Source organism: Streptomyces sp. NPDC002911 (assembly GCF_053591835.1).
On the sequence record NZ_JBSFUO010000013.1, the window covers coordinates 1 to 113,068 of the forward strand.

The window sequence follows — 113,068 nt, forward strand, 5'->3', positions numbered from 1 at the left end:
CCTGCACGTAGAAAGTGCCCTCCGCCTGGACCGACAGAACCCCTCAGCAAGGTTCATCGTCCCAGGTCAGGAAGGCACTTTCGCGTTTCCCCCCCAAGCCAGGCGTACCCAAGTGAAACGGCGAGGCTAGGCGGAGAACTCCGTCGCCGTCGTCCGCCGCGACGCGTCCATCGCGCCGTCCCGGTCGGTCAGCGGGCGCAGCCGGTAGCTGTAGGAGTAATCCTTGTCCGCGAAGAGTTTGTACTCGTCGTGCGTGTGCGCGCCCCAGCTGTCGTCACCGCCCACCCCCATCTGCCGGTGATTCAGCCGCAGGACGACGTCGTTCCGCGGGTTCAGCTGGTAGTCGTGGCGGGCGCCCGCCGACAGGTCCTCCGGCGTGAAATGCGAGGCGTTGACCTCGAGCAGCTGTTCGCCGGAGGCGAGCAGCCCCTTGCCACTGGCGTCCGTCAGCGCCACCCACCGCACGTCTGTCTTGTTGCCGTTCTCCTGCGGGCGGACGTAGGGGGTCCACTGTTCGGAGACGGTGCCGGAGTACACGCCCACATCGGTGCCGTTGTTGCGGTCCCAGTGGTTCTCGTGCGGGCCGCGGCCGTAGTAGTGCAGGTGTTCCAGACGGCCGGGCAGAAAGAGCAGGGTGCCGACCTCCGGGATGTACGGGAGACCCGTGCCCGGGTGCAGGGTGTGGTCGACCTTGATCTCGCCGTTGCCGAACACCGTGTACGTAGTGGTGTAGGTGGACTCCGTAGAGGTGGGCAGGATGCCGCTGACGGTGATCTCGACGGCCCGGTCGCGCAGTCCGCGTACCGTGAAGCCGGTCACCTCCCGGTCGCTGCCCGCGTAGCGCCAGGTGCCGTTCCGGCCGGGCTGGCCGTTGCCGACGTCGTTGTCGGTGGGTGCCCGCCAGAAGTTCGGGGCGGGACCCGAGGTGATCAGCCGGTCGCCGCCCGCCTCGTAGGAGGTGATGACACCGCTGCTCCGGTCGACGGTGACGGAGAAGTCCTCACCGGTCACCGTCACGGCGCCGTCGCCGTCCCGGTAGCTAAGCGCCCCTACGGAGTCCAGCGGCTGAGGCGTCACGGCCGGGCTGCCGGCGTCGAGGGGGAGCTGTTGTGCGGCCACCTCGAACCCGGCCTTCGCCCACTTCGTGGGCTCCTTCGTGGTGAACGTCAGCTGGAGGAAGTATTCCGTGCCCGGCGCCGGGTCGTCGGGCATGGTGAAGGGGACGGTGATGGCCTTGCTGGTCAGGGGGGCGATGTCGAGCTGGGCGCGGGTCAGCTTCCCGCGCTGTACCGCCTTGCCGTCGGCGACCACGGCCCAGCTGCCTTCGAGCGCACGGAGGTTGGTGAACAGATACTCGTTGGTGACGGTGATCAGCCGGGCGTCCGCGTCGCCTTCGGTGGCCGCCACGTCGACCGCCTGGAGAACCCGCTTGATCTCCGCGGCCTTGCCGGTGTACCCACGGTCGGCGGTGACGATGCCGTCGGCGCTGAAACTGCCGTCGTTCGGGTTGTCGCCGAAGTCACCGCCGTAGGCGTAGAACGTCGGCTCGGAGGGCCGGATCTCCTTGAAGTCGACGGTGGCGGCGTCGAACCAGAGTCGCACGTCGTCGTCGCCCGGGCCGCGGGAGCGGGACGCGAGGTCGGCCGCGGTCAGGGCCCGGGCGTAGACGCGCGCCCGCCGGATGGTGCCACTGAACTCGCGGGTCCAGTTGTCCGCGTCGGTGGCGAGCGCGACCGGCGCGTTGTTGCTGTCGGGACGCTGGGGAGCGGCCCGGGTGGCCTTGACCTCGCCGTCGACATAAAGGGTCAGCGTGGCCGCCGCCGCGTCGAAGACGCCCGCGATGTGGTGTTCGGTGCCGGTCCAGCCCTGCGGCACCGCCCAGCTCGCGGTGATCCACCGGCCGCCGGAGTGGATGAAGAACTCCAGGTCGCCGTCGGTCTGCTTGAGCGCGTACTGGGTGTCGCCCTTGGCGAGGATGGGCTGGTGACTGCCGCTCACCTTCTGCGTGATCCACGCCTCCAGGGTCAACGAGCCGGTGATGTCGAGGCCTGCGTGGCGTCCGAAGACCGTGCCCCCGGATACGCCCGTGTCCCTGTCGAAGCTGCCGCTGGGGGCGAGGATCTCCCCGCTCACCGCACCGGGGCCGGTTTCCGTGAACATCTTGCGTGTCGGCGTGGGCCAGGTGAGTGCCTGGTCGGCGAAGTCCCAGATCCAGCCGCCCTGAAGGACATCGAAGCGGCGGATGATGTCCCAGTATTTCTTGAAGTTGCCGCTTGAGTTGCCCATTGCGTGGGAGTACTCGATCAGGACGAACGGCCGGGTGTCGGTGGTGTCCTTGGCACGCTGCTCGACCTGGGCCGGCTTGGTGTACATCTCCGAGCGGATGTCGCTGATCCCAGGACGGTCGTCGCCCTCGTACTGGATGACACGCGTGGAATCGTAGGAACGGATCCAGTCGTACATGGCCACGAAGGCGGAGCCGGTGCCGGCCTCGTTGCCGAGTGACCAGATGACGGCGGACGCGTGGTTCTTGTCGCGGTGGACCATGTTCTTGGCGCGGGCCACGCACGCCTCGGTCCAGTCGGGGTGGCTGCCGGGGTAGGAATCACGGATGCCATGCGTCTCGAGGTTGGTCTCGTCCACCAGGTACAGGCCGTATTCGTCCGCCAGCTCCAGCCAGAGCGGGTTGTTGGGGTAGTGGGAGGTACGGACGGTGTTCAGGTTCAGCCGCTTGACGGTTTCGATGTCCTTGACCATGTCCGCCCGGGTGAGCGACATGCCGCGCTCGGGGTGCATCTCGTGCCGGTTCGTGCCGCGCAGGGAAACGGGCTTGCCGTTGATACGCATCAGCCCGTCAGTGAGGGCGAACTCACGGAAGCCCACCCGGTGCGACAGTGTCTCGGTCACCCTGCCCGCCGGGTCACGCAACCGCAGTACGGCGGTGTAGAGGTTCGGGTGCTCGGCGGACCACAGTTCCGGCCTCGTCACGGTCTTGGCCGCCTGCACGGTCACGTCTCCGCCGGCCGGGGCGGAGACGACATCGGCGGTCTGCCGCAGCGGGCGGGACCAGACCGGATGGCCGTCGGCGTCGTAGAGCTGGGTTTCGACGGTGTACGTCTCTTTCCCGGCGGCGACGTCGCCGTAGGCACGCACGGAGGCGGTGACGGACAGCTCGGCGGTGGTGTAGCCGTCGCTGAGCGGGGTGTCGAGCTTGAAGTCCCGCAGATGGACGGTGGGGGTGGAGAAGAGGTGGACCGAGCGGAAGATTCCGCTCAGCCGGATCATGTCCTGGTCCTCCATCCAGTCACCGTCGGAGAATCGGTAGACCTCCACCGCGATCTGGTTGCGGCCTTGTTCGAGGTACGGAGTGATGTCGTACTCGGCGGAGGTGTAGGAGTCCTCGCGGTAACCCACCGGCTTACCGTTGATCCACACGTAGTGGGCGGACTTCACCCCCTCGAAGTGCAGGAACACCTGCCGTCCCGCCCACTTCCGCGGAACGTCGAACGTGCGGCGGTACTGACCGACGGGGTTGTAGCGGGTCGGTGCGAAGGGCGGCTGCGCTTCCTCGCCCTGGCCGTTGGCACCCCACCAGGGATACGTGATGTTGGCGTAGATCGGGAAGTCGTAGCCGTGCAACTGCCAGCAGGACGGCACCGGGATGGTGTCCCAGGACTGATCGTCGAGATCGGTCCGGTGGAAGTCGGGGTCGCGGTCGTCGGGGCGGTCGGCGTAGGCGAACTTCCACGTCCCGTCGAGGTCGAGCCGATACGGGGAGCGTGTCCGGTCACCGGCCAGGGCCTGGTCGACGTCCCTGTACGGCATGAGCGTGGTGTGGGGCGGCTCGGAGCCGACGTCGAAGAGCGCGATGTTGTTGTTCCACTCCGGGTAGCCGTTGGCCGGCGGGCCGCCGGCGGTGGGGGCGGAGTCGGCACGTGCGGCCGTGCCTGCGGGGACGGCTGCCGGGAGGGTGGAGAGGACGAGCGCGCCGAATCCGGCGGCCCCGCCCTCCAGGAGCCGACGGCGGCTGACGCTCCGGGGCAGGCGGGGCGGCTGGTGCGAGGAAGACGAGTGCTGCATGACAGTGGACCCCTTGGGAAGGCCGTACTGCGTGCACCGGTGCGGCGCACAGCGCGTAGGCGTGTCGTGTTCCGGTCGATGTCGTCGCGGTACTCACGGGAGTTCATGGCCCGGAGCTGCCCCGGTGGCCGCCTTGGCCGGCCCGACTGCGTTTGCCGCTGTCCGTCGGAGCGCTGCTGGTCCTCATGTCGATGCGGCTCCTCACGGGGGAAGTTGCCTCTTCGTCACGTTCGAAATTTCGTCTTGCGTCCGAAATCCTGCCGCGACGGTAGTGACGGGTGGTGAAGGTGTCAACGGTGCCGTTCCGCCGGGGCGATCGGCGAGGCCGGCGGCGGCGCTGCTCGTGGTGTTGACCTTCGAGCTGGTTGAAGCTCGATGATGGCTCGGTGCCGAATTCTGAACTGATGCCCATCGGGGTCTTCGCCCGACGCAGTGGTCTGACCTCCAGCGCGTTGCGGTTCTACGCCGACTCCGGGCTGCTGAACCCCGCCGAGACCGACTCGGCCTCGGGCTACCGCTACTACAGCGCTGACCAGGTGGCGCGAGCGACCGTGCTGCGTCAGCTCCGCGAGATCGCCATGCCCCTCGCCGCTGTCGAGGCTGTCCTCGACGCGGGGGCCGCCGAGGCGTCCCGGCTGGTGGACGAGCATGTCGCGAAGGTCGTCGGGGACGCCGCAGCGGCGCAGCAGAGGGCCGCGCTCATCAAGCCCGCGCTCGGCGACGTGCCGAGTCTGCCGATTGCGGTGCTGAAGGGCCCGGTGCTGGCGGCCGCGGTCGAACAGGTCCTGACCGCGACCGCACGTGAGCCGGGGATGCCGGTACTCGCCGGCCTGCGCGTCGAGGCGGGTCATGAGGCCGTCACCCTGACCTCGACCGACCGGTACCGGCTCTCCACCCGGAGCCTGGTGCCGGCCGGACCGCCGAGTCGGACATGGGCCGGTACGGTCGACGGGGACGAGCTGCGGGCCGCGGTCGCCGAGATCCGCCGCAGTACGCTGGTGCGCCTCGAAGCGGTGCCGCACGGGATGTGGCTCCGGGTGGCCGAGCGGGAGGACCGGCATTGCCGGCTGCTGCCCGGGGAGTTCCCCGACTACCGCCTGATGTTGACGTCCCTGGGTGAGGTCACCACCCGTGTGACGGTTTCGAAGGGCCTGTTCCTGCGAGCCCTGGAAGAACACTCCGGGGAACGCGTCGCGCTCCACATAGCCGGCCACGGGATGTACGTCCGGTCAGCCGACGGCGAGCACCCCGGCATCCCGCTCCCGGCTACCTCGACGGGGCCGGCCCTTCGGATCTGGTTCGAGCTGACCACGCTCTATCCCGCCGTGAGTACCGCGATCGGCCCCGACGTGATGCTCGACCTGAGAGGACACGACCAGCCCGTCACGATCCGCTCCGCCGACCGTGGCGATCTCACCACCCTGGCCATGCCGGTCAAGTCCCGCCACTCTGCCTGAGAAGAATTCGAGGACCACACCATGACCACCGCACCCGCCGACCCCGACCCGACCATGGAAGCCATCGGCCAGGCCGTCACCGAGGGCCGAGCCGGAGACGTCACCGCCGCCCGCCGGAAACTGCTGAGCCTGTGGTCCGCGATCGGTGTCACCGGCGACCCGCTGCACCGCTGCTCCCTCGCTCACTACCTGGCGGATCTCTACGAAGATCCCGCACAGGCCCTGGCATGGGACACCCGCGCCCTGGACGCTGCCGACGCCGTGACCGAGCAGCGCGTCCAAGAGCACCACACCAGCCTGCACATCGCCGGCTTCTACCCGTCCCTGCACCTCAATCTCGCCGACAACTACCGCCGTCTGGGCTCCTTCGAAGCAGCCACCGAACACATCGACGCGGCCGGAGCGCACGCCCACGCCCTGCCTCAGAATCCTTACGGTGACCTTCTTCGTGGCGCCGTTCAAGAGGTCGCCGAGGCGATCGCCGGGCGCGACCGCGCACGGCGAGCCTCCGCATCCGGTTCTCCTGCATGACGCACAGGGCACTCGTTCCTGACCGGCCTGTTCCGCGCGTGGCAGGACGGTGCCCGTGATGCAGCTGGAAGGCCGTCGCTCACATGTCCTCGGCGCCTGCCCTGATCGCTTCGCTGATGCGGAAGGCTACGAACGTCCACACCTGGCATTGCCCCCTCTGTGCTCCGACAGGTTGCGGCGAGCGACTCGACTTGATGGAAGGAAGTCCGATGTGAGCATGTCGAATGCGGTTGATGCCCGCGATCTCCGGCACGTCGTACGCCAGAACCTTCGGCAAGGCAGGCAGGGCCTGGATCGCCGCTCTGACCGCGCTCGTCGCACGGTCACTGGACTGTGGGATCTGGAGTGGGACTGCCTCCCGGAACCGGGACAGCGTCGCTGGTGCTACGCGAGAACGGCACGCGCGCGGTCGACATCGGCCTCCACGCCCGCAGCAGACATGCGGCGGCCCGTCCTCTCCCCTTGCCGGAGGACGGGCCGCGACGTGTCTGCGATCGGCCCGCTCAGCAGCGGTGGGCGCCGGAGAAGTTCCAGAACGCGGCCTTGGCCGCCGATCCGGCGACCCCGTCGACGGCAAGGCCGGCGCCGTGGAGGTTCAGGAACCTCTGCAGCGCCTTGATCGTGTCGGTTCCGACGATTGCGTCGACAATACCGGCCTTGTAGCCGAGGTCGTTGAACTTCTCCTGCGCTGCCTTCCAGCTGCTGGTGCCCAGCTGCCCGTCGATCGCGCCGGGGTTGTAACCCGTGCGGCTCAGCCGGCACTGCCAGCTCTTCGCCTGCGCGGTGTCCAGCCCCAGGTTGACCACCGCGAGCGGTGTGACGGCCTCGGCGCCCACCGTCTGCTCCCGTGCCGGTGCGGGAGCCGCCATGGCCGTGCCCGCGGTCGCCAGGCCTCCGACGCCGGACCACGACAGTCCGGCGCGCGCGGCGAATTCCCGGCGCGCGCCGGAGCGCGCCATTCCGTAGCCGCCGGAATTTCCTCCTGTTCCGAAAGTTGGCCGATTCCGTCCCGGGCCGCCCGTTCCAGGACTACGCTCTCGGGCCGCCCGAGTTGTCGATGCGCGTCAGGGCCACTGCATTTCGGTACACTATTTCCGGCCATCGAGCGTGCGGCGTACGCGACAGCGCGGGCTTGGCGCGCGCCCAGAAGCCTTTTGAGGAACCAGAACGCGCCACTCACCCCGTCCGAAGGAAGCCGCTGAGTCCCTAGCCGCAGCGCCAGCATTCTGAGGCGCGCATTGTTCCCCGCCCTGATAAGAAGTCGGCATCGATATTCGGCCCTCGAATGGTGCACCGAACCTCTGACCACGACTTCTGGCCCGCCGCACACCGCAGGGTGATCGAGGACCGTAGGGTGGCGACCGTGGATATTATCTTCCGACGCCTCTCCGCGTCCGAAACCGTGCCCCTGATCCGCTTTCTGACCAGCGAGAAATGGCCCTTCCACAGCGTCAGGGAGGTGGACAGCGAGACCGCAGGCCAGTGGGTCACCGAGGGTCGTTTCGAGAGCGAGGAGAACAGAAGCTTCTGGGTGGTCGTCGACGGGGAGACCGTCGGCCTGGTCCGGCTCATGGACCTGGCGGACGACACACCCCTGTTCGACCTGCGCCTCCGGGCCACGGACCGCGGTCGCGGGATCGGCACGCTGACGGTGACCTGGCTGACCAGGTATCTCTTCGAAGAATTTCCGGAAGTGCGTCGCATCGAGGGCACGACACGGCAGGACAACCGCCCTATGCGACGCGCCCTCCTGCGCTGCGGCTACGCCAAGGAATCGCACTACCGGGACGCGTGGCCGTCCTCGGACGGCACGGTTCACGACGCGGTTGGTTATGCGGTCCTCCGCCGGGACTGGGCGTCCGGAACGGTAACCGCCCCGCAGTGGAACGACGAGCCGTACGACTAGAACATGTTTTCCTGTACAGGAATTATGACCGCGCCCGTAAAACGGACTTCCGGGTATCGCCTCTTGTTCGCCCCACAAAGCCTGTCGTACTCTCGCCGAGAACTGCCGGCAACGTCGCTTTGGAGGCAAACATGGCCGACAACACTGCACGGAACACCTCGGAGCAGGAATTCCCCGAGGTGGAGATCCAGGTTTCCCCCGTGGCCGAGAGGGCGCGGGCAACCTTCGCCAAAACACACAACCGCGCAGGCGTTCCAGACTTCACCCAGATGTTCGGTGAATCGGTGAAGTAGGGACCAGGGTCCTGCGCGTATCGATCCGCAAGGCTTCGGTACGCGCGGGACCGTTTCCCGCATCCCTTCTCTGGAATTTCGCTGTTCGGCGGCGACAAGGGAGAAATCGAGATCATGACGTCACCCGCCTCGGAACTCGGCCGGGCATTGGCGGCCGCATTCGGCCCTGACTTCGCGGTGAAACACCTCAGCACCGACGTGGTGCTCCGGCATCTCGACCCGGAGCTGCTCCGGGAGCACTTCTCCTGGCACGACCTGAACGAGATCCTCTCCCGGGGCCGCGTCGAGCCCGCGGAGCTGAAGCTGTGCACCGGGGGCAGTTCCCTGCCGGAGCACGAATTCACGGTGATGCGGGCCGGCCAACGCGTGGTCGACCTGACCAGGACGTTCTCGCTCATCCGATCCGGCGCCAGCCTCATCATCGACTCGCTGGACCGGATCCACCCTGCGGTCCGCGCCGCGACCGACGATGTCATGCGGATGGTCGGCGAGACCGCCTCGTGTAATCTTTTCGTCACCTTCGACGACTCGCAGGCCTTCGCAAGCCACTTCGACGAGGTGGACACCTTCGTCCTCCAGGTGCTCGGCACCAAGAGCTGGCAGGTGCACGGGCCGTCGGAGGAGCATCCGCTACCGGAGTACGGAGACAGTGATCCGGCCCGCTGCCCGGAGACCGTGCTGTTCGAGAAGACGCTGGAACCGGGCGACGCGATCCATGTGCCCCGCGGCTGGTGGCACACCGTGCGCGGGGGCGGCGAGTTCAGCCTCCACCTGACCTTCGCCTTCACTCGGCGCACCGGTTACGACTGGCTGCGCTGGGTGGCGTACCGAGCTCTCGACAATGTCGACGTGCGGGAGAGCCTGACCCGGGCGGGGACGCCGGAGGAGCAGCGGGCGCAGGCCGAACGGCTCGTCACGGCGTTCGTGAACGAGGCGAAGGGGTCGACGCTGCATGACTTCTTCGGCGCCGAACGGCGCCGGAGCGGCGGCCGGGACATCGCAAGCCTGCCGTGGGACGTGGTGAAGGCACGACCGCCGGCCGAGGCGGTCGTCGAACTGGCGACCGTACTGCCGCCCCTGCTCGAACTCAGGGGTGAACATCTCGTGCTCACCGCCGCGGATCAGGAGTTCGTTCTACCGGCCGCACACCACACGGCATGCGAGGTGCTCGTCCGGACACGACGCCTCGGCATCGGGGAACTGGCCGACCGGGCAGGCACCTCCGCGGCCGCCGTATCGGTTCTGGTCTCAGCGTTGTTACGGGCTCGCCTGGTCACTGTCGCCGACGGCCGGACCGACGGGTGGCGGGACTCTTGACATACACCTCGATCCGGCCCGGTGCGGGCGCGTTGGGGCTTCCTGCGGCCGACATCGACTCCGTTGTATCGGGCTCCCTGGTCGCCGACGCGGTGATCATGGGATTGCCGTTCGACGCCGGTGTGACGGGCGTGCCGGGCCAGCGCCACGGACCGGAGATCTTCCGCAAGCTCAGCCCCGGCCATGACTGGAGCGTCGATGATGACGGAGCACTGGGCGGGCTGATCGACCCGTTGACCGGTGGGCCGGTGCTCGCCGGCCGCCGGGTGTTCGACCTCGGCGACCTCGGGGCAGTACCGATCGACCCCCGGGTGGGCCGGGCCGCCTACTACCGGGCGCTGACCGGTCTCACTGAACGGCTCGCCCGGACGGGGGCGATCCCCCTGTTCGTCGGAGGGGACCACAGCCTCTCCGCCCCTGTGGTCACGGGGCTGACGGCCGAGCACGGACCGGTGCGAGTCGTGTGCTTCGATGCCCACTGCGACTTCAGCGCCCGGCCGATGCCCGGCGTCACCGACATCACCCACGGCGACTTCCTGGGCCACCTGTTCCAGACGGGCGTGGTCACCGCGTGCGAGCTGTACGGCGTACGGACCTACCTGCCTGCCTCCTGCGGCCCTCTGCCGAAGAGCCTGCGCTGCCTCTACGAGTACGGCTTCCCCGAGCCGGCGGACCACGGGGACGACGGCCCGACGTATCTGTCGGTCGACCTCGACGTGATCGACCCCACGGAGTTCCCTGCGACCGGACACCCGGAAGCCGGTGGCTACCGCCTGCGGGAACTGCTCGCCGCCATCGAGCACGTCTGCCGTACGCGGCGCGTGGTCGCCGTCGACATCGTGGAGGCCCTCCAGGACGACCGCGAGAACCGTGCGACGAGCGCGGCGATCTCCGCGCTCGTCATGAGCTGCCTGCGGGCACTGCTGGACGACCGAGCGAGGGGCAGATGAGCACAAACACGGCAGACCAGAAGCGAACCCGCCGCCTGCACGACTGGCAGATCGAACTGATCGAGCGGACGGACCGGCCCGACATCCGGACGCACGAGGGGTCCGCCACCGGGGCCAACCCGGGGGAACAAGATGTGACGATCCGTCATGAGCGTGGCCGCACCTGGCTCTACAAGGTGTGGGAGAGCGACCGGCACGTGGGGCGCTTCCACCTGTACGCGCCTGCCACCGGAAGAGTCCACGAGATCACCTCCCGCCAGGCCGCGTTGCTTCGCGCCGCGAGCTGGGACCCGCCCGCCCAGGGAGGGGCCCAGGGGCCTTCGGCCGCGCGCGTCGAGGCCGGGTTCCCCGAGGCCGAGATCGCAGAGCTCGCCGCGCTGGTCAGGCCGTTCGACGGAGCCGGCTGGCAGTTCCCGGATCTGCCGCAGGACGCGCGTCTCGAGCAGCCGCGGGTCCGGGTACTCATGCTCAACCCCACGGAGCAGTGCAACATCCGCTGCACGTACTGCTATTACGGCGGCGCCTATCCAGGGACCCGCCCGCACCGTACGGCTTCCCCCGAGACCGACATGGTGCGGGCGGCGATCGACCTGTTCGTCACCGGAGAGGAGCGGCTGGAGCCCGCGCAACGGGCGGTCTATTTCTTCGGCGGTGAGCCGCTGCTGGCGTTCGACCAGTTGAGGACGGCCGTACTTGCCCTGAAGGAGCGGAAGAAGGAGGTCGACTCACGGCTGGAGAACCTCATCATCCAGGTCAACTCCAACGGCATGCTGCTGTCCCCGGAGATCGTCGACTTCCTGGTCGAGCACGACATCTACCTCAACATCTCGATCGACGGCCCCAATCACGACCGTTACCGGATCGACTCGCGAGGCAAGGGAACCCATGACCGGGTACGGGAGCGGGCCGACTGGCTGGCGGACAACTGGCCCGAGTACTTCGCCTCGCGCGTCGCCGTCATCTGCGTCCTGTCGGCGCCGCTCGACGAGGCCGCCCTGTACCGGTACTTCAGCGAGTGGCCGACCGCGCTGCGGGCGTTGGCCTGGGACTTCGACCTGCTGCTGCCGGGAGGTGAGGAGTCGTACTCGGACTTCCAGCAGATGTTCGCCGAGCAGCGCCGGGTCTGGGACCTTTTCGTGGCGTCGCACCGGCTGCCGTACGACGAGCGGGAGCAGTCGGGCCGGTATCGCTTCGCCTTCAGCCACGGCTTCCTCCACCGTTCCTTCCACCGGGCCCTGAACCAGCCCGAACGGGACGGCGGTCCACGGCTCGGACATCTGCTGGGTGTCCAGCTCGTTCCGGGGAACGAGTACCTCGTCCTCGGCTCGGACGGCACCCTCTACTCGTCGTACGAATTCCAGTCCCCGGACTTCGCCGTCGGCCACACCGACCGGGGCGTCGACCCGCTGGCCGGGGTGGAGCAGCTCGGCATGTTCCGCGACGCAGTGCAGGCCGGTTCCTGCCGGACCTGCTGGGCGGCGCCGATGTGCACGGTGACCGTGCCGGAGGCGCCCTTCAGGGCGTCGGACCCGGCCGGGACCGTACGCGAGAAGGTGACGGCGAAGCGGGCGCGCTGCGTGTCGGAGCGGGAGAACCTCGTACAGGGCCTGCGCGCGCGGACCGACATCGAGAACGCCTTCGGGGCCCAGGCACTTCGGGGGCACCGCGAGGACTGGGCCCGCCAGGCGGAGGGGGGCAGCCGCGTTGACTACTTCAACGCCTGACAACGCCGGTACGGCCGCTCAGGTGTGCGGCGACCGGCCCACCGTACTGCGCGGAGCCGGCCGGGACTGGCCGGTCCGCGCCGCGCTGAGGGAGGCACGCCTGCGGGAGCTCGCCGACCGCCCTGTGGTGGCGGAGGACTCCGAGCGCCGGGCGGTGACCGTAAGGCTGCGGGAGATGCTCGACGAGCTCGGGGCCACTCGTCCACGGGGACTCTACCTGCGCAACCAGCTGGTCTCGGAGTTCGAACCGGAGCTGTGGAAGCTCGTCCCGCGCGAGGTCCGCCGGTTGAACTGGCTGCTGGCGCTGCCCGCGGACGTACGCCCGGACTGGGTGTGGCTGATGATCGGCGGGGCCGGCACCAGCTCTCCCCTGCATGTCGACACGATGGCGAGCTCCGCATGGAACCTGCTCTGCTCAGGGCGCAAGAGATGGACCTTCCACCCTCCCGACCGCGCCGAGGAGTGGCATCTGCTGCCTCCCGGCTGCAGCAGCGTTCCGGGAGGGTACGGCGGGGAGGGTGTCACCTTGGTCCAAGTGCCGGGAGACATCGTGGTGACGCCCAGCGGTTGGGCCCACGAGGTGCACAACCTCACGGGTACCGTCTCCGTCACCGCCAACTTCATCAACCGGTCCAACCTCGACTTCGCGAAGCGGTACTTCGAGGTGCTCGGGGACGTGGCGAACCACGCGGTGCTCACGACGGTCGGCGCGACGTTCGAGCAGCTCGACGGCAGGACCGGCGGCGACGGCGGGAGCCGTGCCCGGTGAGCGGGGGAACCCTGCCGTTCGGCCTGCCTCCGGTGAGCCTGGGCACCTGGCAGATGTGGGGCCGGGCGGCGAGCCGTGGGGTGCAGGAGGCCGTCGACCTCGGATACCGGTGCGTCGATACCGCCACCGGGTACGACAACGAGCAGGCGGTGGGGGTCGGAATCCGAGCCTCCGGCATCGAGCGCGACGACCTGCTGATCGTCACCAAGTTCCCCGAAGAGAACGCCGGACGGGAACGCGAGACGCTGTTGCGCAGCCTGGACCTGCTCGGCGTGGAGTACTTGGACCTCTGGCTGATTCACGGACCGTTGGACGCCGACGGGTCCCTGGCCGTGTGGGAACGCTTCATCGAGGCCCGGGAGGCGGGCCTGGTCCGTGCCATCGGCGTGAGTAACTTCCGGACCGCCCAGGTGGACGACCTCGTCGCCCGCTCAGGCGTCGTGCCCGCGGTCAACCAGGTTGCCTTCGGTCCCGGCTGCTTCGACCCCGCGCTCGCTCCGCACCACGCCGCCCTCGGGATCGAGGTCCAGGGACACAGCCCGTTCAGCGACAACGACCTGAGGCATCCCGTACTGCGGGCCACCGCCGGGCGTCACGGCCGCGGCGTCCATCAGGTTCTGCTGCGCTGGCACCTCGAACACGGTGTCCCCGTCGTGGCCAAGGCTGCCTCCCGCGCGCACCTCACCGCGAACCTCGAGGTCTGCGAGTTCTCCCTGCCCCCCGCCGAAGTGACGGCGATCGACCGCATCGCCGACGACGTGTCGACAGGGGCGTCCCCGTGAGAGTCCAGCTGGAATCCGTGCACCGCTCCTACCGGGTGCGCCGCCCGCCGGCAACCGGCAGTCGCCTCGTCCGCCTGCTCCGCAGGGTCAACGGCGAGGTGGAGGCGTTGCGGGGGATCGACCTGCGGGTCGACGAGGGCGAGGCGGTCGGGTACATCGGGCTCAACGGAGCCGGCAAGTCCACCACCATGAAACTCCTCGCCGGAATCCTCACGCCGACCGCCGGCCGGGTCACCGTGGACGGCCGCGATCCGCACGGCGACCGTCGGCGCCTCTGCGCCGAGCTCGGGTATCTCGCGGCTCAGCGGGCAAGTCTCTGGTGGGACCTGCCGGTGAAGGATTCCTACGAGCTGCTCCGGCGGGTCTACGACATCGAGCCGGCTGTCTACCGGCGCCGCCGCGAGCACCTCGTGGCCCGCCTCGACATCGGGCGGTACCTCGACACCCCGGTGCGCGAACTCTCCCTCGGCAACCGGACCCGGGCCGAACTGGTGGGCACGTTGCTCCACGCTCCGCGTCTGCTGCTGCTCGACGAACCGACCATCGGCCTCGACATCTTCGCGCGGGAGGCCATCTGCGACGTCCTGCGCGACCTTCGCCAGGACACCGCGCCGACCGTCCTCATGGCCAGCCACGACCTGCGGGACGTGGAGGCGATCTGCGACCGGATCGTCATGATCGACGACGGCCGGCTGGTGTACGACGGGCAGATCGACGAACTGCGCGCGCTCGGCGGCGGCCATCGCAAGCTCGTGATCCACCACGCGCCTGGCCATCGGCTGCCCCCGCTGCCCGGACCGGCCCAGGCCGTGGAGCGGACCCGCACGATCACCACGTACCTCTTCAGTCAGGGAGAGCTGCCCGGCGAGCTCCTCGCAGCGCTGTTCTCCGACCCGCAGGTCGACGACGTCCAGATCGAGGCTCCGAGCCTGGAGACCCTCATCAAGGACCTCTACGTGGGGGGCGCGTGATGGCCGCCGTGCGGCGGTGGTGGCGGACCCACCGGGCCATCGCCGGCATGCAGGTGAAACTGGCCTTCCACTACCGGACCAGAGCGTTCGCGCAAGGGATCGGCGCCCTCCTGCTGATCGGCCTTCAGGTCGCCCTCTGGAGTGCCGTCTACGCGGGCGGCGACGACTCCGCGCGGGCCGACTGGCTGACCCTGCACCAGACGACGGTGTACGCGGCGGCCGGAACCATCTGGGTGCTCTGCGTGCCGGGACTCGCGCTGGCCCGGCAACTGGAGGGGAAGATCAGGGACGGGCGGATCGTGACCGAACTGCTGCTGCCCACCGGGTTCCTGTCGCAGTGGCTCTCCTCCGCCCTGGGCCGCACGCTCGGCGTCACCGCACTCGTCGGCGTGCCCGCGGTGTTCGCCGGAGGAGTGCTGCTGTACCCCTTCACCCTCGATCCCGCCTACGCCGGGCGCCTGGTACTGACGTCCGCCATCGCCTTCGTCATTCTGTTCGACTTCAGCTATCTGATCGGTCTGTCGGCGTTCTTCATCCGACGTGTCGAGGGCCTCAACGAGATCCGGGAGGCCCTGCTGCTTCTGCTCGGCGGCTCGATGATGCCGGTCTCGCTGTACCCGCGGGAGCTGCGTGACGCCGCGGTCTGGACCCCGTTCGTGCACGGCTTCTACACTCCCGTCGGCACTCTGGTCCGGGACCCGTTCGTCGACGGCCGGATCATCGCGCTGGGAGCCTGCTGGGCGGTCCTGCTGTCCGGAATCAGCGTGCTGTGCACTCGCGCCGCCCTGCGGAAGCTGGTGATCGCCGGTGGCTGACACCCTGGTCGGGCTGCGGAAGTCCGCCGGAATCGCTCTGCTCGCCACCCGGATGAACTTCCGGAGCCACTTGGTGCACCCGGGTGAGGTCGTGCTCGCGAACATCGGAGCTCTGGTCCAGGCGGTCTCCGGAGCGGCCGTCTTCATGCTGGCCCTCTCCGCGTCGGGCGGCGTCCACGGCTGGACGCTCGCCGAGTGGGCAGCGCTGACGGGATTCACCACGGTGGCCCGCGCGCTGTGGAACACCGTCTTCTTCGGCACGCTCGACATCCCGGACATGGTGCGCAGCGGAGAGCTCGACCACTTCCTGGTCCGTCCGACGAGTCCGCTGGCACTCATTCTGTTCTCGAAGGTCGACACGGACGTCTGGATCGAGATCGTCGTCGGGACAGGCATGCTGGGCAGCGCCCTCTACGTCAGCGGGGCGGACGTCTCCGGGCCGGTACTGATCTTCATCCCGCTGGCGCTGATCGGTTCCGCTCTGGTTCTCGCGGCCATGCACCTCGCCGTCACGGCCCTGTCCTTCTGGTTGCGTCAGGACGCGATGCTGAGCATGCTGATCTGGCGCCTGGACAGCTTCGCGCAGCTGCCGATGAGCTTCTATCCGAAGTGGCTGATGGCCGTGTTCTCCACGGTCGTACCGTTCGCCTTCGTCGGTTATTTCCCCTGCCTCTACATCCTCGGCAAGACTGACTCACCGTTCGTCTGGGCCCTGCCTCTCGCGGGCCCCCTGTTGTTCCTGCCTGCGGTCCTGCTGTGGCGAGGCGGGGTCGACCGCTACGCCGGCACCGGTTCATGAGGAGCCCTGCGATGAACAACCGCGACGCGTTCGAGCGCGACGGATATTTTGTGGTCGATCTCTACTCCGAGGACGAGGTGGCGGAGATGAAGACGATGCTGTCCGGCCTCATCGACCCTCCGGCCTCCGGACATCCCCGGCTGTACGTCCACGCCGCGTCCGACACACCCCTGCCGCACCTCGACCCCTACAACCCGTACGCAGTATGGAAGGTCGTCAATACGCCGCTGGCCGGGGACGACTGGTACGCGCTGATCCACGACGAGCGGGTCCTGGACGTGGTCGGCGAGTTGCTGGGTCCCGACATCAACTTCCACATGGGGTTCGCGCGGCTTCGCCCCTCCGGGCTGACAGCCGAAGAGGGTTGGCACCGCGACCTCGACACCGACCGGCACACCCGGCCCGAGCTGGTCACGGCACTGATCTACCTCGACGACATGGACGCGGAGTCCGGCGCCACCCTCGTATGGCCGGGAAGCCACCGCCACCACGAGCCCGTGCCTGAGGACGACGAGGTCGTGCCGGTCCGCACCCGCCCGGGGTCGGTGCTGTTCCTGCACTGCCTCACCGCGCACCGGGCCAGCAAGAACACGACGGGCCGTCACCGTTCCATCCTGATCCACGAGTACAAGAGCGCGCTGACAGTGGAACTCACCCCCAACGACGCCGCCTTCGGCGACCTCCCCCTGCGCAGAGCGGGCCGTGATCTGAGCGTCCTGCTCCAACAACCCCCCGTCATGCCCCCGGTGTGACCGGACAAGGCAACCGCCAGACCGGCGGCTGTCGGAGGGCCCAAGTGCAGAGCCCATGGACGCGCAAGCGCCTTGCAGGAGGAGACCGCCCGGCCGGACCCGTCGCCTCGCCTCCGGAGCCCTGAAGCACTTTGCGGACCGTGGTATACCACACCCCAAGACGGGCTGCTCAGCATGGGCTGGTGCGGCCCGTTCCTGCCCGTCGCGCAGGCGTACTCCGGGCCGGCCTCCCCCTACTGGGCCGGCAAGGCGTTCGTGGGACTGCTACTGCGGGCTGGGCACCCGGTGTGGACCTCGTCCGAGGAGGCGGCTCCTCTTGAGGCGTCCCCCGGAGTGTGGACACAGGGGCTCATGCCGCGATGGAGAGTTTAGCTGCTTGCAGATGCTGCTGTTCGAACTCCATTGGCGGATAGGTTGAGGGCGCTGTGACGCCTGCGGGCGGCGTTGTAGTAGGTCAGCCACTGGAAGATCTCCAGCCTTGCCTGACACACCGTCGAGAACAGCCTCTCGTGCATCGTCTCCCTCTTGAGCCCCTGCCAGAACGACTCGGCGAGGGCATTGTCATGCCCGTCGATCAGCCGGTCGAAGACCCGCTTGACGGTGTGCCGCTGCTTGCGCGGCGCGTCCAGGTCATCCCGCGGGATCTGGTCGATCGTCGCCTTGAACGGATCCAGGCGCGAGATGGGGGGTGGATTCTGCTTGCGAGGCGCCGGCCACACCGACTCCAGCGCCATCGCGACCGTCCTGCGGCCCACCCCGTACTTGGCCGACAAAGCCCTGCTGGACAGCCCTTCGACCCGAGCGTCATAGCGGATAGCCGCGTACAACTCGACCTTCGAAAGGGGCACTTGAGCCACCCAGGGCTAGCTGATGCACTCCGATACTCCCACCGCAAGGCCCCCAGCGGAGTCAGAACTCACCGACATCAACTGTCCGCCGACACCACTGGAGTCAGAACCCACCCACCGCTGGCCTCAAAACTGGGTTCTGGCACAGATCTTGGGGAGCGATCGCGGAGGGTGACGACATTGTTCGATTGCAAGGGATAGTCGCGGACCTCGGGCCCCGTCTCCGCGCACCCCGACCACCCGGACGGGCTCATCATAGTTCCCGCCCCGATAGCTTGCGCGAGCCGCATGCTGTGAGTGGCGGCCGAGGAGGCCGCCACTCAAGCGTTGGCTTACTCGGCTCCGTGGTGGTAGCCCCCGAAATATTTCACGGGTGACCAAGCGGGCAGGATATCGGGCAGACGCGGCGTGAGGGCGCTGTAGTCCTGCGCCCCGAACACCACCCTTCCATCCAGAACTGTCAAGACGGAGCAAACATGTTTGATCTGATTTTCAGGAACGGTGAAATAGTCCCTGTCCAACAGTGCAAAATCCGCCAGGTGTCCTGGAGCGATCATACCCATTTCGGATTCTGTGTTCATGAACCATGCTGGACCACTGGTAAACAGCTTGAGTGCCTCGACGCGGGACAGGCGATTAGCCTTAGCAAGCACTTCAGACCCGGAGACCGACTTTCCAGACACCATCCAGCTGACGCCTACCCACGGGTTGAAGGTGGCTGCCCGGAAAGCATCGGTGGTCATGGCGAGAGGGATTTCGCTATCGACCAGCTGGCGCAGCCGCGGAGTCCTCAGAGCCTTTTCGCGGCCGTGCGTTTTGATGAAAGCATCTCCATGCAGCGCCATTTTGGCATCCAAGGCAATTCCGCCGCCAAGCCTTTTGACCCGGTCGATGTTCTCCGGAGTGATGGTTTCGGCGTGTTCAATGCTCCATCGCAAACCGTCTAGCGGCGTTGTTTCGTTCATCTTCTCCAAGGCGTCAAGGAACGGCGTAATGTTTTCGTTGTAGCTGATGTGCATGCGAAAAGGGATACGCCGCCGGACCAACTTAGCGACATTTTCCTCGACGTGTCGCCGCATCTGGTCGGGGTCGATGATGACCGCCGGACGGTCGAAATTCTCATGATCGTGCACTTCCGCCTGCAACACTTCGCCGGCGCCACGATATTCGTGGCCATGTTCCAGGGTCGGGTGCAGGTTCTGACCTGGGCTGATGGGAGCGGTTTTGGTGATCGCTTCAATTTCTGCGTCCACCATATTGATCGGGCTGCCGTCGCCGAGTTGCATGTCGACGAAGGGCATGCGCACGTTGAGACGGTTGTCGCGGGCCAGGACGTCTACGGTGGCTTGGGGTTCGGGGTAGCCCTCCCTGGCGCCGGCATCCACGACCGAGGTGACACCAAAACGGTTCAGGGCGTGGACGGTATGGATCAGCGAGCTGACTTCTTCGTCGAACGAAAGTTGCGGGACCATGGTCTCCACGGCGACGAAGGTGAATGTGTATCCGTAGACCACACCGGTGTAATGTCCTTGACCATCCTTCTCGAGTTCGGTTCCTGGCAGATCGGGAAACCGATCGGTGCCCACGCCCAACAATTCCATCGCCTGCCTGTTCAGGAAAGCGCGGTTATAGGCGTATTGCACGATCAACGGACGGTTATCCACGGCTTCGTGCAGCTCGTCCATCGTAGGGAACCGGTTCTCCTCGAACTGGTAGGGGGACCAGCCGCCGATCACTTTGACCCAGTGCCCCTCAGGCGTTCGCTCCGCCTGCTCGCGCAGCATGCTCAGCGCGCGACGCAGCGTAGGTACGCCGTCCCACCTTATATTGTAAGTGTAGCCACTTTCGTTGAGCACGTGAGTGTGCGCATCGATAATACCCGGAATGAGTCTACGGCCACGCGCGTCGATGATCTTCGTTTCTGAATTTTTCAAACTCAAAATATCTACATCGGCACCAACCGAGTAGATGCGGCCGCCCTTCACGGCCAAAGCGGATGCTTCGGTCTGGCCGCGGTTATTGGTGAAGATTTTTGCATTGATCACGATCAAATCCGCACCGGGGGGATTCTGCGTCGATTGCGCTTGGGTGTTGGGCATAATTCCAGTCATTTGTCCTCATTCGATTGAAACTTACGGAACGCGCTAGGAAAGAATACAGATCGCTGGGGGTCGAATGTGGTCTGGGGGCGCCCGCGAGGCGTTGGGAGTTGAAGCATCAGGGCAGCCTCCGAACTCGCGACGACGGCGGACCGCGGCAAGCTCTTCCACCGCCCCGTGGGCCAAAGGGAATTGAGCGACGGTGGAGATCACCTGCGCAACTTTCCACAGGATTCAGATCGGCATCGACCGGGCCATTCTGGCCAGGTTGACGGTTATGCCCTGCGGTCTCAGCTCGCGTGCCAAGGCCCCCCGCCTTAGCTGAGGGTGACATCCGTTCCTCGCTCCGCCAAGGCGGGCGCGATTGAGCATTGCGTCAACAGACCGCCGGCGCCGCCGGTGATGCCGAGGGTGAAAACGTCCACCACGACTGCTCCGTTCACTCGAAGTGGCTCATCGGCTCCATGCCGACGGGGCCGGTTCCTGATGTCAGTTGCTACGGGAGCCCACGGATTGAAATTTAGTTGATGCATCAACCGTGATGCTAGTGCAGACCACGCATGCACACAAGGCGCGGGATCGTGGGGCACCGCCGACTCGGGTTGCTGATCGGCTGGTTCGGCCCCGGTGGTGCCCCTGCGGATATGTACGGCCGTCCCCCGCAGGAGAGACGGCCTCCCATCCCAGGGCGATGGGTTCTCAGGCTGTGAGCCGGAGCATGGCGGTCGCGTGCTGGGGTGTGACCGGTAGTGATCGGCCGACAAGCGGGAAGGTGTCCTCGGTGTGCTCTTTCGTTTTAATCACACATTTCCAACAGCCACCGGGGGCAACCCGGTTACGGCCGCTCAGCACCGCCCGCGGGCAACGGCTTCCATGGTCACAACCGGTGGTGAACCGCCCGTCGGGCTGCTTCCGCAGCCAGCCGCGGTCGGCCAGCCTGATCAGTTTCCCGCGCAACGGCTCCAGCTTGCTCTTCACGCCGACGTCCACCCCCAGCACCTCGCCGACCTGCCGGGCCTTGACCGGACCGGCCGCCTGCCGCACGACGGAGAGAATGCGCTGGTAGTCCGGCGGAAGCACGGTCTCCTCCACATTCGCCGCACGGTGCGGGATGACCATCACCGCCCGGCCGCCCACCTGCCCAGGGATCGGCGCGAACGCCGCCCGTTCCTCGGCGGTCGCCGTGGTCACCGGGGGTAGCACCGGCATCGGGTTCGCGACCGCACGCGCATTCCGCGACGAGGGCGCCAGGGTTTTCATCACCGGTCGCCGCAGGGACGCGCTCGACGCCGCGGCCGCCGAGCTCGGACCTGCCGTAACTGGCGTGGTCTGTGATGTTGCGGTGCCCTCAGACCTCGACGCGTTGTACAGCATCGTGCGCGACCAGGCCGGCAGCATCGACGTACTGGTCGCCAACGCCGGCATCGGCACCGCGGCTCCGTTCGGCGAGGTGACGGAGGAACTGATCGACTCGGTGTCCGCCACCAACGTCAAGGGAACGATCTTCACCCTGCAACAAGCGCTGCCGCTGCTCAGCGCCAACGCTTCGGTGATCCTCACAGGTTCGACCGCCACGACACGGCCCAGCCAGGGACTCGAGGTCTACGCAGCATCGAAGGCCTCGGTCCGCAACCTTGCCCGCGGTTGGGCCCTCAGCTCGCGCGCGCATGGCTTTCGGATCGACGTCGTATCCGCTGGCGGTACACACACCCCTGGTCTGCTGGAGCTGATCCCGCCCGAGGTCCTCAAGCAGGCCGAAGGTGAAGTCCCCCTTGCTCGGCTCGCCGAACCCGAGGAGGGCGCCGCCGTGACGGCGTTCCTTGCCTCGGACGCGTCGAGTTACGTCAATGGTGCCGAGTTCTTCGCCGACGGTGGTTACGCGCAGGTGTGAGTGCTCTCGTAAACGCATGCGAACATTCCGGCCGTGTCGCTCGAGCGTGCTGACCGTCCCGCCGCACAACCGCAATCAGTCCACAGTTCATCGCCGACTTGGCCGACGCGGCTCAGCAGGCAGGGGAGGCCGGCGTTCGGGCTCTCGTATCTCGATCAGGATAATTCCAGCATCGGTGCAGATTGCTGACCAGCCCGCGGCGTAGGTGAAGTCCGCGGCACAGAGCCGACTGGTGCCCAGGTCATCCGTCCGCACCACCACCACCATCGCCGGCGAAGTAGGGGTGCGGACGGACGACCTGGGCGCGCATGAGCCACTGAACGGTGCCGGCACCTGGCGCACTCCCGGTTCAACGTAGCCCCCTTGCGGGCACCGTAGACGCCGCAGTTCTCGCCTGCACTCGAGCGATGTACTCCGCGACTACGGCAGTGCCGTCATTTCTCTCGACATTCCCAAGCCTGTTGATACCAACCGCCTCGCGAAACACTCGACAAACGCTGTTCCTAGACATCAACGAAGCCATTCGGCATCAGGTTCGCTGACGTCCACCGTCCCTGCGGCTACCGCGCGCAGCCACGCGGACACCTGGCGGTCCTCATCGGTGAGCAGACACGGATCGGCGAAGGACCAGTTTTTGCTCAGGAGTCATCACCGTGCCGTCAATGACCAGCCAGTTGTCGTCGTACGAGTCGCCCCGAACGGTGGCGAACCGATAACGCACTGGGCGGAGGTCGACACTGCTGGAGAGATCGTTCAGGAGCACGAGGCCAGGATGGCATGCACCGGCCAGCGGGACGAACTGCGTTTCCCAGCCTGGGTGCACGGGCCGGAGCGCTGCCCCGGACTTCGTTTCGGAGACAATTTTGACCTCTGGCAGACGATCTTCTCGATGGGCTCCCGCCCACGAGTAGGGTGAGCGCCGCGAAAGCCGGTCACACCATCCCTTCGACCTGCGACTTCAGGTTGGCGGAAGCTCAGTTGAGCCATCCCCGTTCTCAGCGCCCGGGCCGGGCGCGTATATCGCGAAGGGCACATGCGGCTGTTGCGCTCACTCGGCCTTCACCGTCTGCCATACGATGCTCAACTCACCCGTAACGGCCACGGAGGCAGAATGAAGCAAGGGTCAGCATCTTCCTCGGTGACGACCGAGGACCACCACATCGACGGTCCGCACGGCACCATCCCGCTGCGCATCTACAGGCCGGCGGGCCGACCGGCCTCCGCGCTGTTGTGGATGCATGGCGGAGGTTTCGGCCACGGCTCGATCGACATGCCGGAAGGGCACGGCGTGAGCGTGGAAATCGCCGCGCGGGCTTCGGCTCTCGTGGTGTCCGTCGGCTACCGGCTCGCCGGAGACGGCGTCCTCTTCCCGGTACCGCTCGACGACGTGTACACGGCATGGGAATGGCTCTGCGCACGTTCGGAAACCGGTACCCGTGCACTGGGCGGTGCCAGCGCCGGAGCGGCCCTGGCGCTGGCCGCAGCCCTCCGTGGGCGGGACAGCTCGTTGCCCGCCGACCGTCTCCTGCTGGCCTATCCTTTCGCGCACTACCCCAATCCCGCGCTCGACACCGAAACCGCTCGTGCGATGGCAGCGATGCCGGAGATCCTCAGATTGCCGCCGGACGCGGTCGAGTCGATGGTCGACAACTACGTCGGAAGGATCACCGACCTTCCCCCGCTCGCGCTTCCGGGCGCCGCCCGGCTCGACGGACTGCCACCCACCGCGATCGCGTTGTCGCAGTTCGACGACCTGCGCCCCTCAGGAGAATTGCTGCAGCGACAGTTGGTCTCCGTAGGAGTGCACGTGCGCACACACCTGGCGGCCGGGATGCCACACGGCCATCTCAACCACACGCCTGCGCCCGCCGGTGCCCTCGAGTCCTTGGAGTTCCTCGCCTCGGCACTGGCCGACGCCACAGGAGAGGCTTGGGCACACAAGGGTGCGTTCAGCAGCGCCTCCGTGGATCAGAGGAGCCCCGAACCTCTTCCGCTCCCTTAGCCGGATCCATCAGAACCTGCGTCAGCCGGGTCTCGACAGCATGCCCGATGCTCCCGTCTGATCTCATGTCGCGCTGAGCGACCGGACGGGCCGCCCGCCCGAAGACGGACGGCCAGGTGCCGGCAGGGCCATCAGGCACGCGGCAGCAGAACGACCCCGTCGGCGTCGGCGTGCAGGATGTCGCCGGGGGTGAAGGTGACTCCGCCGAACGACACCGGTACGTCCACCGAGCCCGCACCGTCCTTCGCGCTCTTGCGCGGCGTCGTGCCCATCGCCTTCACTCCGACCTGGATACCGGCGAGTGCGGCGGTGTCCCGAACGGCACCGTGCACGACGATCCCCGCCCATCCGTTGTCCCTGGCCCTGGTGGCCATCAGGTCCCCTACGAGGGTGGTGCGGAGCGAGGCGGCGCCGTCGACGACCACGACACAGCCTTCGCCGGGGGCCCGCAGCAGCTCGTGCAGGAGTGCGTTGTCGTCGCGGCAGGACACGGTCCTCACCGGCCCGGCGAAGGTGTGCTCCGCCCCGTAGGAGGTGAACTGCACCTCACACACGCGGAGCCGGTCCCCGTACCGGTCGGCGAGGTCGGCGGTGGGCACGGGAGTCGTCGTATGCATCGGAACCTTCGATCGTCATGACACGGGCCGTTTGTATTATCGTGACTCTAGACACAATCATCCTCCGTGTGAACCTCACGCCGCCGGCCAGAGGGACGCCGGTCCCGAAGCTTCTAAGATGGAGCCGTCCGCGTACCCATCCGAAGAGCGCAGAGGCTGATGTCGAGGCCGAACCTGACCACCACCCTCGCCACCCGCCTGGTGGACCTCCTGCGCCGCAGCGGATTCGAAGAGGGCGCTCACGTCACCGAACAGTGGGTGGCGGATGAGCTGGATGTCTCACGCACACCGGTCCGCAAGGCCATGCTCTTCCTCACCGAGGTCGGCATCCTCACCCGGGAAGCCAACCGCGGCTTCTTCCTCGCCCGCAGCGCAGCCGCCCTGTCCCGCACCGACCTGGACAAGGGCACGGACGTGGAGCAGGACGCGTACTTCCGGATCGCCGACGACTACGTCGGGGGCCGGTTCTCCGGCCCGTTCACCGCGGCGGATGTCAGCCGCGCCTATCAGCTGGCACCACGTCAGGCCGAGCGCGTACTCGCACGCATGGAGAACGAGGACCTGGTCCGCCGCAGGACGGGCGGGCGCGGCTGGGAGTTCCAGCACGCGTTCTCGACCGTCGAGGCACACGCCCAGAGCTATCGCTTCCGCATGATCATCGAGCCCAACGCGCTGCTCGAGCCAGGTTTCATGGTGGATCCGGAGCTGTTCGCCCGGCACCGCGCACAACAGGAGGCGCTGTTGCGCGGCGACATCCTCCTGTTGCCACGGGCCGAGCTGTTCCAGGTCAACGCCTCGTTCCACGAAATGCTCGTGGGCTGCTCGGGCAATCAGTTCCTCCTGGACGCCGTGCGCCGGCAGAACCGGCTTCGCCGTCTCATCGAGTACCGCCTCCAGCTGGACCGCTCCCGCCTGGCCGGCCAGGCCCGGGAGCATCTGAGGCTGCTCGACCTGGTGGAGAGCGGCGCCGTCGAAGAAGCTTCCGCGTTCCTGCGTGACCACCTGGACAAGGTGCGGATCATCAAGACGGGTAGCTGACCCCCCGCCCCCTCACACCCCGGTTGCCCGATACCAGACCGCCGGGCGTCGGGGGGCGCGGCCGGAGCACCCCCGAGGCCGACGCGGGACCCGCACCACGGGCTCCCGAACACACACGTGCTCTATGCGCCGCCGGCTTCCGTTCGGCATCGCTGCTCAGATTTCTCCATCCCAATGGTTGTATCAATCAGCACCTTAAGACAATATTGGGCCGCCAGCGAGGTCCACGCCAGGACGACGGCGTCGATGTCTCCCACGGACCAACAGCAGGGATCATGAGCACAGACCACACTGACGTCCTGACCGTGGACGGCCACGCATACCGCTACCACCCGCTGGAACGGCTGCTGCCGCCCGCGCGGCTCGCGGCCCTTCCGTACGCGGTGAGGGTCTTGCTGGAGAACGTCGCCCGGCGCTCCCCGGCCGCGCTCGACGACATGCTCGCCCGAGTCCGGACGGGCGAGGTGGACTGCGAGGTGCCCGTGCACCCGAACCGGATCATGCTGCACGACACCACGTGCCTTCCGGCCCTGGCCGACTTCGCGGCCCTGCGGGACAGCGTCGCCGAACTCGGAGGCGACCCGGCGCGGTTGCAGCCCTCCGTCCCGGTGGACCTGACCGTCGATCACTCGGTCATCGTCGAGGAGTACGGGCGGCCGGACGCCGTCGAGCGCAATCTGCAGATCGACTTCCGTCGCAATGCGGAGCGGTACGCGTTCGTGAAATGGGCCGAACGCAATGTGCGGAACTTCCGGGTCGTTCCTCCCGGGACCGGAATCATCCACCAGGTCAACATGGAGGCCCTGGCCCGCGTCGTCTGGCGCGCGGACGCGGCCGACGGTGGACTGCCCTGGCTCCACCCGGACGTGCTCGTCGCGACCGACAGCCACACTCCGATGATCAACGCGCTGGGTGTCGTCGGCTGGGGCGTGGGCGGCCTGGAGGGGCAGGCCGCGATGCTCGGCGAGCCGGTCACCATCCCGTATCCGTCCGTGGTGGGTGTGCGACTGACCGGCCGTCTGCGCTCCGGCGTCGGCGCCGCGGACCTCGCGCTCACTCTCACCGAACTGCTCCGCGCCAAGGGCGTGGTGGACAAGTTCGTCGAGTTCTGCGGCCCCGGCGCACTCACACTCGGCTGGGCGGAGCGCGCCGCAGTCTCCAACATGGCTCCCGAGTACGGCGCGACCTGCGTCTACTTTCCGTTCGACGACGAGACCGCGGCCTATCTGCGGCTGACCGGCCGGGACGAGGAGCATGTCCGGCTCGTCGACGCGTACCTCACCGCGCAGGGACTCAAACGGACCGACAACAGCGCCGAACCGGACTACGACGACCTCATTCACCTCGACCTGACCTCGGTGGAGCCGAGCCTGGCCGGCCCCGACCTGCCCCACCAGCGTCTGCCCCTGTCCCGCGTCCCGGGTTCCTTCCGGCCCACCGCCGGTCTCACCCAGGCCACGCCGAATGCTTTCGAGGAGCCACTGCCTGCGGGGCCGGTGGCCATCGCCGCGATCACCAGTTGCACGCACACCGCCAATCCGACGCTGATCGTGCAGGCCGCGCTGCTCGCCGAGCGGGCGCTGAAAGCCGGGCTGTCCTCCAAGCCCTGGGTGAAGACGTCCTTGTCCCCCGGTTCCCGCGTTGTCGAGGAGTACCTGCGCGAGGCCGGTCTCCTGGCCGCGCTGGAGGGGACCGGGTTCCATATCGTCGGCTTCGGCTGCATGACCTGCATCGGCAACTCCGGGCCTCTGCATGCCGAGTTGGAGCGGCTCTCCGCCGACGGGGCGACCGACCCGGTGGCCGTCCTGTCCGGCAACCGCAATTTCGCCGGCCGCGTCAATCCGCGCATCGCCCAGTCGTACCTCGCATCACCACCGCTGGTGGTCGCCTACGCACTGGCCGGCTCGATCCTGCACGACTTCGACCACGACCCGCTCGGCACCGGCCCCGACGGCTCCTCCGTCTACCTGACGGACCTGTGGCCCGCCGACGACGAGGTCGCCGCGCGGGTGGCCGCGTCGGTGCGGCCCGAGATGTTCCGGGCCAACGCCGAGCGGCTGCGTGATGGCACCCCGGCCTGGCAGGCCGTCGAAGCGCCCAGCGGCATCCACTTCCCCTGGGCACCGGAGTCGACATACATCCGCCGTCCCCCTCACCTGACGAACCTGCCGGCTGCGGCGCCCGAGCGGCTGCGCATCGACCGGGCCAAGGTGCTGCTGCTGCTCGGCGACGACATCACGACCGACCACATCTCACCGGCCGGCGCCATCCCCGCACGCAGCGCCGCTGGGCAGTGGCTCGCCGAGCGGGGAGTCGCCCGGCGGGATCTCAACCAGTACTCCACCCGCCGCAGCAACCACGAGGTCATGCTGCGCGGCGCCTTCAGCAACGCCGCCGTCTCCAACCGGCTGCTCGAAGAGACCGGCGAGTACCGGGGCGGCCACGCCCACACCGCCGACCGCCGCACCGTACTGCCCGTGCACGAGGCCGCGCCGACCTACCGCGCGGCAGGCCACGACCTGGTGGTGGTGGCGGGCCGCAACTACGGTGCCGGATCCAGCCGCGACTGGGCCGCCAAGGCGCAGGCGCTGCTGGGTGTACGGGCCGTCGTCGCCGAGTCCTACGAGCGCATCCACCGCAGCAACCTGATCGGGATGGGGGTGCTGCCGTTGGAATTCGAGCCGGGCGACGACGCGTCGGCATACGCCCTCACGGGCGAGGAAGTGCTCGGCTTCGACGGACTCGACAGCTTGCGCGTAGGCACCAATTCCATCGGCCTGCTGATCGAGCGTCCCGGTCACCCCCCTGCCTCGGCCCGCCTCCGGCTGCGCCTCAACTCCCAGCAGGAACTGGCCTATCTCCGGCACGGCGGCATTCTGCCGTACGTCGCACGCCGTGCCGTCGCGGAGTCATAGGCCGAGGACAGGTACCCGCCGGGGCGCAGCCCGACCGATCCACCTGCCGGGCCCGCGGGTACGCCCCGGCCGCGCCCCTCCGCGCGCCACGGTCACTCCGCCCCCGAGCCCTACGCTCCACCGGCGCCCACCGGCCAGCCGGTCTCTCGAAGCAGCTGACAGCGCCGTTGGCGCCCCCTACGAGAAGAGCCTCCATGAATTCCACCCGATCCGGGCCCGCAGCCGCCCCGGCTCCCGAGTCCCGGCCGTCCCGCCGTCGCATCCTGCACACCGCCGCGGCCGTCGGCGCCTTCGCCGCCACGAGCAGCACGCTCGCCGGGTGCACCGCAGAAGAGGCAGAGGCCGCCGCGCCCCGCGCACCTTCGTACTACCCCACGACGTACGACGAGATCGTGGAGGCGTCGCGTCGGGAACAGAAGCTCCTGATCTACTCCAACACCTCGCAGACCAACTGGCAGCCGACCTTCGACGCGTTCACCCGGCGCTACCCATGGCTGTCCGACATCCGGGCCACGAACCTCGGTGGCTCAGCGGTCTACGAGCGCTATTACAGCGAGGCAGCTGCCGGCACATCCCCCGCCGACCTGCTGGTGAACAACGGCGGCCCCCTCTGGGCCGACTACGCGACACGTGGCATCGCCGCCGACTACCGCTCCCCGGAGCAGGCACACCTGCCCGACTGGGCCGAGATGCTGCCGGGTGTGTGGGCTATGTCGACCGACCCGGTCGTCGTCCTCTACAACCGTAGGACGCTCACCCCCTCCCAGTACCCCGAAGGACTCCGCTCGCTGGCCACCGTCGTCGAGGCCAAGCCCTCCCGCTTCCGCGGCAAGATCGGCGTGTACGACCCGACGAACGCGTACGGCTATTCCAGCAACCAGGGCTACACCGCCCAGGTCCCCGACGGCTGGAACACCTTCCGGCGCGTCCTGCCGTTCACGCGAGCCGACCACTCTACGGGTGCACTCGTCGAGAAAGTCATCTCCGGCGAGTACGACTTCTCCATCAACCTCAGCGGTGGTGTCGCCATCCCCGCGGCCGAAAACAGCGCCGGCCTGCTCGGCTGGAGCTACTGCACGGAGGGCACCCTCCTCATCCCGCGCGGAGTGTCCGTCGTGAAGACCGCACCACACCCCAACGCGGCCCGCCTCTTCCTCGACTTCGTGCTCTCCGCCGACGGCCAGGAAGCGGTCGGCGCGGGAGGCCTCGTTCCGTACCGGCAAGGCGTGCGCCAGGACGGCATGGACAGCCTGCAGGACATCGAGCGCCGACTGGGCGCCGACCGCGTCCACCGCTACCGCTACGTCCAGGTCCCGGAGCACACGCAGGAGGCATACGTCGAGCGCTGGGAGAAAGCAAGGGGCTGACCACCCCCGCCTCGCCTCCCCGCACCTCCAGTTCCGCACCCGCCTTGTCCGTACGGAGTCGTCATGGCCATTCAGACACCCCCGGCCCCCGCGCCGGACCGCCGCGCCCTCAGCGCCGGGAACCCTGGCCCGCCGCAGTACCGTCGACTGTTCGGCGCCGGACGCGAGATCACCATTCACTGGTTGACCTTCCTCGTCACCGCCGCGCTCGTCCTCGCACCCGTCATCCCGATCCTCTACCAGTCCATTCGCAACGAGCCACTGTACGCAGCGGGCGGCGCCTTCACCCTGTCGAACTACACCCGTCTCTTCACCGAGGCCGGCTTCGGCTCGATCATTCTCGACACCCTCTTCTTCGCCGCCCTCACGACACTCTTCGCGCTCGCCATCGCCGTCCCGATGGCGGTGCTCCTGGAACGCACCCGCTTCCCCGCCGCCCGGATCGTGGGACAGCTGCTGCGCTGGCCCATCTACGTCTCGCCGCTGGTCCTCGCCTTCGGCTGGATCGTGGTCTACGGACCCGCCGGGTTCCTGACCACCGCAGTGCGCGAAGGCCTCGGCTGGGTGCCATGGAACCTGTACTCACTGCCCGGCATGGCGTTCGTCGAGGCAGTCGCCCAGGTACCGGTCGCGTACCTCTTCTGCGCCAACGCCCTCGCGGCATCCGACACTTCGCTGGAGAACGCCGCCCGCACGGTCGGCGCCGGGCCCTTCCGCATCCTGCGCTCCGTCGTCGTGCCGATGCTGCGCCCGCCGATGCTCTACGCGGGACTGCTGATCTTCGGCACAGGAGTCGAGACACTCTCCATCCCGCTGATCCTCGGCGAACCCGCCGGCATCACCCTCTTCTCCAACTTCCTGTACGAGCAGGGCATCGACTCCATCAGCCCGGACTACGGTCTGCTGGGCGCAGCCTCAACCTTCGTCCTGCTCACCACGATCGGACTGGTCGTACTGCAGACGCGGCTTCTCCGCCACGCCCAGCGGTTCGTATCGGTGCGCGGCAAGGCCAACCGCTCGCACCTCCTCGACATCGGCGGCTGGAAGTGGCTCGGCTTCGCCTTCGTCGGGCTCTACGTCGTCTTCGGTGCGCTGCTGCCGATGATCGCCCTGGTCCTGCGAGCGTTCACCTCTCTGCTCACACCGCTGGTGAACCCGTTCGAGCTGCTCACCCTCGACAATTTTCGGCTGATCTTCGCCTACGAGCCGTACACGGAGTCGATCACCAACAGCGTCACCGTGGCGTTCATCGGCGCAGTCGCCGTCACGCTGTTGGGTACGGTCGTGGTGTTGGTGTCCCGCCGCTCCGACTTCCGCTTCGCACGCGTCCTGGAGACCACCGCACAGTCGCCGCACGCAGTGCCGGGTCTGATCGTCGGCATCGGTTTCTTCTGGGCGTTCGCCTGGATACCGGGCGGAGACGCGCTGAGCGGCACGCTGCTCGCGCTGATCATCGCCTTCGGTGTGCGAGCTCTTCCGTCGGCGTACGGAGCGATCTCCCCGGCGACGATGCAGCTCGGTATGGAGCTGGACAACGCCGCACGAGTGGCCGGAGCCGACTGGTGGCGGACCGTGTCCCGCATTCTGATCCGCCTGCTGATGCCGGCGATGCTCGCCTCGTTCCTGCTCATCTGGACCCAGATGATCCGCGAGTACGCGCCGGCCATGTTCCTGGCCGGTGCCGAGTCGCAGGTCATCGGCACCACCGCCATCGATCTGTGGACCCAAGGTGAAACCGGCTCCGTCGCCGCGCTCGCCACGCTGCAGATCGCCGTCACCGCCCTCGTCGCCGGCCTCGCCGGATTCCTGATGCGGGGCAAGAAGGACAAGAAGGAGAAAGCTCATGCCTGAGCTGGCCGTCAAGAACATCAAGAAGTCCTTCAACGGCACCACTGTCCTGGAAGGCATCGACTTCACCGTCGCGGACGGTGAATTCTTCACCCTGCTCGGCCCCTCCGGCTGCGGCAAGTCCACGACACTGTCGTGCGTCGCCGGGCTCGACACCCCTGACTCCGGCACGATTCGAGTCGGCGACCAGGTCTTCTTCGACGGCGACCCACGCACCACCGTGCCGCCGGAGGGCCGCAACCTTGGTCTGGTCTTCCAGTCGTACGCCCTATGGCCGCACATGACCATCGCCGACAACCTCGCCATGCCGCTGAAGCTCCGCAAGTTCACCAAGACCGAGCAGCAGCATCTGATCGACGACGCCCTCGGCAAGGTCGACATGCTGCACCTGCGCGACCGCTACCCCCACCAGCTCTCGGGAGGCCAGCAGCAGCGCGTCGCCCTGGCCCGCGGCATCGTCTACTCACCCGGCGTACTGCTCCTGGACGAGCCGCTGTCCAACCTCGACGCGAAGATGCGGGACCAAGCTCGCCTGTGGCTCAAGGACCTTCAGCGGGAGGTCGGCATCACGACGGTCTACGTCACCCACGATCAGGTCGAGGCGATGTCGCTGTCCGACCGTGTCGCTGTGTTCATGCACGGTCGGCTCCAGCAGGTCGGCACCCCCGCTGAGATCTACGAGACCCCGGCCACCCCGGATGTCGCCGGCTTCATCGGCCGCTGCAACCTCCTGGACGGCCTCATCGGCGACCAAGCACCTGCGGCCGACGGCACCGTGTATGTCGAACTCGGCGGGACCGGACAGCACCTGACCGTCACCCACACCGAAGCAGCCACCCCTGGAACGACGGCCACGATCGGTCTGCGCTCCGAGCGCATCACCCTCAGCGACCGCGCGGACGTCAGGCCCGATGACACCACCGTCAACGTCCTGAGGGCCACGATCGAGCAGTGCTCGTACACCGGCGCCCGCTTCGAGTACCAACTCGCAATCGGTGGCCTGCGATTCCACGCCGAGAGCGCGGAACGCCACACCGGCCGCGAGATCAACCTGCTCATCCGCCCGCAGGACTGCCTGCTGTACCCCCAGGCGATCTGAAGCACCGGAGTCTGTCGCTCGGCGCCTGATTGATCGCAGCTCAGGCGTTCAGCCTCGTCATCCACACTGCCTCGGCCGAGGGGACGACGCCCGGGAGGCGGCGGAGCAAGTGGTGAAGGGGCGCCAGACGGGCTGCCGGCGGGCCTGGAGGAGCTGCCGGTACTACCGGACCATCTGGTCGTCGACCTCGTACGCAGGGCGCCGATCACCTCCCACAGGTGGTCGACGTGGTCCGTGCCAACCTGACCATCTGTGACGACAACGCGAAACAGCTGCCCCCGAGTCAAGGTGAAGTGGAACCGTGACGCTCGACAGCTTCAGCGAACACCACCAGGCCGGTACGTGTTCGCAGCCATGGAGCCCGACCACCGGGCGGCCATCGGTACCGTCCGTGAGGAACTGTTCGCCGCGGGCTATGACGAGGACGGCATCCACACGTTGGCGGGGATGCCGTTGCGAGGAAATCCTGCGGCGCGGGCCGGACCACGTCGCGTTCTCGACCCTGTTCCACACGCAGACCGAGGCGACGGCCGAGCTGTGCCGGAGGCTGCGCGAGGCCGGTTTCGCGGGGCGGATCATCCTCGGTGGTGCGGCGATCAAACTGACCGACGACATGGCGCTCGAACAGCTGATGACCACCTGCTCGGCCGACCTCTCCTACGAGTACAGCCTGTACGGGGAATTTCGCACGCTCGCGGCGTACTTGCGGGGCGAGTGCGGTGCTGGCGAGGTGGCGGGCGCCACGTATCTCGACGAGACGGGCAGGCTGCGCCACGCCTCGGCGAAGGGCGGCGCGGTCCGGTCCATGGTTCGCGCCCTGTCGTACAACCTGGTCCAGGATGTGGCCTACCTTCCGGAACACATCTATCCGGTCCTGCTCTCGCAGGGCTGTTACCGGGGAAAGTGCGACTTCTGCGACTACCGTTCCTCTCCTCGCAGGACCCGTTCGAGGTCAGCGCCTTCTTCAGGAAGGCGCCCGATGTGGTCCACGACATCGGCATCGGCGTCGAGTCACTGGCCGACGAGGTCCTGGGCGGGATACAGAAGGGCAATACGTACGCCGACATCATGCGGTCGATGCGGCTGGCGCGCGAGCAGGGCATCAAGGTGAAGGCCAGTCTGATCTTCGATCACCCGCGGATGCAGCTGCGTCACGTCGACGAGACGCTTGAACGGCTGGAGGAGGTCCTGCCCTACGTGGAAGTCCCTCGGCGTTCACTCCTTCGGACTGACGCCGCATGCTCCGCTGGCGTTCACTCCCGAGAGCGCGAACCTCCGGACTGGCCCGCATCTCGCAGGGGGCGAGGTCCTCCAGCCACGCCGGGTGTTCCTGAGCGAGGAAATGGCGGACGAAGTTCACGGCGTGGGCGACGGGCTCGGTGTAGGCCCGCTCGAAGTCGCCGGACTCGCAGTAGGGGCGCAGGCCGTCGAGGGAGCCGCCCACCCGTCGGGCAAGGAGTCGAGCAACCGGAGTTCGGAGACGAGCGGGAAGGCGGTGCCCCCCTCAGCACGAGCCAGACGACGAGGAGGGTCAGCCAGACAGGGCTATCCGGCCGTTCCAGGGTCTGTTGCGACAGTGCTGGTCGAAGCCACGCGTTGATGGCTGCGACCAGCACTGTCGCAACAGACCCTAGGTCCGCGTCAGGCGGACGGGGCCTCGGCCCGGCCGAGGGTCGCCGGGGCCTCGCCCTCGTCCAGGGCCACGTCCTTCGTCTCCTCGCCGATAAGGAGGGCGGTCAGGGTGAGGACGCCCATCACGGAGAGGTAGACGCCGACCAGCCACGGGGAGCCGTCGCCGGCCTCCCAGAGGGCGACCGCGACGAACGGGGCGACGGCCGCGCCGAGGATGGAACTGACGTTGTAGGCGATGCCGGAGCCGGTGTAGCGGACGCTGGTCGGGAAGAGCTCCGGGAGCATCGCGCCCATCGGGCCGAACGTCGTGCCCATCAGGGTGAAGCCGAGGACCAGCCACAGGACCACGCCGAGCGTGCCCAGGTTGATCAACGGCACCCAGACCAGGCCGAAGACGATGATACCGGCGGTGACCCAGGCGAGAGTCTTGCGGCGGCCGTACTTGTCCGCGAGCGGGCCGGAGATCAGGGTGAACGCGGCGAAGAACAACACACCGAAGATCATCATCAGGACGAACGCGGTGTAGCTGTAGCCGAGGCCCGGAACGTCCGCGTCCTCGGCGGTGCGGCCGTAGCTCAGCGAGAACGTCGTCATCAAATAGAAGAGGACGTACGTCGCCAGCATCGCGAAGCTGCCGAGGACCAGCTGCTTCCAGTGGTGGCGGAAGACGGTGGCCAGCGGCAGCTTGCGGACCTTGCCGGTCTCCTGCGTCTTCGCGAAGACCTGCGACTCGACCAGGCGCATGCGTACCCACAGACCGATCGCGACCATGACAGCCGAGAACAGGAACGGGATCCGCCAGCCCCAGCTCTGGAAGGCGTCGGAGGGCTGCGAGGGGTCGGCGCCCGCCGCGGAGGGCAGCAGCGCGGCGATCACCAGGAAGAGGCCATTGCCGATGATGAACCCGAGCGGGGCGCCCAGCTGCGGGAACGTGCCCCACAGCGCGCGCTTCCCGGCGGGTGCGTTCTCTGTGGCGACCAAGGCCGCGCCGCTCCACTCGCCGCCGAGTGCGAAGCCCTGGGCGAGCCGCATCAGCACCAGCAATGCCGTGGCGACCCAGCCGGCTTGCGCGTACGTCGGCAGAACGCCGATCAGGAAGGTGGCGATGCCCATCGTGAGCAGCGAGGCCACCAGGGTGCCCTTGCGGCCGAGGCGGTCGCCGAGGTGGCCGAAGACGATCGCGCCGATCGGGCGGGCGACCATCGCCGCGCCGAAGACCGCGAAGGAGGAGAGCAGGGCCGTGGTCGCGTCGCTGCTCGGGAAGAAGAGTTTCGGGAAGACAAGGACCGCGGCGGTTGCGTAGACGTAGAAGTCGTAGAACTCGATCGTCGTGCCGATGAGGCTGGCGATCAGGACGCGGGACCGCGAGTTGGCGGGCGCGGCCTCGGCCGGGGACTGCGACGGGGCCTCGGCGGGCCCGGTGACGGGAGCGTACATCTCTGGGGCTTTCCCACGAGGGCGGAGTGCGGCCGTCGACGTAGAGGGCCGACGGTCCCCCACGGCGGCGCAGGACCCCTCGTGGCAAGGCCGCGCGACCGGTGCGGGCACCGCAACGATCTCACGCATCTCACGGACCGGTTAAATATCGTCCAGAATGTGGGATAACGGGACCAGTCGGGGGGCGGCACCGGCCCGCCCGACGCTCCCGGGCCGCCCCCTCGCCGCGCCCAGGACCTGGGAGACACGGGCGCCGATGCAGCAACGGTCAGGACCGTCGCAGGAACGCTCGATCGGCGTCTCCGCCGTCTAGCTGCAACCGGGGTTCCTAACCCCTGAAAGCTTCCAGCAGCCGCAGCCACACCTCGCTGATCGTGGGGTACGCGGGCACCGCGTGCCAGAGTCGCCCGATCGGCACTTCACCCGCCACTGCGATCGTCGCTGAGTGCAGCAGTTCACCGATTCCCGGTCCGACGAAGGTGACGCCGAGCAGGATCTCGCGGTCCAGGTCGACGACCATCCTGGCCCGGCCCTTGTACCCCCGCGCGTACAGGCCGGATCCGGCGACCGAGGCCAGGTCGTAGTCGACGGCCCGGACCCTGTGGCCCGCCGCCTCCGCCTCCGCCAGGGTGAGGCCGACCGAGGCCGCCTCGGGGTCGGTGAACACGACCTGGGGGACGGCCGCATGGTCGGCGGTGGCCGCGTGCGCGCCCCAGCGGTCCGTCTCCAGCAGGGGCGTTTCCCGCGCGCGGGACGCGATCGCGGCTCCCGCGATCCGGGCCTGGTACTTGCCCTGGTGGGTCAGGAGCGCGCGGTGGTTGACATCGCCGACCGCGTACAGCCAGTCGCTGCCCTCCACGCGGCAGCTGTCGTCGACGGCGAGCCAGGAACCGGGCCTTAGCCCCACCGTGTCGAGGCCGAGATCGTCGGTACGCGGCGCCCGGCCGGTGGCGAAGAGGATCTCGTCGGTCTCCAGGCGTTCTCCGTTGTCCAGTTCGACGGTGACCGGACCGTCGTGGCCCGCTCTGCGCACCTCCTTGGCCGATACGCCGGTCAGGATCCGTGCGCCGGCCCCGGTCAGGGACTCGGCGACCAGTTCGCCCGCGAAGGGCTCCATCTTGGGGAGCAGCCGCTTGCCCCTGATCAGCATGGTCACCTCGGCGCCGAGCCCCTGCCAGACGGTGGCCATCTCCACCCCGACCACTCCCCCGCCCACGACGACGAGCCGGCCCGGGACCTCCTTGGCGCTGGTCGCCTCGCGGCTGGTCCAGGGCCTGACGTCCCCGACGCCGGGCAGGGCGGGGACGACGGCCCGGCTCCCGGTGCAGACGGCGACGGCGTGCCGGGCGGTGAGGTGCTGCACCGACCCGTCGGCCGCCGTCACGGACACCTGACGGACTCCCGTCAGCCGGCCCATTCCGCGGTAGATGTCCGCGCCGACGCCCTCCAGCCAGCCGACCTGGCCGTCGTCCTTCCAGTGGGAGGTCTGCTCGTCGCGGTAGGCAAGTACGGCGTCCGCGTCGAGCGGCCCCCGCACCGCGCCGCTCAGCCCGGGTACCCGGCGCGCGTCGGCACGTGCGACGACCGGGCGCAGCAGCGCCTTGCTGGGCATGCACGCCCAGTACGAACACTCACCGCCGATGAGTTCGGACTCGATCACCGCGGTGCTCAGTCCGGCGGCTCTGGCACGGTCCACCACGTTCTCCCCCACAGGGCCCGCCCCGATGACAACGACGTCGTATTCACTGCTCTGCGCACCATCAGCATCAATCATGGGAACAGTGTCGTCGTGGGTGTGCGCCACGGCCACATGGGCAGGCGGAATAGCGCACGTGACATCACCGTTGTGCCGGACACGTCCGAACGGTCCCAGGGAGAGGTAACAGAGTATGAGCACCGTAGAGCTCACCAAGGAAAACTTCGATCAGGTCGTGAGCGACAACGAATTTCTGCTGATCGACTTCTGGGCTTCCTGGTGTGGTCCGTGCCGGCAGTTCGCCCCGGTCTACGACTCGGCGTCCGAGCGCCACCCCGATCTGGTCTTCGCCAAGGTCGATACGGAGGCGCAGCAGGAGCTGGCGGCCGCCTTCGAGATCCAGTCCATTCCCACGCTGATGATCGTCCGTGACAACGTGGCGGTCTTCTCGCAGCCAGGGGCGCTCCCCGAGGCGGCGCTGGAAGATGTCATCGGCCAGGCACGCAACCTGGACATGGACGAGGTACGCAAGTCCGTCGAGGAGCAGAAGCAGGAGCAGCAGTAGTCCCTGGGGATGTGCGGCAGACGTGATGAGGGCCCGGCCTTTCGGCCGGGCCCTCATCACGAGGCGCCTTCGTCATGGGGTGGAAGCGGAGGCCCCGGGGGCGTCGTCCTCCCCGGCGTCCTTTCCCGGCGTCCCGCCGCTGTCCGGCTCTGTGGCCTCCGTACCGCCGATCCGCTCGGCGACCCTGACCGTGAGGCCGTAGTCCAGCTCCGCGCCGTCCACCAGCAGGGCCTCCACGGTGTGCGAGGCCGGGTCGATGTCCGCCTCCATGCCGTCCCCCGCGTAGCGCGGGTAGCCCGAGGCCCCGGTGTCCCCGGTGGCTGCCACGACCGCGGAACGGATGGCGGTGCCGGGCGGGGGCGCCCCGGTGTCGGACTCCTCCGGTTCCGGGAACAGCAAAATCTCGTAGCTCTGCGGATGGCTCATGCCGACGACGCTAGACATCCGCCGTCTGCCCCGCATGTCGCGACACCCGGTCGGCCCGCTTCAGCTCGATTCGCGCGGCACCACCGCGGCCCGCAGCAGATCGTGGCGCTCCGGCGCGCCTCCGGGGTTCTGCACCAGCCGGTCGATCAACTCGGCCGGCGGCTGCGCGGTCGCCAGTTCCATGATGACGCTGCTGAGCCGGGGCCTCAGGAGTCGGCCGAGCATCAGGTCGTCGGCGCCGATCACGGCCGTCTCGGCGGGTATGGCGATCCCGGCGTCCTGGAGCGCTCTCATCAGCAGCATGGCGTATTCGTCGTCGTACGCGAACACGGCGTCCAGACCGAGGGACCGCCAGCGGGCGGCGAGGTCCTCGGCCGACTGCTCCTCGTACCGCAGGGGCAGCGGCTGGATACGGGCGTCCGCTTCCGCCTGCTCGGCGGCGCGCGCCGCTCCGGCCAGGCGTGGTTCGGCGAACAGTGCGTGGCCGGGTTCCTGGGGCATGACCACCCCGATCCTGCGGCGCCCACGGGAGAGCAGATGCCGAACCGCGCTGCCGCCGACCTCGCGCTGGTCCATGACGAGGGCGTGCGCGCCGTCCACCGGTTTCGGGCCCAGTGTGATCACGGCCTTGGCACCGGAGCGTGTGAGTACTCCGATGCCGTGCGGGGTGAGGTCGACGCCGCCGGGCGATACGACGGCGACAGGGCGGAGTTCTGCCCAGGCCCTGGCCGCCTCGTCGCCGTCGAGCCCGACGCTGCCGTACTGCACGACGGTGTAGTCCAGGCGGCGCAGGCCGGATTCGAGCCCGCTGAAGAACCGCTGGTACGAGGTTCCCGCCAGGGCCGGCGCGGCAGGCAGCAGCACCATTCTGGTGTGGCCGGCCCGAAGGCTCCGGGCCGCCGCGTGCGGGACGTAGCCGAGGTCGGCGGCGGCTTCCCTGACCCGGCGACGAGTGGATTCGCTGATGCGCACGGTCGTGTTGTTGTTCAGCACGTAGGACACGGTGGCCCGGGAGACTCCGGCGAGCCGCGCGACATCGGCGCTGGTCGGTACGGAGAGGGCGGCGGGCGGTTCGGGTAAATGGCTCATGGCGTCCGGCAGTCTTACAGACCCCTTCGCCCTGCCGACGGGCCGGGGCACGTAAACACCGCCATGATCCGGATCCGGTCGGCGAAACGCCCGGAGAGGTGCGCGGACGCAGGAGGAGAACATGAGGTCCGGCCTGCGGTCCGTTTCCCGACCCGCTCCACGGACCGGCCCGTACACGTCCTACGGTGTTGCGATGACGTTCCAGCACAACCACAGCAGCGACAGCACGACGGACTTCCCCGGCCGCAGCGGTCCTGCCGCCACCGCGGAGGCCGAACCCCGCGATGTGGGGCCCGTCAGTACCTCGTACGCCCCCGACCGGGACGGCGACCCGGACCCCGGCGAGATCGTCTGGACCTGGGTGCCGTTCGAGGAGAACGACGGGCGGGGGAAGGACCGGCCGGTACTCGTCGTGGCCCGGGAGGAGAGGGGCAGCACCCTTCTCGCCGTACAGCTGTCGAGCAGGCAGCACGACGGCGACCACGAGTGGGTCGCCCTGGGCGCGGGTCCGTGGGACAGCTCGGGACGGCCGTCCTGGGTGGATCTGGACCGGGTGCTGCGGGTGCATGAGGACGGGATGCGGCGCGAGGCCTGCGCGCTGGACCGGGGCAGGTTCGACCGGGTCGTGGAGCGGCTGCGGGAGCGCTACGGCTGGAGCTGACCGCGGAACGCACGGGTGAAGGCCGCCCGGACGGCGGAGTCGGGGTCGCGGTCCGGAATGCCGAAGACGATCTGCTCGAAGTGGCCCGCGAACCGCCCGCCGTCGGTGAGCAGTGCGCGGAACGCACCGGCCACGTCGGCCGGGTCGTTCATGAAGACGCCGCAGCCCCATGCGCCCAGGACCAGCCGTCGGTAGCCGCGGACGGCGGCGACTTCGAGCACCCGTTCGGCGCGGCTCGCCAGTGCGGCGGGTATGCGAGGGACCAGGTCCGGGTCGCGGCTGCGGATGACTCCGGCGTTGGGTGCGGGTGAGGTGAGGAATCCGGCGGCGTACGGGGATTCCAGCAGCCGGCCCCGGTCGTCGCGGAAGACCGGCACACCGGGTGAGTGGATGACCCGGTCGGTGTAAAAGACGCTGCGTTCGGCGCGGTGGTGCGCGTAGAACTCGGGGGCGCGCAGCAGCGTTGCATGGAGCGCGGAACCGCGGCACAGGGACTCCTCCTGGGCCTGCGCGCCGTTCAGATAGCCGCCGCCGGGGTTGCGGGCGGAGGCGTAGTTCAGCACGGCGACCCTGGCCGCCGATTCGTTCGCCATCCGGCGTGCCGCCTGCAGGCTCGTCTCCTCCGTCACCTCGGTGACCGGGCTGCGGCCGGTGTCCAGGAGGGCCACGGGTACGGGCTCGGGGCCGTACAGCCGGGTGCCGGAGAGCGCGGTGGTCAGGGCACGCTCGATCGTCACCTCGCGCCCCTCGGGCGTGCGGTACCACCCTGCCAGGACGATGGACTCTGTCTCTCGCGCGATGCCGCGCAGCCGTGCGCTCATGGGCGCTCCCCCGTATCGTGCATACGGGGCATGCTGGACGGCCCGGCGGCATGGACGCAACCGCTTTTCCGTTGCACAGGGGCACCCTTGTGCGAACTCCCGGTAAGGGTTTGAGTGGAAAGCAAGCACCCGAAGAGGAGGCCCAGCATGCCCCCGGACGCTCTCGGCCAGCACGGCCTGCCCGTCGACGTGTCGCCCCTGAGCGAGGACGAGGCGGAGGATCTGCTTCGCGGCATATGTTTCAAGACGGGACCGCCCCGGACGGTGGGTGTGGAGCTGGAATGGCTGATCCATGACCGTGGACATCCCGAGGTCGCCGTCTCTCACGACCGTCTGCGCGCGGCGGCCGACGCCGTGCGCGCGACCGAGCTGGACGCTTCCCTGACCTTCGAACCGGGTGGTCAGCTGGAGCTCAGCTCCCAGCCGGCGGGTTCCCTGATGGCGTGCGTCGACGCCACGGCCGCCGACCTGGCCTCCGTACGCGACACCCTCGGCCGGGCCGGGCTGGCCCTGGCCGGCGTCGGTGTGGACCCGTGGCATCCGCCCCGTCGTCTGCTCCGGGAGCCGCGCTACGACGCCATGGAAGCCGCGCTCGACCGGTCGGGCCCCTCGGGCCGCGCCATGATGTGCACCTCCGCCTCCGTCCAGGTCTGTCTGGACGCCGGTGAGGAGGAGCCGGGTCCGCTGGGCTACGGACGGCGCTGGCAGCTCGGGCATCTGCTCGGCGCGGTGCTGGTGGCGGCGTTCGCCAATTCGCCGTTCCGGCAGGGGCGGCGCACCGGCTGGCGGTCGACGCGGCAGGCGCTGTGGGCCGATCTCGATCCGGCCAGGTCGCTCGCGCCGCCGAGCCGTCTCGCGCCCCGTGACGCCTGGGCCGCCCATGTGCTCGCCACGTCGGTGATGTGCGTCCGGAGCGATGACGGCCCCTGGGCCGTACCGGAGGGTCTGACGTTCCGGGACTGGATCCGTGGCGGTGGGCCGAGGCCACCGGTGCGGGCCGATCTCGACTATCACCTCACCACGCTGTTCCCCCCGATGCGCCCGCGCGGGCATCTGGAACTGCGGATGATCGACGCCCAGTCCGGCGCCGACGGCTGGCTGGTCCCCCTTGCCGTCGCCACCGCCCTGTTCGACGACCCGGCGGCGGCAGAAACCGTGTACCGCGCCGTGAAACCGCTGGCCGAGACCGCGGGTTTGCCGGCCGCGCCCCGCAACCCGCTCTGGACGGCCGCCGCCCGTGACGGGCTGAGCGATCCGGACCTGGCGGCGGCGGCAGCGGTCTGCTTCAGGGCCGCACTGGAGGCGCTTCCCAGGATGGGGGCGAGCGACCACGTCCTCGGGACGGTCGCCGCCTTCGACGAGCGCTATGTGGCCCGGGGCCGCTGCCCAGCCGACGATCTTCCCGACCCGGCGCAGGTGCCGTACGGAAAGGGCGTGACCCGATGACCGACACCCCTGCTCCGCACAGCGGCCCGGAACTCGACGCCGAGATGCTGCGCGAGCGTGCCCTGGCCGCGCTCGTCACTGCCCGCGAGCGCACCGCCCTGCTCACCGACAGCGTCGACGACCAGGAACTCACCGCGCAGCACTCCCCCTTGATGTCCCCCCTGGTCTGGGACCTGGCGCACATCGGGAACCAGGAGGAGTTGTGGCTGCTCCGGGCTGTGGGAGGCCGTGAGGCGATCCGCCCCGAGATCGACGGGCTGTACGACGCTTTCGAGCATTCCCGGGCGAGCCGGCCCTCGCTGCCCCTGCTGGCGCCCGCGGAGGCGCGGACGTACGCCGCCGAGGTACGCGACAGGGCCCTGGACGTCCTCGGCGGCGCCCCGCTGCACGGCGGGGGGCGCCCGCTGGAGAGGGCGGGATTCGCCTTCGGCATGGTCGCCCAGCACGAACAGCAGCATGGTGAGACGATGCTGATCACCCATCAGCTGCGCTCGGGGCCGGCGGTACTCAGTGCGCCGGAGCCGCCGGAGCCCGACGGAGCCGTCACACTGCCCGCCGAAGTCCTGGTCCCCGGAGGCCCCTTCACCATGGGGACCTCCACCGAGCCCTGGGCGCTGGACAACGAGCGGCCCGCGCACCGGCGCGACGTGGCGGCGTTCCACATCGACACCGCTCCGGTCACCTGCGGCGCGTACCGGCGCTTCATCGAGGAGGGCGGCTACGCCGAAGAACGCTGGTGGGCGCCCGAGGGCTGGGGGATGGTCTGCGAACACGGTCTGACCGCACCGCTGTTCTGGCACCGGGACGCCGGACGGTGGCTGCGGCGGCGCTTCGGGGTGACCGAGCCCGTACAGGCGGACGAGCCGGTGCTCCACGTCAGCTGGTACGAGGCGGACGCGTACGCCCGCTGGGCGGGCCGGCGCCTGCCGACCGAGCCGGAATGGGAGAAGGCCGCCCGCCACGACCCTGCCTCGGGGCGGTCGCTGCGCTACCCCTGGGGCGACGAGGACCCGACACCCGAGCGGGCCAATCTGGGCCAGCGGCACCTGCGGCCCGCCGCCGCGGGCGCGTACCCGGCCGGCCGCTCCCCGGCGGGCGCGGGCCAGCTGATCGGTGATGTGTGGGAGTGGACCTCCAGCGACTTCCTGCCCTATCCCGGCTTCGCCGCCTTCCCGTACCGCGAGTACTCGGAGGTGTTCTTCGGCCCCGGACACAAGGTGTTGCGTGGCGGTTCGTTCGCCGTGGATCCGGTGGCCTGCCGCGGTACGTTCCGCAACTGGGACCTCCCAGTCCGGCGCCAGATCTTCTCCGGATTCCGTACGGCGAGGGATGCCTGATGTGCCGGCACATCGCGTACGTGGGACCTCCGGTGGCGCTCGGGGATGTGCTGGTCTCGCCCGCTCACGGGCTCGTACGCCAATCCTGGGAGCCCCGGCGCCAGCGGTACGGCACCGTCAACGCCGACGGGTTCGGCGTCGGCTGGTATGCGGACGGGGACCCCGTACCGGGCCGCTACCGCCGCACCGGGCCCGTCTGGGGCGACGAGACCTTCGCCGACCTCGCCCGCGTGGTGCGCAGCACGGCGCTGCTCGCCGCGGTACGCGACGCGACGTTCGCCGGGGCGGACGGGGAGGCCGCCGCCGCTCCCTTCGCCGAGGGAAGCATGCTGTTCAGCCACAACGGTGCGGTCCGCGGCTGGCCCGGCTCCCTCGCCCCGCTGGCCGGCGCGCTGCCGCCCGAGAGGCTGCTCGCCCTGGCGGCCCGGAGCGATTCGGCGCTGCTCTGGGCGCTGGTGCTCCACCGGACCGCGCAGGGTGACGAGATAGCGCGGGCGGTTGCCGACACGGTTGTCGACGCCGGCGCCGCAGCCCCCGGTTCGCGTCTCAATCTGCTGCTCACCGACGGCACCACCATCGTGGCGACCACGTGGGGCGACTCCCTCTGGTGCCTCCACGAACCGGGACGCCGCGCGGTGGTGGCCTCGGAGCCGTACGACGACGATCCGTACTGGCGCGAGGTCCCGGACCACACTCTGCTGGCCGCGACACGCACCGATGTCCTGTTGACCCCGCTCAAGGAGCCCACCGCGTGAGTCCCTTCCAGCTGACCCGCACCCTGCCTGCGGACGCGACGGACGCGGCGCTGCGCGCCGATGTGCTGAGCGGTCTGACGCGGCACCCGAAGACGCTGCCGCCCAAATGGTTCTACGACGCGCGCGGCAGTGACCTCTTCGAGGAGATCACCCGGCTGGCCGAGTACTACCCGACCCGCGCCGAGCGTGAGATCCTGATCGCCCGTGCCGGTGACATCGCTGCGGCCTCGGGGGCGCGGACCTTGATCGAGCTGGGGTCGGGCTCCTCCGAGAAGACCAGGCACCTGCTGGACGCGCTGCCGGCGCTGCACACCTATGTGCCGGTGGATGTCAGCGAGAGCGCCCTGGCTGGTGCGGCCGAGGCGCTGCTGGCCGAACGTCCGGGACTCTCCGTTCACGCGCTCGTCGCTGACTTCACGCATGTGCTGGAACTGCCCGGGAGCCCCGGGCCACGGCTGGTGGTGTTCCTCGGCGGAACGCTGGGCAATCTGCTTCCTGAGGAGCGAGCGGAGTTCCTGCGGTCCGTAAGGGCGCGGCTCGCGCCGGGGGACGGACTGCTGCTCGGCACGGACCTGGTCAAGGACGAGGCGACCCTCGTGGCTGCGTACGACGACGCGGCCGGGGTGACGGCCGCCTTCAACAAGAACGTGCTGACGGTGGTGAACCGTGAGCTGGGGGCGGACTTCGCTCTCGACGACTTCGGTCATGTGGCCCTCTGGGATCCGGATCACGAGTGGATCGAGATGCGGCTTCGCGCCCGCCGGGCGCTGACGGTCAAGATCAGGGAGCTGGATCTCGTGGTGCAGTTCGAGGAGGGGGAGGAACTGCGCACCGAGATCTCGGCGAAGTTCCGTGCGGAGAGGGTGCGCGACGAGCTGGCCGCGGCCGGCCTGCGGCTGGATCAGTGGTGGACGGATGCGGCGGGCAGGTTCGCGTTGTCGCTGGCGACGGCGGACTGAGCCGCGCGGGCCAGTGCCCGCCGGTCGGGCTCACCTTCCACGAGGACCGGCGGCAGGATCCGGATCTCAGCGGTGAGCCCGGCGGCGGTCACCACCCGCCACAGCGAGGCGGCGAGTGGGTCGTCCCCGACGAACGCGACGGCTCCCGCCGTGTCCGTCTGCGTCGTCCGGTAGCTGATGCGGACCGGACGGACGACGGCACCGGCGTCGATCGCCGCCTGGAAGGCGGCGGGCCGGTACGTGCCGCCGCCGCTCCGGCCGCACCAGGTGCTGCCCTGCGGAAACACCGCGACCCGTGATCCGGAGGCCAGTGCTCCGGCGACGGCCCGCACCGCGTGCGGCAGGGCACGCAGCCGGTCCCGCTCGATGAACAGCGTGCCGCCGAGCGCGGCCAGCGGTCCGAGCAGCGGCCAGTTCCGTATCTCGCTCTTGGCGACCATCCGGGCGGGAAGCACGGCGGCCACGAGCGGGATGTCCAGCCACGAGACGTGATGGGCGACCACGAGCTCGCCCGCCGGTGGCCGGGCCCGCTCCACGGGGCACCCTGTGACCCGTACGCGTACGCCGAAGGCCCGCACCACCCCGTATGCCCACCGGCGGGTCAGCCTGTCGCGGTACGGGGGCGTCAGGAGCAGCGCCACCGGCACGCAGAGCACCCCGAGGAAAGTGAGAGCGCACCCGGCGAGCAGCAGGGCCGCGGCGGGTAGGGGCGCGCGTGTGGCGCCCTCGTGGTGTGCGCAGTCGCGCGGGGTGCAGGGGGCTACGGGCGGCCAGGCACTCATCGCAGCGGGGCCAGCGAGAGAAAGTGGCGCAGGTAGCGCGGATCGGTGCGGTGCATCGAGAGCAGGACGTAGAGGTCCGCGACGTTGAAGTCCGGGTCGTGGGCGGGGGCTCCGCAGACCCAGGCGCCGAGGCGCAGATAGCCGCGCAGCAGCGGCGGCAGTGCGGCGCGGCCGCCCGCGCCGCCGCCGGGGTGGCCGGTGGTGTCCCAGAGGCGGTGGGGGGTGACCCAGTACTCCTCGGGCGCGAGGTTGTGGGTCCGTACGGTGTCCCAGCTCCTGGCGGCCTGCGCGCCTCCGTCGGCCAGGGGGACGGAGCAGCAGCCGGCCAGCCAGGTGTGGCCGGTGCGTTCCATGTAGCGGGCGAGTCCGGCCCAGATCAGGGCGATGACGGCACCGTCCCGGTGGGCGGGGTGGACACAGGACCTCCCCACCTCCACGAGGTCGTCGCGGATCGGGCTGAGCCGCCCGAGGTCGAATTCAGTCTCCGCGTAGAGTCCGCCCGCGAGCCTGGCCCCCTCGGGGGGCAGCAACCGGTACGTCGCGACCACCTCTCCGGTGGCCGCCTCGCGCACCAGCAGGTGGTCGCAGTACGCGTCGAACGCGTCACTGTCCAGGCCGGGTTCGGCGCTGTCGAGCCTGGCGCCGAGTTCTCCGGCGAAGACCAGGTGGCGCAGGCGCTGGGCGGCGCGTACGTCGTCCTGGCAGGTGGCCAGGGAGACGCGGTACCCCGGGGGAGCGGGGGCAGCGGCCGGACGCGGGGCGGGTACCCCGACGGGTGTGGGAGCGAGGGAGGCGGGCAGCACGGTCATGGCAGTCTCCGGGGACGGATCAGCGGGTGCGGCTGCCGGGCTGTCTCGGACGTACGACGACCCGGCCCCTTACTTCTTCCGTGACCGGCTGGATTCGACGTGACCGCTGTGGAGCGAAGGGATGTGCGACGGCTGAATCCCCGGGTCGACGCGAACGAGGGAATCGGCACCCCGGCAGTCGTGCGCGGGAGCGGATGCCTCGCGCTCCGACGCGGAGTGAGGCACCGTGGAACCACGAAAGGAGACATTAAATGTCACATCACACCTATCGGGTCACCGAGATCGTAGGAACCTCCGAGGAAGGCCTTGACGCGGCGATCCGGAACGGCGTCGCAAGAGCCTCCGAGACGTTGCACAATCTCGACTGGTTCGAGATGACGCAGGTCCGCGGCCATATCGAGGACGGCCGCATCGCCCACTACCAGGTGGGACTCAAAGTCGGTTTCCGGCTCGACGAGAACGCCTGACCGGCTACGTCGGTCCGGGCAGGGACCGCGGCCGGTCCTCTCAGGTGCGCCCCTCACGCTCCTGAGCATCCTTCAGCGGCAGCGGGACAACGGGCAACGGCCCTCCGGGCGCGTACGACCGTGAAACCGGCCTGCTCGGCCGCGTCACACACCAGCTCGTCGTCATCGACGAGAACGCGCAGCTCGCGGTCCCGGCTCAGTCGTTCCAGGATCTCCAACTCGGCGCGACGGGCCGGTCGCCGTCGCGCCGCATAGGGACGCTGCCCCTCGGCAGCCTCGGCCGTTCCAACCAGGCCGGGTGTCCCTGCGGCACTTCTCGGGCAGGCCCGTCAGGTACACGATCTCGCTCTCCTCGACGCTCGCCGGCACCAGGCCCGCGCCCTCCTCCAGCGGCAAGTCGTGGGGCGCCGCCGAGAAGAACCCGTCCCGGTCGCGCCGCGCACGCGCGTCGACGACAAATACCAGGGGAGACCGCCCGGCCGCCCCCTCGTCCTGTTCCACGTGGACTCCGCCGCCGCCTACGACCTGCTGCTCCCGTGCCCTGCGGAACCCTCGACGCCGACACCTTGCGGATGCAGGACGCCACCCCGGACACCGTCCGTTCGTTCACCACCACCGGGCCGTCAGGTCGGGCCTCTGCCACGCCCCCAGGGCACTCGTCGAGTCGCACGTCGTCGCGCCCTCAGCGCCCGAGAGCCTTGCGCAGCTGCTCCTTGTTCATCGAGGAGCGGCCCTCGACGTTGCGCTTCCTGGCCTCTTCGTACAGCTGATCCTTGGTCGGCCCCTGCGCTCCGCTGTGGGAGCGCTGTCCACCGCGCTCGGACGACGATTTGGGGTCCCGGAGGGATGCCCGGCTCGCGGTCCTGGACTCTCCCGACCTGGCGCGCTCCTTGTTGACGGTGCGCGCCGCGATCTCCTCGGCACGCTTCGTGGACGTGCCCCGCTTCTCGGCACCTTCCTTGATGTGCTCGTACTGGCGTTCGCGCTTGGAGCTGGATCCTGCGGGCATGGCACCTCTCCTCACTGTCGGACGACGGTGGTGCACCGCCGCACCCACTACCCCACACCCTCGCCCTTACGCCTGCCGGACAGGAGGTCCGAACGGGGCACGGGGCCGACACGCTTGCCGAGCGTGGCCGTCCGAGATGCAGGCAGGCCCGGGCGCTGATTCGCTGGACGGTGTCCGGTTCCCCACAGATCCAGGAGTGATCATGAGTGTTGCAGGTGAGTCCGGCGGCCGTGCCCAGCAGCTACGTGCCAAGGCGCAGGAACTGAACGAGGCCGCGGAACGCGCCACCGACCCGGAGCAGCGGCAGCGGCTCCAGGACAAAGCCCGCCGCCTGCGGGAGCAGAGCGAGCAGGAGAGTTCCATGCGCGACCGCGGCATGGATCCGATGGTGTAGGTCCGGCGCCCTTCTGCCGGTGGTCCTCAGCGTGCGGGAGGATCACCGGCAGACCGTAGTCCTGGAGCGTTACGACACCGTCCTCGATGGGTTGTTCGCTGGTGCTGACAGGCACAGCGGATCAAGCGGGCCACGGAGCTACGGCGCGCTCGGGTGGTCGCCCGCGCTGCGGGGAGCCGTACGGCCGCGTACCTGGCGAAGGCGCTGCGGACGGGCTGGCTCCCCGTATGGGACAGGATCAGCGGCGGACCTTGCGGTTGGCGCGCAGCCACTCCTTGTTCATCGCGGTGATCGAGGGCAGCGGGATCCCCTTGGGGCAGGCCGTGGCGCACTCCCCGGTGAGGGTGCAGCCGCCGAAGCCCTCGTCGTCCATGGTGGCGACCATGTCGAGCACCCGGGTCTCCCGCTCGGGCGCCCCCTGCGGGAGCACGTTGAGGTGATTGACCTTGGCTGAGGTGAAGAGCATCGCCGAGCCGTTCGGGCAGGCTGCGACGCAGGCGCCGCAGCCGATGCACTCGGCGTGCTCGAAGGCCGAGTCGGCGTCCGGCTTGGGCACCGGAGTGGCGTGTGCGTCGGGCGCCGTGCCGGTGGGCGCGGAGATGTATCCGCCGGCCTGGATGATGCGGTCGAAGGAGGAACGGTCGACGACGAGGTCCTTGACGACCGGGAAGGCCGAGGCGCGCCACGGTTCGATGTCGATGGTGTCGCCGTCGTCGAAGGACCGCATGTGGAGCTGGCAGGTGGTGGTCCGCTCGGGGCCGTGGGCATCGCCGTTGATGACGAGGCTGCACGCGCCGCAGATGCCTTCGCGGCAGTCGTGGTCGAAGGCGACGGGCTCGTCCCCGCTGAGGATGAGCTCCTCGTTCAGGGTGTCGAGCATCTCCAGGAACGACATGTCCTGCGAGATGCCGTCGACTTCGTAGGTGGCCATGGCGCCGGGCGCCTCGGCGTTCTGCTGGCGCCAGACGCGCAGGGTGAGCTTCATGCGTAGCTCCGCTGAGTGGGGTGGACGTACTCGAAGACGAGGTCTTCCTTGTGCAGGACGGGGGCGTCGCCGGTGGTGCTGAACTCCCAGGCCGCGGCGTAGGAGAACTCCTCGTCGTGGCGGGCGGCTTCGCCGTCCGGGGTCTGCGACTCCTCGCGGAAGTGGCCGCCGCAGGATTCGGCGCGGTGCAGGGCGTCGAGGCACATGAGCTCGGCGAGCTCCAGGTAGTCGACGACGCGGTTGGCCTTCTCCAGTGACTGGTTGAACTGTTCGCCGGTACCGGGCACCTTGATTCGGCGCCAGAACTCCTCCCGGATCTGCGGGATCCGGTCCAGCGCTTTGCGCAGCCCCTCCTCAGTGCGGGCCATCCCGCAGAACTCCCACATGAGTTCGCCGATCTCCCGGTGGAAGGAGTCCGGCGTGCGGTCCCCGTCGACCGCGAGGAGGAGGTTGAGCCTGTCCTCGGTCTCGGCGACGGCCTCGGTGACGGCCGGGTGGCCGGCGTCGACCTCCTCCGCGTGCGGGTTGCGGGCCAGGTAGTCGTTGATGGTGGACGGCAGGACGAAGTAGCCGTCGGCGAGGCCCTGCATGAGCGCGGAGGCGCCGAGCCGGTTCGCGCCGTGGTCGGAGAAGTTGGCCTCGCCGATGGCGAAGAGGCCGGGGATCGTGGTCTGGAGGTCGTAGTCGACCCAGAGGCCGCCCATCGTGTAGTGCACGGCGGGGTAGATGCGCATCGGTGTCTCGTACGGGTTCTCCGCAGTGATCCGCGCGTACATGTCGAAGAGGTTGCCGTACTTCTCCTCGACCTTCTTCCTGCCCATACGCGCGATGGCCTCGGCGAAGTCGAGGTAGACGCCCTGTCCGCCGGGACCGACGCCACGGCCCTCGTCGCAGACGTTCTTCGCGGCGCGGGAGGCGATGTCCCGGGGCACCAGGTTGCCGAAGGCCGGGTATATGCGCTCCAGGTAGTAGTCCCGCTCGTCCTCCGGGATCCGGTTGGCGGGGCGGTCGTCGCCCTTGGCCTTCGGGACCCAGATGCGGCCGTCGTTGCGCAGGGACTCACTCATCAGCGTCAGCTTCGACTGGTGGTCACCGGTGCGCGGGATGCAGGTGGGGTGGATCTGGGTGAAGCAGGGGTTCGCGAAGTAGGCGCCGCGGCGGTGGGCGCGCCAGATCGCGGTGGCGTTGGAGTTCATGGCGTTCGTGGACAGGTAGAAGACGTTGCCGTAGCCGCCGCTGGCCAGGACGACCGCGTCCGCGAAGTAGGTGTCGATCTTCCCGGTGACCAGGTCGCGGGCCACGATGCCGCGGGCCTTGCCGTCGACGACGATCAGGTCGAGCATCTCGGTACGGGAGTGGAGCTCGACGTTGCCCGCGGCGATCTGGCGGGACAGCGCCTGGTAGGCGCCGAGGAGGAGCTGCTGCCCCGTCTGACCACGGGCGTAGAAGGTACGGGAGACCTGGACGCCGCCGAAGGAACGGTTGTCGAGGAGGCCGCCGTACTCCCGGGCGAACGGGACGCCCTGGGCGACGCACTGGTCGATGATCTCCACGGAGATCTCGGCCAGGCGGTGGACATTGGACTCGCGGGCGCGGAAGTCGCCGCCCTTGACGGTGTCGTAGAAGAGGCGGTGCACCGAGTCGCCGTCGTTGCGGTAGTTCTTGGCCGCGTTGATCCCGCCCTGCGCGGCGACGGAGTGGGCCCGCCTGGGCGAGTCCTGGAAGCAGAACTGGACGACGTGGTAGCCCTGTTCGGCGAGCGTCGCGCCGGCCGAGCCACCGGCCAGGCCGGTGCCGACGACGATGACGGTGTGCTTGCGGCGGTTGGCCGGGTTGACGAGCTTCGCCTCGAAGCGGCGGGTGTTCCAGCGCTCGGCGACGGGCCCCTCGGGCGCCTTGGCGTCGACGACGGGCTCGCCGGTGCGGTAGTTCGTGTAGTCACTCATATCAGCTCACCACTCCGGTCATGACGGCGACGGGCACGGACACGAAGCCGGCCGTCAGCACCACTGCGAGGACATTGGCGAGGGCCTTCAGGACGCGGTCCCGGCTCGCGCTGCCCACGCCGAGGGTCTGCGCCGCGCTCCAGAATCCGTGCTGGACGTGCAGTCCCATGGCGAGCACGGCGACGATGTAGATGACGTTGCCGTACCAGGTCGAGAAGGTGTCGAGCACGTTCTCGTACGGGTGCCCGGACTGGAATCCGCTGGTGTGCACGGTGCCGGTCGTCAGGTCCAGGATGTGCCACACGATGAACAGCGCGAGGATGATGCCGCCGTAGCGCATGGTGCGCGTGGCATAGCTCGAGCGCGCCTTCTTGTGGACGTACGCGGTCGGGCGCGCCCTCAGGTCACGGCGGCTCAGCTGGTATGCCGAGACGGCGTGGAGAACGACCGCCGCGACGAGGACCACGCGCATGATCCACAGCGCCCACTCGTAGTGCAGGAAGGGCTCGCCGAGGGTTCGGAGCCAGTGCGCGTAGTGATTGAACTCGTCGGATCCGAAGAAGATCTTCAGGTTGCCCAGCATGTGGGCCACCAGATAACCGAGCATGATCAGGCCGCTCACAGCCATGATCGTCTTCTTGCCGACGGACGAGTCCCAGAGCGTACGCGTCATGGACGGCCGTCGGTCCGTCCGCGTTGCCAATGCCATGGACACGACGCTAAAGGTGAAGGGCACCATCAGTCCAAGACATGAAACAACTCATCTCCATAGGCATCAGCTATGAAGTTCGCTATCGTCGGCTGTATGCACTTCCAGCAGCTCGCTTACTTCGTGGCCGTGGCCGAGGCCAGGCACTTCACCCGGGCGGCCGAAGAGGTGCACGTGTCGCAGCCCTCTCTTTCCCAGCAGATCAAGGCCCTGGAGAACGAGCTGGGTGCCGAGCTGTTCAGCCGGGCGCGCGGCAACATCGCACTGACCGACGCGGGCGAGGCGCTGCTGCCGCTCGCCCGCAGGATCCTGGCGGACTCGGACACCGCACGGCATGAGGTGCAGGAACTGGTCCAGTTGCGCCGGGGACGGATCAGGCTCGGCGCCACCCCGAGTGTCTGCACCGGCCTGCTGCCGGATGTGCTGCGCGCCTTCCACGGCGCCCACCCGGGGATCCAGCTCCTGATCGAGGAGGGAGGCTCCCACGACCTCGTACGGCAGCTGGCCCGGGGGGCTCTGGATCTCGCACTGCTCGTACTGCCGCTGCCCGCCGCCTCGCCCGCGCTCACCACGGTGGAGCTGTTGCACGAGGACCTGGTGGTGGTGTCGTCGGTCTCCCGGCCTGCACCCGGACGAAAGGGCTCCGTGCACGTCGCCGATCTGGAACACGAGCCGCTGGTGATGTTCCGGCACGGTTACGACCTGCGGGAGCTGACCGTCGCCGCGTGCAGGGCAGAGGGCTTCGAGCCGTCGTTCACGGTGGAGGGCGGCGAGATGGACGCCGTCCTCGGCTTCGTACGGGCGGGCCTCGGAATCGCCGTCGTACCCCGCATGGTCGCCGTGCGGGCCGGCCAGGATCTACGGACGACACCTCTGGCGTCGCCGGGCCTGCGGCGCACGATCGCGCTGGCGCACCGCAGCGACGTCGAACCGCCGCGTGCGGCGCGCGAGCTGCAGCGCATGCTGCTGGGGTCGGGGCCGCCCGTCGTGCCCCCGGCCGCCGGCGGGCCGGGCCCGGCCCGCGACTGAGGGCGACGCCGTCAGACCGCGTCCGCGAGCAGCAGCGAGTGGATCCGGTCCGGGGCGCCCGGCCTCGCGTAGTACCAGCCCTGAGCGGTGTCGCAGCCGATCCGGCGCAGCTGCTCGGCCTGGGCACCGGTCTCCACACCCTCCACCGTGACCGCGAGGTCCAGGCTGTGCGCGAGCGAGACGATGCCCTCGACGATCTTCAGATCGACCGGGTCGGCCGGGTGGTGCTGCATGCCCCGGGTGAAGGAACGATCCAGCTTGAGCACACTCACCGGAAGCCGGCGCAGATTCGCCAGATTCGAGTAGCCGGTGCCGAAGTCGTCCAGCGCGATGTCGACGCCCATCTCCGCCAACTGGCGCAGTGGTTTGAGCAGATCGTCGTCCGCGCCGATCAGCGCGGACTCGGTGACCTCCAGGCAGAGCGCACCGGGCTCCAGACCGGAGCGTTCCAGCACGTCGAGGGTCTCGGCGACCAGCCCCGGATGGTGCAGCTGGGTCGGCGAGAGATTGACGTTGATCCGCAGGGGCCCGCCGTCGGTATGACGTTCCTGCCAGAAGTTCGCCTGGCGGACGGACTCCTCCAGGACCCAGCGGCCGAGCGGCACGATCAGCCCGGTGTGCTCGGCGAGCGGGATGAAACGGTCCGGGCCGAGCACACCGTGCTGCGGATGACACCAGCGCACCAGCGCCTCGGCGCCGTGGACACTGCCGTCCCCGAGGTGCACCAGCGGCTGGTACTCGATGAAGAACTCACCGCGGTCCAGCGCCGTGGGCAGCGCCGTGGTCAGTCCGTGCCGGGTGATGGCGCGGGCGTCCGCCTCGGCGTCGGCGAGCGCGAAGCGGTTCCCGCCCGCTGCCTTGGCCCGGTACATCGTGATGTCGGCGCTGCGCAGTACCTCGGCGGCGGTGCGCTCGCCCGAGGGGCCTTCGACGACGCCGACGGATACGCGTACCGTCAACTCCCGGCCGTCGAGACGGACGGGCGTGGCGAGCGCCAGGAGGATGCGTCCGGCCAGCTCGTGGACCTCGTCCTGGGTACGCGGCCCGGTCGTGAGGGCCACGAACTCGTCACCGCCGAGCCGCGCGACCATCTCGCCGGGGGCGGTCGCACAGCTCTGAAGCCGGTCGGCGACCTCGACGAGGAGCCGGTCCCCCGCCGCGTGGCCAAGGCTGTCGTTGATCGCCTTGAAACCGTCCAGGTCGAGATAGCAGAGCCCGAAGCGCATGCCTTCCCTGGGCGCGAGGGCCTTCTCGAGACGCTCGAAGAACAGCGTCCGGTTGGGCAGGCCGGTGAGCGCGTCGTGGGTCGCCTCGTAGCGCAGCCGCAGATTGAGGAGCCGTCGCTCGGTGGTGTCCTCCATGAGGGCCAGCTGGTACTCCGGCCGCCCTTCAGAGTCCCGCAGCAGCGAGACGGTGAGGTTGGTCCACAGGACGGTGCCGTCGTTGCGGTAGTACGGCTTCTCGACGCTGTAGTGCTCGCGCTCGCCGCGAACCAGCTCGTCGTAGTACTTCCATACGTGCGGTGAGTCCTCCGGGTGGACCCACTCGTTCAGCTTGTGGCTGCGAACGTGGTTCTCCAGGCCGCCGAACATCTTCGTGAGGGTGTCGTTGATCTCCAGGATGCCGCCTTCGAGGTCGGCGATGCCGATCCCGATGGCGGCGTCCTTGAACACGGCACGGAAGCGTGCCTCGGTCGCGTGCAGCGCCTGCTCGGCGTTCGAGCGGGCGGTGAGCGCCGAGCGGGCGATGGCTTCCTGCTCGGCGAGTGTCCGCTCGCGCAGCGCCTGGGTGAATCCCCCGGCGAGCGAGTGCTGGATTCGGGCGCATCGGGCCCGGCTGTCCTCCGTCGACAGCTCCACCGGCCCGTTGCCGCCGCAGTAGAGGACCAGGTAGGAGTCGATGACACCGAGCGTGGAGCTCAGGGCGTCGGGATCCGTGCAGTGTGCCGCTACCAGCGCTGCTCCGACGCCGTGCGCCGGCGTCGCGTCGAAGACCCTGGCGTGAAGGGTGGTGCTGAGGCCCCGGGCGAGCGGCAACAGATGCTCCTCGAACTCCGGGCGGGTCAGGGAGGTGGCCGTGGACGGGAAGATGGCCCGACTCCAGATGGTCGCGAATCTCCGGAGCCGGCCCTCAGGGCCGTCGGGTTCCGCGTCCGGCGCACCGGACGACTGGGCGGGAATGCTCACGCCTTACGCCCAACCCCGGCGAAGCCCGAGAAGGCGAACGGATCTTCCTGGGCGAGCGTCCCGGGGGACTCGGGACGCCACTCGGGCATGGCGACGAGCCCGGGCTCGACCATCTCGTACCCCTCGAAGAATCGGCTGATCTCCGCTTTCGAGCGCATGATCAGCGGGTTGCGGATGGTGCGATAGACACCGAGCGCCCCGCTCACCTCCTCCCGGGTGAGCGGAATCCTCTCGCACGAGGCGTGGGTCAGGATCAGCAGGCTGCCGGGAGCCAGCGCGTCGCGCAGCTCGGCGGCCGCGGCGTACGGGGCGTCGGCGTCCTCGATGAAGTGGAGCACCGACACAAGGAGGAGCGCCACCGGCTTGTCCAGGTCGAGGAATCCGTTGATCTCCGGGTGCGCCAGGATGTCTCGGGGCTTACGCAGATCCGCCGCGGCGATGACGGCCCGCTCGTTGCCCTCGAGCACGGCCTGGCTGTGTGCGACCGCGACCCAGTCGTGGTCGACGTAGGCGATCCGGGCCTCGGGATCGGCTGTCTGGGCGACTTCGTGCACATTTCCGAAGGTCGGTATCCCTGAACCGATGTCCAGGAACTGACTGACGCCCGAAGCGGTGGCGTAGTGCACGGCCCGCCTCATAAAGGCACGATTCGCCTGCATGACCTTGGGCAGGCCCGGCATGAACTCCATGGCCTTACGGGCCGCTTCCCGGTCCACCTCGAAATTGTGCGAACCGCCCAGGTAGAAGTCACACATGCGAGACACGCTCGGCACCGATATGTCAATGCCTTGCGGTGCCCAGGCGGGACGCTCCATCGATGTCTCCAACAAGTCGCCACGGCGGTCCGGCCATGTTCATGGTCAGTGTTGACCAGAGGCTACTGATCGACCGCCAAGAGAGCGAGTGGAAACGGAAATTAGAGATCCGTTATTGGTCACACACCGGAGGCATGTGCCGCGAGTCCGTCGCTGCGTGTACGCATTCGACGACGGACGGGCAGCAAAAAGCCTTTCCTGGGCGCTACTTGGGGGCCCGTGCGAAGCTCGCCGGAGCCGAGCGACTGCTGCTGGATGCCGTCCGGGCGGTTGACGGTGACGGATCGCTTCGTGGTGACGCCTGTGACGTCATTCTCGGCACTGGACCGACGACCGGCCGATTCTTGAGGCACTCCCCCCTGCACGCGGACGTCATCGGCCACGCCGAATCCTTCCCGAAGCGGTGGACCGTCATGAGCCGTAGCCGCCGTCGGACGGCTGCTGGGCAGGAGCCCGTTTTCCACGGCCCGGCCGCTGGGGGACGCGGTGCCCTTCTCCTGACCCGCACGCCGCCGCCAGCAACGACAGGGCCACCCTCGTCACCGAGAGCGAGACATTTCGCCCAGGTACTCCTGTCGACTCCCGTCGTCCTTCTGCCGTTCGGGACGCGCATCCGGGTCTTTCGCGGCCGTGGGTACGGCCGCGAAAGACCCGGATGTTCAGCGGGGGCCCGATTACGTTTTGACGGGCGCAAACGCGAATGGCCCGATGTCCCCTCCATCAGGCGAATCAGCCTCACGTTCGGCGTGTCCGGCGGCTGGAGGGAACATGCTCCCCGGCGTGTACGGATCACGCATATGGCGGCTGACGGCCGCCACCCTGCTCCTGCTGCTCGCCGTCCCGCTGCCGGCGACCGGTGACGACTGCGCGGTCGCCTCCATCGGGCAGGGGGATGGCGGCTCATCCATCGCCGTGACGGACGAGGGACGGTGCGGCGCGGTCATCACCGAGCCGGAACCCGAACCCGAGCCGGAACCCGAACCCGAACCTGCTGCACCGCAGCCGCCACTTCCACCTCCACCGCCACCACCTCCCCCGCCACCACCTCCCCCGCCACCACCGCCTCCACCACCACTCCCTCCTCCACCTCCGCCTGCCCCGGCACCCCCCGAACCGGATCCGGAACCCGCACCACCGCGGCCGACCGTGCGCCCCATACCAGCAGCCCCGTCACCCGTCGCGCTGCCCACCTACAGAAAGCCTCCGCGCAAGGCACCCCGGACCGGACCGTCACTGGTCTCGCTCACCCTTCTGATCACCGCACCCGCCGTTTTCGCCGTGGCGGTACTGCGACCCCGCTCGTCCCGCTGAACCGAAGAAGGGAAGCCATGTCGGAATGGCTTGTTCTGACCATTGCGATGGCGTCGGCATGCGCTGTCGTCCTGACCATCGCCGTCCTCAGCAACCGCCGCCTCGCGGATGACGACGATCCGTCCGAAACTCCCGACGTCATCGAGTACATGACGATGATGATCGGCGTGGTGTACGCGATCGTGCTGGGCCTGGCCATCGCGGGCGTCTGGGAAGGCCGCAGCGCGGCCCAGGAATCGGTGCGCCTCGAGGCCCAGGCGCTGCACGAGGTGAGCGCACGATCGGCCGTCTACCCGGTCGAGGTCCGCGAACGTATCCGCGCCGACGTCGACGCGTACGTGGCTCACGTCGTCGGCGACGAATGGAGGTCGATGACGGACCACGGAAGCCTCACCGAGGAGGGCACCAGGCTCCTCGACCGGGTGCGGACCGACGTGACGGAGTACAAGCCACGGACGGACCACGAAGGGCAGGCGTACCAGCCCTTGGTCGACCAGGTGGCCGCAGTCGACGACGCGCGAGGGGCCCGGGGGCAGAACGCCGGCGCGACCATGCCGGGAGTCGTCTGGTTCGGCCTGATCACCGGGGCCGTGGTCACGGTCGGGCTGATCTTCACTCTCCAGATCCGGAGAACGTTCCGCGAATTGCTGCTGGCCGGCCTCTTCAGCGTCCTGATCGCGTTCCTGCTCTTCCTGATCTGGGACTTCGACGCCCCCTTCGGCCGGGGTATCTCGGCGACCACGGCGCCCTTCGTCGATCTGTTCCCTCACGCGGCAGGCACATAGGAGCGCGCCCGCCCCGCCTTGTCCCCCCACGCCGCCCTCCGGCAGGTCCGCCGGCCGGGGGACAAGACTGCCCCATTCGCCTGACACCGATAGCGGGTGACATACGGCACTTCTACCGTTTCGGGCATCGAGGTGCATTTCTCATGCTTCGCGGAAATCCGTTCCGCGGCTGCTCCTCGGGACCCGGAGGATTCACCATGCGCGCGATACGTGTCGCACCCGTCGCCCTGTTGGGCGCCGCCGCCTGCTTTCTGACGGCACCGGCCGCATCGGCCGTTGTGCTCCAAGGCGGCACGTCCACCTCGTTCACGCCGACCATCACTCCGTCCACGGTCGCGCCGGGAGGCCGGGTCACCCTCGGCGCCATGGGGTGCACCACCAATGCGACCGCGTTCTCAGGCGTGTTCGACACGATCACCATCCCGAGCGGGAGGTCGGCCACGGCCACGGTCGACTCGAACGCCAAGCGAGGTGCGGTCTACGAGGTGACCTTCCGCTGCGGAACCACCACCCGGTCGGCCGACCTGACCATCACGAGCGGCGCCACGAGCTCGCCCACGACCACTCCCACCACGGCTCCCACGACCAGCTCCACCGCCTCTCCCAGCGGCGTGCTGGGCGGTCTCGGCGGCAGCGTCGACACGATGGACCCGGCGGAGATCGCAGCCGGGTCCGCACTGGTGGCGGTCGCTTCGGCCGGAGCCTTCTACCTTCTGCGCAAGAGCCGCACCAGCCGTCAGCACTGACGGCCGGTCAGCGCGGACAGCCGCACGACAGTCGCCCCGGGTCCTGATTCCAGGACTCGGGGCGACGGGCGTATCGGGCCGGGCGGGAGATTCGACACGTCAGATCCCCGCATTGCTCATCCGGCGACGAACGACGAAGACGGAACCGCCGACGGCTGCAGCCGCGACAAGACCGCCACCGACCTGCATCTCGACGGAACTGGGGCCCATCGAGCCGCCGAGGCCGCCCTGTGCTCCCCGGGAGGGAAGCACGGTGAAGCGGGCCGTCGCGACCGGGTCGCCGCCGTTGCCACCGCCGTTGCCACCCTGGCCACCGTTGCCGCCCTGGCCACCGTTGCCCCCGCCTTGGCCACCGTTGCCCCCGCCTTGGCCACCGTTGCCACCGCCGTTGCCACCGTTGCCACCGCCGTTGCCACCGTTGCCGTTGCCGTTGTCCCCATTGCCGCCCTGGCCACCGTTGCCCCCGCCTTGGCCACCGTTGCCCCCGCCGTTGCCGCCGCCGTTGCCGCCGCCGTTGCCACCACCGTTGCCGCCGCCGTTGTCCCCATTGCCGCCCTGCCCACCGTTGCCGCCCTGCCCACCGTTGCCGCCCTGGCCACCGTTGCCCCCGCCCTGGCCGCCGTTGCTACCGCCATTGCCGCCCTGGCCACCGCCGTTGCCGCCCTGGCCGCCGTTGCCACCGCCATTGCCGCCCTGGCCACCATTGCCACCGCCCTGGCCGCCGTCACCTCCCCTCCCGCCGAAGTTGTTGTCGCTGTCGTTGCACCTCACGGACAGCCTGTACTGACCGGGCGTCGCGTTGTCCCGGATGCGCGCCGTGGCGTAGCCGACCCGTCCCGGCGAGAGGTTCACCGTCGGGAACGCGTTCGACCACACCCTGCCGCCGGAGCGGCCGCAGCCCTCTGCGCTGACCTGCATCGTGGCGCCCTGGTGTACCGAGGACGGGTTGACGGTGACATTGGTGGGGAAGTTGCTCGGGTTGCTGCCCGGGCCGCCGCCGGCGGCGGCCAGCGGGGCAGCCAGCCCGACCGCCGCGAATGCGGTCGCGGTCACCGCGAGAGCGCGTGAAGCACGCATCTTGTGAACCTCCAGCGGGAAGCGCCCCGGAGTCTTGTTCTCCGGGTTCGGTCGACGAGAACGCTTCCCATGACGAACCCTCACCAGATACCGCACCTGCCGCACTTCGGCACTGCTCCACCCCGGTGACCCGACACGCCGTGGGCCCCTTGGGAATCTGACGGAGCCGCAGGTCACGGCCCGTCAGAACTTTTATCCGCTCATTACTCCGAAGAGAAGTCGCCGCCGTCGGCGCGCCCGGTCGGCCGCCACCCGTTCGGTCTTCTCCGATCGCCACCACACAGACCCCCGCCTAACGTGGCGGTGTCGCGACGAAGGGAGAACCATGGGCCGGGACCAGTGGGGCGCCGAGCGGAGACGCACACCATGGGGCGCAATCGCCCTGGTGATGCTCACCGGTCTCGCTCTCATGCGCAACGGCGTGGAGACGTCCCCCGGGCCCCCGCAGCCCGCCGCCGCGGCCTCGGTGGCCGACACCCGGGACACAGCGGTGTCCACACCGGTCGAAAGCGAGCCGGTGCCGCCGCTCGCGTACGCCCCCGCCGCACGCATCCAGATTCCGTCGATCCAGGTCGACGCACCCGTCGTCGATGTGAACCTCGACCCTGCAGGCTGGATCGAGGCGCCGCCCGCCCAGGACCCGAACCTCGCCGGCTGGTACCAGAACGGCATCGCCCCGGGCCAGCGCGGGACCGCCGTGATGGTCGGCCACGTCGACAACCTCGCCGGTCCGGCGGTCTTCTACGCACTGGGCTCCCTCAGCAAGGGCCGGCAGATCGAGGTGTCCCGCTACGACGGCCGGGTCGCGGTGTTCGAGATCTACGGCGTCGAGGTCTTCTCCAAGCACGACTTCCCCGGGGCCCGGGTCTACGGCGACACAGGACACGCCGAACTCCGGGTCATCACCTGCGGCGGGGCCTACTCGAAGGCCGACGGCTACGACGGGAACGTAGTGGTCTTCGCGCGGCTGATTGAGACACGATAGCCGGTACGAACCTCTCGCCCGGCCGTCAGCCGCGGTACGGCACGGTCGGCCGGTAGCCCTTCTCGATGAGCGCGGGCAGATACCGCCGGAGGGCGGCCACGCTCTGGGACCGGTCGCCGCCCGCGTCGTGCGACAGCACCACGACGCCGGGTGCCGCACCCTTCTCGACCCGGCGGACGATGGTGCCGGTGCCCGGCGTGGTCCAGTCCAGCGTGTCGACGGTCCAAGCCATCGGTTCCATGCCCATGGCGGCACCGATCTCGAAGGAATTACGGTTCCAGGCACCGTACGGGGCCCGGTACCAGAGCGGCGGTGCGCCCAGAGTCTTCTCGATCACCTCGCTGGTGCTGCCCAGTTCGTCGCGGATCTCGCCTCGCGAGAGCTTCGGGATCAGCGGGTGCGACCAGGAGTGGTTGCCGACCATGTGTCCGTCGTCGGCCATCTCACGAAGCAGGTCGCGGTTGTGAGCCGCCGTCTCGCCGCAGACGAAGAACATCGCGCGGACGTCGTATCTGCGCAGCGTCGCCAAGATGTCCGGGGTGTACCGCGGGTCGGGGCCGTCGTCGAAACTGAGCACCATGGCGTCACTCCCCAGCTCGGGCAGCTCCTCGAACGGCCGGGTGCGGACAGGCGGCGCGGCGGGCCGGAAGCGGGGCGGTGTATGGGAGGTCATGGGCCGTAGCCGGTAGGCCCTGAGGCCCGCCTGTGCCCTCGCCGGAGGTCCGGCGGCCGAAGCCGGCGGCTCACCGCCGGGGCGTGCGGGTGTCTCGGCCGGATCCGCGGCGACCACGTGCACGGCGGTGGCCGCCCCCAGCGCGAATGCGAGGCGCAGCAAGGTGCGGCGTTCCACTGGAATCTGATCATGTTTCATGACCAACTGCTCGCACGGAGTCCCGTCCACGGTCACCATCGACACCGCGTATACGGTGATTTGCACCCGTTGGATGGTGCGTCCGGGCGGTATCCGGCGGGGAGATTCCGGGCTGCGCGGAGGCCCCCGGGGGACGGCGGTCGGGAGCGACTACCCTCGGGGCCGTGACTGACCAGCAACACCACCGGTTCGAGCGCGGCACGGACGGCCCCAAGGTGATCGTCGCGGGCCTCGACGGGTCCGAGTCCTCGATGCGTGCCGCGGCGTATGCGGCGGGTCTCGCCCGCCGGCAGAACGCGATGCTCGCACTCGTCTACGTCCAGCCGGTGATGTCGGCCGGCGCCGCGCTGGGAGTCCCGGTCGCCGCCACGACCGGGGAGGTCGCCGAGGGGCTGGTCAACGAGATCAGGACCGCGACCGAACGGCTCAAGGACATATGGAACGTCCGCTGGGAGTTCCATACGTTCTACGGGGATCCGTACAACGGGCTGGTGACGGCGGCCGACGACCTGAGGGCGGACGCCGTGGTCGTGGGCGCTTCGGAGTCCGCCGGGCACCGCTTCATCGGCTCGGTGGCGGTCCGCCTCGTGAAGGCCGGGCGCTGGCCGGTCACCGTCGTACCGTGACCCCCCGGCACGTACCGGGCTCACTTCCCGGCGACGAGGCCGTCCTGGGCCGCTCCACGGCTGAGGACGATTCCCTGGATCCGGTCGCGGATCGCGCGCAGCCGGTCTACGGATCCCCCGCCCGGGGCGGATGCCTCGGGGTCCAGGCCGACGACGCGGCCCGCCTCGGGGTCGAACCACTGCGGAATGAACTCGGCCTTTTTGACGGCCCATCGCTGTCCGGGCTTCTCGGGCGGCTCGAAGGTGAAACGGCCCATCGAGCTCTCGTTGGCGCGCCGGTCCTTAACGCCCTCGGAGTTGACCATCGCTCCGGCGACCTGGTTGCCCATGCCGTACACGACCCAGGTTCCGTTGACCTTCTCGTAGGCCTGCGGGACATGGGCGTGGGTGCCGAGGATCAGGTCGATGTCGGGGCGGTCCGCGGCCCCGGAGGCCGTGAGTTCACGGCCGAGTCCGAGCTGGACGTCGTCGGGGGCGTCCTGCCACTCGGTGCCCCAGTGCAGCGAGACGACGACCACGTCGGCGCCCGCCTTGCGGGCCGCCCTGGCGTCCGCGACGATCTGCTCCTTCTCGATCAGGTCGACCGCCCAGGGCTGCCCGGCGGGCAGCGGGGTGTCGTTGGTGCCGTAGGTGTAGGCGAGGTGGGCGACCTTCGCCGCGGCCCTGCCCTTGCCCGCCCTGAGCAGGGTGGGCCGCGACGCCTCCTCCGCCGAACGCGCGGATCCCGCATGGGCGATGCCCGCACGGTCCAGCGCGTCGAGTGTGCGTCCGATTCCCTGGGCACCGTCGTCCAGTGTGTGATTGGAGGCGGTGGAACAGGAGTCGAAGCCGGTGGCGCGCAGGGCGATCGCCACCTCGGGCGGCGATCTGAAGGACGGATAGCCGGTGTAGGGCCCTCCGTCCTGGCCGTACACCGTCTCCATGTGGCAGATGGCCAGATCCGCGCCCGAGACCGCCGGAGCGGCGCCCTTGAGCATCTGGCGGAAGTCGTAGCCGCTGCCACCCGCGTCGGCGCCGGCCCGGTCGATGATCGCGGAGTGCGGCAGGATGTCGCCCGAGGCCAGCAGCGTGAAGGGGCGCGCGCGCTCCGCTCCCCCGGCGCCCGCCCCGTTCGCACCCCGCTCGACGGAGAGGTGCCGCCCGGCGAACCCGGGGGGCGAGGACTGCTGGCCGGTACAGGCTGTTGCGGTGGCGAGCAGTCCGGCGACGGCGATCGCCGTGCCCTGTCGGATGCGCTTCGTCATCTGCACGACTCCCAGTTCGCATGATTTCGGCCATACGAATACATATATATTCATACTGGTGAGTCAAGGATAAAGAAGTCCAAGTACCTGAATCGGCCGTATCGCTGCCCGTCGACCGTTCACCGCACCACTCGCCGCTCCGTGCGACCGCTCGGCGCACTCCTCGGTGCGTCGCCTGTTCCCCCGCGCCCCGATGCGTTCGTATACGCCAGGCGGGAGCGAGGCGGCAGGGGCCTCTTCGGGAAAGGACGTTCACGATGACCACAGCGACAACCGATGAGCGGGCCCTCGCGGAGCTGCAGCGGGAACACGGGCCCGCATTGTTCCACTTCCTGCTGGGACTGACGTTCGGCGACCGGCAACGGGCCGAGGACCTGCTGCAGGAGACGCTGGTACGCGCCTGGCTGCACCCGGAGGCGTTCGACGCTGATTACGACTCGATGCGCCCCTGGCTCTTCACCGTCGCCCGCCGACTGGCCATCGACGCCCGCAGGTCCCGTCAGGCCCGGCCGACGGAGGTCAGCGATGTGGTCCTGGAGAGCGCCCCCGCCCAGGAGGACACCGCGGACTCGGCCGTCCACGCCCTCGATGTGCGCGAGGCCGTGCGTACGCTCAGCCCCGAGCACCGCGCGGTGCTCGTGCAGATCTACTTCCGGGGGCTCAGTGTGGGCGAGACCGCGCAGCTCCTCGGCATACCCGCCGGCACCGTCAAGTCCCGTTCGTACTATGCGCTGCGGCTGTTGAGCCGTAATCTGCCCGGCTACTCCAGCAGGTCGTCCGCGCTGAGCAGCGCGAGCAGGGAGACCGCGTCCGCGACTTCCACATAGTCCGCGGCGCACGCCCCGCACCGCTGGAGGTGCCGGGCCACCGTGCCGCTCTCGTCCGCTTCCAGGGCATCGAGGACATAGGCGCCCAGCAGCTCACGTACATGCGCGTCGTCGCCGCGGTCGGCTGTCATCGCACCTCGAATCTCCCTACGGATCCTGCCCTTCTGCCCACGCGGGGCGCGTGCCCCCGGTTCAATGCTGCGTGAGGCCCGGTGCCGAGTCGACGAAAGAGGCGAGACGGGATGCGTCCCGAAGATCACGAGAGTACCGGCGGGGGCGGGCTGCTGGTCCCGATGGCATGGATGTACTCCGAGTACATCGCTGACGAAGTACTGGCGACCGGCGACCTGATGGATCCGACGACCCTGGAGTACCGGGCGGGACGCGATGCGCTCGCCCTGACGATCTTCCTGTCCGACGGGGCGGCCGCCGATGAGCCCTGCGTGGCGCGCGTGGACGAGCTACGGCTGCTCACGGCTTACGACGCCGGCTGGAGACAGTGGGTCTGCGCGCGACTGGAGGCGCTGGAGCGGCCGGCCGCTCCGGCCGGGCTTCCGGATCCCGACCTCGCCCTGGCGCGGGCCGCCTGGCGGTGGCTGGAGGAGACCGAACTGCCGGCCGCGGACCTCGACGCGATCGGACCACCGCGGCGGGATCCGGTGAACGCTGACGACGAGGAGGGCGAGGACGTCGAGACGCAGGTGTGGACCCCCGCGTGGCAGCTGGGGCTGCCGCTGGGTCACCTGGCGGTCCATCTGTACTGACGGCGCCGGACGGGAAGCGGTCATGAACCGTGTACGCCCGCACGGTACTTGGGCAGCCTCAAAGTGATCTTCATGCCCGCTGCGACTCCTGTCTCGATGACGAGCCCGTAGTCGTCACCGTAGACCTGGCGAAGCCGTTCGTCCACGTTGAGAAGGCCGATGCCCGAGGAGGTGCCGCCCTCACCGCGCAAGATCTGCCGCAGACGCTCGGGATCCATCCCGGCGCCGTCGTCCTCGATGACGACTTCGGCCTCGGCACCCGCGTCCAGCGCGCTGATCGTGATGCGGATCGGGGCGTCCGCCGCACGGACGGCGGCCGGAGGCCGGGGAAGGGCGACGGCGCCTTCCAAGCCGTGCTTGACGGCGTTCTCGACCAAGGGCTGGAGACAGAGGAACGGGAGCGAGACAGGAAGCACTTCCGGGGCGACCTGGAGGGTCACGGAGAGCCGTTCACCGAAGCGGGCACGCACCAGGGCCAGATACTGGTCGATGGAGTGGAGTTCGTCGGCCAGGGTGGTGAACTCCCCATGCCGGCGGAACGAGTAGCGAGTGAAGTCAGCGAATTCCAGCAGCAGTTCACGCGCCCGCTCGGGATCGGTCCTGACGAACGAGGCGATGGCGGCCAGCGAGTTGAAGATGAAGTGCGGGCTGATCTGGGCCCGCAGCGCCTTGATCTCGGCTTCGATGAGCTGCGTACGGGAGCGGTCGAGTTCGGCGAGTTCCAGCTGTACGCAGACCCAGCGGGCCACCTCCCCCGCTGCTCTGGCCAGCACCGCCGATTCTCGGGGAGCGTAGGCGACGAGCGTGCCGAGCACCCGGTGGTCGACCGTCAGCGGGACGGCTACGGCCCAGCGCAGGGGGCAGTCGAGGTCGCCGCAGTCGCTGTGGAAGGCGGTGTCCCTGCCGCTGGCGAGGAGCCCTCGCACCTGGTGCATCACGTCCTTGCCGTGGTGGTCCCCTTCGCCGTCCCACACCAGCACCCGGTCGCGGTCGGTGAGGCACAGGGCATCGGTGCCGAGCAGTGAGCGCAGGCGGCGCGCCGACCTGCGCGCGCTCTCCTCGGTGAGTCCCGCGCGCAGCGGGGGCGCCGCGAGGGAGGCCGTGTGCAGGGTCTCGAAGGTGGCGTGCTCGACGGGTGTGCCCACATCGCTGGTGCGCACAGGACGGGCGGTGCGGCCCAGGAGGAAGCCCGTACCGAAGAGCAGCAGCGCGAGCACGGCGATGACGGCGACCCCGGCCCCGGTCATCGCATGCGTCCCGAGGTCAGCGCCTCCGGCAGATGGAAGCGGGTCATGGCCGCGTTGGTGCCCGGCGGTATACGTCCCGGGGTGGCCAGGGAGACCAGGACCATCGCGAGGAATCCGACCGGTACGGACCAGACGGCGGGCCAGGCCAGGAGGGCGTGCGGCCAGCCCGGTGGGCGCACCGCTCCGCTGACGGTGATGCCCACGGACAGCAGCGCGGAGCCGCCGCCGAGCAGCAGCCCGGCGATCGCGCCCGGCGGGGTCAGCCGCCGCCACCAGATACCGAGGACGAGCAGTGGGCAGAAGGAAGAGGCGGAGACCGCGAAGGCCATCCCGACGGCATCGGCCACCGGCACCCGGCTGACCAGTAGCGAGCCGCTGAGCGGCACCGCGATGGCCAGGACGGTGGCCAGCCGGAAGTGCCGTACGCCCCGCGAGGGCAGGACGTCCTGGGTGATCACCCCGGCGACGGCCATGGTAAGTCCGGACGCCGTGGACAGGAAGGCGGCGAACGCGCCGCCCGCGAGGAGTGCGCCGAGCAGATCACCACCGAGGCCTCCGATCACCCGGGCGGGCAGCAGCAGTACGGCGGCGTCGGCGTCACCGCCGCGCATGAGTTCGGGCGCGTACAGGCGGCCCAGCGCTCCGTACACGGGAGGCAGCAGATAGAACAGGCCCACCAGGGCGAGAACCGCGACGGTGGTGCGGCGGGCGTCCCGGCCGTTGGGGCTGGTGTAGAAGCGGACCACCACGTGGGGCAGACCCATCGTGCCGAGGAAGGTCGCCACGATCAGTCCGTACGTCGCGTAGAGCGGATGGTCGGCACGGAAGACGGAGATCTGCTCGTCGAAGCTGACCCGGGGGCGCCCGTCGCCCTGCCAGGCCAGCACCAGGAAGATCGCGGGCACCAGCAGTGCGGTGAGCTTCAGCCAGTACTGGAACACCTGCACGAAGGTGATCGAGCGCATGCCGCCCGCCGCGACGGCGACGACCACGACGGAGGCGACGAGCACGTCTCCGAGCCAGCCGGGCGCACCGGTGAGGATCTTCAGCGTGAGGCCGGCGCCCTGGAGCTGCGGGACGAGGTACACCCAGCCGGCACCGACGACGAACACGCTGACCAGCCTGCGCACCTGCCGTGATTCGAGCCGTCCTTCGGCGAAGTCGGGAAGGGTGTACGCCCCCGAGCGGCGCAGCGGAGCGGCGACGAACACCAGGAGCACGAGATATCCGGCGGTGTAACCGACCGGGTACCAGAGCATGTCGGGGCCGTGCACCAGCACCAGGCCCGCGATGCCGAGGAAGGAGGCGGCGGACAGGTACTCGCCACTGATCGCCGCGGCGTTGAGCCTCGGCCGTACGGTCCGCGACGCCACGTAGAAGTCGGAGGTGGTACGGGAGATCCGCAGCCCGAAACCGCCGACGAGGACGGTGGCCAGGACGACGAGGGCGACCGCCACCACCGCTGCCGGGTGGCCGGGGGCACTCACGGTGCGGGGCGGCCTTCCACGAGTCTGGCGAAGTCACGCTCGTTGCGCTCGGCCCTGCGTACGTACCACCAGGCGGCGAGGATGAGCGGCGGACCGGTGGTGAAGCCGAGCACCGCCCAGACGAGGGCGTTGCTGTGCAGTGCCTCGAAGACCAGGGGCAGGGTTCCGGCCACGAGGGCGAGCACGGCGAAGACGGTGAGTCCGGCTCGGAGCTGGCTGCGCATCAGTGAGCGGACGTAGGCGCCGCCGAGGGCGGTCTGCTCGTCGATCTCCGACTGAGCGCGGTAGCGGGGCAGCGGACGCACCCTCCGGGGCTCACCCATGACCACTTCGCGCCGGGGCGTGCTCTCTGCGGACATGGGCCCGGAGTTTAGGCGGCGCAGGGCCCGCCTGGGAAGGGGGGCCGGTCCGGTAGAGCCAGGTCAGCGGCCGGTCTGCCGCATCAGGAGGTCGCGGAGGGCGCGGGTGTGGCGACGGCTTACCGCGAGCTCCGCGTCCCCGATGCGGACGCTCATGCTGCCGGCGTCGAGCCGGAGCTCGTCGATCCGGTTCAGCGCCACGAGGTGGCGGCGGTGGATGCGGACGAACCCCCGGGAGCGCCAGCGCTCCTCCAGGGTGGTGAGCGGGATGCGGACGAGATGGCTGCCGGTCGCGGTGTGCAGCCGGGCGTAGTCGCCCTGCGCCTCGGCGTACGCGATGTCGTCGACGGGCACGAAACGGATGACTCCGCCCAGCTCCACCGCGACCTGGTCGGCCGCCGCGTCGTGGACGGACGCGGTGCGCTCACCGACCTGCTCGGCAACGCGGCGGACGGCCTCGGCCAGACGCTCACGGCGGACGGGCTTGAGCACGTAGTCGACGGCCTTGAGATCGAAGGCGTGCACGGCGAAGCCTTCGTGGGCGGTGACGAAGACGATGAGCGGCGGTGCGGCGAAACCGGCCAGGAGCTGGGCGACGTCGAGTCCGGTCAGCCCCGCCATGTGGATGTCGAGGAACACGACATCGATCGCCGAGGGGTCCTCAGGTCCGGCGTCGACGGCGCTCCCGATGCGGCGCAGCGCCTCGGTGGCACCGGTGGCGCCCTCGGCGCTCCGGATGCGGGGGTCGGCCCGCAGGAGGTAGAGGAGTTCCTCCAGGGCGGGTTCTTCGTCGTCGACGGCGAGTACGCGCAGCATGAGGCCGGAGTTTAGGGCCTTTCGTTCGGTCCGGGCCGGTCCGGTGAGCGGGGTCGGATGCTGGCGCCGGGGCCGCTACTTGAGCAGGCGGGACAGCCGCCGGTCGGCGAGGGGTTTGCCACCGGTCTGGCAGGTGGGGCAGTACTGCAGCGACGAGTCGCTGAACGAGACCTCCAGCACGGTGTCGCCGCAGACGGGGCAGGGCTGCCCGGTGCGGCCGTGGACGCGCATGCTGCTCTTCTTCTCGGCCTTGAGGCGGCCTGCCGCGACGCCCCGGGAGCGTTCGACCGCGTCCTGGAGCGTGGTGCGCATCGCGTTGTACAGATGGGTGATGTCGTCGTCACCGAGGCTGGTGGTGAGCTTGAAAGGTGACGTCTTCGCGACGTGCAGGATCTCGTCGCTGTAGGCGTTGCCGATGCCCGCGATCAGCGACTGGTCGCGCAGGGCTCCTTTGAGCTGCCGGCGTACCCCGCCGAGCACCGTCGCGAATGCCTCCCGGTCGAAGGAGTCGGCGAGCGGATCGGGCCCGAGACGCGCCACCCCGGGCACGTCCGCCGGATCGTGCACCAGGTGGACGGCGAGGCGCTTGGTGCTCCCCGCCTCCGTCAGGTCGAAGCCGTCGCCGCCGGTGAGGACGGTCCGCAGGGCGAGCGGCCCCTTGCCCGGCCGCGGCGGGGCGGCGGGAAAGCTGTCCTTCCACTGCAGCCAGCCGGCCCGCGCGAGGTGGATGAGCAGATGAAGCTGTCCGGCCGTGATGTCGAGGAACTTGCCGCTCCGGGCCACGGAGGTCACGGTCGCGCCGTGCAGGTCGGTGGGCGGTGGGTCGTACGTCTTGAGGACGCTGATGGCCAGCGGCAGGACGCGGGCGATCTCCTTGCCGACCAGGTGGTCGTCGAGGAAGTCCCGCAGGGCTTCGACTTCCGGCAGTTCGGGCATGACTCCAGCCTGCCGCAACGGCCCGGTGCATGCCCGCCGGACGCACGGCGCATGTTCAGACGGCGGGTCCCCGCAGTTCGTGGATCCGCAGCCCGTAGACCCGCTGCGCGGTGCCGGCGAAGACCGACTGTTGTCCGCCCTCCCCCAGTCGGCCGGTCAGCTCGCGTGCCGCGTCCAGGACATCGGTGTACCCGGAGGCGAGCCGGCACACGGGCCAGTCGGAGCCGAACATCAGACGGTCGGAGCCGAAGGCCTCGATGACCGTGTCCGCGTAGGGGCGCAGGTCCTCGACGGTCCGGGACCCCGGGTTCGCCTCGGTGACCAGGCCGGAGAGTTTGCAGACGGTATTGGGCAGTGCGGCGAGTCCCCGCAGGTGGTCGGCCCAGGGGCGCGTCGTCCGGCGTGCCACCGGCGGCTTACCCGCGTGATCGAGTACGAAGGTGAGATCCGGCAGCAAGGCCGCGGCACGGACGGCGGCGGGCAGCTGGTGGGGCCGGACGAGCAGGTCGTAGACGAGTCCGGCGGCGGCGACGGCCCTCAGTCCGCGCAGGACGTCGGGGCGCAGCAGCCACTCCGGGTCGGGTTCGCCCTGGACCTGGTGGCGGATCCCGACGAGCCGGCCGCCGCCGGGCAGGGCGCGGAGTCCGGCGAGGGTGTCGGCGATGTCCGGCGCGGTGAGGTCGGTCCAGCCGACGACGCCCGCGACGAGTGTGCTGCGGTCGGCGAGCGCGAGGAACTCGGGGGTCTCCTCGGCGACGGCGACGGTCTGGACGAGGACGGTCGCGACCACCCCCGCGGCGCGGGCCTCGGGCTCCAGGTCGTCGAGGGTGAAGGTGCGGCGGATGGGGGCGAGTTCCTCGCCGGTGATCCAGTCCTGGTCGCGCACTGCGAGGTCCCACACATGGTGGTGGGCGTCGATGACCGGCAGGGGCGTCATGTCACAGCAGCCCTTCCGCGCGCAGGTCGACCCAGAGCGCGTGCGGTACCGGCGTGCGGAGCTGGGCCGCCGCGTCCCGCACCTCGTCCGGAGAGCGGGTGCCGACGAGAACCCCGGCGACGGCCGGGTGACCCAGCGGGTAGTTCAGGGCGGCGGCACGCAGGGGAACACCGTGTTTTTCGGCGACGGCACGGATACGCAGAGCCCGCTCCAGGAGGGGCGCGGGGGCCGCCGCGTAGTCGTACGTCGCGCCGGGGCGCGGATCGGCGAGCAGCCCGGAGTTGAACACACCTCCGACGACGACGCTGCGGCCCCGGGCGACCGCCTCCGGCAGCAGCGCGTCGAGGGCGCTCTGATCGAGGAGGGTGAAGCGGCCTGCGCACAGGACGGCGTCGACGTCGGTCTCGCGAAGGAAACGGGTGAGCATCGCGGTCTGGTTCATACCGGCCCCGATGGCACCGACCATGCCCTCCGCGCGCAGCTTCTCCAGCGCCGGGTAACCCTCACGGAAGGCCTGCTCACCGTGGTTGTCGGGGTCATGCAGATAGACGATGTCGACCCGGTCGAGGCCGAGGCGTCCGAGGCTGTCCTCGATGCTGCGGCGAATGCCGTCGGCGCTGAAGTCCCAGCGGCGCCGGTGGGTATGCGGGACGGCGTACCCGTCGGACAGATCTCGGTGGGCCGTAGCCTCGGCCGGGGTCAGCGGATCGAGCACGCGGCCCGCCTTCGTGGACACCGCGTAGGCGTCCCGGGGCCGGTCACGCAGGGCCTCGCCGAGACGGCGTTCCGAGAGCCCGAGGCCGTAGTGCGGTGCCGTGTCGAAGTAGCGGACGCCCTCGTCCCACGCCGCGTCCACGGCGGCGGCTGCCTGCCCCTCATCGACCTCGGTGAAGAGGTTGCCGATGGCCGCCGCCCCGAAGGCGAGCTCGGTGATCTCGACCGCGCTGTGTCCGAGCCTGATGCGCCGCATGGCCATGCCGCCCCCGCCGGTGATGCCTGATGGTCCGTACAGGACTATTCATCGGATCAATCGGCCGCGTCAACAGGATCCGGCGGATCGGCCCTCAGGCCGGTGCGGGCACCATGGGTACGAGTGCGTGCAGGTCGTGCAGCTCCTCCTGGACCGCGGAAGCCAGCCGGTCGAGATCGGGCAGCGCCTTCCCGTCGGCGACCAGTCCGACCTGCACCCGTCCGCCGTACGTCGACAGGGCGACGGCCAGTGACTGGCCGCGGGCCAGCGGCGCCATGGGGTAGACGGCGCGCAGCGGACAGCCGCCGAACGAGAGGGCCGAGCGGGGCAGAGGCACGCTGGTGACCAGGATGTCGAAGAGCATCCGGGCCGCGTTCCCCGCCAGCGGCGCTCCGAACCGGTGGGCCAGCGCGGGCAGCTGGTCGGCCAGTACGGCGACGGCGCCCGCGCCGCGCAGCGGCCCGGCGGCCTTGTTGCGGTCCATGCCCGTACGCACGAGGCGCAGCCGTTCCCGGGCGTCGGCTTCACCGACGGGCAGCCCGAGGAGGTAGGCGGACAGCCTGTTGCCGGTGGCCGCTCCACCGGGCCGGCGCCGGGAGACGGGGACCAGTGCGCGCGGGTCGGCCCCCGGGAGCGGCTCGCCGCGTTCGAGCATCCAGCGGCGCAGCGCGCCGGCGACCACGGCGAGCAGGACGTCGTTGGCCGTACCGCCCTCGGTGCGCCGGATGCGCTGGACCGTTTCGGCGTCGAGTTCGGCCGTGGCCAGCCGGCGCGTGCCGCTGGAGCGCGCCGTCAGTGCCGTGGTGGCGCGCAGGTCGAGGCGGCTGGCGCGTACGACGGAGGCGCCGACCCCCAGTGCCCGGCCGACGTCCCCGAGACGGCCCATCGCCATGCCCGCAGCCTCGTACGGGCCGGGCAGCCAGGAGCGGGGCGGTACAGGTGTCCGGCGGCGCGCCGTGCCGCGGCCGGCGCCCGCGGAGGCGATCTGATCGAAGATGCCGGCGCCGATGGCAACGGCCCGCATCCCGTCGGCGAGCGCGTGGTGCAGCTTCACGAGTACGGCGAACGGGCCGTCACCCAGGCTGTCGAAGAGGTACATCTGCCAGGGTGGCAGGCCCCGCCCGAGCGGCCGCTCCATGAGTTCACCGGCGAGCCGGGTCGTCTCCGTCATGAAGTCGCCGGCGGGGAGCACGACCCGCTTGACGTGCCGGTGCACGTCGAACTCCTTGTCGGCGAACCAGGCCGCGCCGCCGACGGGCAGCAGGACGTCGCGCACCCGCATCCGCAGCCGGGAAAGCGCGGCCGCGCGGGCGCCGAGCAGCTCGAGGAGGTCCCGTGGGGCCACGCCGGACACCGGGTCGAAGACGGCGAGCGCGCCGAGGTGCATCGGATGGGCGTCGGATTCCAAGTGCCAGAAAGCCAGATCAAGAGGTGCCAGAAGCTCGGTACTCAACGGGGCCTCACGTCTTCGACAGCGGAACGGCGGGATCGGTCAAACCCTTCGGTTACGTTCAAGTATGGACATATTACGCACCGTTACAGTCTCGGGGTGCTGTGGCAGCGCCGCTACCGCTGCTCCGGGATGACGAATTCGCACCACACGCACTTGCCGCTGCCCCGGGACTCCACTCCCCAGATGTCGGCCAGCCGGTCGACGAGCATGAGCCCGCGGCCCGAGACTCCGGACTCCCCCGCGTCCCTGCGGCGCGGCAGCGCGCTGGAACGGTCCTCGACATCGACCCGGAGGCGGCGTTCGGGTCCGGTGAGCACCCGGATGGTGACGATGGCACCGCCGTCGGTATGCACCAGCGCGTTGGTGATCAGCTCGTCGGCCGCGAGCTCGACCTCGTCCGCCCGGCTCCTCGCCCCCCAGGCGCGCACCGCCGCCCGGATCATGTGGCGGACGGAGGTCAGCGCCTCCGGGTCGTTCTGCGCGACGTGCTGCTGGAGCCGGCCGCCCCCCGGGTGGGGGGCGTGGACCGCGTCACGGCGCAGCAGCAGCACCGCCATGTCGTCCTCGCCGCCGCGCTCGTCGACGACCCCGCAGAGCCGGTCGGCGAGTCTCTGGAGGTCCTGCGGACCGTCGCGGACCGTTGAGACCAGCAGCGCCATGCCCTCGTCGAGGTCGGTGCCTGGCAGCTCCACCATGCCGTCGGTGTAGAGGATCATCGTCTGGCCCGGATCCATGTCGATGGTGCTGACGGGGTATTCCAGCTGCCCGAATTCCGCGGAGAGCCCAAGGGGCATCCCGCCGTCGACCGGCAGTCTGCGGCAGCTCCCGTCGACGTCCCGCAGGGCCGGATCGACGTGCCCCGCCCTGACCATCTGCACCACGCCGGTGGTCAGATCGGCCTCGGCGTAGGTGCAGGTCGCGAACCGGTCGGTGTCGAGTTCGTGGAGGAAGACGGACGCCCGCGCCATGACTGTGGCCGGGCTGTGCCCCTCGGCCGCGTAGGCGCGCAGCACGATCCGGAGCTGCCCCATGACGGCTGCCGCGTGCGTGTCGTGCCCCTGTACGTCACCGATGACGGCTCCGACGCGCCCGCCGGGCAGCGAAATGATGTCGTACCAGTCGCCGCCGATGTCCCTGCCGAGCCGGGCGGAGCGGTAGCGGACGGCGACCTGGGCCCCGGGTACGTCGGGGATGCGTCTCGGCAGCATCGCCTGCTGGAGCCCTTCGGCGAGGTCGTGCTCCTGCTCGTACAGCATGGCCCGCTGGAGACTCTGGGCGATCGAACTGCTGAGGGCCACCAGCAGGTTCCGCTCGTCGCTGGTGAAGCCGGCCTTGCTGCCGTAGAGGAGCCCCAGCGCGCCGATCGGGCGGGCCTGGGCGATGAGCGGCATGTAGGCGGCGGCAGTGATGCCGAGATGGCTGATGTGCGGCCACAGGATGGGGTACGAGGTCGCGAAGTCCTCGGGTGTCTCGATGAAGCAGGGCGTGAGCGTGCGGATCACTTCGCTCATCGGATAGGGGTCGTCGGTCCGGGTGTAGCGGGTGCCCTGCACGTACGCCCCTTCCGGACCGTCCGCCACCAGATGGACGCGCCCGGATTCGAGCAGCCCCATGACGAGGCTGGTGGCGCCCAGATCGGCCAGCCCCTGGGAGCTCTTCAGTACGTCGGTGACGTCCTTCACCGTCCGGGCGTGCGCCAGCGCCGCCGTGGTGCTTTCGACCAGGCTGGTACGGCGCTGCCGTTCCTCGTCGACGGTCCGGTGGGCGGTGCATTCGGCCAGCTCTTGGGTGGCCGAATGCACCGCCCAAGAGCTGGCCAGCTCTTGGGTGGCGTCACGGATGATCCCGATGATGCGGCGGGGCCGCCCGGTGCCGTCGCGGCGAATGAACCCCTGCGTATGGGTCCAGCACAGGGAACCGTCGCGCTGCGTCCTGCGGAAGTACGCGCCGTAGTTGCTCCTTCCGCCCTTGAGGGCCTGCGAGACCATGTCGTCGAGCCGGATCGCCTCGTCGGCGGGGACGCGCTGCGCGAGCGCCGCGGGGCGGCCGTCGTACTCCCCCGGGCGCAGGTCGAACACATCGAGGGCGGGCTCGTCCATATGCATGAGGCCGCTGTCCAGATCCCAGTCGAAGCTGCCCATTCGGTTCAGGGCGAGGCTGAGGTCCGGGTGGGCGGGCCAGTCGTCCGGGAGTGACAGGGCACCCGCTACCCGATCATCCATGTGCGCCACTCTGCCATTATTTGTCCGATTGCTCCATCGAATCAGCGCCTTGAACGCGTTCAGCGTGACCTCTATGCTCGGCGACGCTGATTGAACATGTTCAATTGAGTCCTGTTCGTACGCATGGATGGGGGTGGGCACGATGTCCGTACTGGTCGGAATCATCGTGAGGCTGGGCATGCTGGTGATCGTCCCGTTGGGCGCATTCTGCGCGCTGCTCGCCCGGCGCAGGCTCCAGGACCTCACCCACCCGGAAGGCAGGACCGCATGAGCACCCTGACGTACCCCGAGGTCGGAGCCACCCGGCTCGGACCGCTCCCGGACGGCTACAACCATCTGCGCCACCGTGCCGCGGTCGGCAGGGGCAGGGCGGACTTCGAGGCCGCGGGCGCCGCAGTCACCGAGTGGCGCATGCACCGCGCCTCGGGAGCCCGGGTGGAGGCCTCCGGCGCACGGGCCGGCACCGGAGTCACCGTCGAGGTGTCGCTCGGCATCGGACCGCTCCGCCTCGCCGCTCCCTGCGAGATCGTCTGGGCCGCGTACGAGCGGGACCGTACGGGCTTCGCGTACGGCACCCGGGTGCGGCATCCGGAGTGCGGGGAGGAGAGCTTCGTGGTGGAGCTGGCGGACGACGGAACGGTGTGGTTCACCGTCATGGCGTTCTCACGGCCCGCCTCCTGGTACACCCGGCTGGCCGGTCCCTTCGTCCCGATGGTCCAGCTGTGGTACGCCCGTCGGCTCGCCGCCACACTGCGCCGGGTCGTGTCGGCTGTCCGAGGGGCGGGGGACCCCGGATACTGAGGAGGATGCAGTGGTTCACCGCAGATGGCTACTGGCTGAGCAGGCTGATCTTCCAGCGGGCGCTCGCCGTCGTCTACCTGGTCGCGTTCGTCAGCGCGGCGCTCCAGTTCCGTGCGCTGATCGGTTCGCGGGGCATACTCCCTGTGCCCGACCTCCTGCGGCGCACCTCGTGGAAGGCGGCGCCCGGGCTCTTCCGGCTGCACTACTCCGACCGCTTCTTCGCGCTGGCCGCCTGGACGGGCGCGGCGGTGTCGCTGGCCCTCGTGGCCGGCCTGGACGCCTACGTGCCGCTCGGTGCGGCGATGGCTCTGTGGGCGGTGCCGTGGGTGCTGTACCTGTCGATCGTCCAGGTCGGCCAGGTCTGGTACGGCTTCGGCTGGGAGTCGCTCCTGTTGGAGACGGGCTTTCTCGCCGTGTTCCTCGGCAACGACGACACGGCGGCACCGGTGCTGGTGCTGTGGCTGCTGCGCTGGCTGCTCTTCCGGGTCGAATTCGGCGCCGGCCTCATCAAGATCCGGGGGGACGAGTGCTGGCGGCGGCTGACCTGCCTGGAGTTCCACCATGAGACCCAGCCGATGCCGGGACCGCTCAGCTGGTTCTTCCACCGGCTCCCGAAGCCCGCGCACCGGGCGGAGGCCGCCGCCAACCATGTCACCCAGCTCGTGGTGCCGTTCCTGTTGTTCACCCCGCAGCCGGTGGCGAGCATCGCGGCCGGGCTGATGGTGGTCACCCAGCTGTGGCTCGTGCTGTCGGGAAACTTCGCCTGGCTGAACTGGCTGACCGTCGCCATCGCCCTCGCCGCGGTCGACTGGTCACCGATCGCCGGCCCGCCGCCCGCACAGCCGGGATCGCCCCTCTGGTACGAGGTGGTCGTCCTCGCGGTCACCGCGCTCGTCCTGGGGCTCAGCTACCGTCCGGCGCGCAATCTGCTCTCCCGCCGGCAGGTGATGAACCGGTCCTTCGACCCGCTGCACCTGGTCAACACCTACGGGGCCTTCGGGAGCATCAGCAGGATGCGGCTGGAGGTGGTGGTCGAGGGCACCGAGGAGGCGGTGATCCACGAGGGGACGCGCTGGCTCGAGTACGGCTTCCGGGGAAAGCCCGGCGATCCGCGCAGGCTGCCGCGTCAGTTCGCCCCATACCATCTGCGGCTGGACTGGATGATGTGGTTCGCGGCGCTCTCCCCCGCGTACGCCCGGGCCTGGTTCGGACCGTTCGTCGAACGGCTGTTGCGGGATGACCGGGACACCCTCCGGCTGCTCGGTCACAACCCGTTCCCCGGCGAACCGCCCGCCCATGTCCGGGCCAGGGTCTTCCACTACCGGTTCACGGACCGGCATGAGCTGCGGGCCTCCGGATGCTGGTGGGACCGGACCTACGTACGCGACTTCATGCGGCCGGTGGCCCGGCCGGTTCCGCTACGGCCGGGCGGGCACACCCCGGGAGGGGGTGACGGCCGCCGCTGAGGGCCCCATGGCACGCGCGGCCGAAGCAGTGGGAGCACGATTCGTCGTGCCCCTGCCCCCGTCCGGAAACGGGGGCAGGGAGCCGAGGCGCCGCTCGAACAGAGGCGGGGCGATCAGTCGATTCCGGGCAGGATGTGCGGCTCGGCCAGATCGTCCTCGTAACCGGCCAGCCTGATCGGTGCCGATCTGGCCCAGACCTCGATGTTCCGGAGCTTCTCGGGCCGGGGGGTCTGTGTTCCGGCCAGCTCGGCCGGGCGCGTCTCGGTCTTCGTGATGTCAGGTGTCACCGCGGACTCCTTCGTGTCGCGTAGCCCCGGGCGGTGGCGACGCAGCGGCTGTGAGAACCGTGTCGACCGCCCTCTGCGGGGCAGGGGCAGAAACAGTTCGGTCGCGGTGGCGCCGGTACGGGGTGGGACGGCGGACTGCTTACAGACCTGTCCCAGGACGGCCGAGGAAGTTTCGTGGGTCCCTTGGTGGCGTCCGTTCCACTCAGACTAACCAAATGAGCACCGTCCCGCTCGACAGAACGTGTGTCCTGGGTCACTTTCAGCCAACAAGACGACGGCTGCCCCGTGTTTCTGAGGGCAACCGCCGTGCCGCTTGTCACCACAGGTGCGAATGACGCCGGAGGTGTGAGCAGAGGACGGAGGCGCGGAGCCGTCCGAGCTCACCAGCCAGCAGGGGCGTAATCCTTCAGGAAGCAGCCGTACAGCTCCTCGCCCTGTTCACCGCGCACGATCGGGTCGTAGACCCGGGCGGCCCCGTCGACGAGGTCGAGCGGGGCGTGAAAACCCTCCTCGGCGAGGCGGATCTTGTCGGGGTGCGGCCGCTCGTCCGTGATCCAGCCGGTATCGACGGCCGTCATGAGGATGCGGTCCTTCTCGAACATCTCCTGGGCACTGGTGCGGGTCAGCATGTTCAGCGCGGCCTTGGCCATGTTGGTGTGCGGGTGCCCCGCACCCTTGTAGCCACGGCTGAACACGCCCTCCATCGCGGAGACGTTCACCACGTAGGCGCGCTTCGACGCGGTCCCGGCCATCGCCGGGCGGAGCCGGCTGATCAGTATGAAGGGGGCCGTGGAGTTGCACAGCTGGACCTCGAGGAGCTCGATCGGCTCGACCTCTTCGACGGTCTGGATCCAGCTGTTCGTGTCGTGGAGGTCGGGGACCAGACCGCCGGCGTCGATCGCGGTGCCCGCGGCGATGCGGGCCGGCGAGGCGGACCCGGTCACCAGGGCCAGATCCGTCACATCCTGCGCACTCAGACCCTGACCCTCGCGGCGCGCTCCGGGCAGCGCGGCGACGCGGTCGACGGCACCGCTGCCGAACGTACCGAGGACCTGGGCGACAGGAAGCTCACCGGCGGGCAGCGGCGCCGACTCGGCGGCGAGCAGCTCGCTGTAGGCCTGTGGGGAGCGACGGACTGTCTGCGCGGCGTTGTTGATCAGAATGTCCAGCGCACCCTCGGCGGCGACCGAGTCGGCGAGCGCGACGACCTGGGCGGGGTCGCGCAGGTCGATGCCGACGATCTTCAGACGGTGGATCCACTCGTCGCTGTCCGGCATCGCCTTGAAGCGGCGGATGGCGTCGTTGGGGAAGCGGGTGGTGATGGTGGTGTGCGCACCATCACGCAGCAGCCGCAGCGCGATGTACATGCCGATCTTGGCGCGGCCGCCGGTGAGCAGGGCCCGGCGTCCGGTGAGATCGGTGCGCGCGTCGCGCCGGCCGCGGTTCTCCGTGGCGCACTGCTGACAAAGCTGGTGGTAGAACGCGTCCACCTCGACGTACCGGGTCTTGCAGATGTAGCAGGACCTGGGGCGCTGGAGTATGCCGGCGATCTCGGCTCCGGCCGAGGACGACGGGAGGACGCCCTGCGTCTCGTCGTCGATGCGCTCGGCGGAGCCGGTCGCCGTGGCCTCGGTGACGGCTTTGTCGTGCGCGGTCTTGGCGGCGCGGCGCTCCTGACGGCGGCGCTGCTTCACGGTGCGGTATACACCGGCGGTGGCCCGCCGTACGGCGACGGCGTCCGGGTGGTCGACCTCGATGGTGTCCAGCTCGTCGAGCACGCTCAGACAGACGGCCAGCCGCTCCGGGTCGATACCGGGACCGAACCCGTCGATACCCGGAGCGAGCTCCTGGCTGTCCTGTGTCACCGTCATTGCCGTTCCTCTGTCACTCGTCACTCATGCCGTTGTTCGGGATTCGGTGGGGAGTGATCCGGCCGGGAGCCGACGAGGGCAGGCACGCACGGGCCGGATGCCCCGGTCAAGTCTGCCATGAGTCGGGTGTTGCTCCGTTCGGCTGTCATCCGCCGTCCTCGCTGACCGAGAGGGGGTCGCGATGTCTCGCCGAAGCGGTCCACTCCTCCGCTTCCGAAACACCACAGCGCCCGGAACGAGGCCTGACTCACACATCGCCGGATTGGGTCACGCAAATCGCCCATACGGGCACTCATTGTGACATTCGCGTCCTCCATTCGGCCCTGTCGTGCCTCCTCACGAAAAATGTTCGGAACCGGCTGGCATGACTTCCGCGAAGCCGGGCAAGCGCTCGTCACTGCATCGGACTCCAGGGAGGGCGACACCATGACGGCCATGTCAGTGCGAACCACCGAAGCGATCGGCGCAGCGGCGACGCGACGCGACGAGGCGGGAGCGGTTCCCGACGCGGCCGCACTGCCATGGATCGAGGACGCAGGCAAGGTGGCCCCGCAGGACGCCCGGGCCATGTCGAAGCTTTTCTTCGACCGGCTCCAGGTCCTCGAGGAGGGGACCCACGAGCACCAGTACGCGCGCAACACGCTGATCGAGATGAATCTGTCGTTGGTGCGCTTCGCCGCCTCCCGGTTCCGCAACCGGGGCGGTGACGACGTCGAGGACATCATCCAGGTGGGGACGATCGGCCTGATCAAGGCCATCGACCGGTTCGACCTGTCGCGCGAGGTCGAATTCGCGACGTTCGCGGTGCCGTACATCGTCGGTGAGATCAAGCGTTTCTTCCGCGACACGACATGGTCCGTGCATGTGCCGCGACGGCTGCAGGAGCTGCGGGTCGAGCTGGCCAAGGCCAAGGAGCAGCTGTCGGCGGAGCTCGACCGCGACCCGACGGTCGCGGAGCTCGCCGCGCATCTCGATCTCCCGGAGGAGGAGATCATCGAGGGGCTCGTCGCCGCCAACGGCTACTCGGCGGGCTCGTTGGACACCCCGAGCGCCGACAGTGAGTCGGGCAGCGAACAGCGCGCCTACGCCGAACTCCTCGGCGAGGAGGATCCGGGGATGGCGAGCGTGGAGAATCTCCACACCCTGGCTCCGCTGCTGCGCCAGCTGGACGAGCGGGAGCAGAAGATCGTCCGCATGCGCTTCGGCCAGGAGATGACGCAGGCCCAGATCGGTGCGGAGCTGGGCGTGTCCCAGATGCATGTGTCGCGCCTGCTCAGCAGGATCGTCCAGCGCCTGCGTACCGGTATGAGCGTAGAGGCCTGATCGACGCGGTACGTGGTGGAGGACTGAGGCCCGGCCTGGTGGCCGGGCCTCAGTCACATATGCTTCACGCCGAAACGGCCGTGGGTCTCCCGTGCCGTCCGTCGGAGGTGGTGGAGTGTGGCTGAGTCGCCGTTGGGCACCTCTGCTGGTGTGCAGCAGCTGGGTGGGATTCCGCAGCAGCAGAAGGTGCCGACCGTCGGCGCCGCGTCCGTCTGGGACGTCGACGCGGCGCTTCTTCTGGTCGAGGACGACTCCGGGGACGCACTCCTGGTCGAGGAGCTGCTCACCGACAGCGAGCTGGATGCCCCGCTCACCTGGTGCAAGACGCTGGCCGAGGCCCGGCGGTTTCTGCTGCACTGTGACACATCGGTCTGTGTCCTGCTGGATCTGCACCTGCCCGATGTGAACGGCCTCGACGCCGTCCGTCAGCTGGTCGAGTCCGCGCCTGACGCGGCCGTCATCGTGCTGACGGGCCTGGACGAGTCGGAGACCGGGCTGTCCGCGGTGGCGCAGGGCGCCCAGGACTACCTCGTCAAGGGACGGATCGATCCCGAGGTGCTGGGACGCGCGGTCCGCTACGCCCTCCAGCGCAAGCACGCCGAGCGGTCGGCGTCCGCGATGCGGACCAGCCGGCTGATCGCTCAGGAGAACGCCCGTCTGGAGCGCGCCCTGCTGCCGATTCCGCTCCTCCTGGACGACAGCTTCCAGGTAGCCGCGCGCTACGAGGCCGGGCGCGCCCACGGGCTGCTGAGCGGCGACTTCTACGATGTGGTGCAGACCGCCGACGGCGCGGTGCACGCCGTGATCGGCGATGTGTCGGGTCATGGTGCCGCAGAGGCGGCCCTGGGTGTCTGCCTGCGGGTCGCGTGGCGCACGGCCGTACTGACCGGTGTGACGCAGCTCGAGAAGATCGGGCTCCTGGAAGGGATACTCGTCGCCGAGCGGTCGGATCCCCATGTGTTCGCCACCGTCACCACGCTCGTCTTTCCGCCGGGCAGGGACAAGGTGCTCGTCGCGCGGGCGGGGCATCCCGGGCTTCTGCTGCGGCGTGGCACGGAGGTCGACTGGGTGGAGCCCGACGCGGGCATGGCCCTCGGCCTCCTGCCCGGCGCCGGCCGCTGGACGATCACGAATGTGGACCTCTTCCCCGACAGCGAACTCGTCCTGTTCACCGACGGCCTGTTCGAGGGGCGTACGGGGCCCAGTTCCCGGCTGGGCGAGGACGGTCTGCTGGCCATGGCCGGCAAGTACGGCGCGCTCGAACCCCGCGCCTTCGTCGACGCGCTGGTCGCCGAGGCCACCGAGAGCGCCTCTCCGTACGGCGGACTGGCCGATGACGTCGCCGTCCTCCATCTGGGCTGGAAGGCGGGCTCATGAGCGCGGAGAAGCCCACGGCGGGACGGACGAGCCGGATATCCCGGCTGTCGGTGCAGAACTGGGTCCATCTGATCCTGGCCGGCTTCGTGCTGGTGGTCTGCGCATGTCTCGTGGTGGGCGGGATCGTCCTCGCCCGTATCTCCGACCGGACCACGGATCTGGTGGACCGCATCCAGCCCGCCCGCTCCGCCTCGTTCCAGCTGCAGAACTCGCTCGTCGACCAGGAGACCGGGGTGCGCGGTTTCGCGCTCACCGGTGACACCTCGTTCCTGGAGCCCTACGCGTCGGGTATGCGGACCGAGCGGGAGCGGCTGGCCCGGGTGCGCTCACTGATCGGCTCCGAGCAGCCGTACGTCGAGGACCTGGACCGGATCGAGAGGGCGTCCCAGCAGTGGCGGACCCTGCGCGCCGAGCCGCTGATCGCGTCGGTGCGGGCGAGCGGGCCCACCGGCGCGTCCTCGGTCCCCATTCAGCGGAGCAAGGAGGAGTTCGACGCGCTGCGCGTGTGGTACACCGCTCAGCAGAGCCACCTGGACGACGCACGGGACCACGCCCGCGCCGAGCTCGATGACGCGCGTACCACTCGTGACCGGGTGCTCATCGCCCTGCTGATCGGCTTCGTGCTGGCCGTCGTGTCCCTCAGTCTGCTGCTGCAGCGCATGGTGGGCCGCCCGCTCTTCGCGCTGACCGAGGCGTCGGACAAGGTGAGGTCGGGCGCCTTCAACAGCAGGATCGAGGTCCGGGGCCCGTCGGACGTCAGGGCGGTGGCCGCGGCGGCCGAGGACATGCGCCGGCGTCTGGTCGCGGAGCTGGCCGAGTCCCAGGAGCGGGAGACGCTGCTGGCCGAGCAGACCACGGAGCTCCGCCGGTCCAATTCCGAGCTGGAACAGTTCGCCTACGTGGCCTCCCACGACCTCCAGGAACCGCTGCGGAAGGTGGCCTCCTTCTGCCAGCTGCTGGACAAGCGGTACGGCTCGGAGCTGGACGAACGCGGCCGGCAGTACATCGACTTCGCGGTCGACGGCGCCAAGCGGATGCAGGTCCTCATCAACGACCTGCTGACGTTCTCCCGGGTGGGCCGGGTGCAGCAGAGCTGGAAGCCCGTCGCCCTGGAGGCGGCCATGGACCGGGCCCTGTCCAATCTCACCCTGGCCGTCGAAGAGTCCGGAGCCGTCGTCGTACGCGAGGATCCGCTGCCGGAACTGCTCGGTGACTCGACGTCGCTCACGATGGTGTGGCAGAACCTTCTCGGGAACGCGGTCAAGTTCCGCCGGACCGGTGTCCCGTGCCGGATCACCGTCGGGTGTGTCCGCGAGGGGGAGAACTGGCATCTGACGGTGGCCGACAACGGCATCGGGATCGCGCCGGAATTCGCCGACAAGGTGTTCGTGATCTTCCAGCGCCTGCACGCCCGTGACGAGTACGAGGGGACCGGAATCGGGCTTTCCCTCTGCCGCAAGATCATCGAATTCCACGGTGGCCGGATCTGGCTGGATCCGGAGCAGACCGAGGGCACACTCATCCACTTCACCCTGCCCGTCCTCCCTGAGGCACCCACGCACACCACGGCGGAGCTGCTCGCCCCCGCCCCGCTCACCCCCCGGTCGGGAGACACCCCTTGAACGACGCCGTCAAGCCCATCGAGGTCCTGCTCGTCGAGGACGACCCCGGCGACGAACTGATGACCCGTGAGGCGTTCGAGGACAACAAGATCCGCAACACCCTCCATGTGGTGCGCGACGGGCAGGAGGCACTGGACTTCCTCTACCGTCAGGGCAAGTACGGCGACGCGCCGCGCCCGGACCTGGTGCTTCTCGACCTGAATCTGCCCAAGTACGACGGCCGGCAGGTGCTCGAGCGGATCAAGACCGACCCGGAACTGGCACTGATCCCGGTCGTGGTCCTCACGACGTCCTCGGCCGAGGAGGACATCCTCCGCAGCTACAAACTGCACGCCAACGCCTATGTCACCAAGCCGGTCGACCTGGAGCAGTTCATCGGGGCGGTCCGCCAGATCGACGACTTCTTCGTGAGCGTGGTCAGGCTGCCTCCGCGTGCGTAAGATCTGCAGGGATCTCCCGGAGTGGGATCTCTCGACGCGGGTAGACGAACGGCGAGAAGAGGTCGAAGACCTCCCCTGCGGCGCCTGGCTGGAGCACATGAACGAACAGGCCACCTCACGGCCGGACAATCCCTTCCAGGGGGCCCCGTCCACGGAGGTTCTGCTCACCGCCGAGGTGTTCGACGGCGAACCCGGATGCATAGCGCGGGCCCGTGCGCTCGCCGACCGGTTTCTGGCGCGGCTCGCGGCGGAGTGGCTCGCGGTCCTCGGTGAGCACACCCGCAGCGACCTGATGCTGGCGGTCAGCGAGCTCGTCACCAATGCTGATCGCTACAGCCACGGTCCGTATCTGCTGGAGCTGGAGGGCGACGCCCGTCGCATCAGCGTCACTGTGTACGACAGCAGCACCGCGCTCCCGGTGCTCTACTCACCCGACCCGGCCCGCCTCGGCGGTCACGGCATGGAGATCGTGGTCGCGCTCTGCGACCGGCTCACGGCCGAGCGGGTGCCCGTCGGCAAACGCATCCGCGCCGAGTTCACGCTCAGCACCTGAGCGATGCCGTAGCCGCGGTGTCCGGCACGGTGCCCTCTATGTGGCGCGGACCGTCCCGTGGCTCCACGTCGACCTTCCCGGTGAACTTCTGAGCCCTCGGGCAAGGAGGACTACCGTCGGGAGGAGGACCCTGGAGTGAAGGACGTACTACTGGAGCAGTACGCCGAATCGCCGCCTCAGGGCTGACGACTCGGCGGCTCCGACGGGACATCGTGGTGTACATGAGTTCCCTCGCGCTTTCCGTGCTGCTGTCCCTGGTATCCGCGGTCGCCTACGCGGCCGGTGCGATCGTCCAGGAGCGCGTGGCCGCGGCCGGTGACAGCCGCCCGTACGCACCGCTGCGCAACGGAACCTGGTGGGTCGCGGTCGCTCTCAACGGTGTGGGAGCGGTACTGCACGTCGTGGCGCTGGCGTACGGACCGCTCAGTCTCGTACAGCCGCTCGGAGCCCTCACGATCGTCTTCGCGCTTCCGATGGCGGCGCTCTTCGTCCGCCGCAAGGCGGGGCGGACGGCTTGGCGCGGTGCCCTGATGGCCACGGTCGGCCTGGCCGGGCTGCTGGCTCTCACGGGAAGCGCCGGGTCCCACACGCTGGCCGGTCCGGAGCAGTTGATGCTGGCGACCGGGACGTTCTGTGCCGTGGTGGTCCTGATGGTGCTCGCCAAGGGGCTGCACCGGCCGATGCCGCGCAGCGTGGTGCTGGCCACCGGCGCCGGAGTCGCCTTCGGCATGGCGTCGGTGTTCACGAAGACCGTGGCGATGGAGTGGACATCCGGCTCAGTGACCTCCGGGCTGCCGACGCTCCTGGTCATCGCCGGGCTCGCCGCCGCGGGGCTGCTGCTCTCCCAGGCCGCGTACCGGGGCGCCGGGCTGACGGCGCCGCTCGCGACGGTCACTGTGGTCAACCCGGTCGTGGCGGCCGCCGTGGGCCTCACGATGTTCGGCGAGCAGTTCCGCCACGGCCTGGCGGGCACCCTGGTCGCCCTCGGGTGCGGTGCGCTCGCGGCCGCCGGTCTGGTGCTGCTGACCACGGAGCGGGCGCGAGCGGAGCGGCGTACGCCGACTCCGGACGCCGACACCCCGGCCGAGGGCTCGGGCGAGCCGCACCGGGTCGTGCTGCCCGAGCCGGCGAAACCCGCGGATCCGCAGGGGGTGGCGGTACTGCCGGACCCCTTCCCGGCACCCACGGCGCTCTCTCTCCCGCTGACCCTGCCCCTGGACCACGATGGCGGGCGCCTAAGGTTCGGCGGCGGTCGGCCTGCTGCCGGCCAGGCTCGCCGGGGTGACTTAAAGGGCCCGGAAGGGGCCGTTCAGACGCTGGCGCCACCAGCCCTGAGGTAGCCCACGGGGTCGATGTCCGATCCGTAACCGGGGCCTGTACGAATCTCGAAGTGCAGGTGCGGTCCCGTGCTGTTGCCGGTGGATCCCGAGCGCGCGATCCGCTGGCCGCTGCCGACCTGCTGGCCTTCGCGCACATGGAGTGAGGAGAGGTGTGCGTACTGGCTGTACTTGCCGTCGCTGTGCCGGATGACGATCTCGTAGCCGTACGCGCCCGCCCAGCCGGCCGAGACGACCTTTCCGGACGACACGGCCTTGACGGAGGTGCCGGTGGGTACCGGGAAGTCGACGCCCGTGTGGTAGCCGCTGGACCATGAGCCGGCCTGGCGGTACGGCGTGGCGGTGCGGGCCGACACGGGGGCGGTGAGGCCGGATCGCGGCTTGGAGGCCCGCTTCTCGGCCTGGACGGGCTTCGCCTCCTTCTTGGGGGCGGCGGTCCTGGGCTTCTCCGTGACCTGAGGAGTGGCGGGCTTCGCCGCCGGCTTCTCCGTGACCTTGGGAGTGGCGGGCTTCGCCGCCGGTCCCTCCGTGCCCTTGTTCGTGGCCTTGTTCGTGGCCTTGTTCGTGGTCTTGGGTGCAGACTTCTCCGTGGCCTTCGGGGCGGACTCCTGCTCCGGGGCCGTCCGCGGCGTCGCGGCCACGTCGAGGCTCAGCCGCTGTCCCGGGAGTATGAGGTCGGGGTCGGCGCCCACCACTGTGCGGTTGGCCGCGTACAGCCGCTGCCAGCCGCCCCGGACCTGCTCGGCGGACGCGATGCCGGAGAGGGAGTCCCCGTGCGCGACGGTGTACGACTCGCGCTGTCCGGTCACGGCGGTCGGTGTCGCCTTCGCCGGTTCCGCGTCACGCGCGGTCTTCTTCGGCGTGAGGCCGGACTCCGACGCCTTGTCCTGGCCGGCTTCGGCGGCGACCCGGCGCTTCGACTGCGGAGCGATGTCGGGCGCGTCACCGCCCTTCTTCAGGCCGGCTCGTACGGAACACGTCGGCCAGGCTCCAGGGCCCTGTCCGTCGAGCACCTTCTCGGCGACGGCGATCTGCTGGTCCTTGGTCGCCAGATCGGCCCGTGCGGCGTAGGCCGTGCCCCCGTAGGCGGCCCAGGTCGACCCGGTGAACTGCAGGCCCCCGTAATAGCCGTTGCCCGTGTTGATGTGCCAGTTCCCGGTCGACTCGCAGGCGGCGACCTTCTCCCACACATCTGTCGTGGCAGCGCCCGCCGAGGCAGCGGTGAGGAGCGGGAGCGCGATGCCCGCACCTCCTGCCGTCACCGTGAGCGAAACACGGTTGATCCGGCTGGGCTGATATCTGCGGTGCCGTCCGTTCGCGGCCACGATAAAGCTCCCCCCACTGACAGTAGGACACCTCGCAAGCGGCTAACTTATGGTCATACGAGGGGTGGTGACAAGTGAACAGTTGTCGCTCGCCACCCGCGCGCCCCGGCGCACCACCCCGAGGGCCGAGCGCACGCCCGGCGACGGGCCTCTTCGGCCACTGCGGGAGAGCGCTCTGTCCCACCCGCTTCCCGTCACCGCCGACGCGTACGGGCCGCCCCCACGCCCAGCAGATCCATCTGCCCGGCGCCCGGCACACCGCTGGGGACTGGATGTCCACTCCGAGGGCCGGGAACAGCTGCTGCGCCTCACCGAGGAGCGCAGTTCCCGGCGGGGCCACGTCACAGAGAACGGCTCGGTCTGTCAGCACGTCGTCCGGCCCGACGGCTCGGTGCACGACCCGGAGGGTAGGCGCTGTCCGGAGGAGCACCTCGCCACCTGCGCCCAGGCCGTGGGCAAGGGCGCACCGCTCTTCGCCTGGTCGCTCCTGGACAGCTTCGAGTGGGCGCACGGCTATGACAAGCGCTTCGGCCTGGTGCACGTCGGCCACGCGCCCCGGCGCCACACCGTCAGGATCAGCGGGTGACGCTATGCGGAGCTGATGCGCGCGTCCTCGGGCGGCAGGCCCCGCAAGGGCGGCCTGAGCCCCGCCCCGGGCGACTGCCCGAGCCCCCGGCCCCCTTCCGGCCCTGGGGGCATCGGCCGTTCGGCACACCATGGGAGAGCGATCGGACGTGGCAGGTCCGGCGCTTATGCTCGCCGTATGGAGCAGAGTGAAGTCCTCAAGCGAGTGATCGGCATCCTCACGGAAGCGGGAGAGATACAGCGCCATGCCGAGGAGGACGCGGGCGGCGGCCCGGACGCCGGCGGAAGCATGGTGACGACCCTCCTCAACGAGACGATGCCGCACATCGCCATTCCCTCGGACGCCACGGTCGAGGAGATGGCCGCCCTGGTGGGGCGCGAGGTCGGCGGCGCCGTCGAACAGCTCGTCGGCGCGTTCACCCTGGCCTTCATCGCGCTCGCGCAGATCCACGACTCCGGGCAGGGGGACGTGACCTCTGCCGATGTACTGCAGGACCTGGCACTGCGGGCCGAGGAGCTGAGCTCGGGGGACGAAGGGTCCGAGGGGCCTGAGGGGCCTGAGGTGTCCTGACGGTCCGCTCCAGGGCCGAACCTCCCGCACGCACGGGTCCGCGGCGGCCACGGGCTCCGTGGCCGGCCGCGGTCTTCCCGGCCGCACCGACGGCGGGAAGGAGGACGGTAGCGGCGGTCCTGCCCGTAAGCGCGGCTCACGACCGAGGCCTGCTACGGCAGGGGGCCACCCCGCTGTCGCAGCAGACCGATCACGTGCACAGGGTCACCGGGCCCTGCCGATCACCGGTCAGGCCGTGTGGAGGGTCAGCCCGTAGCGGTTGAGGATCTCGTTGATGGGCTGGTGCCAGGTCTCACCGCCGCCGCTGCAGTTGCCCCAGCCGCCCGACGTGACGCCTTGCGCCTGGTCACCGCTGATGAACGAGCCGCCGGAGTCGCCCGGTTCGGCGCAGACGCTGGTCTTGGTCATCTGGCGCACGGCGCCCTGGCTGTAGTTCACGGTCTCGTTCTTGGCGAGGACATTGCCGCAGTGCCAGTGGGTGGTGGAACCGGAGCGGCAGACCGAGGCACCGATCGGGGCCTCATTGGAGCCGCGGACCAGCTGGTCGGACACGGTGCCCCAGCCCAGGACCACCGGGACGGTCCACCAGCCGCTGCCCACGTTCACCCAGGCGTAGTCGTTGTCAGGGAAGGACGAGCCCTGGAAGGTGCCGATGGCTGAGCCGTCCCAGCCCCTGACCGCTCCGCCTGCCTGGCCGCAGTGGCCGGCCGTCACGAAGCCGCCGTGCACCGAGAAGCCTATGGAGCACCGGACGTTGCCGGTGTAGTACGGGTCGCCGCCTACCGTTCCCGCGGCGAAGGTCTGCGGGGCCTCGACGGTCTGCTTCACCGTGACGGGGCCGGCTTCGCGCGCCTTGGCCACGAACGCGCGGACATCGTTGTCACCCTGCTCCGAGGCAACGACGTTCACCACCACACTGTTCGCCCGGGGATCGACATGCCAGCTGCTGACCCCACTGGGGGCGGAGAACGTGTCCAGCTTGTTCTTGACGGCGTCGAGCTCGTGCGCCGTGTGGTCGACCACACGGGTCTCCGCACCGGTCGCGCGGACGGCACCAGCCTTGGCCCTGTCCGTGACGGCCACCGTCAGCTTGCCGCTGTTCGCGTCGAACCAGGTGCCGCCGAACGACGCTCCGGCCGCGCTACGCGCCTTTCCCTGCAGTGCTGTTGCCGCCTCCTCCGCAGTGAGCCGCGCCTCGGCCTGACTTTGTGTCAGCCCCAGGTCGCGCTGCATGGCCGTGATGATCCCGGCCGAGGCCTGAGGTTCGGCCGAGGCGGGAGAGCCGGCGGCGGCGGCCTGGGTCAGACCGGCGGTCGCCCAGGTCCCGATGATGAGCAGTGCGGAGAGACCGGTCCGCACCATCGTCGCATGTCTCAAGGGAGTGCCCCTTCTGTTGTTCCAGCATCGTGGGGTGGAACAGGAAGCGTCCGAGAGCCGCCTGAGAGCGCTCTCATAGGTATCGCCTACGGACTGTAGTCCAGTTGGACGGGCAGGTCCATGCCAATGACGTCGTCCTGAATTCGCCTACGCCACCGGAAGATCAGGGCGTGAGCAGCGGCAGCTCGAAGGGACGCCACGGCGCCCGGAACGCATCCCAGCGCCCGACCGGCGCCTCCGTGGAGGTGTCCCAGATCCGCACAGGGCCGCCCGCCGCGGTGAGCGGTGGCCAGCCGGGGTCGCCGGTGGCCGCGAACTCCGCCCACGCGCGCGTCATCCGCGACGCGAGAGCATGGTCGGCGGCGCCGGGAGGCCCCCCGATGAGGAAGTGGACGTTCTCGTCGTCCACGGTGCCGAAAGCGAACGGGACATCCGCGCAGTGCCAGGCCCTGACCGGCTTTCCCCGGCCGTCGCGCTGCCGGGCGAAGCGTGAGAGACGGGTCCGGCCGCCTCCCCGCGTATGGGCCTCGGCCAGTCTGCAGCTGTACTCGCCGAACAGCAGATCCCCGTACACGGCCAGATAGGTGTCGTGTACGGAGGCCTTCGGCGCGTGCCTGCGATAGCCGTCCAGCACGGCTTTCGGGATCTGGAAGTCCGCAGCGAAGGCGGCGAGTTGTCTCTCCTCGGTGACCTTCGCACAGCTGCCCACCTCATCCAGCAGCCAGTACTCCTCCGCGGTGTGACAGACCAGCAGGTCGATCTCGCGGCCGGCGCCCCCGGCGAACGCCGTGAGCGGGTCGAGGGGCAAGGTGGCACCCCCTGCCACCGGCCCGTAGATCGCCGGGTCGTAGTGGCGCGCTCCGGACCCGGGGTCGCGCCGGTATCCGTCGGTCACCCGGTCGGAGGCATCGACCAACGCCTTCGGGGAGGCGGACACCAGTCCGTCGTATGTGGCGGGCACACCGGCCTCCGCGGCCACCTCCGCCGTGGTCCGGGCGGCGGACCCGGGCGAGGCGCAGGCGTTCACAGCGCTGTGGGCGATGGCGCGCCGGAACAGTCCGCGTGCCCCGTCCATCACCATCAGGCAGGCCACCGAGGTCGCCCCGGAGGACTGTCCGGCCACGGTGACGCGGCCGGGGTCACCGCCGAACGCAGCGATGTTGTCCCGCACCCACTCGAGCGCGGCGGTCTGGTCGAGCAGTCCCCGGTTGTCCGGGCAGCGGTCCACACCGGCCGTGGGGGGAACACGGCCGAATCCCTCGAAGCCCAGACGATAGTTGAGCGTGACGACCACGAGCCCGCGGCCGGCCAGGACCGCACCGTCGAAGTCCGGCTGCGCGGAGGAACCGAAGACGTAGGCACCACCGTGGATCCAGACGAGCACGGGCAGCGCGTCGCCGTCGCTCCCCGGCGTCCAGACGTTGAGGCTGAGGACGTTCTCGTCGCCCGGCGACCAGGCGGGCGCTCCCGGCAGCTGCGCCGACTGTGGCGCCACGGGCCCGAACGCGGCGCAGTCCCTGATCCCGTCCCAGGCTGCGGCCGGGCACGGGGCTCGGAACCGGTCGGCGCCGAACGGCGGTGCGGCGTACGGGATCCCGCGCAGCACGACCACTCCGGGCGTGCGCGCGGACGTCACTCCCGCGACCGCCCCGCTCCTCGTCGTGAACACCCTCATCCGACACTCCCCCGCCGTCGCCGTCCCGCCGCCGGTCCGGCGGGCACGGTGCTCAGCTTGGCATCGGACAGGCGGCCTGGGCCAACACAGGAATGGCATCGATCGACGCGGGTGCGATGTGAGTCGCGCCGGGCCGGCGCTCCCCCGCCCGGACGCGGCCCCCTGTCCGTATCTGTGGGATGTACGGCCCTGCGGTCATGGCGGCACACTCTCTCGGCGCGGATCCTGGAGTGACAGGGGCCGCAAAGTCCGGCCCGCCTTCGGGAAGTCGGGTGAACACCATGACGACCGGCTCCTCCCCGACGGCCGGTGTGCAGGTACCGGATACGAAGCTCGCGGCCGAGGCGACCACGCTGCTGCGTGACGTGACGAACGAGCTCGTCCACCACCACTCGCGCCGGGTCTTCTTCTTCGGTGCCCTGCAGGGCCGTGCGCGCGATCTCTCCTGGGAGCCCGAACTGCTCTACATCGGGGCGATGTTCCACGACCTCGGGCTCGGCGAGCGCTTCCGCGCCAGCGGCAGGCGCTTCGAGGTGGACAGCGCGGACGAGGCGCGCCGGTTCCTGCGGTCGCGCGGTGTGCCGGCGGACAGCGTCCGGCGGGTGTGGACGGCCATCGCCCTGCACACCACACCGGGCATCCCCGCCTCCATGGAGCCCGAGGTGGCGCTGGTCACGGCCGGTGTGGAGTACGACGTGCTCGGCATCGGCTACGAGGACGTCTCCGACGCGGACGTGCCGCGATCGTCGCGCCGCATCCGCGGCCCGACTTCAAGCGGCGGATCCTTGCCGCGTTCACCGACGGGATCCGCCCGAAACCTGAGGCGGCCTTCGGTAACGTCAAGGCCGATGTACTCCAGCACTATGTCCCCGGCTTCGAGCGCGGGGACTTCGTACGCACGATTCTGGACTCGCCGTGGCACATCGGGTGACGTCCGCGCCGTGGTCCTCCTCGACGAGGGCCCATAGAGCCCTCCGGCCTCGGCGCGGGCTCCCTGGGTCAGCTCCCGGCGAGTTCCCGCACGGTGGCCATGTCGCTGAAGGGCAGCAGCGCTTCACCGACGATCTGGTAGGGCTCGCTGCCCTTTCCCGCGATCAGGACGACATCCTCCGGACCGGCTTCCGACAGGGCGAAGGCGATGGCCCGGCGGCGGTCGGCGAAACGCTCGTAGGGGGTACCGGTGGCCTCGATGCCGGGTGCGACCTGGTCCAGGATCCTCTCGGGGTCCTCGCCGCGCGGGTTGTCCGAGGTGAGCACGCAGAGATCGGAGTGAGTTCCGGCGATCTCCCCCATCTCGGCGCGTTTGGTGGTGTCCCTGTCCCCGCCGCAGCCGAAGACGGTGATGACCTTGGACCGGGCGAACCCTCGGATGGTGCTCAGCACCTTGTTCAGGGAGTCCGGGGAGTGGGCGTAGTCCACGATCACCGAAATGTCGCCCGCGGTCGTGAAGCGTTCGAACCGGCCCGGGATCTGCGGCATCCGTTCGAGCGCGGCGACCAGGCCCGGCAGGGCGTGGCCCAGGGTGTGGCAGGCCGCCACGGTGGCCAGCGCGTTGGACACGGAGAACCTGCCGGGTGCGGGGATCGCGGCCGGATACTTGCGCCCGTCGTGATGCAGCGTGAAGCGGGTGCCCGAGGCCTCGACGACCAGGTCGGTGGCCCGGTAGTCGGCTTCGGTGTCGAGGGCGTACGTGGTCACCGCGCCGGGCATCATCGCGCCGACGAGGGCGCCCACGGGGTCGTCGGCGTTGACCACGGCGTGCCTGCACAGCCCTTGGAAGAGCCGGAGTTTGGCGTCCCGGTAGTTCTCCATCGTGCCGTGGTCGTCCAGGTGGTCCTGGCTCAGATTGGTGAAGACCCCCACGTCGACGAACGTATGGTCGACCCGGTGCGTCAGCAGGCCCATGGATGTGGCCTCCAGCACCACGGTGCCCACACCACGATCGCGCATGCAGCCCAGCAGGTACTGCAGGTCGGGGGATTCCGGGGTGGTCAGCACCGACCGGGGCATCGGGATCAGCTCGTCGCCGATGCGGCTTCCGGCCGTGCCGATGACCCCGGCCTTCGCCCCCTCGGAAATCCGCAGCACGGATTCGACCATGTACGACACGGAGGTCTTCCCGTTGGTGCCGGTGATCGCCACCATGTCCATCCGGCGACCAGGCTCGCCGTAGTAGCGGGAGGCGGCGACGGCGGCCATGCTCCGGGTGTCCGGCACCTGTACGACACAGACGTCCCGCACGGCCGTGGGCAGCTCGAAGCCGTCCTCCACGACGACTGCCGCCGCGCCCCGGGCAAGAGCCGGGGCGACCGCTCCGGGGCCGCCCTCCAGATGGCCGGGCACCGCGATGAACAGCGATCCCGGTGCCACCCGGTCCGCGTCGAAGGCCGTCCCGGCTGTGATGTGCGTCCTCTCCGGGTCGCCCTGGAGGACGTGGTGGGCCTGTCCGGCCAGCAGCTCGCTCAGCTTCAAGATGGTCCCTTCGAGGGGTGGCTCGAGCCGTGGTGCGGCCGTCGCCGGAACGCCGCGACGGCGGTGCGCCGAAGCAGCGGTGGTGAAGTGGAGCCCGCGCCTCGCGCTCGGATCGGGCCCGGAAGTACGAGGAGGAGCGGGGCGAGGCGTCGCCCCGGGAAGCGGTGACCGCTTGAGGTCGCTAGCCGTGCCCGTGCAGGGCGATACGGCGGCTCGCGGGCGCACCGGGGGCGGCCTGGTGCAGGCACTTCCCTATGACCACGGTGCGACCCATGGGCCGAGTGTACGTCCGGACGGGTGGCCCCGATTCCGCTTCACGGACGTACGGCGGCTCCCCACCCTTTCGACGCATCGAGCAGCGAGACCGTGAACGGGTGCCGGGGAGCAGTCAGGATCAGCTCTCCGGGGCCTTCCTCGACCACCTCTCCTCCGTCCAGCACGGCCACCCGTGTGGCAGGTGCCGCGGTGTCGAAGTCGTGCGTGATCAGCACGACACTCGGCCCGTCCGGCTGACGGATCAGTGTGGCGAGCAGGTCCAGCAGGGAGCGCCGGGTCACGGGGTCGAGACCTGAGGTGATCTCGTCGCAGATCAGCACGCGGGGACGCGCGAGGAGCGCTCGGGCAAGGGACGCGCGCTGAAGTTCGCCGCCGGACAGCCGGCCGGGCAGTCTGCGGACGAGGTCCTCGTCCAGTCCGAGGTCCGTCAGCAGCCGCTGGGCCTCCGCCGCCGCCTCGTGGCGCTCGACACCGTGCAGGCGTACCGCTGTGCGGGCCACCTGGTCCAGGATCGGCCGGTGCTCGTCGAAGGCGGCCCGCGCGTCCTGGAAGACGTACTGCACGGCGGCGAGCTGCGCACGGCTGCGGTCCCTCAGACTGCGCGGCAGCGCTGTGCCGTCGAGCAGGATCTGTCCCGTGTGGTCGCGGTGGAGGCCGGCGAGACAGCGGGCGAGTGTGGTCTTGCCGCTGCCGGAGCGCCCGACGACGGCAAGGCATTCGCCGCTGCGGAGGGCGAGCCTGTCCACGTTCAGTACCGGGACGCGGGAGCCGCCGGTCCGGTGGCGGGCGGTGAGTCCGCTGATCGTGAGCAGCTCCGCGCCGGTGCGTCCGGGGTTTGCGTACGGCAGGGTCCTCGGTTCGGCGAGGAGCTCCTTGGTCCACGGGTGCGCGGGAGCGTCCAGGATCCGGTGGGCCTGGCCCTGTTCGACCACGCGGCCGCCGCGCATCACCAGTACCTCGTCGGCCAGTTCGCGTACGACGTCGAGGTCGTGGCTGAGCAGCAGTACGGCGATGCCCCGGCGGGCCACCGCTGCCAGCTGGGCGACCACGCGACGCTTGGTCAGGGCGTCCTGCCCGGTGGTGGGCTCGTCGGCGACGATGACGCGGGCGCCGAGGAGCAGCGCCTGTGCCAGGACGACACGCTGCTGCTGGCCGCCGGACAGCTGGTGCGGGTAGCGGCTCAGCACATCGCCGGAATCGGCGAGCTGGGCATCGGCGAGCGCCTCGGCCACGCGCTCCTGTGCCGTGGCACGACGCCGCGCCCGGGGCAGGTCGCGTACCTGCTGCCGCGCCATGTCCCGCAGGAGGGATCCGGTACGGCGGGCCGGGTTGAGGACGGTCGCGGGGTGCTGGGGGATGTAGCCGATCCGGGTGTCGTGCACGACCACTTCGCCCGTCACCCGCGCGCCCGTGGGGTACTCACCGAGCAGCGCGAGGCCGGTGGTGGTCTTGCCACTGCCGGACGAGCCGACGAGGGCGGTGACGGTGCCGGGCCGGATCCGGAGCGAGACCCCGTCGACGATCGCCCGCCCGCCGACCTCGACGGCCAGCCCGGTGACGGTGGCGATCACAGGGTTCTCGTTCATGGGCGACTTCATGCGCGACTGCCCTTCCGGGACGGGGTGCGGTTCTCCATGGCGGCGTCGACGAGCAGATTGCTGCCCATGGTGAGTGCGACGATGAGCAGGGCGGGCACGACGACCGCCCAGGGCTGGATGAGCAGTCCGGTGCGGTTGCGGTCCACCATCACGGCCCAGTCGGCGGCGTCCGGGGCGACGCCGATGCCCAGGAAGGCCGCGGTGGCCACCAGGTAGAGCACGCCGGTCAGCCGGATCCCGGCGTCGGCGGCCAGGGTGCGCAGGATGGACCGCCCGACGTATCCGACGGCGAGGCGCCACCAGCTCTCCCCCTGCATGCGCAGTGCCTCCAGGGCCGGCCGGGACGCCGCCTCCGCGGCGGCCGCGCGCACGATCCGGGCCGCGTCGGGGATGGAGACAAAGGCCACCAGCAGCGCGAGTCCCGCCGCTCCGGGCGGAAAGGCGGCGGCGACCAGCAGGATCATGAGGAGTGAGGGAACGGCGAGCAGCACGTCCAGCGGACGCATCAGCACTTCCTCCAGCCACCTTCGGTGGGTGAGGGCGCTGATCAGCCCGAGCGGCAGGGCGACGAGATATGCGAGAGCGGTGGCTGCCAGCGCGACGAGCACCACGGGTCGCCCGCCGAGCAGCACCTGTTGCAGGACGTCCCGGCCGACGAAGTCCGTGCCGAGCACGTGTCCCCCGCCGAGGGTGAAGGACGCTGCGCGGGCCGAGGGCTCCCCCACGAACAACGGCCCGGCCAGGGCGAGGCCGAGCGGAAGCGCGGCGACGGCCGCACCGGGGCCGTATCTGCGAAGCCGCTTCATGCCGCCACCCCCGTGCGCGGTGCGAGACGGTGGGTGACGAGGTCGGCGCCTAGGTTGAGCACCACGGTGGCAAGGCCGAAGACCACCGCGAGTCCCTGCACGACGGGGATGTCGCGGTCGGCCACGGCGTTCATGAGGACGGTGCCGAGTCCGGGGATCACGTAAAGGGCCTCCACGACGATGACGCCGCACAGCAGCCAGTCGATGGTGCGGGCGAGCTGCTGGGTGGCGGGAGCCAGCGCGTTGGGCAGGGCGTGCCCATAGCGGATGCGGGCCCCACGGATTCCGTACCGCTCGGCATGGGCGGTGTACGGAGCGGCGAGCGCCTCGATCATGCCGGCCCTGACGAGCCGGGCCAGCGAGCAGACGGGGCGGGCGAGCAGGACCAGGACGGGCAGGACGAGCACGGCGGGATGCGCGAGCAGACCGGTGCCGTATCCGACGGCGGTCGGCGGGAACCACCCGAGCCGCAGGGCGAAGACGCTCACCAGGAGCACGCCGAGGGCGAATTCGGGCACCGCGTAGACGCCGAGGGTCGCGGAGCTGATCAGCCGGTCGGTGAACCGCCCTTCGTGGCGGGCGGCGAGGACGCCGAGGCCTACCCCCACGGGAATGAGGAGCGCGACCGTGACCGTGGCGAGGAGCAGGGTGGGGCCGAAGCCGTCCGCGAGGAAGCCGGCCACGGGCCGTCCGGAGGTGAGCGAGGTGCCGAAGTCGCCGTGGAGCAGCCCCATGACCCAGTCGGCCAGCCGCTCGTGGGCGGGCCGGTCGAGCCCCATCGCCTCGCGGACGGCGGCGATGCGCTGCGGGTCGGGCTGGTCCCCCGCGAAGGCCACCGCAGCGTCGCCCGGCAGCGCCTCGGTGAGCGCGAAGACCAGCAGCACCACGGCCGCGGTCTGCAGGGCGCCGAGGAGCAGCCGCCGGGCGATCCAGGAACGCAGTCCGTTCACGCCAGCCAGACCTTGTCGAAGCGCGCCCAGTCCAGGGTGTTGGCGGGTGCTTCGCCGGCGACGCCCCGCAGGGAGCGTGCGGTGCCGAGGATCCAGTCTCCGAAGCCCCAGACGAGGAACCCTCCTTCGGCGTGCAGCTGCCGCTGCATCCGCCCGTAGAGGGTGGCCCGTGCCGCCTTGTCCTTGGTCGACTGAGCCTGTTGGTACAGCGTGTCGAAGGCCTTGTCCCGCCATTCGGTGGCGTTGGTGGTGGACCCGGTGAGCAGTCGCTGGGAGATGTGGGACTCGATGGGCATGGCGCCGGACCGGTAGCAGCACAGGGTGCCGGAGTCGAGGATGTCCTTCCAGTAGGAGTCCTTGCTGCCCATTCGTACGTCGACGGTGACTCCGGCGCGTGCCGCCTGGTCCCGGAAGATCCCTGCGGCCTCGGTGAAACCTGCGGCGACGGCGGAGGTGTCGAGCGTGACCTTCAGGTCCTGCGCGCCGGCCTGCCTGAGCAGGCTTCGGGCACGGCCGATGTCCTGTGCGCGTTGCGGGAGTTCGTCCGCGTAGTACTCGTATCCCTTGCCGAAGAGGTCGTTACCCTGCTCGCCCGCTCCGGAGAGGGCGCCGGCCACGAGTTCCTGGCGGTCGGCGATGAGGAAGAACGCCTCGCGGACCCGAGGGTCGTCGAAGGGCGGGCGGTCCGTCTTCATGGCGAAGGCCTGCATGGCACTGTTCCGCAGCCGGACGATCTCGATGCCGCCCGCCTTCTCGTGGGCGCGTCCGGTGGCGGGGTTGAGTTCGTGCGCGTACTCGATCTGGCCGCCGAGGAGGGCGTTGATCCGGGCCGACTCCTCGTTGGCGACAACGAATTCGAGCTCGTCCAGGTGCGGGGCACCTTCCCAGTAGGTTTCGTTGCGCCGCAGGACGGTGGAGCGCCCGGGGGTGAAGGAGACGAATCGGAACGGGCCGGAGCCGATCGGCTCGCGGTCGAATGCTGTGGCGCCGCCCTGGACGATGTAGGCGCCGAAGGCCGCCATCACGTTGGGGAATTCGGCTGTCGGCCGCTTGAGTACGAACTCGACGGTCCGCTCCGACGTCGCACGGCTCGCCTCCAGGTCTACGGGTTCCAGGGAGGCGCGGGCGCGGTACGCCTTCGCGGGGTCGGCGATGCGGCGGTAGCTGTACAGGACGTCGGCGGCCGTCACCGGCTTCCCGTCGTGGAACTCCGCCTGCCGCAGGGTGACGGTCCAGCGGTCGAGGCCCGCGTTCGGCTCCCATGTCTCGGCCAGACGTGGCACCGCGGCCAGGTCGGCGCCGTAGTCGGCGAGCTTCTCGAAGAGCGCCTTGCTCCGGGCGGCGTCGGCGAAGAGATTTCCCAGGTGCGGATCCAGGGTTTCGCTAGCGCCGCCTCCGGCGAAGGCGGCACGCAGCCGTCCGCCGCGCCGGGGGGTGCCGTCCCCCTTGCCGGCGGTCGTCTCCGTGGCGACGGGTCCTGAGCATCCGGCGAGCGTGAGCGCGCCGATGCCGGCGGCTCCTCCGGCCGCGGCGAGGAAGCCGCGCCTGCGCAGGCCGGGGAAGCGTTCGTGTCTGTCGGCTGCTGCGGTCATGGCTGTTCTCCTGTTGCTGGGTGTGCGGACTTCGTGGCACGGGGTGGAGCCGGTCGCCGTCGGCGGCGGTACCTGGTTCGGCGCCCGGCTGCCAGGCCGGGTCGGTGCGCGGGCCGGGGCCGTCGTACAGGACGGACGGCCCCGCGCCGTACCGTCGCAGGAGGCCTGACGCCCAACGCCCGGCGAGGCGTTCGGGATCGGGGGACCTGGCCTCGTACAGTTCCAGGCGGTCGGTGAGCCGATTCCCTGTCCGGTGCTTCATGCCGTCACCCCCACGGGGGCGGGCCTTGTCGGGGGCAGGGTGCCGTTGCGCTGCAGCCAGATCACACCGCCCGCCGAGGCGAGCCCGGCCGCCACGCAGCAGGCCCAGGGGAGCAGAGCGGCCGGGCTGCCGCCCCCGTCTCGCTGGGCGGCGTCCATGGCCCAGCCGACAGCCGCGTTGCCGACGGCCGCGGCGATGCCGGAGACCGCGTAGAAGATCCCGAAGTACGTACCCGTCAGTGTCTGCCTCCCGAAGCCCGGGATCAGCTCCATGACGAAGGGCTGCGCGGTCATGACTCCCAGATGCAGCAGCAAGGCTCCGACCAGGACGGGCAGGGCGCGCAGGAAGGCGTCCAAGGCCCCGTCGGGTGGTGTGACCGTACCTGCGACGAGCATCGGCGGTACGAAGGCGAGCCCCATCAGCACGAGGCCGGTGGCGATCCAACGTCCTCTGGTCCCGCGGCCCTTCGTTGCGCGGGTGATCCGCAGCTGGAAGGCGACGCCCGCGATCGTGCCTACGAGGAAGACGAGTCCAGCGGCTCCGTCCCAGCCGGTGGCCTGGCGGGCGCCTGCGGGCAGTAGCAGGTAGAGCTGGTTCTCCAGAGTGAACATGCCGACCATGGCCAGTGCGAACGCGAGGAAGGCCCGGTTACCGACGGCTTCCCGCCAGTCGGCGGTGACACTGCTCGTGGCCGGTGGCACGTCCCGGGCCGGGAGCACCAGGGCCTGGGCGACGGTGAGCACGGCGAAGATCGCGGCGGCGGTGAGCGCGGAGGCCCGGAAATCGACGAGCAGCAGGGCACTGCCCAGGAGAGGGCCGATGAGGGCACCGGTCGTCGCGAAGACGTTGAACAGGGCGAACGCCTCGGCTTTGCGCTCCCCCGCTTCCAGCGCGAGACAGGTGCGCACGGCGGGGTTGAACAGAGCGCCGGCCACTCCGCTGAGCACCGAGGCGGCGAGCAGTACGGGCAGTCCGTCGCCGAGCGCGAAGAGGGCGAAGCCGACGGTGCGTATCGCGCAGCCGGTAATGATGACACCTCGGGCCCCTAGCCGGTCGGCGGCGGAGCCGCCTATGAGGAAGAGGCCTTGCTGGCTGAGGTTGCGTACGCCGAGGACGATGCCGACGACGGCCGCCGACAGGCCCAGGTTGTCGCCCAGGTGGGTGGCGAGGTACGGGATGAGGAGATAGAAGCCTGTGTTGACGCCGAGTTGGTTGACCAGCAACAGGCGGATGGCGAGCGGGAATCCCCGGATCTCCTGCCAGGTCCTCATGAGGCCGCGCTCCGGACCCCGGCTTCGGTGCGACGCCGTACGCCGAACCCCGGACGGCCCTCCGCCGCGACGAGCCCCACTTCACCTTTCTCACCCGCGACCCGCACCACTACCTCTGGTCGGCACCGACGAGCACGGCCCAACCACTGCTCACCGCACGTAATCTCGTCATGGCACGCGCAGAAGACGGCGACGCACTGTCTCCCCGGGCCGATCGGCTGCACGAGGCTCTGCGTTCCGACGGTCTGGTCACGTCCTGTGACTGCAATCTGCCGGACTCCGCCCGGATCGCCGCCCGGCCGGGCCTGCCGGGGCACCCGTCCGAAGCCGTGTCCCTCCTCCAGGGCCCGTGGCAGCAGCCTGCTCATCGACCCGACCCAGCTCTCGACCACTAACAGATGAGCCACGAGCTCCCCCCTCCTCACAGTGCCGTCGACAGTGCGGGCAGGCAGAGATCACCCCCGTGCGGGGGCGCCGACCCGACTGCACATGCTATCGATAATCGTTTTCATTGTCACCCAAAGCGGCGTCACTGCTCTCGGCAACCGCCTTCCGTTGCGCCCCCCGCCAGACCGGAGTGGAATTGCATACAGGGGGACCCGGAGAAAGGGACACGCCATGAGCGACAGCGACCGGGGGGACGACGTCTACCAGCCACAGGAGCCGGAGGCTTCCGACCCTGCTGACCTGCTGGATCTGGAGGACACCCTGGACACGTCCGGGATCGCCGACGTCCTGGACGAGGGCTACTCCCCGCCCGACCGGCCCTGGGCGGTCGACGACAAGGGCACCACCGCCTCGGAACAGCACGCGGGCGAATCCCTCGACAGCCGCCTGACCAGGGAAGTCCCTGAGAGCACGACCTCTGTTCCCGACGGCCCAGGCGATCTGACCGACGGCGACGGGGAGCTCTACGACCTGAACGAAGTAGGGACGGACCGCGCGGGCAGACTCACACAGGAGGGCGACGGGCATGTGCCCTCCACCCTCACCGCCCAGGACGTCGGTATCGACGGCGCGGCGGCGTCCGCCGAGGAAGCGGCGATGCACCTGGTCCCGGAGGAGCAGGACCTGTTCGGGGAGGAGCCGGTGCCCTGACGGCGGCTACGTCCGCATACCGGAGAACAGCGAGTCACCTGCGCTGTCTCTTCGCAGCAGCGGCGTGCCTGGCGTACACCTCCGGCAAGTCCCGCATGTCGCGGAGAGCGGACTTACGCCCCCGTTGCGCAAGGCGGTCCGGATACAGGTGGCCCCCTAGGTGGCCGGTCGCGTGCTGCAGACACCGGGCGAAGTGTCTGCCGCCCTCGATCACCAGCCGTCTGCCGTCCTTGCCGGAGCGCCGGACCACGGCACCATCGAGGCGAGGCACCACGCGATACGGGGCGCGAACGGACAGGCAGCCTTCGGGTCCCTCCACCAAGCGGCGGCGTTCAGCGGGTACCGCGTCCAGGACGGTATCGGCGATGGCGCCCGACATCGTCAGACCTCAGCCACGGATCCTCAGCCGGAGCGCACGCGCCGGGCCTTCGTGACCAGGCCATACGGATCGCCCTGCTGGACTGCTCGCCGAAGCGGGCACCCTGACCTCCACCGAGGCCGCCGCGCGCCTGGGTCGCAGATCCGGGCTCCACTCCCTCCGCAGGTGTGCCGACTGTGCCGGATGCGGTCGTAGGGCCCCCGGTGCAAGGAGACATGGACCGGTTCGGCCGAAAGGCGCCGTTGCGCTGCCGAGCCCCTGAAAACGCTTGGACGCCGGCCGTCCGGCCACGCAAGACTCCTTTCCCCCGGACCTCTTGCCGCGGACGCGCAGCCGGCGCTTCCTCGCGCCTTTCGGCGCGGCGACCTCCCACCACGGCGGAGTCCGGAGCAACTGCCCGCGTAACGACATGAGGTCGGCATGGGATCGCAGCAGTCTCACTGCACCGGACCGGGCAAGGGCCCGGTCCGGCTCGCACTCCGCCACTACCTGCGGGAGCTGTCCCGCCAGCGCAGACTTTCTGTTCCCGGGCTCATGCTCCCGGCCCTCGGCAACATCGGGATCACATACATCGCGCCGCTGGTCGTCGCCAAACTCGTCGGCCGGATCGCCGAGGACGGGGCCATAAGCATCCGCGAGGCACTCCCCTACGTCGGCGTGTTCGCCGGAGTGCTTCTCCTGGCGGAAACCATGTGGCGGCTGGGCTTGCACTGCCTCAACCGCGTCGACGCCCGAGGCATCGAACGCTTGTATGTCACCGGAATGGACGAGCTGTTCGCCAAGGACGCCGCGTTCTTCCAGGACAACTTCGCCGGATCGCTGACCAAGAGGGTACTGAGCTTCGCCTCACGCTTCGAGGAGTTCGTCGACACCCTCACGTTCAACGTCGTCGGAAGCCTGGCCCCGCTGCTTTTCGGCACGGTGATCCTGTGGACCTACGACCCCCTGCTGGTGGTCGGCCTGCTGACGATGATCGCGGTGACCGCTGTGTGCGCCGCACCGCTCATCCGGCGCCGCCAGAAACTGGTCAGCCGGCGTGAGGAGGCGATCGCCCGGGTGTCGGGCCATGTGTCCGACGTGCTGATGAACATGGACACCGTGCGCGCCTTCGCGGCCGAGGAACGCGAGGCCGCCGAGCACCGGGCACGGGTCGCGGAGTCCCGGCGGCTGACGCTGCTCTCATGGGACTACGGCAATCTACGCATCGACACCCTCGTCGCGCCGCTGTCGGTACTCACCAACGCGCTGGGCCTGCTTCTCGCCGTCGGGATCGGGGCCGGCGGCGGCAGCGTGGAGGCGATCGTGGTCGCCTTCACGTATTACACCGGTTCGACCCGCATCATGTTCGAGTTCAATCAGATCTACCGCCGCCTCGAGAGCTCGATGACCGAGGCCGCGCAGTTCACCGAGTTGCTCCTCCTCGAGCCCACCGTGCTGGACCCCGCGACACCGGAGCCGTTGAGCCCGCGGTCCGCGGGCGTCCGCTTCGAACAGGTCACCTTCGCTCACGACGGGGGCGACCCGATCTTCGAGGGGCTCGATCTGGACGTGCCCAGCGGGGCGAGGATCGGCCTCGTCGGGCGGTCCGGCGGCGGCAAGACCACACTCACCCGGCTACTGCTGCGTATGGCCGACGTCCGGTCCGGCCGCGTCCTGATCGGTGGTCAGGACATCAGCCGGCTGCGCCAGTCCGACCTGCGGAGCCTGATCGCGTACGTCCCGCAGGAACCGGCCATGTTCCACCGCACCCTGCGCGAGAACATCCAGTTCGCCCGCCCGGACGCCACCGTCGCAGAGATCCGCGCCGCCGCCGACGCGGCCCATGTCACCGAGTTCGCCGACCAACTCCCGGCGGGCTTCGACACGATGGTCGGGGAGCGTGGCGTCAAGCTCTCCGGCGGGCAGCGTCAGCGGGTCGCCCTCGCCCGGGCGATCCTGCGTGACGCGCCGGTCCTGCTGCTCGACGAGGCGACCAGCGCGCTACACTCCGAGAGCGAGACCCTCGTCCAACAGGCGCTGTGGCAGCTGATGGAGGGCCGGACCGCGCTGGTCGTCGCGCACCGCCTGAGTACGGTCGCGGCCATGGACCAGCTCATCGTGCTCGACCAGGGACGCCTTGTCGAGCAGGGTACACATCACGAGCTTCTGCACACCGACGGTGCCTATGCCAAGCTCTGGCACCACCAGTCCGGCGGCTTCCTCGTCGACACCGCCGCCGGACCGTTGGTGCCACGGCCGAACAGGCGCGGTGACGACGAGGCCTAGGCACCGCCCGGCCGGCCGGTGTGACACGTCCCGGCTCGCATTCCGAGCTCACCGGCCCCGGGCCGGGCGTGCGCACGTCACCGGATGCGTACGGATACCAGCCCGGGCGCCGCCCGTCCGCCCCCGCCACAAACCCACCTGGCGCACGAGCTCGTCGATCGCGAACAGGAGTGGACCACCACATGCCCACCACCCCCTCGTCCGAACGCACCGCGCAGATCGGCGGCACCGAACTCACTGTCACGGGTAGCGATCCCGCCCGGAACGTCGAAAGATCAGCGACACCATGACAGGCTCCCAGACCTCGGCCAACTGCGCACCGTAAGCTCGGCAGCCCGTTCCAGCATGGCGGTCTGTCGAACTGCCGAACACGACGAAACCGGAAGAAGGCAGGGTCACAATGAGCAGCGCAGCGCAGATCGGTGTCACAGGGCTTGCCGTTATGGGGCGCAACCTGGCCCGGAATTTCGCACGCAACGGATACACCGTCGCTTTGCACAACCGAACCTCCGCTCGCACCCGCGAACTCGTCGAAGAATTCGGCGATGAGGGTCACTTCATCGCTACCGAGAGCGCAGAGGATTTCGTGGCAGCCATGGAGAGGCCACGACGCCTGGTCGTCATGGTGAAAGCAGGGGAGGCCACGGACGCGGTGATCGCCGAGTTCGCACCTCTCCTGGAGTCCGGCGACATGATCATCGACGGTGGCAACGCTCACTTCGCCGACACGCGCCGCCGTGAGCGCGAGTTGCGCGAGCAGGGCATCCACTTCGTCGGAACGGGCGTCTCCGGCGGCGAGGAAGGAGCGCTCAACGGGCCGAGCATCATGCCCGGCGGCAGCAGGGAGTCGTACGACTTCCTCGGGCCGATGCTCGAGAAGATCTCCGCGAAGGCCAAGGACGGGGCTCCGTGCGTCACTCATATCGGCCCTGACGGAGCCGGACACTTCGTAAAAATGGCACACAACGGCGTCGAATACGCCGATATGCAGCTCATCGGCGAGGCATACCACCTGCTCCGCGACGTGGCCGGATACTCCGCCGCGCAGATCGCGGACGTCTTCCGCACGTGGAACACCGGGCGCCTGGAGTCCTACCTCATCGAGATCACCGCGGAGGTGCTCTCGCAGGTCGACGCAGAGACCGGCGAGCCCTTCGTCGACGTGGTGCTCGACCAGGCGGAGCAGAAGGGCACCGGCCGCTGGACTGTACAGGTCGCCCTTGACCTGGGGGTCCCCGTCTCCGGCATCGCCGAGGCCGTCTTCGCCCGTTCCGTCTCCGGCCACGCCGCCCTCCGAGAGGCCTCACGGCATCTCGCCGGACCGACCGCGCGCAAGCTCGGCGAGGAGGAGGCGGCGGCATTCGCCGACCAGGTCGAGCAGGCGCTGTATGCCTCGAAAATCGTCTCCTACACCCAGGGCTTTCACGAGATCGCGGCCGGCAGCGAGGAATACGACTGGAAAATCGATCTCGGCAAGGTCGCCGCGATCTGGCGCGGCGGATGCATCATCCGGGCCGCGTTCCTCGACAGGATCACCAGCGCCTACGAAGCCCAGCCGCAGCTGCCGAGCCTTCTCTCCGACAAGAGCTTCGCCGAAGAGATCGCCGCCGCACAGAACGACTGGCGCACGGTGATCGCCACCGCCGTCATCCAGGGCGTCCCCACTCCCGCCTTTGCCGCCACCCTCGCCTACTACGACTCCCTGCGCGCCGAACGCCTCCCCGCCGCCCTCACCCAGGGCCAGCGCGACTACTTCGGCGCACACACCTACCGCCGCATCGACCGCGACGGTGTCTTCCACACCCTCTGGGGCGGCGACAAGACCGAAGTGGAAAGCTGACCAGCGCTCGCCGGGCCTGACAGCGGGACCCCTCAGCCAATCACAGACGCTGAAGAGATCAGGGGCGTGGACGGGGCCACACCCCCGTCCGGCTATACGGCTGTCGGGCCCTGGCAGGTACTGGAACCCGCCGCCGGGGCGGGGTGCGGCGGGCGGTTGGCGGGGCGTACCCACCCGGCCGCCGGTTCCGCCTGTCAGGCCCGGGCCGCCGACAACGTACGGGTCAGGAAGTCCCGGATGTAGCCGACCGTGCTGTCCAGGTGGCTCTCAAGCAGGAAGTGGCCACCTCCGGGTACCAAATGGATCTCGGCATCCGGCAGGTCCCGCGCGAAGGCACGCGCACCGTCGGGGCCGAAGATGAGGTCCTCGGCTCCCCATACCGCCAGCAGCGGGACGCGGCTCTCCCGGAAGTACGCGTGTACCTGCGGATAGAGGGGCGGGTTGGTGGCGTAGTCACGGAAGAGGGCGAGCTGCACGAGGTCGTTTCCGGGGCGGCTGATGTCACGGTGGTCGGCCGTCCAGGTGTCGGGGTCGACCAGTTCGGGCCGGTCCACCCCGTGGAGGTACTGCCAGCGGACGGCATCCAGATCGAGGGCCCCGCGGACCGCCTGCTCGGTCGCGGGCCCCGGGTCCTTCGCGTAGGCCCACACAGGCGCCCAGAAGTCAGGGACGAAGCCGTCCTCGTAGGCGTTGCCGTTCTGAGTGATCACTGCGGTGAGCGCCTGCGGATTGCGCAGCGCGAGCCGCCACCCGATAGGAGCACCGTAGTCCTGTACGTACATGGCGTAGCTGGTGACACCGAGCCCGGTCAGGAGTGACTCCGTGATGTCTGTGAGTGCGTCGAACGTGTACAGGAACGCGTCGGCGGGCGGGGTATCGGAGTGGCCGAAGCCGAGGTGGTCGGGAGCAATGACGCGGAACCGGTCGGCGAGCTCCGGGATCAGCCGGCGGAACATGCGCGAGCTGGTGGGGAATCCGTGCAGGAGCACGACAGCCGGCGCGTCGCGGGGTCCAGCCTCCCTGTAGAAGATGCGGTGTCCACGCACAGTGGCGCACCGGTGGTGAATGCCAGTCATGACTAACCCTCCAGGATCTCCTTGATGGTTACCTACGCTTCTGAGTGGACCGGATGCGAGGTAACCTGTCAAATCGACGAACACGGTTAGATGGAAAAACTTGGACGGGAGGTGGGGTAGGCGTGATCGACGAACGGGCACTGCTCGAGGCGCTGAACAGCACTCCGGTGGTGGACGGTCGGTCACAGGATCTGTGGGCCGATGACGCCGAGCTGCGGCGGTGGGCTCAGGAGCACGGCGGTCCCGGTGACGCGCCGGCGACCGACTGGCTGCGGACGGCGAGGGACGTGCTCCAGACCGCCACGCGCGGCCCCGTGCCCGAGGCGGAGCTGCAGCGGATACTTGCTGGCGTCCGCCGGCTCCCCGAGGTCGGCGAGTCGGGCCTACGGTGGCGTCTCCAAGGGCCACCCGAGCGGATGCTCGCGGTGGAGCTGGTGCTTGTCTGGTATGACGTCCGGGAACGCAGGCCCGGTCGACTGCGCCCATGCGGCAACGAAGAGTGCCGCCTCTTCCTCCTCGACCGCAGCCGTGCCAATACCGCCCGCTGGTGCTCGATGAAGACCTGCGGTAATCGTCTGAAGGCCCGCCGCCACCAGGAGCGCGCCCGTCAGGCTCCGACGTCCTGACGGGTGCACATGATCAGTTCTGGACGGGCACGGTCCGGCTGCACCGGCCGGACTCGGATCGCGTCGCGGCGGACCTGACGAGGCGGGCAGACGTCCTGGAGGACCGCTGGGTCGGGACGCGATGTCCATGACGCGAACCAGAGGCGGAGCGACGCCACGGTGACGGTGACGTGGAAGAAGTTCCGCACCGGCACGGCCCGCCTGACCCTGGATGCTGGCGGCGTCCGACGGCCGTCAGACGTCGGCGGCAGGCCTGGAACGACGTGCGTTCGTTGCCCATTACTTTCAGCGACTCGACTGCGGATCTGTCACGCCGGATCGTCACCTCGGTCAGGCCGGACACGCTTGTGTCAGATGCTCACTTCTCGAACCGGACCCGGCCCGACGGGCACGACTCGCCGGCATCCGCGCAAGCCTGATCGCCCGCATGGCCGGGGCCGAACGCGAAGGCCGGGTCAACAAGGTCGACGGCCTGCAAGTCAGCCTCACCGGAGCCAGAGGATGAACTCCCCCAGCTTGATCACAAGCCCAGTGCCGTCGTTTTCGGGGCCTCTGCTCTGCCAAGAGCGTCGCATTCCCAAAGAATTCCCATACGTCCCTTCACTGCAACGCGGACTGCAGAGCAGGCACCGCGGACCCTGAACTCGTGGAAGGGATCTTCCAGTGGAACGGGACGCCGTCGCCGTCGACGTAGACGAGGGTGCCACCCTTCTCGGCGGTGGTGATATCGAAGGCAGCGGTGTTGACCTGGTGAGTGTCGGGCCGCACCCCTGGACCACCATCACTGAATCCAACGGGAGCGATCCTTCCCGCCACCTTGCCGTTCCCCGCCTTGACGGTACGCCCGTCGGGAGTCTTCCACCGGAAGCCGCCGTTGCCGACTGTGGTCGTCACAACAGTGTTGGCCCGATTCTCGGCTTTGAACGTGACGACGGCGAAAAGATCGTGCTCCGGGGTGTCGGCGCCGGCCTTGTCGACATAGACGACGGTATCCGGAGTGATCCGCACGGTCCCCTTACCTCCGCTACCGGCGGTGTCAGCACTCTGCCCCACCTCAAGTGTGGTGCGCGGACTCGGCTGTGGAGTGCTTCTGTCGTCGCTCTCGCCACAGGCAGTGAGACTCAGGCAGCAGGCTGCTGCGAGTGCGGATGTTCTGATGGCGTGGCGCACGATTCCCCCGACAGGAGCTGTTGAAGTAAGCAAAGTCTGCCCCAGCCAGCAGTACAACTGGATCAACGTTGCCCTGTTGTGACCAACCAGATGCTCCTCGCGAAAGGCCTGACGCCGTTGCCAACGCTCCCTGCCTGAACAGCTCCCCCTGGTCGCGCAGCACGGCCGGATCCGTGATGGTCTGACCGCCGCCCTCAGCCACCGCCACCGCGCTGCCCTCACCGTCGTACGCCTGCTCGGCAAGGTAGTCCCGGACGTCCACCGCGTGCAGCGCCCGCGCGATGCCGCCGCGCGAGGGAGGTACTGTCAACGCCCGGCAGCGCCGGGTGCAGGATCCCTCTGGTCGACGGTCACCATCACGGCCCGCTCTCCCAGTGTCCCGCGCAGCTTCTACGCGCCGACCAGGGACGTTCCGGGATCGCGCTCGTTCTGTACGAGGAGCATGGTGGACGGGCCTCGTCCGCCGACCTGCACCGGCGGTTCGAAGACCGTACCCGGCCAGAAGCCACAGGGCCCGATGTCCGCCGTCGATCCGCCCAGCTTCGGGTACAGCAGCCGGTCGAGTGCGGCGGCACGCTGGTACGTGCGGCCTCCCGTGTGACGTCGACTGCGGTGTGCGCGAGCTCGCCAGGGCGAACGCCGTCGCCGACGGGGTCCTGCCGGCCACCCCGCCGGGGTGACTTCGCGCTGTGCCTGGGACAGGATCTGTCCATCGGATATCTGGACCACGATGCGACGAGCTTCGAATCCACTTCCACCAGGCGTTCACCTTCCGATGCTGACACCCGAGGCCGTGGTCCCGCACATCGCCCGAACGCGCCGACCCAGGAGGCTCCCATCGACGACACCCGCCCTGCGCCGGCATCGAGCTCCCCGGCAGTCGAGGGCTCCCCGCGCACACCCCGCTCGGACCGGTTCGGCGAAGCGCTCCGTCTCGCGGTGGCCGAGGGGCTGCTCGGCGAGGAGCAGCCCCTCGCGGGCTTCCTGGACGCGGACGGGATACGCGACTCCGTCGCCGCGCTGCAAGACGCCTTCGCCGCGGAGCCGGGCGTACGGGTGCTGCACACCTTCGCCGCGAAGGCCGCGTCGCTGATCCCGGTGCTGCGGCTCCTCGCCGACTGCGGCATGGGCTGCGAGGTGGCCGGGCCGGGCGAACTGCGGCTCGCGGTCGAGGCCGGTTTCCCCCCGGCACGAATAGTCCTGGACTCACCCGCCAAGACCCGCGACGAGCTGCGGCTGGCGCTGATGCTCGGTGTCGCCGTGAACGCGGACAGCTTCGGTGAGATCCGCCGCATCGATGAGCTCCGCTCCCCAGGCTCTGCGTCCGTCCTGGGGCTACGGGTGAACCCGCAGGTAGGAGGAGGCTCCATCGAAGCCATGAGCACGGCGACGGCCACCTCGAAATTCGGCGTGGCCCTGCGTGACCCAGGCGCCCGCGAACAGGTCGTCCAGGCCTTCGCCGAGCGTCCCTGGCTGAGCCGGCTGCACGCCCACGTCGGTTCGCAGGGCTGCTCGCTGGAGCTGATCGCCGCGGGCATCGCGGAGACGTACCGGCTCGCAGAGGAGATCAACGAGTCAGTCGGGACGCGCCGGGTCACCGGGCTCGACATCGGGGGCGGGCTGCCGGTCAACTTCGCCGACGACGACACCCGGCCCACCTTCGCGGAGTACGTGGCGGCGCTCAGGGAAGCGGCTCCCGGAATCTTCGACGGGCGCTACGACCTGGTCACCGAATTCGGCAGATCCCTGCTCGCCAAGAACGGCTTCATCGGGGCGCGAGTCGAGTACACGAAGGATGCGGGCGGGCGTCGTATCGCGCTCACCCACGCGGGGGCACAGATCGCCACCCGCACCGTGTTCATGCCTGAGGCCTGGCCACTGCGGGTCGGCGCGTTCGACAGCGAGGGACGCCCCAGGATCGGACGGCCGATGGTCCAGGACATCGCGGGGCCGTGCTGCTTCGCCGGGGACATCGTGGCCCATGCCCGGGAGCTGCCCGAACTACGGGAGGGCGACTTCGTGGCCCTGTACGACACGGGGGCGTACTACTTCTCCACCCCGTGGGCGTACAACAGTCTGCCCAGGCCGGCGGTCTACGGCTTCGCGGGGCGAACCAGCGACCTGCGCTTCGCCCTGGTGCGCGAGGCGCAGTCACTGGACTCGGTGGTGGCGGAGAGCGGGCTGCTCCAGGCGGACGCGCTGACGGGACTCCACGAGAGGCCTTAGAAGCTCTGGCTCACCCCGCCGGCTGAGGCTCCGGCTCGGGTACCGGCTCGGGGTTCGGGTTCG

At 69.5% G+C, this 113,068-nt stretch carries 100 protein-coding genes and 5 pseudogenes; 56 read left to right on the top strand and 49 right to left on the bottom strand.

Going from position 1 to position 113,068, the window contains the following annotated elements; genetic code table 11:
* Window positions 1-126: 126 nt before the first annotated feature.
* Entirely contained in the window at window positions 127-4,080 is a 3,954-nt protein-coding gene (locus tag ACWD04_RS20660) for a glycoside hydrolase family 2 TIM barrel-domain containing protein (protein WP_451133906.1), read from the bottom strand.
* Between the two features lie 386 nt (window positions 4,081-4,466).
* Here ACWD04_RS20660 and ACWD04_RS20665 point away from each other — a divergent pair, with 386 nt between their 5' ends.
* The gene (locus ACWD04_RS20665) at window positions 4,467-5,537 is read left to right on the top strand and encodes a DNA polymerase III subunit beta family protein (protein WP_451133908.1); all 1,071 of its coding nucleotides are present in this window, start codon (window positions 4,467-4,469) and stop codon (window positions 5,535-5,537) included.
* Between the two features lie 21 nt (window positions 5,538-5,558).
* Window positions 5,559-6,068: a hypothetical protein gene (locus ACWD04_RS20670; RefSeq protein WP_451133910.1), complete on the top strand. Its 510-nt coding sequence runs from the start codon at window positions 5,559-5,561 to the stop codon at window positions 6,066-6,068.
* Between the two features lie 503 nt (window positions 6,069-6,571).
* Here ACWD04_RS20670 and ACWD04_RS20675 read toward each other — a convergent pair.
* Window positions 6,572-7,027 carry a peptidoglycan-binding domain-containing protein gene (locus ACWD04_RS20675; RefSeq protein ID WP_451133912.1) on the bottom strand — a complete coding sequence of 152 codons (456 nt, stop codon included), beginning with the start codon at window positions 7,025-7,027 and terminating at the stop codon, window positions 6,572-6,574.
* Window positions 7,028-7,431: 404 nt separating this feature from the next.
* Here ACWD04_RS20675 and ACWD04_RS20680 point away from each other — a divergent pair, with 404 nt between their 5' ends.
* The 12 genes from ACWD04_RS20680 (at window position 7,432) to ACWD04_RS20735 (ending at window position 17,518) form a co-directional block, all read left to right on the top strand.
* Window positions 7,432-7,974, top strand: a complete 543-nt coding sequence (locus tag ACWD04_RS20680) for a GNAT family N-acetyltransferase (protein ID WP_451133914.1) — start codon at window positions 7,432-7,434, stop codon at window positions 7,972-7,974.
* Between the two features lie 131 nt (window positions 7,975-8,105).
* On the top strand, window positions 8,106-8,267 hold the full coding sequence (locus ACWD04_RS20685; RefSeq protein WP_451133916.1) for a hypothetical protein: 162 nt from the start codon (window positions 8,106-8,108) through the stop codon (window positions 8,265-8,267).
* Window positions 8,268-8,381: 114 nt separating this feature from the next.
* Window positions 8,382-9,584 (top strand): JmjC domain-containing protein, encoded by a 1,203-nt coding sequence (locus ACWD04_RS20690; protein WP_451133918.1) that lies wholly within the window; start codon window positions 8,382-8,384, stop codon window positions 9,582-9,584.
* Window positions 9,581-10,534, top strand: coding sequence for an arginase family protein (locus ACWD04_RS20695; RefSeq protein ID WP_451133920.1), 954 nt, complete (start codon window positions 9,581-9,583; stop codon window positions 10,532-10,534). Before ACWD04_RS20690 ends, ACWD04_RS20695 begins: the two co-directional genes overlap by 4 nt.
* Window positions 10,531-12,258: a radical SAM protein gene (locus ACWD04_RS20700; protein ID WP_451133922.1), complete on the top strand. Its 1,728-nt coding sequence runs from the start codon at window positions 10,531-10,533 to the stop codon at window positions 12,256-12,258. The genes ACWD04_RS20695 and ACWD04_RS20700 overlap by 4 nt, the downstream gene beginning before the upstream one ends.
* Entirely contained in the window at window positions 12,239-13,027 is a 789-nt protein-coding gene (locus ACWD04_RS20705) for a cupin-like domain-containing protein (RefSeq protein ID WP_451133924.1), read from the top strand. The genes ACWD04_RS20700 and ACWD04_RS20705 overlap by 20 nt, the downstream gene beginning before the upstream one ends.
* On the top strand, window positions 13,024-13,809 hold the full coding sequence (locus ACWD04_RS20710) for an aldo/keto reductase (protein ID WP_451133926.1): 786 nt from the start codon (window positions 13,024-13,026) through the stop codon (window positions 13,807-13,809). The genes ACWD04_RS20705 and ACWD04_RS20710 overlap by 4 nt, the downstream gene beginning before the upstream one ends.
* Entirely contained in the window at window positions 13,806-14,780 is a 975-nt protein-coding gene (locus tag ACWD04_RS20715) for an ATP-binding cassette domain-containing protein (protein WP_451133928.1), read from the top strand. Before ACWD04_RS20710 ends, ACWD04_RS20715 begins: the two co-directional genes overlap by 4 nt.
* Window positions 14,780-15,595, top strand: a complete 816-nt coding sequence (locus tag ACWD04_RS20720; RefSeq protein ID WP_451133930.1) for an ABC-2 family transporter protein — start codon at window positions 14,780-14,782, stop codon at window positions 15,593-15,595. The genes ACWD04_RS20715 and ACWD04_RS20720 overlap by 1 nt, the downstream gene beginning before the upstream one ends.
* Window positions 15,588-16,394, top strand: coding sequence for an ABC transporter permease (locus tag ACWD04_RS20725; RefSeq protein ID WP_451133932.1), 807 nt, complete (start codon window positions 15,588-15,590; stop codon window positions 16,392-16,394). The genes ACWD04_RS20720 and ACWD04_RS20725 overlap by 8 nt, the downstream gene beginning before the upstream one ends.
* A gap of 11 nt (window positions 16,395-16,405) precedes the next feature.
* A complete protein-coding gene (locus tag ACWD04_RS20730; RefSeq protein WP_451133934.1) occupies window positions 16,406-17,146 on the top strand; it encodes a phytanoyl-CoA dioxygenase family protein in 741 nt (246 codons plus the stop codon).
* Between the two features lie 174 nt (window positions 17,147-17,320).
* Entirely contained in the window at window positions 17,321-17,518 is a 198-nt protein-coding gene (locus ACWD04_RS20735) for a DUF2264 domain-containing protein (protein WP_451133936.1), read from the top strand.
* Here ACWD04_RS20735 and ACWD04_RS20740 read toward each other — a convergent pair.
* From ACWD04_RS20740 to ACWD04_RS20750, 3 genes are all read right to left on the bottom strand, one after another.
* Window positions 17,515-18,003, bottom strand: a complete 489-nt coding sequence (locus tag ACWD04_RS20740; protein ID WP_451133938.1) for an integrase core domain-containing protein — start codon at window positions 18,001-18,003, stop codon at window positions 17,515-17,517. The genes ACWD04_RS20735 and ACWD04_RS20740 overlap by 4 nt on opposite strands.
* A gap of 323 nt (window positions 18,004-18,326) precedes the next feature.
* Window positions 18,327-20,105 carry an amidohydrolase gene (locus ACWD04_RS20745; RefSeq protein WP_451133940.1) on the bottom strand — a complete coding sequence of 593 codons (1,779 nt, stop codon included), beginning with the start codon at window positions 20,103-20,105 and terminating at the stop codon, window positions 18,327-18,329.
* 687 nt (window positions 20,106-20,792) lie between these two features.
* Window positions 20,793-21,173: a hypothetical protein gene (locus tag ACWD04_RS20750; protein WP_451133942.1), complete on the bottom strand. Its 381-nt coding sequence runs from the start codon at window positions 21,171-21,173 to the stop codon at window positions 20,793-20,795.
* A gap of 31 nt (window positions 21,174-21,204) precedes the next feature.
* Here ACWD04_RS20750 and ACWD04_RS20755 point away from each other — a divergent pair, with 31 nt between their 5' ends.
* Window positions 21,205-21,984, top strand: coding sequence for an SDR family NAD(P)-dependent oxidoreductase (locus tag ACWD04_RS20755; RefSeq protein ID WP_451133944.1), 780 nt, complete (start codon window positions 21,205-21,207; stop codon window positions 21,982-21,984).
* A 522-nt stretch (window positions 21,985-22,506) separates the two neighbouring features.
* Here ACWD04_RS20755 and ACWD04_RS20760 read toward each other — a convergent pair.
* Window positions 22,507-22,747 (bottom strand): annotated as a pseudogene (locus ACWD04_RS20760) (WapI family immunity protein); the annotation flags it as partial.
* Between the two features lie 375 nt (window positions 22,748-23,122).
* Between ACWD04_RS20760 and ACWD04_RS20765 the strand changes: the two are divergent.
* On the top strand, window positions 23,123-23,986 hold the full coding sequence (locus ACWD04_RS20765) for an alpha/beta hydrolase fold domain-containing protein (protein ID WP_451133946.1): 864 nt from the start codon (window positions 23,123-23,125) through the stop codon (window positions 23,984-23,986).
* A gap of 131 nt (window positions 23,987-24,117) precedes the next feature.
* On the opposite strand, the gene rraA is transcribed toward ACWD04_RS20765, so the two are convergent.
* Window positions 24,118-24,603 (bottom strand): ribonuclease E activity regulator RraA, encoded by a 486-nt coding sequence (rraA, locus tag ACWD04_RS20770; protein ID WP_451133948.1) that lies wholly within the window; start codon window positions 24,601-24,603, stop codon window positions 24,118-24,120.
* Window positions 24,604-24,762: 159 nt separating this feature from the next.
* Between rraA and ACWD04_RS20775 the strand changes: the two genes are divergently transcribed.
* The 6 genes from ACWD04_RS20775 (at window position 24,763) to ACWD04_RS20800 (ending at window position 33,981) form a co-directional block, all read left to right on the top strand.
* The gene (locus ACWD04_RS20775) at window positions 24,763-25,641 is read left to right on the top strand and encodes a GntR family transcriptional regulator (RefSeq protein WP_451133950.1); all 879 of its coding nucleotides are present in this window, start codon (window positions 24,763-24,765) and stop codon (window positions 25,639-25,641) included.
* 275 nt (window positions 25,642-25,916) lie between these two features.
* Window positions 25,917-28,556: an aconitate hydratase AcnA gene (gene acnA / locus ACWD04_RS20780; protein ID WP_451133952.1), complete on the top strand. Its 2,640-nt coding sequence runs from the start codon at window positions 25,917-25,919 to the stop codon at window positions 28,554-28,556.
* A 194-nt stretch (window positions 28,557-28,750) separates the two neighbouring features.
* Window positions 28,751-29,923 carry an ABC transporter substrate-binding protein gene (locus ACWD04_RS20785; RefSeq protein ID WP_451133954.1) on the top strand — a complete coding sequence of 391 codons (1,173 nt, stop codon included), beginning with the start codon at window positions 28,751-28,753 and terminating at the stop codon, window positions 29,921-29,923.
* A 63-nt stretch (window positions 29,924-29,986) separates the two neighbouring features.
* Window positions 29,987-31,774 carry an ABC transporter permease gene (locus ACWD04_RS20790; protein ID WP_451133956.1) on the top strand — a complete coding sequence of 596 codons (1,788 nt, stop codon included), beginning with the start codon at window positions 29,987-29,989 and terminating at the stop codon, window positions 31,772-31,774.
* Complete coding sequence (locus ACWD04_RS20795) at window positions 31,767-32,870, top strand: ABC transporter ATP-binding protein (RefSeq protein ID WP_451133958.1); 1,104 nt, start codon at window positions 31,767-31,769, stop codon at window positions 32,868-32,870. The genes ACWD04_RS20790 and ACWD04_RS20795 overlap by 8 nt, the downstream gene beginning before the upstream one ends.
* Window positions 32,871-33,285: 415 nt before the next feature.
* Window positions 33,286-33,981: a hypothetical protein gene (locus tag ACWD04_RS20800; RefSeq protein ID WP_451133960.1), complete on the top strand. Its 696-nt coding sequence runs from the start codon at window positions 33,286-33,288 to the stop codon at window positions 33,979-33,981.
* 530 nt (window positions 33,982-34,511) lie between these two features.
* On the opposite strand, the gene ACWD04_RS20805 is transcribed toward ACWD04_RS20800, so the two are convergent.
* On the bottom strand, window positions 34,512-35,939 hold the full coding sequence (locus ACWD04_RS20805; RefSeq protein WP_451133962.1) for an MFS transporter: 1,428 nt from the start codon (window positions 35,937-35,939) through the stop codon (window positions 34,512-34,514).
* Window positions 35,940-36,267: 328 nt separating this feature from the next.
* Window positions 36,268-37,713 (bottom strand): dihydrolipoyl dehydrogenase family protein, encoded by a 1,446-nt coding sequence (locus tag ACWD04_RS20810; RefSeq protein ID WP_451133964.1) that lies wholly within the window; start codon window positions 37,711-37,713, stop codon window positions 36,268-36,270.
* Between the two features lie 115 nt (window positions 37,714-37,828).
* On the opposite strand from ACWD04_RS20810, the gene trxA reads away from it, so the two are divergent.
* Window positions 37,829-38,200 (top strand): thioredoxin, encoded by a 372-nt coding sequence (gene trxA / locus ACWD04_RS20815; protein WP_451133966.1) that lies wholly within the window; start codon window positions 37,829-37,831, stop codon window positions 38,198-38,200.
* A gap of 72 nt (window positions 38,201-38,272) precedes the next feature.
* Here the strand turns inward: trxA and ACWD04_RS20820 are convergent, their stop codons facing one another.
* Both ACWD04_RS20820 and ACWD04_RS20825 read right to left on the bottom strand, forming a co-directional pair.
* Window positions 38,273-38,626 (bottom strand): hypothetical protein, encoded by a 354-nt coding sequence (locus ACWD04_RS20820; RefSeq protein WP_451133968.1) that lies wholly within the window; start codon window positions 38,624-38,626, stop codon window positions 38,273-38,275.
* Between the two features lie 60 nt (window positions 38,627-38,686).
* A complete protein-coding gene (locus ACWD04_RS20825; protein ID WP_451133970.1) occupies window positions 38,687-39,715 on the bottom strand; it encodes a LacI family DNA-binding transcriptional regulator in 1,029 nt (342 codons plus the stop codon).
* 193 nt (window positions 39,716-39,908) lie between these two features.
* Here ACWD04_RS20825 and ACWD04_RS20830 point away from each other — a divergent pair, with 193 nt between their 5' ends.
* Entirely contained in the window at window positions 39,909-40,376 is a 468-nt protein-coding gene (locus tag ACWD04_RS20830; RefSeq protein WP_451133972.1) for a type II toxin-antitoxin system PemK/MazF family toxin, read from the top strand.
* On the opposite strand, the gene ACWD04_RS20835 is transcribed toward ACWD04_RS20830, so the two are convergent.
* Window positions 40,361-41,197, bottom strand: coding sequence for a TIGR02452 family protein (locus tag ACWD04_RS20835; protein WP_451133974.1), 837 nt, complete (start codon window positions 41,195-41,197; stop codon window positions 40,361-40,363). The genes ACWD04_RS20830 and ACWD04_RS20835 overlap by 16 nt on opposite strands.
* 147 nt (window positions 41,198-41,344) lie before the next feature.
* Between ACWD04_RS20835 and egtA the strand changes: the two genes are divergently transcribed.
* Genes egtA through egtD form a run of 4 tightly spaced genes read left to right on the top strand, consistent with a single transcriptional unit; the run spans window position 41,345 to window position 45,694 of the window.
* On the top strand, window positions 41,345-42,643 hold the full coding sequence (gene egtA, locus ACWD04_RS20840) for an ergothioneine biosynthesis glutamate--cysteine ligase EgtA (RefSeq protein WP_451133976.1): 1,299 nt from the start codon (window positions 41,345-41,347) through the stop codon (window positions 42,641-42,643).
* Entirely contained in the window at window positions 42,640-43,980 is a 1,341-nt protein-coding gene (gene egtB, locus ACWD04_RS20845) for an ergothioneine biosynthesis protein EgtB (protein WP_451133978.1), read from the top strand. Before egtA ends, egtB begins: the two co-directional genes overlap by 4 nt.
* Window positions 43,980-44,735 carry an ergothioneine biosynthesis protein EgtC gene (gene egtC, locus ACWD04_RS20850; protein WP_451133980.1) on the top strand — a complete coding sequence of 252 codons (756 nt, stop codon included), beginning with the start codon at window positions 43,980-43,982 and terminating at the stop codon, window positions 44,733-44,735. Before egtB ends, egtC begins: the two co-directional genes overlap by 1 nt.
* Entirely contained in the window at window positions 44,732-45,694 is a 963-nt protein-coding gene (gene egtD, locus ACWD04_RS20855; protein WP_451133982.1) for an L-histidine N(alpha)-methyltransferase, read from the top strand. The genes egtC and egtD overlap by 4 nt, the downstream gene beginning before the upstream one ends.
* Here the strand turns inward: egtD and ACWD04_RS20860 are convergent.
* Both ACWD04_RS20860 and ACWD04_RS20865 read right to left on the bottom strand, forming a co-directional pair.
* A complete protein-coding gene (locus tag ACWD04_RS20860) occupies window positions 45,637-46,476 on the bottom strand; it encodes a lysophospholipid acyltransferase family protein (protein ID WP_451133984.1) in 840 nt (279 codons plus the stop codon). The genes egtD and ACWD04_RS20860 overlap by 58 nt on opposite strands.
* Window positions 46,473-47,285 carry a GNAT family N-acetyltransferase gene (locus tag ACWD04_RS20865; protein ID WP_451133986.1) on the bottom strand — a complete coding sequence of 271 codons (813 nt, stop codon included), beginning with the start codon at window positions 47,283-47,285 and terminating at the stop codon, window positions 46,473-46,475. The genes ACWD04_RS20860 and ACWD04_RS20865 overlap by 4 nt, the downstream gene beginning before the upstream one ends.
* A 251-nt stretch (window positions 47,286-47,536) precedes the next feature.
* Here ACWD04_RS20865 and ACWD04_RS20870 point away from each other — a divergent pair, with 251 nt between their 5' ends.
* The gene (locus ACWD04_RS20870) at window positions 47,537-47,752 is read left to right on the top strand and encodes a dodecin (protein ID WP_451133988.1); all 216 of its coding nucleotides are present in this window, start codon (window positions 47,537-47,539) and stop codon (window positions 47,750-47,752) included.
* 40 nt (window positions 47,753-47,792) lie between these two features.
* Here the strand turns inward: ACWD04_RS20870 and ACWD04_RS20875 are convergent.
* Together ACWD04_RS20875 and ACWD04_RS20880 are read right to left on the bottom strand one after the other, a co-directional pair.
* Window positions 47,793-48,217 (bottom strand): annotated as a pseudogene (locus ACWD04_RS20875) (hypothetical protein).
* Between the two features lie 217 nt (window positions 48,218-48,434).
* On the bottom strand, window positions 48,435-48,761 hold the full coding sequence (locus ACWD04_RS20880; protein ID WP_451133990.1) for a plasmid stabilization protein: 327 nt from the start codon (window positions 48,759-48,761) through the stop codon (window positions 48,435-48,437).
* Window positions 48,762-48,963: 202 nt separating this feature from the next.
* Between ACWD04_RS20880 and ACWD04_RS20885 the strand changes: the two genes are divergently transcribed.
* Window positions 48,964-49,155, top strand: coding sequence for a DUF6381 family protein (locus ACWD04_RS20885; protein ID WP_389199084.1), 192 nt, complete (start codon window positions 48,964-48,966; stop codon window positions 49,153-49,155).
* 238 nt (window positions 49,156-49,393) lie between these two features.
* Here ACWD04_RS20885 and ACWD04_RS20890 read toward each other — a convergent pair whose 3' ends face one another.
* Genes ACWD04_RS20890 through ACWD04_RS20900 form a run of 3 tightly spaced genes read right to left on the bottom strand, consistent with a single transcriptional unit; the run spans window position 49,394 to window position 52,795 of the window.
* Window positions 49,394-50,140, bottom strand: a complete 747-nt coding sequence (locus tag ACWD04_RS20890; RefSeq protein ID WP_387391812.1) for a succinate dehydrogenase/fumarate reductase iron-sulfur subunit — start codon at window positions 50,138-50,140, stop codon at window positions 49,394-49,396.
* Window positions 50,137-52,086: a fumarate reductase/succinate dehydrogenase flavoprotein subunit gene (locus tag ACWD04_RS20895; protein WP_451133993.1), complete on the bottom strand. Its 1,950-nt coding sequence runs from the start codon at window positions 52,084-52,086 to the stop codon at window positions 50,137-50,139. Before ACWD04_RS20895 ends, ACWD04_RS20890 begins: the two co-directional genes overlap by 4 nt.
* A 1-nt stretch (window position 52,087) precedes the next feature.
* On the bottom strand, window positions 52,088-52,795 hold the full coding sequence (locus ACWD04_RS20900) for a succinate dehydrogenase (RefSeq protein WP_451133995.1): 708 nt from the start codon (window positions 52,793-52,795) through the stop codon (window positions 52,088-52,090).
* Window positions 52,796-52,891: 96 nt separating this feature from the next.
* Between ACWD04_RS20900 and ACWD04_RS20905 the strand changes: the two genes are divergently transcribed.
* Window positions 52,892-53,824: a LysR family transcriptional regulator gene (locus ACWD04_RS20905; RefSeq protein WP_451134210.1), complete on the top strand. Its 933-nt coding sequence runs from the start codon at window positions 52,892-52,894 to the stop codon at window positions 53,822-53,824.
* Window positions 53,825-53,835: 11 nt separating this feature from the next.
* Here the strand turns inward: ACWD04_RS20905 and ACWD04_RS20910 are convergent, their stop codons facing one another.
* Window positions 53,836-56,010 carry a putative bifunctional diguanylate cyclase/phosphodiesterase gene (locus ACWD04_RS20910; protein ID WP_451133997.1) on the bottom strand — a complete coding sequence of 725 codons (2,175 nt, stop codon included), beginning with the start codon at window positions 56,008-56,010 and terminating at the stop codon, window positions 53,836-53,838.
* Window positions 56,007-56,825, bottom strand: coding sequence for an SAM-dependent methyltransferase (locus ACWD04_RS20915; protein WP_451133999.1), 819 nt, complete (start codon window positions 56,823-56,825; stop codon window positions 56,007-56,009). Before ACWD04_RS20915 ends, ACWD04_RS20910 begins: the two co-directional genes overlap by 4 nt.
* A 1,328-nt stretch (window positions 56,826-58,153) precedes the next feature.
* Here ACWD04_RS20915 and ACWD04_RS20920 point away from each other — a divergent pair.
* Together ACWD04_RS20920 and ACWD04_RS20925 are read left to right on the top strand one after the other, a co-directional pair.
* Window positions 58,154-58,921 carry a bestrophin-like domain gene (locus tag ACWD04_RS20920; protein ID WP_451134001.1) on the top strand — a complete coding sequence of 256 codons (768 nt, stop codon included), beginning with the start codon at window positions 58,154-58,156 and terminating at the stop codon, window positions 58,919-58,921.
* Window positions 58,922-59,118: 197 nt separating this feature from the next.
* Window positions 59,119-59,667, top strand: a complete 549-nt coding sequence (locus ACWD04_RS20925; RefSeq protein WP_451134003.1) for a hypothetical protein — start codon at window positions 59,119-59,121, stop codon at window positions 59,665-59,667.
* A gap of 648 nt (window positions 59,668-60,315) precedes the next feature.
* On the opposite strand, the pseudogene ACWD04_RS20930 reads toward ACWD04_RS20925, so the two are convergent.
* Window positions 60,316-60,744, bottom strand: a pseudogene (locus ACWD04_RS20930) (hypothetical protein); the annotation flags it as partial.
* Between the two features lie 325 nt (window positions 60,745-61,069).
* On the opposite strand from ACWD04_RS20930, the gene ACWD04_RS20935 reads away from it, so the two are divergent.
* Window positions 61,070-61,729, top strand: coding sequence for a class F sortase (locus ACWD04_RS20935; RefSeq protein WP_451134005.1), 660 nt, complete (start codon window positions 61,070-61,072; stop codon window positions 61,727-61,729).
* Window positions 61,730-61,754: 25 nt separating this feature from the next.
* Here ACWD04_RS20935 and ACWD04_RS20940 read toward each other — a convergent pair whose 3' ends face one another.
* The gene (locus ACWD04_RS20940; protein WP_451134212.1) at window positions 61,755-62,600 is read right to left on the bottom strand and encodes a polysaccharide deacetylase family protein; all 846 of its coding nucleotides are present in this window, start codon (window positions 62,598-62,600) and stop codon (window positions 61,755-61,757) included.
* Between the two features lie 164 nt (window positions 62,601-62,764).
* Here ACWD04_RS20940 and ACWD04_RS20945 point away from each other — a divergent pair, with 164 nt between their 5' ends.
* Window positions 62,765-63,226: a universal stress protein gene (locus ACWD04_RS20945; protein WP_451134007.1), complete on the top strand. Its 462-nt coding sequence runs from the start codon at window positions 62,765-62,767 to the stop codon at window positions 63,224-63,226.
* Window positions 63,227-63,246: 20 nt separating this feature from the next.
* On the opposite strand, the gene ACWD04_RS20950 is transcribed toward ACWD04_RS20945, so the two are convergent.
* Entirely contained in the window at window positions 63,247-64,470 is a 1,224-nt protein-coding gene (locus tag ACWD04_RS20950; protein WP_451134009.1) for a CapA family protein, read from the bottom strand.
* A 257-nt stretch (window positions 64,471-64,727) separates the two neighbouring features.
* Here ACWD04_RS20950 and ACWD04_RS20955 point away from each other — a divergent pair, with 257 nt between their 5' ends.
* Window positions 64,728-65,297 carry a sigma-70 family RNA polymerase sigma factor gene (locus ACWD04_RS20955; protein ID WP_451134011.1) on the top strand — a complete coding sequence of 190 codons (570 nt, stop codon included), beginning with the start codon at window positions 64,728-64,730 and terminating at the stop codon, window positions 65,295-65,297.
* Here ACWD04_RS20955 and ACWD04_RS20960 read toward each other — a convergent pair.
* The gene (locus tag ACWD04_RS20960; RefSeq protein WP_451134013.1) at window positions 65,231-65,428 is read right to left on the bottom strand and encodes a zf-HC2 domain-containing protein; all 198 of its coding nucleotides are present in this window, start codon (window positions 65,426-65,428) and stop codon (window positions 65,231-65,233) included. The two genes, ACWD04_RS20955 and ACWD04_RS20960, sit on opposite strands and share 67 nt — an antisense overlap.
* A gap of 111 nt (window positions 65,429-65,539) precedes the next feature.
* Here ACWD04_RS20960 and ACWD04_RS20965 point away from each other — a divergent pair, with 111 nt between their 5' ends.
* Window positions 65,540-66,061: a hypothetical protein gene (locus ACWD04_RS20965; RefSeq protein ID WP_451134015.1), complete on the top strand. Its 522-nt coding sequence runs from the start codon at window positions 65,540-65,542 to the stop codon at window positions 66,059-66,061.
* Window positions 66,062-66,081: 20 nt separating this feature from the next.
* Here the strand turns inward: ACWD04_RS20965 and ACWD04_RS20970 are convergent, their stop codons facing one another.
* The 9 genes from ACWD04_RS20970 to ACWD04_RS21010 form a co-directional block, all read right to left on the bottom strand.
* On the bottom strand, window positions 66,082-67,308 hold the full coding sequence (locus tag ACWD04_RS20970) for a sensor histidine kinase (RefSeq protein WP_451134017.1): 1,227 nt from the start codon (window positions 67,306-67,308) through the stop codon (window positions 66,082-66,084).
* Complete coding sequence (locus tag ACWD04_RS20975; RefSeq protein ID WP_451134019.1) at window positions 67,305-68,795, bottom strand: sodium/solute symporter; 1,491 nt, start codon at window positions 68,793-68,795, stop codon at window positions 67,305-67,307. Before ACWD04_RS20975 ends, ACWD04_RS20970 begins: the two co-directional genes overlap by 4 nt.
* Complete coding sequence (locus tag ACWD04_RS20980) at window positions 68,792-69,154, bottom strand: hypothetical protein (protein WP_451134021.1); 363 nt, start codon at window positions 69,152-69,154, stop codon at window positions 68,792-68,794. The genes ACWD04_RS20975 and ACWD04_RS20980 overlap by 4 nt, the downstream gene beginning before the upstream one ends.
* Before the next feature lie 63 nt (window positions 69,155-69,217).
* Window positions 69,218-69,970, bottom strand: coding sequence for a LytR/AlgR family response regulator transcription factor (locus ACWD04_RS20985; protein WP_451134023.1), 753 nt, complete (start codon window positions 69,968-69,970; stop codon window positions 69,218-69,220).
* 75 nt (window positions 69,971-70,045) lie between these two features.
* Window positions 70,046-70,906 carry an Fpg/Nei family DNA glycosylase gene (locus ACWD04_RS20990; RefSeq protein WP_451134025.1) on the bottom strand — a complete coding sequence of 287 codons (861 nt, stop codon included), beginning with the start codon at window positions 70,904-70,906 and terminating at the stop codon, window positions 70,046-70,048.
* A gap of 55 nt (window positions 70,907-70,961) precedes the next feature.
* The gene (locus ACWD04_RS20995; protein ID WP_451134027.1) at window positions 70,962-71,843 is read right to left on the bottom strand and encodes an amidohydrolase family protein; all 882 of its coding nucleotides are present in this window, start codon (window positions 71,841-71,843) and stop codon (window positions 70,962-70,964) included.
* Between the two features lies 1 nt (window position 71,844).
* Entirely contained in the window at window positions 71,845-72,813 is a 969-nt protein-coding gene (locus tag ACWD04_RS21000) for an aldo/keto reductase (RefSeq protein ID WP_451134214.1), read from the bottom strand.
* 94 nt (window positions 72,814-72,907) lie between these two features.
* On the bottom strand, window positions 72,908-74,266 hold the full coding sequence (locus ACWD04_RS21005) for a wax ester/triacylglycerol synthase family O-acyltransferase (protein ID WP_451134029.1): 1,359 nt from the start codon (window positions 74,264-74,266) through the stop codon (window positions 72,908-72,910).
* A gap of 113 nt (window positions 74,267-74,379) precedes the next feature.
* Window positions 74,380-76,488, bottom strand: coding sequence for a SpoIIE family protein phosphatase (locus ACWD04_RS21010; protein ID WP_451134031.1), 2,109 nt, complete (start codon window positions 76,486-76,488; stop codon window positions 74,380-74,382).
* A 142-nt stretch (window positions 76,489-76,630) separates the two neighbouring features.
* Between ACWD04_RS21010 and ACWD04_RS21015 the strand changes: the two genes are divergently transcribed.
* The 3 genes from ACWD04_RS21015 to ACWD04_RS21025 are packed head-to-tail and all read left to right on the top strand — an operon-like array spanning window position 76,631 to window position 78,755.
* Window positions 76,631-76,759 carry a hypothetical protein gene (locus ACWD04_RS21015; RefSeq protein WP_451134033.1) on the top strand — a complete coding sequence of 43 codons (129 nt, stop codon included), beginning with the start codon at window positions 76,631-76,633 and terminating at the stop codon, window positions 76,757-76,759.
* Complete coding sequence (locus ACWD04_RS21020) at window positions 76,756-77,289, top strand: DUF1990 family protein (protein ID WP_451134035.1); 534 nt, start codon at window positions 76,756-76,758, stop codon at window positions 77,287-77,289. Before ACWD04_RS21015 ends, ACWD04_RS21020 begins: the two co-directional genes overlap by 4 nt.
* Before the next feature lie 5 nt (window positions 77,290-77,294).
* Window positions 77,295-78,755, top strand: a complete 1,461-nt coding sequence (locus ACWD04_RS21025) for a lipase maturation factor family protein (RefSeq protein WP_451134037.1) — start codon at window positions 77,295-77,297, stop codon at window positions 78,753-78,755.
* Between the two features lie 113 nt (window positions 78,756-78,868).
* Here the strand turns inward: ACWD04_RS21025 and ACWD04_RS21030 are convergent, their stop codons facing one another.
* Together ACWD04_RS21030 and ACWD04_RS21035 are read right to left on the bottom strand one after the other, a co-directional pair.
* On the bottom strand, window positions 78,869-79,042 hold the full coding sequence (locus ACWD04_RS21030; RefSeq protein WP_451134039.1) for a hypothetical protein: 174 nt from the start codon (window positions 79,040-79,042) through the stop codon (window positions 78,869-78,871).
* Between the two features lie 380 nt (window positions 79,043-79,422).
* Window positions 79,423-80,913, bottom strand: coding sequence for an SDR family NAD(P)-dependent oxidoreductase (locus ACWD04_RS21035; RefSeq protein WP_451134041.1), 1,491 nt, complete (start codon window positions 80,911-80,913; stop codon window positions 79,423-79,425).
* 426 nt (window positions 80,914-81,339) lie between these two features.
* On the opposite strand from ACWD04_RS21035, the gene ACWD04_RS21040 reads away from it, so the two are divergent.
* From ACWD04_RS21040 to ACWD04_RS21065, 6 genes are all read left to right on the top strand, one after another.
* Window positions 81,340-82,236, top strand: a complete 897-nt coding sequence (locus ACWD04_RS21040; protein WP_451134043.1) for an RNA polymerase sigma factor SigF — start codon at window positions 81,340-81,342, stop codon at window positions 82,234-82,236.
* 117 nt (window positions 82,237-82,353) lie between these two features.
* The gene (locus ACWD04_RS21045) at window positions 82,354-83,613 is read left to right on the top strand and encodes a PP2C family protein-serine/threonine phosphatase (protein WP_451134045.1); all 1,260 of its coding nucleotides are present in this window, start codon (window positions 82,354-82,356) and stop codon (window positions 83,611-83,613) included.
* Complete coding sequence (locus tag ACWD04_RS21050; protein ID WP_451134047.1) at window positions 83,610-85,235, top strand: sensor histidine kinase; 1,626 nt, start codon at window positions 83,610-83,612, stop codon at window positions 85,233-85,235. Before ACWD04_RS21045 ends, ACWD04_RS21050 begins: the two co-directional genes overlap by 4 nt.
* Window positions 85,232-85,675 (top strand): response regulator, encoded by a 444-nt coding sequence (locus tag ACWD04_RS21055; RefSeq protein WP_451134049.1) that lies wholly within the window; start codon window positions 85,232-85,234, stop codon window positions 85,673-85,675. The genes ACWD04_RS21050 and ACWD04_RS21055 overlap by 4 nt, the downstream gene beginning before the upstream one ends.
* A 97-nt stretch (window positions 85,676-85,772) precedes the next feature.
* On the top strand, window positions 85,773-86,228 hold the full coding sequence (locus ACWD04_RS21060) for an ATP-binding protein (RefSeq protein WP_451134216.1): 456 nt from the start codon (window positions 85,773-85,775) through the stop codon (window positions 86,226-86,228).
* 221 nt (window positions 86,229-86,449) lie between these two features.
* Window positions 86,450-87,568 (top strand): DMT family transporter, encoded by a 1,119-nt coding sequence (locus tag ACWD04_RS21065; protein WP_451134051.1) that lies wholly within the window; start codon window positions 86,450-86,452, stop codon window positions 87,566-87,568.
* On the opposite strand, the gene ACWD04_RS21070 is transcribed toward ACWD04_RS21065, so the two are convergent.
* Window positions 87,538-88,890 carry a transglycosylase family protein gene (locus ACWD04_RS21070; RefSeq protein ID WP_451134053.1) on the bottom strand — a complete coding sequence of 451 codons (1,353 nt, stop codon included), beginning with the start codon at window positions 88,888-88,890 and terminating at the stop codon, window positions 87,538-87,540. The two genes, ACWD04_RS21065 and ACWD04_RS21070, sit on opposite strands and share 31 nt — an antisense overlap.
* 193 nt (window positions 88,891-89,083) lie before the next feature.
* Between ACWD04_RS21070 and ACWD04_RS21075 the strand changes: the two are divergent.
* Both ACWD04_RS21075 and ACWD04_RS21080 read left to right on the top strand, forming a co-directional pair.
* Window positions 89,084-89,476, top strand: a pseudogene (locus ACWD04_RS21075) (family 1 glycosylhydrolase); the annotation flags it as partial.
* Between the two features lie 177 nt (window positions 89,477-89,653).
* Window positions 89,654-90,046 carry a hypothetical protein gene (locus ACWD04_RS21080; RefSeq protein ID WP_451134055.1) on the top strand — a complete coding sequence of 131 codons (393 nt, stop codon included), beginning with the start codon at window positions 89,654-89,656 and terminating at the stop codon, window positions 90,044-90,046.
* Between the two features lie 228 nt (window positions 90,047-90,274).
* Here the strand turns inward: ACWD04_RS21080 and ACWD04_RS21085 are convergent, their stop codons facing one another.
* Window positions 90,275-91,408 carry a S1 family peptidase gene (locus ACWD04_RS21085; RefSeq protein ID WP_451134218.1) on the bottom strand — a complete coding sequence of 378 codons (1,134 nt, stop codon included), beginning with the start codon at window positions 91,406-91,408 and terminating at the stop codon, window positions 90,275-90,277.
* 178 nt (window positions 91,409-91,586) lie between these two features.
* Window positions 91,587-93,098, bottom strand: coding sequence for a carboxylesterase/lipase family protein (locus ACWD04_RS21090; RefSeq protein ID WP_451134057.1), 1,512 nt, complete (start codon window positions 93,096-93,098; stop codon window positions 91,587-91,589).
* Window positions 93,099-93,379: 281 nt separating this feature from the next.
* Here ACWD04_RS21090 and ACWD04_RS21095 point away from each other — a divergent pair.
* Window positions 93,380-94,029 (top strand): annotated as a pseudogene (locus ACWD04_RS21095) (HD domain-containing protein).
* 68 nt (window positions 94,030-94,097) lie between these two features.
* Here ACWD04_RS21095 and ACWD04_RS21100 read toward each other — a convergent pair.
* From ACWD04_RS21100 to ACWD04_RS21120, 5 genes are all read right to left on the bottom strand, one after another.
* Complete coding sequence (locus ACWD04_RS21100) at window positions 94,098-95,570, bottom strand: UDP-N-acetylmuramoyl-L-alanyl-D-glutamate--2,6-diaminopimelate ligase (RefSeq protein ID WP_451134059.1); 1,473 nt, start codon at window positions 95,568-95,570, stop codon at window positions 94,098-94,100.
* 314 nt (window positions 95,571-95,884) lie between these two features.
* Entirely contained in the window at window positions 95,885-97,432 is a 1,548-nt protein-coding gene (locus ACWD04_RS21105; protein ID WP_451134061.1) for an ABC transporter ATP-binding protein, read from the bottom strand.
* Between the two features lie 8 nt (window positions 97,433-97,440).
* Window positions 97,441-98,250, bottom strand: coding sequence for an ABC transporter permease subunit (locus ACWD04_RS21110; protein ID WP_451134063.1), 810 nt, complete (start codon window positions 98,248-98,250; stop codon window positions 97,441-97,443).
* Complete coding sequence (locus ACWD04_RS21115; protein ID WP_451134065.1) at window positions 98,247-99,200, bottom strand: ABC transporter permease; 954 nt, start codon at window positions 99,198-99,200, stop codon at window positions 98,247-98,249. Before ACWD04_RS21115 ends, ACWD04_RS21110 begins: the two co-directional genes overlap by 4 nt.
* Window positions 99,197-100,792: an ABC transporter substrate-binding protein gene (locus tag ACWD04_RS21120; RefSeq protein ID WP_451134067.1), complete on the bottom strand. Its 1,596-nt coding sequence runs from the start codon at window positions 100,790-100,792 to the stop codon at window positions 99,197-99,199. Before ACWD04_RS21120 ends, ACWD04_RS21115 begins: the two co-directional genes overlap by 4 nt.
* Between ACWD04_RS21120 and ACWD04_RS21125 the strand changes: the two genes are divergently transcribed.
* Window positions 100,791-100,961 (top strand): hypothetical protein, encoded by a 171-nt coding sequence (locus ACWD04_RS21125; RefSeq protein WP_451134069.1) that lies wholly within the window; start codon window positions 100,791-100,793, stop codon window positions 100,959-100,961. The two genes, ACWD04_RS21120 and ACWD04_RS21125, sit on opposite strands and share 2 nt — an antisense overlap.
* Window positions 100,962-101,050: 89 nt before the next feature.
* Here the strand turns inward: ACWD04_RS21125 and ACWD04_RS21130 are convergent, their stop codons facing one another.
* Window positions 101,051-102,325, bottom strand: coding sequence for an MFS transporter (locus ACWD04_RS21130; protein ID WP_451134071.1), 1,275 nt, complete (start codon window positions 102,323-102,325; stop codon window positions 101,051-101,053).
* 170 nt (window positions 102,326-102,495) lie between these two features.
* On the opposite strand from ACWD04_RS21130, the gene ACWD04_RS21135 reads away from it, so the two are divergent.
* Both ACWD04_RS21135 and ACWD04_RS21140 read left to right on the top strand, forming a co-directional pair.
* Window positions 102,496-102,720: a hypothetical protein gene (locus ACWD04_RS21135; protein ID WP_451134230.1), complete on the top strand. Its 225-nt coding sequence runs from the start codon at window positions 102,496-102,498 to the stop codon at window positions 102,718-102,720.
* 223 nt (window positions 102,721-102,943) lie between these two features.
* Entirely contained in the window at window positions 102,944-103,423 is a 480-nt protein-coding gene (locus ACWD04_RS21140) for a DUF5709 domain-containing protein (RefSeq protein ID WP_451134073.1), read from the top strand.
* A gap of 34 nt (window positions 103,424-103,457) precedes the next feature.
* Here the strand turns inward: ACWD04_RS21140 and ACWD04_RS21145 are convergent, their stop codons facing one another.
* Window positions 103,458-103,802, bottom strand: coding sequence for a peptide deformylase (locus tag ACWD04_RS21145; protein WP_451134075.1), 345 nt, complete (start codon window positions 103,800-103,802; stop codon window positions 103,458-103,460).
* Window positions 103,803-104,222: 420 nt separating this feature from the next.
* Here ACWD04_RS21145 and ACWD04_RS21150 point away from each other — a divergent pair, with 420 nt between their 5' ends.
* The gene (locus tag ACWD04_RS21150) at window positions 104,223-106,067 is read left to right on the top strand and encodes an ABC transporter ATP-binding protein (RefSeq protein ID WP_451134077.1); all 1,845 of its coding nucleotides are present in this window, start codon (window positions 104,223-104,225) and stop codon (window positions 106,065-106,067) included.
* Between the two features lie 400 nt (window positions 106,068-106,467).
* The gene (gene gndA, locus ACWD04_RS21155) at window positions 106,468-107,907 is read left to right on the top strand and encodes an NADP-dependent phosphogluconate dehydrogenase (protein WP_451134079.1); all 1,440 of its coding nucleotides are present in this window, start codon (window positions 106,468-106,470) and stop codon (window positions 107,905-107,907) included.
* 194 nt (window positions 107,908-108,101) lie between these two features.
* On the opposite strand, the gene ACWD04_RS21160 is transcribed toward gndA, so the two are convergent.
* Entirely contained in the window at window positions 108,102-108,983 is an 882-nt protein-coding gene (locus ACWD04_RS21160; protein WP_451134081.1) for an alpha/beta fold hydrolase, read from the bottom strand.
* Between the two features lie 122 nt (window positions 108,984-109,105).
* Between ACWD04_RS21160 and ACWD04_RS21165 the strand changes: the two genes are divergently transcribed.
* Window positions 109,106-109,609 (top strand): CGNR zinc finger domain-containing protein, encoded by a 504-nt coding sequence (locus tag ACWD04_RS21165; protein ID WP_451134083.1) that lies wholly within the window; start codon window positions 109,106-109,108, stop codon window positions 109,607-109,609.
* Between the two features lie 600 nt (window positions 109,610-110,209).
* Here ACWD04_RS21165 and ACWD04_RS21170 read toward each other — a convergent pair.
* Window positions 110,210-110,617, bottom strand: a complete 408-nt coding sequence (locus tag ACWD04_RS21170; RefSeq protein WP_451134085.1) for a hypothetical protein — start codon at window positions 110,615-110,617, stop codon at window positions 110,210-110,212.
* A 552-nt stretch (window positions 110,618-111,169) separates the two neighbouring features.
* Entirely contained in the window at window positions 111,170-111,508 is a 339-nt protein-coding gene (locus tag ACWD04_RS21175) for an alpha/beta hydrolase (protein ID WP_451134087.1), read from the bottom strand.
* Window positions 111,509-111,616: 108 nt separating this feature from the next.
* Here ACWD04_RS21175 and ACWD04_RS21180 point away from each other — a divergent pair, with 108 nt between their 5' ends.
* Window positions 111,617-113,005, top strand: a complete 1,389-nt coding sequence (locus ACWD04_RS21180) for a diaminopimelate decarboxylase (protein WP_451134220.1) — start codon at window positions 111,617-111,619, stop codon at window positions 113,003-113,005.
* The last annotated feature ends 63 nt before the right edge of the window (window positions 113,006-113,068 follow it).

Excerpts from the sequence above, each read along its gene's own strand:
- ACWD04_RS20660 (WP_451133906.1), bottom strand. The coding sequence starts at position 4,080 with ATGCAGCACTCGTCTTCCTCGCACCAGCCGCCCCGCCTGCCCCGGAGC.
- ACWD04_RS20670 (WP_451133910.1), top strand. The coding sequence starts at position 5,559 with ATGACCACCGCACCCGCCGACCCCGACCCGACCATGGAAGCCATCGGC.
- ACWD04_RS20675 (WP_451133912.1), bottom strand. The coding sequence starts at position 7,027 with ATGGCGCGCTCCGGCGCGCGCCGGGAATTCGCCGCGCGCGCCGGACTG.
- ACWD04_RS20685 (WP_451133916.1), top strand. The coding sequence starts at position 8,106 with ATGGCCGACAACACTGCACGGAACACCTCGGAGCAGGAATTCCCCGAG.
- ACWD04_RS20690 (WP_451133918.1), top strand. The coding sequence starts at position 8,382 with ATGACGTCACCCGCCTCGGAACTCGGCCGGGCATTGGCGGCCGCATTC.
- ACWD04_RS20700 (WP_451133922.1), top strand. The coding sequence starts at position 10,531 with ATGAGCACAAACACGGCAGACCAGAAGCGAACCCGCCGCCTGCACGAC.
- ACWD04_RS20720 (WP_451133930.1), top strand. The coding sequence starts at position 14,780 with ATGGCCGCCGTGCGGCGGTGGTGGCGGACCCACCGGGCCATCGCCGGC.
- ACWD04_RS20730 (WP_451133934.1), top strand. The coding sequence starts at position 16,406 with ATGAACAACCGCGACGCGTTCGAGCGCGACGGATATTTTGTGGTCGAT.
- ACWD04_RS20735 (WP_451133936.1), top strand. The coding sequence starts at position 17,321 with ATGGGCTGGTGCGGCCCGTTCCTGCCCGTCGCGCAGGCGTACTCCGGG.
- ACWD04_RS20745 (WP_451133940.1), bottom strand. The coding sequence starts at position 20,105 with ATGACTGGAATTATGCCCAACACCCAAGCGCAATCGACGCAGAATCCC.
- ACWD04_RS20755 (WP_451133944.1), top strand. The coding sequence starts at position 21,205 with ATGACCATCACCGCCCGGCCGCCCACCTGCCCAGGGATCGGCGCGAAC.
- rraA (WP_451133948.1), bottom strand. The coding sequence starts at position 24,603 with ATGCATACGACGACTCCCGTGCCCACCGCCGACCTCGCCGACCGGTAC.
- ACWD04_RS20775 (WP_451133950.1), top strand. The coding sequence starts at position 24,763 with ATGTCGAGGCCGAACCTGACCACCACCCTCGCCACCCGCCTGGTGGAC.
- acnA (WP_451133952.1), top strand. The coding sequence starts at position 25,917 with ATGAGCACAGACCACACTGACGTCCTGACCGTGGACGGCCACGCATAC.
- ACWD04_RS20785 (WP_451133954.1), top strand. The coding sequence starts at position 28,751 with ATGAATTCCACCCGATCCGGGCCCGCAGCCGCCCCGGCTCCCGAGTCC.
- ACWD04_RS20790 (WP_451133956.1), top strand. The coding sequence starts at position 29,987 with ATGGCCATTCAGACACCCCCGGCCCCCGCGCCGGACCGCCGCGCCCTC.
- ACWD04_RS20795 (WP_451133958.1), top strand. The coding sequence starts at position 31,767 with ATGCCTGAGCTGGCCGTCAAGAACATCAAGAAGTCCTTCAACGGCACC.
- ACWD04_RS20800 (WP_451133960.1), top strand. The coding sequence starts at position 33,286 with ATGACGAGGACGGCATCCACACGTTGGCGGGGATGCCGTTGCGAGGAA.
- ACWD04_RS20805 (WP_451133962.1), bottom strand. The coding sequence starts at position 35,939 with ATGTACGCTCCCGTCACCGGGCCCGCCGAGGCCCCGTCGCAGTCCCCG.
- ACWD04_RS20810 (WP_451133964.1), bottom strand. The coding sequence starts at position 37,713 with ATGATTGATGCTGATGGTGCGCAGAGCAGTGAATACGACGTCGTTGTC.
- trxA (WP_451133966.1), top strand. The coding sequence starts at position 37,829 with ATGAGCACCGTAGAGCTCACCAAGGAAAACTTCGATCAGGTCGTGAGC.
- ACWD04_RS20820 (WP_451133968.1), bottom strand. The coding sequence starts at position 38,626 with ATGAGCCATCCGCAGAGCTACGAGATTTTGCTGTTCCCGGAACCGGAG.
- ACWD04_RS20825 (WP_451133970.1), bottom strand. The coding sequence starts at position 39,715 with ATGAGCCATTTACCCGAACCGCCCGCCGCCCTCTCCGTACCGACCAGC.
- ACWD04_RS20830 (WP_451133972.1), top strand. The coding sequence starts at position 39,909 with ATGACGTTCCAGCACAACCACAGCAGCGACAGCACGACGGACTTCCCC.
- ACWD04_RS20835 (WP_451133974.1), bottom strand. The coding sequence starts at position 41,197 with ATGAGCGCACGGCTGCGCGGCATCGCGCGAGAGACAGAGTCCATCGTC.
- egtA (WP_451133976.1), top strand. The coding sequence starts at position 41,345 with ATGCCCCCGGACGCTCTCGGCCAGCACGGCCTGCCCGTCGACGTGTCG.
- egtB (WP_451133978.1), top strand. The coding sequence starts at position 42,640 with ATGACCGACACCCCTGCTCCGCACAGCGGCCCGGAACTCGACGCCGAG.
- egtC (WP_451133980.1), top strand. The coding sequence starts at position 43,980 with ATGTGCCGGCACATCGCGTACGTGGGACCTCCGGTGGCGCTCGGGGAT.
- ACWD04_RS20860 (WP_451133984.1), bottom strand. The coding sequence starts at position 46,476 with ATGAGTGCCTGGCCGCCCGTAGCCCCCTGCACCCCGCGCGACTGCGCA.
- ACWD04_RS20865 (WP_451133986.1), bottom strand. The coding sequence starts at position 47,285 with ATGACCGTGCTGCCCGCCTCCCTCGCTCCCACACCCGTCGGGGTACCC.
- ACWD04_RS20870 (WP_451133988.1), top strand. The coding sequence starts at position 47,537 with ATGTCACATCACACCTATCGGGTCACCGAGATCGTAGGAACCTCCGAG.
- ACWD04_RS20880 (WP_451133990.1), bottom strand. The coding sequence starts at position 48,761 with ATGCCCGCAGGATCCAGCTCCAAGCGCGAACGCCAGTACGAGCACATC.
- ACWD04_RS20885 (WP_389199084.1), top strand. The coding sequence starts at position 48,964 with ATGAGTGTTGCAGGTGAGTCCGGCGGCCGTGCCCAGCAGCTACGTGCC.
- ACWD04_RS20890 (WP_387391812.1), bottom strand. The coding sequence starts at position 50,140 with ATGAAGCTCACCCTGCGCGTCTGGCGCCAGCAGAACGCCGAGGCGCCC.
- ACWD04_RS20895 (WP_451133993.1), bottom strand. The coding sequence starts at position 52,086 with ATGAGTGACTACACGAACTACCGCACCGGCGAGCCCGTCGTCGACGCC.
- ACWD04_RS20900 (WP_451133995.1), bottom strand. The coding sequence starts at position 52,795 with ATGGCATTGGCAACGCGGACGGACCGACGGCCGTCCATGACGCGTACG.
- ACWD04_RS20905 (WP_451134210.1), top strand. The coding sequence starts at position 52,892 with ATGCACTTCCAGCAGCTCGCTTACTTCGTGGCCGTGGCCGAGGCCAGG.
- ACWD04_RS20915 (WP_451133999.1), bottom strand. The coding sequence starts at position 56,825 with ATGGAGCGTCCCGCCTGGGCACCGCAAGGCATTGACATATCGGTGCCG.
- ACWD04_RS20920 (WP_451134001.1), top strand. The coding sequence starts at position 58,154 with ATGTCGGAATGGCTTGTTCTGACCATTGCGATGGCGTCGGCATGCGCT.
- ACWD04_RS20925 (WP_451134003.1), top strand. The coding sequence starts at position 59,119 with ATGCGCGCGATACGTGTCGCACCCGTCGCCCTGTTGGGCGCCGCCGCC.
- ACWD04_RS20935 (WP_451134005.1), top strand. The coding sequence starts at position 61,070 with ATGGGCCGGGACCAGTGGGGCGCCGAGCGGAGACGCACACCATGGGGC.
- ACWD04_RS20940 (WP_451134212.1), bottom strand. The coding sequence starts at position 62,600 with ATGAAACATGATCAGATTCCAGTGGAACGCCGCACCTTGCTGCGCCTC.
- ACWD04_RS20950 (WP_451134009.1), bottom strand. The coding sequence starts at position 64,470 with ATGACGAAGCGCATCCGACAGGGCACGGCGATCGCCGTCGCCGGACTG.
- ACWD04_RS20955 (WP_451134011.1), top strand. The coding sequence starts at position 64,728 with ATGACCACAGCGACAACCGATGAGCGGGCCCTCGCGGAGCTGCAGCGG.
- ACWD04_RS20960 (WP_451134013.1), bottom strand. The coding sequence starts at position 65,428 with ATGACAGCCGACCGCGGCGACGACGCGCATGTACGTGAGCTGCTGGGC.
- ACWD04_RS20965 (WP_451134015.1), top strand. The coding sequence starts at position 65,540 with ATGCGTCCCGAAGATCACGAGAGTACCGGCGGGGGCGGGCTGCTGGTC.
- ACWD04_RS20970 (WP_451134017.1), bottom strand. The coding sequence starts at position 67,308 with ATGACCGGGGCCGGGGTCGCCGTCATCGCCGTGCTCGCGCTGCTGCTC.
- ACWD04_RS20980 (WP_451134021.1), bottom strand. The coding sequence starts at position 69,154 with ATGTCCGCAGAGAGCACGCCCCGGCGCGAAGTGGTCATGGGTGAGCCC.
- ACWD04_RS20985 (WP_451134023.1), bottom strand. The coding sequence starts at position 69,970 with ATGCTGCGCGTACTCGCCGTCGACGACGAAGAACCCGCCCTGGAGGAA.
- ACWD04_RS20990 (WP_451134025.1), bottom strand. The coding sequence starts at position 70,906 with ATGCCCGAACTGCCGGAAGTCGAAGCCCTGCGGGACTTCCTCGACGAC.
- ACWD04_RS20995 (WP_451134027.1), bottom strand. The coding sequence starts at position 71,843 with ATGACGCCCCTGCCGGTCATCGACGCCCACCACCATGTGTGGGACCTC.
- ACWD04_RS21000 (WP_451134214.1), bottom strand. The coding sequence starts at position 72,813 with ATGCGGCGCATCAGGCTCGGACACAGCGCGGTCGAGATCACCGAGCTC.
- ACWD04_RS21010 (WP_451134031.1), bottom strand. The coding sequence starts at position 76,488 with ATGGATGATCGGGTAGCGGGTGCCCTGTCACTCCCGGACGACTGGCCC.
- ACWD04_RS21015 (WP_451134033.1), top strand. The coding sequence starts at position 76,631 with ATGTCCGTACTGGTCGGAATCATCGTGAGGCTGGGCATGCTGGTGATC.
- ACWD04_RS21020 (WP_451134035.1), top strand. The coding sequence starts at position 76,756 with ATGAGCACCCTGACGTACCCCGAGGTCGGAGCCACCCGGCTCGGACCG.
- ACWD04_RS21025 (WP_451134037.1), top strand. The coding sequence starts at position 77,295 with ATGCAGTGGTTCACCGCAGATGGCTACTGGCTGAGCAGGCTGATCTTC.
- ACWD04_RS21035 (WP_451134041.1), bottom strand. The coding sequence starts at position 80,913 with ATGACGGTGACACAGGACAGCCAGGAGCTCGCTCCGGGTATCGACGGG.
- ACWD04_RS21040 (WP_451134043.1), top strand. The coding sequence starts at position 81,340 with ATGACGGCCATGTCAGTGCGAACCACCGAAGCGATCGGCGCAGCGGCG.
- ACWD04_RS21050 (WP_451134047.1), top strand. The coding sequence starts at position 83,610 with ATGAGCGCGGAGAAGCCCACGGCGGGACGGACGAGCCGGATATCCCGG.
- ACWD04_RS21060 (WP_451134216.1), top strand. The coding sequence starts at position 85,773 with ATGAACGAACAGGCCACCTCACGGCCGGACAATCCCTTCCAGGGGGCC.
- ACWD04_RS21065 (WP_451134051.1), top strand. The coding sequence starts at position 86,450 with ATGAGTTCCCTCGCGCTTTCCGTGCTGCTGTCCCTGGTATCCGCGGTC.
- ACWD04_RS21080 (WP_451134055.1), top strand. The coding sequence starts at position 89,654 with ATGGAGCAGAGTGAAGTCCTCAAGCGAGTGATCGGCATCCTCACGGAA.
- ACWD04_RS21085 (WP_451134218.1), bottom strand. The coding sequence starts at position 91,408 with ATGGTGCGGACCGGTCTCTCCGCACTGCTCATCATCGGGACCTGGGCG.
- ACWD04_RS21090 (WP_451134057.1), bottom strand. The coding sequence starts at position 93,098 with ATGAGGGTGTTCACGACGAGGAGCGGGGCGGTCGCGGGAGTGACGTCC.
- ACWD04_RS21105 (WP_451134061.1), bottom strand. The coding sequence starts at position 97,432 with ATGAACGAGAACCCTGTGATCGCCACCGTCACCGGGCTGGCCGTCGAG.
- ACWD04_RS21110 (WP_451134063.1), bottom strand. The coding sequence starts at position 98,250 with ATGAAGCGGCTTCGCAGATACGGCCCCGGTGCGGCCGTCGCCGCGCTT.
- ACWD04_RS21125 (WP_451134069.1), top strand. The coding sequence starts at position 100,791 with ATGGCTGTTCTCCTGTTGCTGGGTGTGCGGACTTCGTGGCACGGGGTG.
- ACWD04_RS21120 (WP_451134067.1), bottom strand. The coding sequence starts at position 100,792 with ATGACCGCAGCAGCCGACAGACACGAACGCTTCCCCGGCCTGCGCAGG.
- ACWD04_RS21130 (WP_451134071.1), bottom strand. The coding sequence starts at position 102,325 with ATGAGGACCTGGCAGGAGATCCGGGGATTCCCGCTCGCCATCCGCCTG.
- ACWD04_RS21135 (WP_451134230.1), top strand. The coding sequence starts at position 102,496 with ATGGCACGCGCAGAAGACGGCGACGCACTGTCTCCCCGGGCCGATCGG.
- ACWD04_RS21140 (WP_451134073.1), top strand. The coding sequence starts at position 102,944 with ATGAGCGACAGCGACCGGGGGGACGACGTCTACCAGCCACAGGAGCCG.
- ACWD04_RS21145 (WP_451134075.1), bottom strand. The coding sequence starts at position 103,802 with ATGTCGGGCGCCATCGCCGATACCGTCCTGGACGCGGTACCCGCTGAA.
- ACWD04_RS21150 (WP_451134077.1), top strand. The coding sequence starts at position 104,223 with ATGGGATCGCAGCAGTCTCACTGCACCGGACCGGGCAAGGGCCCGGTC.
- gndA (WP_451134079.1), top strand. The coding sequence starts at position 106,468 with ATGAGCAGCGCAGCGCAGATCGGTGTCACAGGGCTTGCCGTTATGGGG.
- ACWD04_RS21160 (WP_451134081.1), bottom strand. The coding sequence starts at position 108,983 with ATGACTGGCATTCACCACCGGTGCGCCACTGTGCGTGGACACCGCATC.